A 115,343-nucleotide genomic window follows, 5' to 3' on the forward strand; every position below is an offset into this window, starting at 1 on the left:
CGCGACGGCCCGACCTAAGGGCGCTCAGAGTACGGACATGGGTCTTGCATGACGAAACGCTGGGAGTAGTCTTCGCATATGTCCGATCGCACGCCAGCCCCCGACCCCGTCCGTCCGCGAAGCCGCAGTCGACGGCCGAGCGCAGTTCGATCATCGCGGTGACCGCGCTGCCCGTCCTCGTCATCCTCGCCGGCATCGCGGGCTTCCTCTCCCCGGACACGTTCACTCCGCTGGCCCCGACGATCACGTGGAGCCTCGGCGTGGTGATGTTCTTCATGGGACTCACCCTCACCCTCCCGGACTTCGCGAGGATCGCGAAGCGCCCGTGGGTCGTCGTCCTCGGCGTCGTCACCCAATACGTGGCGATGCCGCTGCTCGGCCTCCTCGTCGTCACCGTCTACAGTCTGCCGCCTGAGATCGCCGTCGGCGTCATCCTTGTCGGCTGCGCCCCCGGCGGTACCGCGTCGAACGTCGTCACGTACCTCGCGAAGGGCGACACCGCGCTGTCGGTGTCGATCACGACGCTCTCGACGCTGCTCGCTCCTGTCCTCACTCCCCTGCTCACGCTGTGGCTGGCCGGGTCGTACATGGACGTGCCGTTCTGGTCGATGTTCGTCTCGATCTGTCAGACGGTGCTCGTGCCGGTCATCGTCGGCGTCCTCGTCCGTCTCGTCGCCTCACGTCTCGTCGATCGGATCGCGCCCGTGCTGCCGTGGCTCGCCTCGATCGCGATCGCCTACATCGTCGCGATCGTCGTCGCCGGGTCGGCCGGATCGATCGCCTCGGCGGGCATCCTCGTCCTCCTCGCCGTGATCACGCACAACCTCCTCGGGCTCGGCGTCGGCTACGGTGTGGCCACGGCCTGCCGCCTCGACACCCCGACCCGCCGAGCGCTCGCGTTCGAGGTCGGACTGCAGAACTCGGGCCTGGCCTCGACGCTGGCGACGACCTACTTCTCCCCGCTGGCGGCGCTGCCCGGCGCGGTCTTCAGCGTGTGGCACAACGTCTCCGGTGCCGTCCTCGCCTCGATCTTCGCCCGCCTGCCCTACGGCAAGCCGCCCGCCGAGGCGACCGAGCAGTCCCGCACGCCGCAGTCGGCGTGAGCCGCCGTCCACGTCGACGCGCGGACTCCAAGCCCGACGAAGCACCCCGGTCGGGATTCGGCGAAATCGCCCCGCACACGATCGATATCGCCGATCGGCGCTTCACGGTCAGGCACACGAGCGGGGACGAGAGTCCGGTGCTCGGTTGGCTCAGCTGACGACGGACAGGTCCCGGGCCGATGCGCACCGCTTCTACGAACGCCTCGGATACACCGCGAGTCACGAGGGACTCAAACTCGACCTCGGACTCACATCCACTTGACGCCGTCGACCTCGAATTCGCGTATACGGTAGGCGATCATATCTGCGAGGAGGGCGTCGGGGATCTCCTCGTCGTACGGCAGTCTGATCGACCCTTTGCCGGTGTCGAAGTCGGTGAGCCTGTCGGCGAAGGCGTCCTTCGTGCTCGGCGTGAAGACGACGTTCGCGTGCCGCTGGTACCCGGCGAACGCGAAGAGGATGGTGTCGAGGAAGTACGCCGGATTGCCCCACTTGAGGCCCTCGCCCGCGGTCGGGGCGTGTTCCCGGCTGAGGTCGCGCAGGTGACGGAGGAAGTCCTGCTGCTCGACCGAGTCGAAGGTCGCGATGTATTCGTCGACATTGCCCGGCCTGCTCAGATCCACTCGCTTGATCATCGTCGGTCGCCGTCGGTCGTCGGGTGCCCGGTCGGCGCAGCCTCTCCCCCGGGGTCGTTGGGACTCGGCTCAGGCCGCTCGGGCCCAATCGTGCCGAGGAACTCATTGTCCGGGCTGTCGAGGACATGTTCGAACGCCGCGAGATTCCGGGTCGACTCACCGCGGCTCACCCGCCATGCCCACTCCTTCTTCATGCCCGTGAGGAATCCGAGCAGGAGGAGTTCGTTGAACGACTCGTCGGCGACGGTGAGGATCTCACCGAGGAGAGCGTCGAGGTCGTCGAGGAGACGGTCGACCGGAACCGTGGCCCTCAGATAGACGTCGCCGAGGTGGTCGATCCCGAAAGACGCCGCTCCGAGCTTCATGTTCTTTCGCAGCAGCCACCGGTTGAAGGCCTCGGCGTTCTCGTCCGGGTGCCGGATGACGAAGGCCGCGAGCTCCGCCGTCCGCGCGGAGACGACGATCGACACGGTCGTCTTGAGCTTCCGCTCTCCCGGCAGGACGACGGCGATCGACGTGTCGTCGAGGCTGTCGACGGCGACGTCGTTGGCCTCGGCCCAGCCCGTGATGCCCTGCATGAGCACGGCCGGCTCGACGCTCATCAGCGCCATCCTCCGCACACGCCCGGGGCCGTGAGGTCGCTCGCGTCGCGGGTGCCGCGGTCTCCGGCCATGCCCCGGGAAGCGGCTCCGATTCCCGAGCGGATCCGGGCAGAGTCCTCGCGTTCCCCGGCGACGGCGTCGAGGACGGCGGCGACGGTCCGGTTCCAGTCGAAGCGCTGCGACCGGGCCGCCGCATGGTCGGCGAGTTCGGCCCGCAGCTCCGCGTCGCCGAGGAGCCTCTCCAGGGTGAGCGCCCAGTGCCGCGGGTTGTGGTCGGCGATGAGCAGTCCCGAATATCCGTTCTCGACGATCTCCGGCAGTCCGCCGACGGCCGCGGCGATCGACGGCAGACCGGAAGCGGCCGCCTCGGCGGCGACGAGCCCGAAGGACTCGCTGCGCGAGGGCACGAGGAGGACGTCCGCGGCACGGTAGTAGGTGACGAGTTCGGCCGCAGGCACGGGCGGCCTGACCTCGACATTCGGTTCCGCGGCGATCGCCGCCGACAGCGTGGCGTGGAAGTCGGAGGGCGTGTTCCACTCGCGATCCGGAGCGGTCCGCCCGCGTCCGTCCGCACCGGCACGACCAGCGCCGCGGGTGCCCGGTCGCGCAGAGGGTTCGACCCATCCGGAGGCCGCGCCGAGGAGGACGCCCCGTGTCCGCGCGGAGAGCTCGGGGTTGTTCTCGTGAAGGCAGGCCAGGGCATCGACGACGACGTCGGTGCCCTTGATGAACTGCATCCGTCCGACGTAGAGGACGAGGTTCTCATCGGCCGCGAGTCCCAGTTCGGCGCGGGCGGCCCGCCGCGATCCGGGTGAGAAGAGGGCATGGTCGACGCCGGGCCGGGCGACGACGACGGAGGCAGGATCAGCACCGAGCTCGCCGATGAGGTCACGGCGCTCAGCCGGGGTGTTCGCAACGAGGAGGTCGACGCCGGCGGCGATGCGCTCCTCGGTGCGGAGTCGGCGCGGGGATTCCTCGGCGGTATCGGAGTCCCGGTTCTTCACGGCACCGATCGTGTGCATGCTCGCGATGATCGTCGGCCGCGGCCCGCCCCGGGTGCGCACGGCACGCAGGGCCGCCTCGGCGGAGATCCAGTAGTGGGCCCACACGAGGTCTGCGGCGGTGAAGACGGGGTGGGCTGTGAGCAGGCGGGCGAGGTCGTCGAGCCTGCCCGCGAGCGCGTCCTTGCTGTCGGCGTCGACGTCGAGACGGTGGAGGCGGAGGTTGGGTGCGAGGGTGACCGAACGCGCCTGCTCGTCGCCGGCGACGCCGAGGCCGTGCGGGTCGGCGGTGAAGACGTCGACCTCGTGTCCTGATGCGGCAAGGGCCCTGACCGTATGGTCGACGTAGACATTCATCCCGCCCGCATCGCCCTGCCCGGGCTGAGCCGCAGGCGAGGTGTGAAGTGAGAGGACGGAGATGCGCACGGAGTCAGTCTAGCCAAAGAAGTCGCCGAGGATCCGGCGGACCTCATGGCGACCCCGCCACAGGATCGATCCGGCCGGCAGCACTTCGAGGCGCGAACCGGGGATCGCGGCGGCGATCTCCTCGGCGATGAAGGCGGGGTGGGCGGGGTCGTCCTCGTGGGTGAGGACGAGGACCTCGCCGGCGAAGTCGCGCAGCCGCTCCGCCGCGGCGTCGAGGCCGCCGCCGAGGTACTGCCCGTCGACGGCGATCTCGAGCGCGAGTCCGAGCCCGTCGGACATGTCCGTGGTGACGAGGTTCTCGGCCTTCGTCCGGGTCCACGCTCGCGCCGGGAGGAGGTCGGCCACCTCGGCAGGCTCACGGGAGAGCATGAGGTCGGTGATGCCCTCGACGTCACCGGCGGCGACGAGGCCGCGCAGGGACTCGAGGTAGGCGGTGTGGGAGCGAACCACCTCGGCGGGGAAACCGGCGAACGAGGCGGGGAGGACGAGGGCGACCTTCTCGAGGCCCTCGGTCACGGGATGACCGTCGCTGAGCAGGCGCAGGAGTCCGCCGGCGGACATCGAGACCACGAGCGCCCTGGTCGCCGAGGTGGCGGTGAGGGCCTCGGCGAGCGCTTCGGCGATGAGGGCATAGTCCCAGCCAAGGCCCGGCGAGGGGCGACCGCCGTGGCCGAAGAGGTGGAGGAAGTGCTTGGTGCCGGAGATGCCGGTGCCGAAGGGCCGGGTGTCGCGGATCGCGCCGGCGAAGCCGTGACTGAAGAGGGTGTGCGGGTCGCCGGAGCCGAACGTCGCGATATACCCGGTGTCGGCACCGGGGAAGTTGAAATCCTCGCTCATCCCCGGGTCAGCGGTTCCGATTCCTGGGGTCGATGGCCTTGATCTTCGGGCGCACGTCGGTGAGGTAGACGATCGCGCCGACGAGGGCGAGGAGGTTGAGGAAGATCATGCTCATGCCCAGCGGCGGGAGCGCGATGAGAGCGAGCGCGAGACCGACGGCGAGCAGGATGACCCAGAACTTCTTCGACTGCTTGTCCACCGCACGGTAGTTCTCATCCTTGTACCGCAGCGAGTCGATGAACGCCCAGAGTTGGACGATGAACGCCGCAACCGTGAGGGCGAGAAAGACCAGGCGCTGAAAGTCAGCAATGAGTTCCATGCCCTTAAGCCTAGCAATCGGGCCTGACACCGGCACCGGGGCAACTCACAGGATGCCCGTCCACCGGATCCCGGCGCACACCGCCATCGCGAGGATGACGCAGACGAGCATCGGCACACGCACCACCGCGGCGAGAACGCCCACTCCGACGCCGATGAGGCGCGCCGGGTCGGCGAGCGCCTGACCGTCGAAGACCGCCGTCGTCGCGAAGACCGCCCCGATGAGCACGACGGTGGCCCTGTCCATCCAGGCCGTGACCCGCGAGGTCGGTTCGTCGGGATCGCTCGCCGAGGCGGTCGGGGCTTCGGTGCTCACCTCAGATCCCGTCGTCACCTGCGCTCCCCGTCGTCCGCGGACGGCGAGCGCAGCGCCCACCTTCACTCCCGCGAAACGCATGACGTAGGTGCCGATGCTCAGCGCGGCGAGCGCGATGAGGAAGGTCGTCGGATTCACTGCGCTTCCTCGCTCTCGGTCGGGCCTGTGCTGCGGGGCTGCATGGTCGGCGGCTGCGAAAATGTCGGTGGCTGGGACATTGTCGGTGGCAGCGACTCGGCGGACATTCTCGACCGTCGCACCTCGACGGGCACGGCCATCTCGTGGTCAGGCGCCGTTCCACACCCCTCCTGGTCGGGCACCGTTCTACGCGCCTCGTGGTCGGGCACCGTTCCACGCGCCTCGTAACCGGGCACAGTTCTGCGCGCCTCGTGGCCGGGCACAGTTCTGCGCGTCCTCCTCTCCCTCACCGCTCGGCGGACGAACCAGCCGAGGGCGACGAAGGCGAAGACGGACAGCGAGGTCACGGCCCCGAGGTCGAGCGGGAGGATCGGCGTGAGGCAGACTGCGACGAGGATGCCGGCGAGTGTGAGGCAGAGCGTCGAACGGTTCCGCAGATCGCCGCGGATGAGGCAGAAGAGGATGATCGGGAACGCCGCGTCGAGACCGAGCATGTCGGCGTCGATGACGCTGCCGAGCCACTGCCCAACGACCGCACCCGAGGGCCACATGATCGCGATCGCCACTCCCATGAGGAGGAACGCCCGCCACCGCTGGCGGTCGTTCCCCCCCTGTGCGGGCCACTGCCGTCGATTCGTCATTGATCCAGTGCGCGGCGATGAGAGCTCGCCAGTCCTGCGGGAAGAACGGACCGACGGCCATACCGAACGCGAAGTTGCGAGAATTGACGAGCAGTCCGGCGAGAACCGCGAGGATCGGCGCTCCACCGGCGGCGATGACTCCGACGAAGGTGAACTCGGCGGCACCGCCGAGGGCGAAGGCCGCGAGCATGAGCGTCTGCCACCACGCAAAGCCTGACACCTGCGAGATCGCACCGTACGAGAGCGCGACGGCGACGATCGTCACCGTGATGATGGCGACTGCCCGGTAGGTCGACGACGGCAGAATGCGCTCGATCGTGCGGAATGATGAACTCATGTTCACCATAGTGCACACCGCGAGAGAGGTTCGTCAACCGGAACGGCAGTGCGGAATAATGAACGACAGCTAAGATGATCGTATGAGCGGAGCAACGGCATGAGCGCGGCGGCAGACGACTCCCCCAGTCCCGAGACGAGAGACCCATCCGTCAAGGGCAACGTCGAGGACAGCAGCGTCGACCAGGGCAGCGTCGACCAGCGCAGCGGCAACGACGCCGACAGCAACCAGGGCAGCGTCGACCAAGTCAGCGGAGATCACGAGAACCGCGTCCACGACAACAGCACCGCGACCGACTCGTCGACCCCGCGAGCCCAGGTCGCAGCAGCGGTCAAGCGCGAACGGCAGCGGGCCGGACTCTCCCTCTCCGAGGTCGCGCGCCGAGCCGGCATCGGCAAGTCGACGATGTCCGGACTCGAGGCGGGAACGGCCAACCCGAGCCTCGAGACGATGTGGGCCCTCGCCGCTGCTCTCGACATCCCGCTCTCACGGCTGCTCGATCCCCCACAGCAGGAGATCGCCCTCCACCACGTTCGCGACATGCCGAGCCTGCCGTCGACGACGGCGAACTATGTCGCCACCCTGCTCTCGGCGTCTCCGCCCACCGCACGCCGCGACATCTACTTCATCCAGGCCGAACCCGGTGAATCACGCAATTCCCATCCGCATCCGGCGGGCACGATCGAGCACGTCATCGTCGGTCGCGGGGCGGCACGGATCGAAGCGCTCGGCCAGTCGTTCGAGCTGGTCGCCGGTGACTACCTCGTCCACCCGGGCGATCAGCCGCATTCGTTCACAGCCCTCGAGCCCGGTACGAACTGCATCTTCGTCGTCGAGAGCCGCTGACCGGCCCCGCCGCTCGCCGCTTGGCAGCCTCAGCCCAGCCCCACCCTTTGCCGCTCGGCAGCCGCAGCCCTATTCGACCGGCGGACCGTCGGCCTTGTCCTCGGCGAGCGAGGGCAGGCGTTCGTGCGCGGCGTCGTTCGTCAGGCCGGCCGCCTGGAGCAGGTCGGCGGCGACGGGCCGGAGGAGGAGGACAAGGGATTCGTCGTGGATGTCCCAGCTCTTCTCCGCCCTGGGATCGAGTTCGCCGGCGGCTTCGGACAGGGCCACCTCGGCGAGCGATCTGTCGGTTCCCCGGCGCAGCGCGATCTCGAGCTTCTTTGCTCCGTCGGCGAGGGATTCGACGTAGTCGGCGATGATCGGCTTCTCGACGCCGAGCTCGGTGATGCCGACGACGCGGCGGGCGATGACGCGGATCGTGCGCATCGCCCGGTCCGAGTATGTGTGGGCACGGGAGAGCCGGGTCACCTCGGCGGCATGACGGCGACCACGCGCATTGATCTTCGCCGCCTCCTTCGACACCTGCAGCGACGAGCCCCACGAGTCGATGATGTCCTGGGTCTCGCGGGCTCGGGTGAGGGCGCGCATCGCGAGTTCGGTGTCGGCGTCGCGCAGGGCCTTCGACATCATTGTGAGCACAGCACTGACCTCGTCGAGGAGGTTCGCGGCGAGTGCCCGCGGGACCTTGCGGGCATCGCGGGGGATGATGAGCGCGAGGACGATCGCGAAGAGTGAGCCGACGAGGGCGTCGAGCGTGCGCGGGAACGGCAGGGTCGTCGCGGTGGCGGGCACGACGACGACGTAGACGGACTGGACTGCGATCTGGGTGATGAAGATGCCGCCGGAGTTGAGCACCGTGCCGATGACGAGGCCGATGATGAGGGTGAGCGCGAGCTGCCAGATGCCGCTGCCGTAGATGTTGACGAGCACCTCGCCGACGAGCACCCCGAAGGTCGCACCGATGCCGATCTCAAGCGAGCGGCGCAGGCGGCGATCGGCGACGGGTCCGATGCCGACGGCGGCGGCGACGGCGGCGAGGAACGGGTAGGGGTGGCCGAGGATGTAGACGCAGAACGCGTAGGCGGCGGTGGCCGCGATGGGGATCTGGATGAGCTGTCCGGAGTTCGCCCACACGCGCCTGAAGCCGAGGCGGAGGCGGTGGGCGACGATGTTGAACCCTCGCTTGATCAACCCGCTGACCTGGGTCTTCGCCATCCGGTCCGGCCCCCTCTCGCGCTCGTTGTACTCAGATTACCGGAATTGTGACATGCTAAAGTCTGTGCGCCGAGGAGGCTGAAGAATGACGACGAACCTGACCCGAGACGAAGCGCAGAGCCGATCGCATCTGCTCAAGGTCAAGACTTACACCGTCCATATCGATGTGAGCAACGCCGAGTCCGATGCCGACACCTTCACCTCCCGCACCGTCGTCGAGTTCAAGGCTCGCTCCGACTCCCAGACCTTCATCGACATCATCGCCGACTCTGTCTCACTTGTGCAGATCAACGGGGAGGACCTCTCCCCCGCCGAGGTGTTCGACGGTGCCCGTGTCACGTTCCCCGTTCGTGAGGGGAAGAACACCCTGACGATCGAGGCGCAGACCCGGTACTCCACCTCGGGTGAGGGACTCCACCGATTCACCGATCCCGCCGATGGCAAGGTCTACCTCTACTCGCAGTTCGAACCCACCGATGCCCGGCGGGTCTTCGCGAACTTCGACCAGCCCGACCTCAAGGCGAAGTTCGTCTTCAGCGTCACCGCCCCACAGTCGTTCCAGGTGCTGTCGAACCAGGTCGAGACGAGCCGGGAGACGGTGAGCGGGGACGGCAGCGCGGCCGTCACCCACTTCTTCGCACCGACGCTCAAGCAGTCGAGCTACATCACGTGCATCACCGCAGGCCCCTACGAGGGGGCGACGGACACGTGGACGGATCCGGTCACAGGCGAGACGGTCGACCTCGGCGTGTGGACGCGGGCGAGTCTCGTCGATCATCTCGACTCGGCCGACATCCTCGGGATCACGAAGGCGGGCCTCGACTTCTTCAGCGCCGAGTTCGACTACCCCTACCCCTGGGGCAAGTACGATCAGATCTTCGTTCCCGAGTACAACCTCGGCGCGATGGAGAATCCTGGACTCGTCACCTTCACCGATTCCCTCATCTTCCGGGACAAGGTCACCGACGCGATGTACGAGTCGCGGGCCAACGTCATCCTCCACGAGATGGCTCACATGTGGTTCGGCGATCTCGTGACGATGAAGTGGTGGGACGATCTCTGGCTCAAGGAGTCCTTCGCCGACTACATGGGCGGCCTCGCGCTCGCCGAGGCGACGCGGTTCACCGACGGATGGGTGACGTTCGCGCTGCGCCGCAAGGCGTGGGCGTACATGCAGGACCTCTACCCGACCACGCACCCGATCGTCGCCGACATCCCCGACGTCGAGGCCGCGAAGCTCAACTTTGACGGCATCACGTACGCGAAGGGCGCCTCGGTGCTCAAGCAGCTCGTCGCGTACGTCGGTCGGGAGGCGTTCTTCGCCGGATCCCGGCTCTACTTCAAGCGCTTCGCCTTCGGCAACACGGAACTCGCCGATTTCCTCGACTGCCTCGCTGAGGCGGCCCCCGACCGTGATATCGCCGGCTGGGCGGACGCGTGGCTGGGGACCTCGGGCGTCTCCGAGCTCTCGCTCGCTCTGACGACGAGCGCCGAGGACGACACCACCTCGGCGGGGGCCGGGTCCCGGAACGAGTCGACTGCGAACACTGCCGGTCGGGCCGGGTCGGGCCCGCAGCACGACCCCCGGGCGAGCATCACGGGCGCGACGATCACACAGTCGGATTCGGCTGAGGGCACGCGTCTGCTGCGCCCGCACACTCTGGAGATCGCCACGCTCGGGCGGTCGGGGCGCGACATCGTCCCCATTGACAGCGTGAAGTTCGACTTCGACGGGGAGTCCGCCGAGGTGGAGCAGCTCGTCGGGCGCACGCGTGGTGAGATCGCGCTGCTCAACTACGCCGATCACAACTATGCGCGGGTGCGTCTCGATGAGGCTTCGACGGAGGCGGCGATCACCTCGGTCTCGAGGATCGCCGACCCGCTCTCACGGGCCCTCGTATGGTCGGCGCTCGACAATGCGGTGCGCGACGGGCTGCTGCCCGTGCAACGGTACCTTACTGCTTATGCCCGCAGCCTCGGCAAGGAGAGCCATGCGGGGATCATGGCCGGCCTGAGCCAGACGGCGCTGCTCTGTCTCGATCAGTGGGTGGCGGAGCGGAACTTCGAGACCGCGATCTCGGGCCTGCTCGGTGCCGCGCTTGATGCGCTGGCGACGGCGAAGTCAGGGTCGGATGCGCAGCTGCATCTGGCCAATCTCGTGCTCTCGCTGACGTCGCGGACGGCGCGATGCATCGATGACAGTCCGTCGATCGCGATGGGTCGGGCGTTTGCGACTCAGGTCCTCGCCGTGCCGATCGGCGAGGAGATCGAGAGCATGAGCCCCGAGATCGTCGACGAGGCGACTGCGGGCACAGGTGGTCGCAGCGGTCAGGACGACGGATCAGCCGCAGGAGACCGGATCGCCTCGGGAGACGGGTCGAGCGGGTCCGGATCGGGCGGGACTGCGTCCCATCCTGATCGGGACGGTGTCGCCGAGCATGCAGCGGCTTCCCTGCCGTTCCGTGGTCTCATCAATGACCATGCCCTGCGATGGAACGCGATGACTGCGCTCGTGTGCCTCGGGTGGGCGGATCAGACGGACATCGCGCGCGAGACCCACCTCGATCAGAGCTCCTCGGGACGCCTGCGCGCCGAGACCGCCAATGCCGCCCTGCCGCTGCCGATCGTCAAGATGCGCGCATGGGAGACCGTCGTCACCGGGTCGCTGAGCAACGATGTGCTCTCGGCGATCATCTCCGGCTTCGTCGCTCCTTCGGCGCTGCCGATCACGGAGATGTACGTCGATGAGTACTTCGAGCGGCTTGCCGGGTTCTGGGCGGACAACTCGATCGAGATCGCCCGCCGTCTGGTGCTCGGCCTCTATCCGCGGTGGTCGGTCGACGAGGAGCGCGTCGTCGAGAAGACCGACGCGTGGCTCGCCGACCATCCTGATGCCCCTGCGGCGCTGCGGCGCCTGCTCATCGAGCGTCGTGACGATCTCGCTCGGGCGATCTACCTCAAGGCCCGCCAGACCTCGCGGCACTGAGCCGGCAGTCGCGGTCAGTGCGCCGTCGCGCGACGCGGGGCAGGGTTGCCGCCCGACTGCGGTGTCGGCGCGACTGCGGTCTCGGCGCGACCGCGGTAACTGCGGCCCGAGGCGGTGAGCGGATTACCGACTGCCTCGGCGGAAGCCCCACTCAACGGCAATGGGCCTGACCTTCGCACTGTGCGAAGGTCAGGCCCATAATCAAGGCTCGGGAGCGACCACCTCGGCGAAGAGGCACCACCGATCGGTCCGCTGGGAGGACCAGTGAGCGATCAAGTCGGCGACCACCTCGGCGAGAGGGCACCACCGATCATTCTCAGAGGATGCGGCGGGCTCCGGAGAACTCGTTGCCCTTGTCCCAGTCCTTCCAGTCGACGACGTAGACCGTCTTCGACGCGTTCGGCGAATGGATCATCTTCCCTCCGCCGATGTACATGCCCACGTGGTGGACCGTGCCCGAACTCGTCGAGAAGAAGAGCAGGTCGCCGGCTTTGAGGTCCTTCGACGACACCTTCTTGCCGACCTTGGCCTGGTCGCCGGAGTCGCGCGGGATGTCGATGCCGTGCGCCCGGTAGACGGAGTAGGTGAAGCCGGAGCAGTCGAAGCCGTAGGCGGAGACGCCGGCCCACAGGTAGCGGAGGCCGTCGAACTGCTTGGCGGTCTTGACGAGGTCGTCGCCGGAGGGCTTCTTCGGCTTCTCACCGATGTCGAAGACGTTGACGTCGTCGACGTCGATCCACGCGGCTCCGCCGCCGGGCAGTGCGACGCGGACGTCCTCGACGTCTTGGGCGATGAGGGGCAGTTCGACGTTGAAGCTCGGATCCGCGCCGACGTCCTTGGTGAACTCGATGCCCTCGAACTTGGCCTTCTCAGCGGTGACGACCGCGCGCGGCTGGTCCTTCTTCAGCTTGCCGAACCGGTCGTTCTCGACGAGCTGCTTGGTCGGCAGCCAGCCCGGGTAGCCTTTCTTGTTCTTCGGTGTGGACTGGTCGGTGACGGCGACCTTGGCCCAGCTGCCCTTGGTCTCGAGGACAGTGACCTCGGAACCGTAGACGGCCTGGGTCTCGGCCTTGCCGGTGAGGCCACGACGCACCTCGGTGCTCTTGAGGTTCTCGTTCCACTTGTCGAGGTCGACCGGCTTGCCCAGAGCGGGCTTGTCGACCTTGCGGGGCGCCTTCGAGTCCTTCCACAGCGTGGCGACGGTGACGTCGACGTAGGCCGTCTCGCCCTTCTCGATCTTTCCGTCTCTGATCGGCTCGAGTTCCTGACCGGGAACGACCGCCGCAGCCAGGTTGGTCGACGCGTTGGCAGGAGCAGACTGGTTGCTCGACATGGCAGGAGCGCCGGCTCCGAACACAAGTCCGAGCCCGAGCGCCGCCGAAACAGCAATTCTCGTACGCATAGATTCTCTTTCGGTCTGCGAGCGAGACCAATGGTCGCACCCGCGCGGGGGAAGCCGCCGAATGAGTTTCGCGACCCACGGAACCGACCGATGGCGATCGATCGCGTGAGCATCGAAACGATGTACGCGAACAATCCTACTGTCTGATCCGGACATTGTCTCGGGTCAGCGGGTGATCGCCTCGGACGTCAGCGGAGGAACTCCTCGGCCAGCAGGTCGATGGTCTGGATCCGCGCGGCATCGTGACGCAGCTCTTCGCCTTCCATCGCACCGGCGACCGGTTGGATCATCACCTCGTCGACTCCGAATCGGTCGGCGAGTTCCTCGAGCTGGCCCTTGGCCTGCTGAGGATCCCCGATGATCCAGTTCTTCGAGAGCTCTTCGGCGACCATGCGCTCCTGGTCGGTCATGATCGAGCGGACGTCGTCGCCGGCCAAGCGCAGCGGGCCCATCTGTCCGCCCGTGCGCAGCCGTGCCATCTGCAGCATGAAGGGTTCGGAGTGCAGTCGCGCCTCGTCCTCGGTGGGAGAGACGACGGCATTGACGGTGACGAAGGTGCGCGGCTCGTCCCCGTAGGCGCCGGGAGTGAAGTTGTCGCGGTAGATCTTCATCCCCGTCGTCGCACCGGCGGCGAAGTGATTGGCGAACACGTACGGCATGCCGAGCTCAGCTGCCAGCCGAGCCGAATACCCCGACGAACCGAGCAGCCATGGCAGCGGCTGGGTCCCTTCGGTCGGTGCCGGAGTGGCCCGCAGCGTGTGCTCGCGTCCACCCTGAAGTGGAATGCGGACGCCTTCCGGTGTCATCAGGGAGAGGGTGTCGATCACGTGCTGAGGGAACTGTTCGACCGGGTCGATGGTCTGCCCCTGCCGGTCGACCATCCGCCCCTCGCCGAGGTGGCCCCGCATGGCCGCCGATGTGATCGGATCCGTGCCCGGCGCGCGTCCGATTCCCAGATCGATCCGATCACCGTAGATCGCGGAGAGGAGGGCGAAGAGCTCGGCGACGGCGAGAGGCGCATGGTTGGGCAGCATCACTCCGCCCGAGCCGAGGCGGATGTTTTCGGTGCCCTGACCGAGGTACATGAGTTCGGCACCGGGCATCGTCGAGGCGATCGACGGCATGTTGTGATGTTCCGCGACCCAGTAGCGGGTGTAGCCGAGTTCGTCAGCCCGGCGGACAAGTTCGTGAGACGCCGCGAAGGCATCGGACGTGGTCTGGCCGACGCGCACGGGGACCAGATCGAGAAGAGAAAGCTCCATGCTCAAGGCAACAGGGTTCCGGGAGGGTTCATTCCATGAGCTGCGTCACTGCCGGGCGGATTCGACCTCGGGACGCACCTGTCCCCTCGACGTCCGGATCGGTCTCAACGGAAGAGCGTGTCGGCGATCTCGCCGGCGATGAACCTCGAATGGAGGATCGGTCTGCGTTCGGGATCGATGGTTGCAGGAGGCACCCAGGCCGGTCGCCCGTCTCTGAGCATGATCGTGTGCCAGTCGGATTTGTCGATGAGATGGTGGTGCGCACTGCAGGCCAGAGTGAGGTTGTTGATCTCGGTTCTGCCCTTCTCGGACCAGGGCACGATGTGGTGGGCGTCGCACCAGCCGGGGGTGTCTCGCATCCGGGGAAGGTGCACCCTTGGTCTCTCGCGGCGAGGATCGTCAGTTGGTTCCGATTGGCGTACCGGTTCTCTGTCTGGACGCTCACCGTCCGACCCTTCTCGCTCATGAGGTGGAAGAACACTGCGCCGTTGAGTCCGTCGCGAACCGCCGCCGAAATAGGGAAGCTCTCAGCCGCTCCGGTCGTCGCCTGCCCGCATCCGGTGGCGATGTCCTCGGCCTTGGCCGTGACGACGAGAGCGAACGGAGCGCCCGCACCGACACGGCCCATTTCGATGCGTCCGATGATCGTCGAGAACCTCTCATAGATCCGGTTGCGCACGCTGGGCTGCTCAGAGGCCATGGGTACCGGCGTACCGTCCTCGCGGACGCCGTATCCGGCAGGAATGTCGTTGCCGTCAGCGTCAGTCGGCGCGGAACCGACCGGCGCAAGTTCGGGCGTCGGGTCGATCGCATCGTAGCGGTCACCGCGGAGCACGTCTTCGAAGAGCCGGACGGCTTCGTCCACGACAGCATCGTCCTGCTGCCCCGCACCTACCGTCAGGACATCATCAGTCTGCCCCGCTGCGCCGTGCGCCAGGGCATCGTCAGCATTCTTCGCGTGATCACATGCCGATGCGTCATCGCTCTGTGACGCGTCATCGCTCGCCGGCGAGTCTCCTGCCTCTGATGCGTCGTTTCCAGTTCGCCATCCATCGCCGGTCTGCATCGCTTCATCGGTCTGCATCGCTTCATCGGTCTGCATGCGGGAGGTGAGCAGGCCGTGCATGATGCCACCGGTCACCGAATCCAGGCGTCCCCTGAGGTCCCAAGTCCCATCCTTGCGCGCGCGGAGGTTGACACAGAAGTCCTCTCTCGGCGTCGACTCGTCGGGGAGCTCACCATCGGGGTCAAGCCATTTGAGGATCTCGTTGAAGAGGATTCGGATATCCCTGACGTGGACCAACGGAGCCTTCTCCACGAGGATCCGTTCCGCTTCGAGCTGCTGGTCATCGGTGGCCTTTCGCTTGAGCTCACCGAGGAAGCGGATGATGACCTCTGCCTGCACGGACGAGAGAGTCCCCGTGCGCAGCGCGTCGGCAACGATCGGATGCACGGGTTCGAGTGACTCACCGGCGACCGTGACTCTCCTGCCGAGCTGCTCGGCGAGATCGACCCGTCGAGACGCTTCTCGGGCGGAGACGCCGAGGCGATTCTTCACGAGATCACGGGTCGACTTCGCACCGTAGTCGCGCGGGGTGCCGACGCGTTCGAAGACTGAGAGCGTGACGACGGAGAGCGCCTCGGTGAGGCGGTTGAGCGTTTCGATTCCGTCGAGCATGGTGACAGCCTCGTCCGGGCCCATCGGCCGTTCGAAGGATTCGAGATCATTGACCAGGGTTCGGAGACTCTCGATGCTTCCCGTCATCTCCGGAGCCATTGCCGTCAGGTCTGACCACGCCGTCGCTGGGAGAAGCGGAGAGGCGTCTGCGGCGTCGCAGTCGGAATCGACGGGAATGCCGCTCGCCTCGGCGGTCACGGGCTCGGGACTCCCAGCGTCTCCACCCTCCCCGAGCGAAGCTGGCCCCGATGCCCTCTCAGGCGCCGAGGTCCCCTCGACATCCGAGGTCCCCTCAAGTCCCGCAGCGGCATCGGATGCTTCGTCATCCGTCGAGCGATCATGTCCGTATACGTTGGCTTCGCCGGGCCACCCCGCCTCGACCGGGTCGACGCCGCCCCACCCCTGCGTCCCGTATCCTCTGCTCGCCTGCTCGCGCGGGGTGAACCACGGTGGCTCGCTGGCGAACCCCATGCCCACCTCACCATCCGACGGGCCGGAGCCCAGACCTCCGAGGATACCGCGCTGCCGTTCGATGAGATCGTTCTGCTTGTGAGCGATGAACTCGCTCGACTTCCGGTTCTCCTCGGCAAACCACGCGCGATCCTCGTCGGTGATCCTGTAGTCGGGTTCGGAGGCCGGATCACCATCGTCTGCGACGTCACGCGCGGAGCACTCGTCATCGTCTCGTGTGGTGCACTCGCCGATGCCTCGCGAGGAGCTGTCGTCCGGGTCCGCAGGAGCGGACGGCGTCTCAACCAGGCCCGCCCATTCCGGGTCGGCGGCTGCCGCCGCGGCCCGTTTGGCCTGCTCTGCGCGTTCTCGTTCCTCGCGCTTCTGCCGCATCCATGCTTCCTGTTCGGCGTCGATCTCGGCCGCGCGTCGCCTCAACGCCTCCTGCGCCTCCTCATCGTCGGGCGCAGCCCTCCAGTTGAGCTTGGGTGTCGGCACAGTCGCTGAGTCGAGAGAAGCCGCCGAAGCCACAGGTGTCGAGTCGTCGGAGGCTGAGCCGTCTGACATGGGGCCGCTCGACATCGCGGGATCCTTCGCCGAGGCGATCTCCCCCTGACCGTCTTCCGCGCCGACAACCGGATGCTCCGACGGGTCGAGACCCGAGTTCTCGAGCGCAGTCGGGCCGAGAGCTAATCCTGCGGGCACCTCGGACTCTCCACCCGCAGCCTGGGACACGCGCGGAGAAGCGGGCCGTGTGCGCCGGTCCTTCCGCTTGTCGCGTCTGCGATCTGGGGTGAGAGTCATGACCTCCGTGTCCGATCCCCGAGTACGTCCTTGTGTGATCGATATTACACCCACACAGCAAATCTGTACAGATATTTGTTCGACTTTTTTAGAAATCTTTCTCCCGTTTGAATTCATTACATGATCGATAAACGAGGTTGACGCGGCAGGAGATATACGGCCCCACAGACCGGAAGTGGGGTTGTCGCTCGACGGCGGCGATACTGCCGTGCGCCGGGGGCGAGCGGACCCCCGGCCGGTGCTGGCCTGGACATTCGGACATCGCCTCACGTCCCCTCTGCGCACTCATCGCAGCTGTGGCGACTCATCGTGTTGCCGGCAGGGATGACTCGCGAGCTCCACCGGGACGCAGGCACCGGCGAGCCGAGGGTCGTCGACCTCTCTGGGCGCGCAATGTACGCGGTTACGAGGACAGCGATCCGCTCGATGGGTCGCGCGAGAGCGGACGCGCACGGAGTTGCGACCAATGACGTTTTCATGAACCATGACGGCGCGCTTCGCCGGTGACAATCCTGCCGAGGCCCCCGGACCGTCCCGGACAGCCCACCACCGCGACCGCTACGCCCCCGACCGTCCCACCGAGACCTCCGCGACGTCCCGAAACGACCCACCACCGCAGCCGCGACACCCCGGACCATCCCCGCCGAGGCGACAACACCGCCCGGTCGAACCCGGACCTCGAACTCGTTCAGGCCAGTGGCACTGGCCGATCGCCCCAACCGCTCACCGTCGGCGCGGCGCGCCCGCCTCGACGACGAATTGCCGGGACCGACCGGACCTCACGCCGCCGCCAGCGCGCCGCCAGCCCCGTCGCCGGTCCGCGCCGCCGCCGACACGCACTGCCTCAGCCGGCGCCCGGTCAGCGCCGCCTCAACCGATGTCAGTGTGCGGCTTTGACGCAGAGCACCGGGCTCTCGGCGTCGAGGATGACCTTCTGGATCGTCGACCCAAGGAGGAATTTGCCCACCGGAGTCCGCTTCCGGGTGCCGAGCACGATGAGGTCGGCCCCCACCTCGGCGGCGGTATCGAGGATCTGCTCAGCGGGATCGAGCTCACTCCCGGGAGTGAGCACCTCCCCCTTGACCCCCGCACGGGACAGCTGTTCGCGCACGGAACGGACCTCAGCCTCGGCGAGGCGATGGGAATCCCTCCGCGGATGCGAGGCGTTGACGACGACGATGTCGCTGTCGCTCTTCTGCGCCTCCCTGATCCCGGTGTCGAGGGCCGCGTGGCCGGCCGGGGTGTTGACGTAGCCCACGATGATGGTCATCGGTTCACCTTCGCATTCTCGTAGCCCGGCGTGCGCGGGCAGGGTCGGATTGTATCGCCCGGATTGTGCGGGCCGACGTTTCGTGTCGCAGCGATGTACCCTACAGCAGCGGCATGCGGCGCCCTCTGTCCGCGTGCCTGCCCCCTGACGCGTCTTCCCGCGACACCAGGGCGGACACCTGTCTCGACGGCTCTGCGGTCGCTCGTCACGAGAGTTCCTCGGGGTGGCGGAAGCGGGTGCTCGACCCGCGCACCGACCGGTTCCACAGCCACGTCACGGCCCAGAGCACCACGCCGATGCCGATGAGCGCGATCGCGATCTGGTACTGGATGAGGTCGTCGAGGCGGGCCCACGGACCGACGAGGAACGCACACGTGAACACGCCGATCCACGGCAGCACGGTCGGCGTGCGGAAGTGCTTGTGGTCGACTGTCTGCCGGCGGAGGATGAGCACCGCGACGTTGACGACGGCGAAGACCGCGAGCAGCAGCAGCGAGGTGGTTCCGCCCAGGGAGGCCGTGACGGATTCAGGCAGGATCGTCGTCACCGCGATGATGAGCGCGAACGCGATGAGTGTGGTGAAGATGATCGAGACCCAGGGGGAACGCCGGTTCCTCAGCACCTTCGCGAAGACCGGCGGCAGCACGTTCTGCTTCGCCATGCCGTAGAGGAGGCGGCTGGCCATGAGCATGTTGATGAGCGCGGAGTTCGCGACGGCGAACATCGTCATGAACGGGAAGATCGCATCGATCGGGACCCCCGGCGCACCGGCGCGGACGACGTCGAGCAGGGGCGTCTCGCTCTCGGCGAGCTGGCCGATCGGCACCGCGGCGACCGCGACGATGGACACGAGCACGTAGATGACGCCGGTGATCGAGAGGCCCGTGAGCATGATCTTTGGGAAGATCTGCGGGTCCTTCGTCTCCTCGACCATGTTCACCGAATCCTCGAACCCGACCATCGAGAAGAAGGCGAGCGCCGTGGCTCCCGTGATCGCGAGGAACACGCTCTTGTCATCGGCGGTCTCGAAGATGACGACCCGCGAGAAGTCCGCGTTGCCCGAGCCCAGCGCGAAGAACCCGACGAGGATGACGAGGAGTAGACCGGTGAGCTCGACGAGGGTGAGGACGACGTTGAACCACACGCTCTCGGCGACCCCGCGCAGATTCACTGCCGCGACGAACGCGAGGAAGCCCAGCGCGATCCACATGACCCCGCTGCCGGGAAGATCCCAGCCGAAACCGGCGACCATGTTCGCGGCGAAGACGTTCGACGCCGTCGACGCCGAGGTGATGCCCGAGCTGAGCACGGCGAACGCGACGAGGAAGGTGATGAAGTGGATCCCGAACGCCTTGTGCGCGTAGAGGGCGGCACCGGCAGCACGCGGGTACTTCGTCACGAGCTCCATGTACGAGCACGCGGTGATCATCGCGACCGCGAATGCGAGGATGACCGGTGCCCACCCGGCGCCGCCGACCTGACCGGCGACCTTGCCGGTGAGCGCATAGACGCCGGTGCCGAGGATGTCGCCGACGATGAAGAGCAGGAGCAGCTTCGGCCCCATGACCCGTTTGAGGGTCTCCGGCTGTCCCTGTCCCGTGGATCCCTCCACGGTCGTGTTCTCACTCTGACTCACGATTCCTCCGTACTCGATTCGACGACGTTGTCCCGACCGCACCCGTCCGCTCGGCGAACGGCTGCGCGATCGATCGCGCGGCCAGCATCATATCCCACCGTTCGACGCTTCGTCGGGTCTTCGGTCGGCACCTCCCGCCGAGGTTGTCCTCCCCCGACGCGTGCGCCTCACGCAGGCGTATGCCCCCATTCAACCCCAGATCAGCGAGGTTGTCGGCGTTCGAGGGCGATATATTCTCCGCCGCCTCGGCGAGGTTCTCCGACGCCTTGGGTAGGGCGGGGTTCTGCTGGGGTTCCCGTCGCCTCGGCGAGGGCAGGATCCCATCAGGACTGCCATGGGCAGGCCCCAGGGGTCAGTTGTGAGTCGTCGGTGGTCTCTGTGGTCAGTCCTCGCCGAGGAAGTCCACGTACGCGTCCTCGTGCGCCTCGAGCACCCGCATGACGTTGTCGAAGCCGAGCTTGCGCAGATCGGACTCCGACCAGCCTCGGCGGGAGAGCTCGGCGAAGAGGTTCGGGTACTGGCCGGCGTCGCCGAGCCCGATCGGCAGCTCGTCGACGCCGCAGATGTCACCGCCGATGCCGACGTGGTCGATGCCGATCCGCTCGCGCACGTAGTCGCAGTGGTCGGCGACGTCAGTCACAGTCACCTCGGGGGCGGTGCCCTTCTCCCCCGCCTCCGACCAGTCCCAGCGGTCGCGGGAGAGGAACGAGGGCACGAACGTCATCATCGCCACTCCGCCGTTCGCGGGCAGCCGGTCGAGGACGTCGTCGGGGATGTTGCGCGGGTGCGGGTTGAGGGCATGGGCGCACGAATGGCTGAAGATCACGGGCAGGGTGGTCAGCTCGAGGGACTGGTGCATGACGCTCGGCGCGACGTGGGAGAGGTCGACGATCATGCCGACCCGGTTCATCTCGGCCACGACCTCACGCCCGAACGCACTCAGTCCGTCGTGCTGGGGCGCGTCGGTCGCCGAGTCCGCCCACGAATGCGTCGTCGACCAGGTCAGCGTCATATACCGGGCTCCGGCGCGGGCGTACGAGCGCAGCATGGCGAGGGACTCGTCGATCTGCTGGCCGCCCTCGACTCCCATGAGCGAGGCGACGCGTCCGGCATCCCGGGCGGCGACCACCTCGGCGGCGGTGCGGGTGAACATCAGGCGTTCCGGGTATGCGGCGACGAAGCGGCGGACCGCGTCGATCTGCTCCCAGGTCGCGACGACCGCCTCGGCGCCGGTGATGGACGAGTGGACGTACACCGACCAGAACTGAGCGGCGACATGTCCGTCGCGGAGCTGGTCCATCGTCGTGAACGGCGAGATCTGCGGGTCGTTGAGCCCCTCGACGCTGTAGCCGCGCTCCTCGCGCAGCCACCACGCGAGGTCGTTGTGGCCGTCGAAGACGTCGATGACTGGTGGGGTTGTGTCGGGGGTGGCGGGGGCCTGGGCCGCGTCGGGGGTTCGGTCCGAGTCGAGCGTGATGGAGGTCGGGGTTGTGTCGGTCATGGGAGTCCTTTCGTGGGGTAGGGGTGTGTGGAAGTGTGTCGGGGCGGTCAACGGTCGAATCGGCGCTCGATCCACGCGGAGCCGGATTTCCGCGTCGCCCCGGACGCGGAAATCCGGCTCCGCGTGGATCGGCACTGCGTGGATGCTGAACCGCGGTGTTCATTAAGAGTCGGCGTCATCCGAGACCCGACATGATCTGCGCCGAGGCGAGGCCGAGGAACGTTCCGAGGAACGTGCCCATGAGTGCGAAGAGCACGCCGACGGGCACGAGCTGCCGGTTGAACGCCCCGGCCACCACCGGTGCCGAGGCGATTCCGCCGATGTTCGCGGTGCTCGCGACGGCGATGCTGAAGAGTTCGGTCTTCGTCAGCTTCGCGTATACGAGCATAACTGCGGCGTGGACGATGACGACGATGACGCCGGCGACGAGGTAGAGCGGCGCCTGGGTGAGCGAGGTGAAGTCGGAGCCGGCGGCGATGATGCCGATGATGAGGTAGAGCATCATCGTAGCGAGTTCGCTCGAGCCTCGGATCTGGCCGAACCGCGTCGAACCGATGATGAGCCCGAGGACGCTGACGATGAGGATCGTCCATGTCGAGGCATTGATGACCGCGCCGACCTCGGGCAGGAGATCGCCCACTTGGGCGGCGAGCGCGGAGACGAGGAGAGAGAACGCGAGCAGCCCGAAGAGGGCAGGCAGGGTCAGCGATCCTTCCTCCTCAGCATCCGCCTCGGCGACGGAGAGTTTCGACATATCGGCCTTCGTCCACCGGTTGAAGCGGTCGGAGATGCTCACCGATGAGAATATGAGGAGCAGCCAGAACGAGTAGACGACGGTGTCGACGATGAGGACGTAGCCGAAGACGTCCTCGGGCGCACGGAGGATCTCCTGGACGGCAACCATGTTCGCCGATCCGCCCGTCCATGAGGCGTTGAGCGCACCGAGCGCCTTCCACGCCTCGGGGTCGAGAGCCGAGCGGAGGATGAGGTAGGCGATGACGAAGCCGGCGATGATGCTCGCCGCGGTGACGACGAAGGTGAGAAGCAGCTTCGGCCCGAGGCGGATGATCTGTCGGATGTCGCATCTGAACAGGAGGAGCAGGATCATCGCCGGCAGCAGCGCCGAACGCAGTCCGTCCCCGACCGCGGTGACCGACTCTGTGTGCTCGAATACGCCGAAGGTGTTGAGAAGGGCCGCGATGATGTAGAGGAAGACGAAGCCGGGGACGTAGGCGAAGATGCGGAAGCGGCCGCTGCGCGCGGCGATGACGAGGCCCGCCGAGATAGCGAGCAGGACGCTGATGAAGAGGAAGCCGTCAGTGATCATGTGGTGCTTTCAGGGTCGGGGACAGGGGAAGGTCGGCGAAAGTCACGGGCACGCGAGTCGGGCACTCACGGGCACACCCACAGCCGCGGGCGATCGCCGGCAGGTGCCTCGAGGCGCACGTCGACGCCGAGCGGCGTGCTCGGGGCATCGGGATCGTGCCCGAAGCACAGTTCCGAGACGATCGGGATCCCGGCACCTCGGAGGAAGCCGAGGACGAGGTCCTCCACCTCGGCGACCGGGGCACAGTCGATCCACGATCCGAGGACGACGGCATCCGCCGCGGCGAACCAGCCTGCGCGCACGAGTTGGAGGAAGAGGTTATCGAGCCGGTAGAGCTCCTCGTCGACGTCCTCGAGCATCGCGATCTGCGGCCCGCGCTCTGCGCGCCGCTCCCGCAGCTCTGAGAACTCGGGACTGCCGAGGCCCGCTGCGACGAGGCTGAGGTTGCCACCGACGAGTCGCCCGATCGCGGTGCCCGGCACGAGCGTTCGCGCCCGGCTCACCGGGGGCGCAGGGTCCCGGGGCTCCGAGCGGCGTTCCTTCGTGTGGCGTCGGCGCTTTGAGGACGCGGAGTGTCGATCTCTGGGCTCCGAATCGACACTCAGCGTCCTGGATCTCCGACGTGAGTCGCCGCCAGAGCGCTCACCGTCCGGGAACCCGAGTTCGCGACCGCCCCAGGGCTCGAAGAGCCAGGAGGCCACCTCGTCGGCGACGACGGCGGAGTCGCGGAACGGACTGTTCCCGGGCATGGGGCAGAAGAGTGACGCGACGCCGAGGTGGTGATCCCACGCCTGATGGAGGGCGGTGACGTCGGAGGACCCGGCAAGCAGCTTCGGGCGCCCGTCTGCGCGAAGCCCGTGCCTGCTCAGATGATCGAAGTCGAGCCCGTCGATGAGCCGCATCGCTCCGTACCCGCCGCGCAGGGCGATGACCGCATCCGTGTTCGGGTCGCACCACGCGTCGACGAGGTCGGCGCGGCGCTGAGCGTCGGTTCCGGCGAGGTAGCTCACCCGCGGGTGGCGGGCTCGGACATGCTCACCGGGGGCGACGTTGAGACCCCAGGCTTCGAGTCGGGAGATCGCGCGCTGCAGCGAGTCCTCATCCGCAGGACCCGACGGTGCGATGAGACGCACGGTGTCGCCCGGGACCAGCGGCGCAGTGTCGAGGTACGGACTCCTCATGCGGCCTCGGCTCCCGCATGATCGGAAGGGCGCTGCTTAGCGACCTCAGGAGCGGCGACTCTCTGTACTGCGACGTGCGGCGCGGCGACCTCCGGCGCGGCGAGGAGCTCGCACATCCAGGCGGGGACTTCACGGGCGTGGACGAGGACTCCGTCCGCGGAGGCGGGGAGCTCTCGCGCAAAGACGACGAGTTTTCGCTCGGACGCACGCTGAGGGCCGGAGCGGACCAAACCGACGGGTCCGCGTTCGACGTTCTCTCCCTGCTCCATCACCGCCACCGTATCAGCGATGCTCCTAGCCAGCCCCGCGTCGTGGGCGAGAATGCACGCTCAACCGGAGCTTCCTATCGAGCGGCAGACAGCGGAGTGGCACCCCAGCGAAGACGGGCATCCAGCGAAGACACGCTCCTAGAGGAGGATGCGCTCCTAGAGTCTGATCCCCGTCTCCGCATCGAAGAGGTGGATCCTCTCGGGGTCCGGGTGGGCACGGACGGTCTCGCCTTTACTGGGAGCACTTTCCGTGGGCACGCGGACGACGACCAACTCCGCCTCCGGCGCATCGGCGAGCCGACCGTGGACGAACGTGTCCGCACCGAGCACCTCCACGAGTTCCACCCGCAGCCGCACGCCGTGCTCGCCCAGCCGAAGGTCCTCCGGCCGGATCCCCACCGTGATCGTGTTCCCGGAAGACGCTCTGAGCGCTGTCCTGGGAACCGGGATGATCGCATCACCGAAGACGGCCCCGGACTCCATCTTCTCCGCTTCCACGAGATTCATCGCAGGTGAGCCGATGAACCCTGCGACGAAGACATTCGCCGGTCGCGAGTACATCACGGACGGCGAGTCGACCTGCTGCAGGTGACCGTCCTTGAGGACCGCGATCCTGTCGCCCATCGTCAGCGCCTCCGTCTGGTCATGGGTGACGTAGACAGTGGTGACGCCGAGGCGCGACTGCAGCGACGCGATCTGCGAGCGCATCTGCACGCGCAGTTTCGCATCGAGGTTCGACAGCGGCTCATCCATGAGGAACACCCTCGGCTCTCGCACGATAGCCCGTCCCATCGCCACCCTCTGCCGCTGTCCGCCCGAGAGCGCCTTGGGCTTCCGGTCGAGGTACTCGCCGAGGTCGAGCAGCTCCGCGGCATCGCGGACGCGGGCTCGGCGCTGGGCCGCGGGGACACCGGCGATCTTCAGCGCGAAGCCCATGTTGTCGCCGACGCTCATGTGGGGATAGAGCGCGTAGTTCTGGAACACCATGGCGATGTCCCTCTCGTTGGGCGGGACGTCGGTGATGTCCCGGTCGCCGATGAGGATCCGCCCGTCGCTGACCTCTTCGAGGCCCGCGAGCATCCTCAGACTCGTCGACTTCCCACAGCCGGAGGGACCGACCAGGACGACGAACTCGCCGTCCTCGACGTGGAGGTCGAGTCCGTCGACCGCCGGCTTCCTGCCGGGCTGATAGACCCGGCTCGCACTGTCATAGGTCACTGTCGCCATGGTGATCGCCCTTCAAGCTCTCGTGTTCTTGCCGGTGTCCGAGGTCCGCAGCTCCTCGCCGGTTTCCGGTGTCCGCAGCCACACGGTGACAGCTCCGGGGAGCGTGCCGTCGCCGGGCAGCGCTTCGCTCGAGAGCAGAACCTCGCCGTCCGGGAGCGGCACCGGCTGCGCTCCGAAGTTCGTCACGCTGACCCAGCCGCCCGGCCGACGGAATCCGACTACATGGTCACCGAGTTCGAGCCAGTCGAGCTGCTCGCTGCCCGTCAGCTCCCTGCGCAGTCGCAGCGCATGGCGGTAGAGCCACAGAGTCGAGGACGGATCGCTCTCCTCGCGTTCGACGGAATGATCGGCGAACCACCCCGGCTGGGGCAGATGCGGCGAGACGGATCCGAAGCCGAAGGCGGGGCCCTCGGACGTCCACGGCAGCGGCACTCTGCACCCGTCGCGACCGAGCTCGACTCCGCGGCTGCGGAAGAAGGTCGGGTCCTGTCGTGCGTCGTCGGCGATATCGGGCACCTCGTGCAGTCCCAGCTCCTCGCCCTGATAGAGGTAGGCCGAACCCGGAAGGGCGAGCTGCAGCAGCGTGGCCGCGCGTGCCCTGCGCAGACCCAGAACGGCGTCGAGCTCGGGGGCGGTTCCTCCGGAGAGCAACCACTCCTTCCCCATGCGCTCGCTGTCCCCGGAGACCGGCAGACCGTAGCGAGTGGCATGGCGGACGACGTCGTGGTTGGAGAACACCCAGGTGGTCGACGATCCCGAAGCGGCCGCCAGTTCGAGGTTCGACGTGATCACGCTCCGGAACACCTCCGGGTCGAAATCCGCGCGCAGCAGATCGAAGCTGAAGGCCTGACCCAGGCCGTCCTCACCGGCATAGCGAGCCCTCCTGCCGGGGTCCACCCACGCCTCGGCGACTCCGATCAGAGGCGGATCGTAGCTGCGGAAGAGCCGCCGCCATTCCGCATAGATGTCGTGGACGTCGTCCCGGTCCCAGAGCGGATGCTGTCCGTCGTGGGGCAGGGCGTCGAGTTCGGCCTGAGTCGGCAGAGGCGTCCCTTCCGGCGGGAGGTCCTTGGCCAGACCATGGGCGACGTCCACGCGGAAGCCGTCGACTCCGCGGTCCGCCCAGAATCGCAGGGTGTCGAGGAAGTCCGCGCGCACGTCCGGACTGTTCCAGTCGAGGTCGGGCTGCTCGGGGGCGAAGTTGTGAAGATACCACTGGCCGTCGCCCACAGGCTCCCACGCGGATCCCCCGAAGATCGACGTCCAGTCGGACGGGGGCAGCTCACCGTACTCTCCGCGCCCGTCCCTGAAGAGGTAGCGGTCGCGCTCCGGGGAGCCTTTGCCTGCGGCGAGCGCCGCCCTGAACCATTCGTGCCTGTCGGAGGTGTGGTTGGGCACGATGTCGACGATGATGCGGATTCCTGCCTCATGCAGGGCCGCGGTGAGGGCATCGAAGTCGGCGAGCGTGCCGAGTCGCGGGTCGACATCGCGATAATCATCGACGTCGTATCCGCCGTCTGCGAGCGCAGAGGGGTAGAACGGGCTGAGCCAGACCGCGTCGATGCCCAGGGCGCTGAGGTAGGGCACCTTCTCGATGATCCCGACGAGATCGCCGATGCCGTTCGCGTCGGAGTCGGCGAAGCTGCGCGGGTAGATCTGGTAGACGGCGGCCTGCCGCCACCAGTCGTTATCGGCGAGGAGCGCGGTCGGTCGCGCGTGCGATTCTGATGTCTGGAGCATGGTGGGATTCGTGTCCTTTTCGTACCGGAGACGGGGTCTGGGGTCAGGCTGCGATCGTGGAGGGCTCCTCGCTGGAGCATCCGGACGGGCCGCGCTCGGCAGGCGGCGGCCGGGGGCGACGAGTTCTGATCACTTCACAGCTCCCTGCGTCACCCCGGACATCACCCAGCGCTGGGTGAAGAGGTAGACGATGACCGCCGGTGCCATCGCCATGAGGTAGGAGGAGAAGGCGACGTGGTAGTTGTTGCTGAACTGGGTCTGGAAGATCGACTGCACGACCGGAAGGGTCTGCAGACTCGGGTCGGCGATGATGAGGGAGGGCATCATGAAGTCGTTCCACGATGCGAGGAACGAGAAGATGCCGACGGTCGCGCTCATCGGCGCCAGGAGCGGAAAGACGATCCGCCAGAAGACCTGAGCCGTCGACGCCCCGTCGAGGCGGGCACTTTCCTCGAGCTCCTCCGGCAGACCGCGCAGGAACGCCGTGTAGAGCATGACGGAGAACGACAGCTGGAACAGGATGTGGAGGATGGCCACTCCGAAGGGGTTCGCGAGGCCGACCATGCCGCTCAGCTTCACCTGGGACAGCGCGAGGACCGGGAAGGGCAGGAACATCGCGGCCAGCAGGTAGAAGAACGACCAGCGGAAGACTCGGCGGTGCCAGTTCCGCGAGATCGCATACGCCGCCATGGAACTCAGAAGGATGGTTCCCACGACGGTGACTGTCGTGACGAACACGGAGATGGCGAAGGCCCGCGGGAAGTTCGTCAGCGACCAGGCCTCGATGATGCCTTCGAGACTCGGCGGAGCCGGCAGCGCGAAGGCCTCTCCGTCGACCGCTTGGGATCCCGACTTCAGCGCCATGGAGACGGTGACATAGAGAGGCACCAGCACCGTCAGCGAGCACGCAGCGAGCAGCAGGGTGAGACCGAACCCCCGACGACGCCGGCGTCGCGTTCCCGCCTTGGTGCGGTTCGCGTCGAGGCTGAGCGGTCGGGTCGGAGCGCTGGACCCGGGGATCACAGTGGGGGTTGCGGACATCAGGAGCCGGCCTTTCCGCGGGTGAGCCGCAGTTGGATGAGGGCGATGCCGACGGCGATGAGGAAGAAGACCACCGAGTTCGCCATCTGGTAGGCGTAGTCGCCGTTGTCGAAGCCGCGGAAGATCATCATCGCCACAGACCGGGTGGAGGTGCCCGGCCCACCGTCGGTGAGGCCGACGATGACGTCGTAGGAGTTGAGGAAGTTCTTGAACCCGATGACCACGTTGATGGCGATGTATCCGGCCATCAGCGGCAGCGTGATCGAGCGCAGTCGCGACCACGATGTCGCGCCGTCCAGCGCCGCCGCCTCGTAGATCTCCGCGGGGATGGAGACGAGCCCGGCGATGTAGATGAGCATGGCTGAGGGCACCGCCTGCCAGGCCGTGACGATGACGATCGAGACCCATGCGAGGTTCGGGTCGGTGAGGATGCTCTCCTCGAGGAACCCGATCCCCCAGGCCGACGCTGCGGCCGGAACGGTGCGGGAGAAGAGGAAGTTGAAGACGAATGCGATGATGATCCCCGACAGCACCATCGGCAGGACGAACACCGCCCGCAGCGCATTCTTGGCACGGATCCGCGAGGTCAGACCGATCGCCAGGAGCAGGGCGATGACGTTGACGAGGATCACGGTGACCACTGCGATGCCGATCGTGAAGCCGTACGCACCGAGGATGGCGGGATCGCTGAAGAGCACGGCGTAGTTGGTGAAGCCGACGAAGTTCCACTCCCCGAAGCCGATCGAGTCGGTGAAGCTGAAGAAGATGCCCATCACCGCGGGAACGGTGAGCGCCAGGGTGAAGGCGACCACTGCGGGCAGCAGGAAGAGGAGGTGGACGGCATCGGGGCCGCGTCTGCGACGACGCGCGGGGCGTCGGTCTCCGGTCCGGGTGTCTGTGGTCATCGTGGTCCTCATCGTTGGAATCGGTTCATGACCGGCGGGCCAGTCTGGCCCAGTCGTTGTCGAGGGTCGTGAGAACCCCTTCGAGATCAGCGCCGAGCACGAGGCCCTGCATGTAGTTCTCGAACGGGATCGTGCGGGGAATGGCTGTGGACACCCCCTGGTAGAAGTCACCGCGGTCGACGAACGGCTGCATCTCCACTAGCCGCTCATCGGTGACCGGCGGTGCATCGTCGCGCACGCCGAAGCCGAGGTTCTCCGCGTTGTACGCGTCCTGAACCGCGGGGTCGAGCAGGTAGGAGGCGAGCTCCCGTGCCCCGACCGGGTTCTGTGCGGCTTCGGGGATCCAGAGCGCGAGGTCGATGTTGACGCGCACCCTGAGGTCGTCCCTGTCTTCGGTCATCGGCAGCGGGAAGGTCCCGATGTCGAGGTCGGGATCGGTCTTGGCGATCTCGCCGAGCGCCCACGGACCGTGCAGATACATGGCGCCCTCCCCTCGGGCGAAGGCGAGGTTGCCGTCGCCGTATCCCAGACTCGCCGCGTTCGGATTCGAGTAGGCGGCGAGCTCGAGCATCTTCGACAGCGGGTCGTAGAAGTCCTTGCTGAAGGACACCGGGGCGGTCGGGCCGAGGTCGTCGCCCTGTTCCCGCAGCTGTGCGAAGAATTCGGCGACGTTGAGCCCGCCGCCGAGGCTGTAGTCGGCGAGTCCCTGCGACACGGTCCACGCATCGGCGTAGGTGCTGATGAGCGGCGTTACGCCGGCGTCCTGGAACGTCCCGCACGCGTCGAGCAGCTCGCTCCACGTGCCAGGGACCTCGACGTCATGCCGGTCGAACAGTTCACGGTTGTAGAGGACTGAGGCCGCCATGAGGGAATAGGGGATGACGCTGGTTCGCCCGGGGTAGACGGGGTACTGATCGACGAGGTCCTGGACTCTCGGCGCCACGGCTGCCGCCTCGGGAAGGTCGGAGAGGTCCGAGAGCGCTCCGCGCTCCTGGAAGCGCGCCATCTCGAAGTTGTAGTTGAGACATCCGAGGTCGGGCGGCGCCCCGCGGGCGAAGCCCCCAGAGAGGTTGGACGCGGTGTCGTGGACGGCACGGGGACCGGTGCCATCGGCGTTGAAGACGCGGACGAGTTCGCGGAAATAGGGGATGGCCTCGGGCTTCGACTGGTAGAGCGTGACGTCCGACCGGCTGGTCGAACCGTCGGAGCATCCACTCAGCGACAGCAGGGTGCCTGCTGCGGCGGTGGCGAGGAAGCCGCGTCGCGTTGCGCTCACACGCTGAGGATCGGCCGGTGATCGGGACACGTCGTTGTCTCCTGATGGTCGGATGCTTAGTGCTGTTTCTATAGCGCTTAAATATACCTCCTCAATTAATTAAATCAAGGGGTCTCACTGAACAATCAGGAGAACTCTGAACACGCAAGCGGACCATGAAAGCAGGAGGTCGTCGAGGAAAACGCAGTCCGGCACTCAGTCGGCGAGTCGTGCGCGCAGGGTCTCGCGGACGGCTTCGAGCGCGACGACGATGGCTCCCTCCACCACGGCGTCGGTGCCCAGCGCTGAGGGGATGATCCGCACCGGCATCGGCGCGTAGTCCCCCACCCGCTCCTCTGCCCGCTGCAGCAGGACCTCGTCTTCGAGCGCCGTGGCCCCACTGATGACCACCACCTGCGGGTTGAGCAGGCTCGACAGTGTGGCGACGACCCGTGCCAGTCGGTCGGACAGATCATCGACGAGGCGCAGCGCCGCCGGTCGCCCTTCCGCGGCCTGCGCGATGAGTTCGTGGGGGTCCAGGGGCAGCGGTGCGTCGTCGGACAGTTCGACATTCGCCTGCTCGGCCCATGTCCGAGCGAGCCGACCCAGCCCTTCGGTCGAGCGCACGCCCTCGACGTGCTCGAGGTAGACCATCTCGCCGGCTCCGCCGCGGGCGCCGGTGAGAAGGTGCCCTCCGTCGACGATGCCTGCGCCGAACCGCTCTCCGGCCAGGAGCACGACGAAGTCGCCGGCGGGATCGACGGTGCCGGCGTCGCGTTCGGCGATCGCCGCGAGGTTGGCGTCGTTGTGGACCGCGACCGCCCAATCGAGGTCGCGCAGCACTTCCTTGAGGTCGACTTCGACTTCACGCCAGAACGGGTCCTCCATCGCCATCGACCCCTCGGCGGCGATCGGCGCGGCGAAACCGAAGCAGACAGTCCGCACCTGCTCGTGGTCCGCCTCCGCCGCGGCAAGCGCCTCATCGATGGCGGCGCGCACCTGCACCGCGCGACTCCGGGACAAGTCGTCGGCGAAGCGGATGCGGGCTCCGCCCAGGCGGCGGCCGGTCACATCGGCCACGGCCACAGTCGCCGAATTCAGACCCGCGTCGACCCCGACGCAGAGGGCGTCGCGCGACCGCGGGAAGAATCGCTTGCCGGGACGGCCGGCGCCGCTTTGCCTGTCGGGCGGTCCCTGAACGATGAGGCCGCGCCGCTGCAGGTCGTCGCACTGGGCGAGCACCGTGGCTCGCGTGAGTCCGGTCTGGGAGATGAGCTCGTTCGTCGACAGCCCTTCGAGCGGGTCGCCGGCCCAGAGCCGGTCGAGCACGAGGCGTTCGTTCCACTCGCGCACGGTGTGCCGCGGCCCTTCTTCCGCCGAGGCGAACCGATGTCCGAACGGCTGCCCTCTCTCCGTCGTCACCATCACCTCAGAGTAACCGGTCGCGAGACGATGGACGGCCGGGCGCCCGCCGATGTCGACCTCCGCCCGGCTGGGATCGCGCGGTGAAGGGGTGCCGAGCGGATCAGAGCGGCTCGATCTTCGGTTCTCCCGCCTCGGCGAGGATCTCCGCAATCGTCTGTCCGCGCCGGATGAGGAAGAAGTCGACCCTCTCGCCGAGGTTGTCCGACCCGAGGCCGCTCGCATCGGTCTCGGATGACGTCCGATACCCGTAGACGGGCACCCGCGGAAGGAGGTTGTAGGAGAACGGATTCGAGAAGTAGTACGCCCCGGTGTCGGGGACGACGATGAGGTCGCCGGCGTCGAGCCGCGGCAGGAGGCGATCCTCGGCGAGGAGGTCGCCGGCGAAGCACGCCGGTCCGGCGACGTCGGTGTGGACGAGTTCGGGCCCTTCGGCGTGACCGACGGACGTGGGCTTCGGCATGCCGTCGGGCGCGAACGGGAGGATGCGCACGGGCCAGTCGGCGGGGGCATACGCGGTGCGGGTGGCCACCTGGACGCCCGCGTGCGTGATGGCGATGCGCCGACCACCGGTCGTCTTCGCGTACTCGACGCGGGTGAGGATGCTGCCGGCCTTCGCCAGCAGCGAGCGGCCGAACTCGGTGACGATGTCGAAGTCGAAGAGCTCGGGCACTCTCGCCTCGATCGCCGCACGGTAGTCCGCGAAGGTCGGGGTCACCTCGTCGCCGAAGAAATTCACCGGCAGACCGCCGCCGATGTCGATGCGCGTGACCTGTCGGGGGTCGGTGTCTCCGTGACGATCGCCCTCCCCGACGCTCTCGCCGGCATCCGCCGTGCAGGCATCCGCCGTGCCCGCGTTGATCTCGCGGGCGAGGTCGACGACCGCGGCGATCCCCTCAGCGGCCTGGTCGAGACCGATGCCCTGCGATCCCGAGTGGACATGGATCTGCGTCAGCCATGGACGGGCACGGTAGGCGTCGACGATCGCCTGACGTGCGCCGGGATCGGCGAGACCGATGCCGAACTTCGACGTCGATGTCGCCGTGCTCATTGCGCCGATCTCACCGATCCCCGACTGCGGATTGATGCGGATGCCGATGACCGACTCGGTGCCCGCGTCGACGAGACGGTCGAGGCGCTCGAGCTCCTCCCAGCTGTCGACGTTGATGGACACGCCCAAGCTGAGTGCGCGTCGCAGCTCGCTCTCCGTCTTCGCCGGCGAATCGAAGACGATCCGGTTCGGCGCGAACCCGGCGGTGAGCGCCGATTCGAGTTCTCCGGGGCTCGCCACCTCGCAGCCGGCACCGCTCTCGGCGTAGTACCGGAGCAGGGGGAGCAGGGGCACCGCCTTGCACGCCACCGCGTGGAGAACCTCCGTGTCGGTGTCGAACGCGGCCCTGAGCTCAGCGAACGCCTCGGCGACGTGGTCGAGGTCGATGAGTCCGAGCACCGGCTCACTGTCGGTGAGTGCGGGTACGGCGGCGGACTCGTGTGCGGCTGCGATGGCGGCGACTGCTCGTTCCCGACTCGCGGTGAGCTTCGTGCCTCTGCCTCGTCTCTCGTGCATTCCGTCCTTCGCGCTCGTACTGTCGTCATTCGAGGAACCCGGTCCCGACAGGGTGCCGCTCCCCTCTCATCATGGCAGTTCCCTCACACATTGCGCAGTTGGACGGGCACGGACTTCCACCACCAGCCCGATCCGCGATGCCAGGTGCCGGTCTTCTGCAGGAAGCCCTCGACCTCGGTCCGCACGGCGTGACTCGGGTACTGGATCTCGAGGACGGCGCCCTGACAGCGTTCGACGACGAGGACCTCGGCGTCAGCGATCGCAGGGAACTCGGATCGGACCTGCTCGACCGTCCGGACAGACGGCACGTCGGCGCAGCGGACCTTCGAGGGGACATTGTCGTAGACGACGTCCTGGAACTCGAACGACGACAGCACCCGACCGCACGCGAACGTGCCGATGACGACCGTGGCAGCCGCACCGGCGACGACGATGCCGATCCGCCTCAGCACGGTCCTACGCGAGATGGTCGCCCGCCTTCATCGATCGTTCCGCAGGCATGCCACTGTCAGTGCCGGGCGAAGCAGCAGGACCTGTGACCGGCGGTTCGTCGGCGACCGGCACAGCCGTCGTCTCCCTCAGCCGGACGGTGAGCAGACGATTGACCTTGATGAGGACGATGAGTCCGACCACGAGGATCCCCAGCCCGAGCACCGTGACAGCGACATAGATCAGGGAGATGAGCAGACCCACGATTCCCATCGACACATCCAGGTTCATTCTCGCGACTCCTCGCCTCGGGCGGCCGTGCCGCCGCTCGCTTCCGGGCACGCTCGGATCGCGGCCCGAGCATTCACTCTGCCGTGCACATGGGGTCCGTGTCATCGCACGAAAGGATGAGATCGCCGAGGTTGTGCGACCGTTTCCGCTCGCCCCGTCAGTGTCCGCTCGCCCCAACAGTGTCCGCTCGCCCCGTCTCAGTCCAGGAAGCAGGGCCTCCGGCTCATTCCGGGGAGTGGAACTTGAACTGCACAGCGCGGATGACGACCTGCGCAAGGTTCTTCGCCCCGAGTTTGATCCGCAGGTTCCGGGCATGACTCTTGACCGTGTGGACGGTGACGAACTGTCGCGCCGCGATCTCCGAGTAGTCGAGTCCTTCGCAGATCTGGCGCAGGAGGGTGAGCTCCGCCTCGGTGAGTGCCGGAGCGTTGGCCGGGACATCGGGAACGCTGTCGCCGCTGACGAGGATGTCCTCGGCGAGCGTTCGGAGCAGCTCGGGCGAGTCCCCCTCGAGGGCCGCCTCGGCGACGCGGATGAGCTCCGCATCGGAGGCGGACTTGCTCACGGCCGCGAGCGCACCGGCCTCGAGCGCTCGGGCGAGGCCGGGCCCGGGCGCCACCGTGGTGAGGAGGACGATCGTCGCCGAGGGGTCGAGCCCGATGATCTCCTGCGTCGCATCCACCCCGCTCATCCCCGGAGGCATGTTGACGTCCATGAGCACGAGGTCGGGCCGGTGCGCAGCGTAGGCCGCGACCGCCACCTCACCGGAATGCTGCGGGTCGAGGACGTCGAACGACCCGGAGTCCCGGAGCGCAGCCGCAACCGCCCGCGTCGTCCATTTGTCGTCATCGACGATGAGCACCGAGGCGGCCGGTCGTTCCGTGGACGCCGCAGTCTGTGCGGCTCCAGTCTCTGCGGCTCCGTTCCCGGCGGAGGCGTTCACGCCCTGCGGCCTTCGAGGCGACGGTGGGAGTGCCCGGCGTGCACCGTGGTTCCGGAGCCTGCCGGCCCGGCGGAACCGACCGGCCCCGCGTCACCGACCGTCACGGCATCGGCGGCAGTGCCTGCATGGCCGACAGTCCCGGGAAGCGCCGCACCGGCCACAGAGGCGCTGTCGCCCTGCGCGGTCGGACTCAGCTCGCCGGGGGTCGCCTGCGACGCCGCGGCGAAGTCGTCCCTGACCGGCACCGCCTCGGTCGCGATCTCGGAGTCGATCTCCGTCGCGACGAGTTCGAGCGGGTGGGTGACGGTGACGACGACCCGGCCCTGCGGGTCCGCGCTCACGGTGCAGGATCCACCGACCGCCTCGGCGCGGGTGCTCAGGGACCGCGGCACCTCGGTGAGCGGGGCGTCGGCGGAGTTGACGCTCGTGTAGCGGACCACGACCCGTGTCGGCGTCGCCTGTTCGGCGGCGACGGCGATCGTCGAGGCTGTTCCCGGGGTCGCGTAGCGGATGACATTGGTGGCGAGTTCGAGGATGAAGCCGGTGAAGTGCGTGCCGACCGCGGGAGAGGCATGTTCGGGCAGGGCACCGACGGTCGTCGACAGCCGCACTCCCCCGGCGGCCGTGCCGTCCTCGATCGCGGAGACGAGCAGTCGAGCCTCGGCGCGGAGTCCGACGTGCGCGCTCTCGGGAGCGTCCGCGCGCAGGCGTGCGACGAGCTGCCGCAGGCGCTTCGTCGCCTCGGCGTTGACCAGAGCGAGTTCGGTGATCATCCGATCCGCGCCCGGCGCGTGGGGCGCCCGGCCGAGAGTCCTGATGATCGCTGCCTCGGTGCACAGGGAGTGGGAGATAGTGTCATGGGTGTCGCTCGTGAAGCGCATCCGCATCGTCTCGAGCGCTCGCGCGTTCTCGCGGGCCGCCTGCTCGCGGCGAGTGATCTCACGTTGGATCCGACGCTCGACGAACCCTGCGGCGACGCCGACGAGGCAGGTCGTCAGCCATCCGTAGCCGAGGTCGATGAGGCCGGGCACACCACCGTCGAGACCGTTCTGCGCCGTCGCCGCGACCTGGTACGCGAGGAGCGCGAGCGTCCCTGCACCGGCCGCCCACCAGAGCATATAGCTGAAGAGCACGGCCGTGGCGAGGATGAGCGCCTCGGTGGACATGTTCTCGAAGTCGGGGTACTGCCAGAGGAAGACCCCGCTGAGGGCCGCCGAGGCGACGACGACGCTCAAGGGAAGGAACGGCGCGACGACGATGAGCACGTAGGCGGCCGCGGTGAGAGCGACGTAGAGCGGTTCGTCGAGCTCGAAGGCGCCCGGCACGAAGGCCGTCAGCCCCATGACGAGAGCGAATGCGCGCAGCGGCAGGTCGACGAAGCGCGGACCGCGGAGGAACCGCCACACGGCGGAGCCTCGGCCCTCGGGTCTGTCCACGGTGGTCGCACGCATGACTACCATTGTCCTCCATCCGCGCCGATTTCGCGCAGGGTTCAGCGATTCCGGGCCCCTGGTCCCGCCGACGGCCGTCCGGATCCGACGTCCCTCACCTCCCGGAATGCGGTGAGGAGGACTCCCGTCGCCTTCGCGGGCAGCGTCCGTCCGATCGCCGCGTCGGACCCGCCCGATCGCCACCTCCGCGGGCAGCGTCCGCCCGCTCGCCGCGTCGGACCCGCCCGACCGCCGCCTCCGCGGCCTCCGCGGGCAACTCCCGTCGAGGCAGATGACCCCACATGCGAACGCGAACGACCCTGCCCGCCCCGACCCGGAATCCGGGTGCGGTGGCGAACAGGGTCGTCGGTGGTGCGGGGTGCGGCGGTGCCGGAGACCTCAGCCGAGGATCTCGGCGAGTCCCGCCTCGATGACGTCGAAGGCGTCGCCCAGCAGCTCATCGGAGATCGTCAGCGGCGGGAGGAAACGGAGCACATTGCCGAAGGTGCCCGTCGTGAGGACGAGGACGCCGTTCTTCGCGCAGTACGCCGCGAGCTCCTTGACGAGTTCGGGGTTGGGCTCGATCGAGTCGCGCTTGACGAACTCGGCGGCCACCATGGCACCGCGGCCGCGGATGTCGCCGATCTCCGGGTAGGTGCTCTGGAGCTTGACGAGACGATCGGTGATGAGCTCGCCGATCTCGGTCGCCCGCTCGAGCAGTCCGTCGTTCTCGTACGCTTCGATCGCGCCGAGCGCCGCCGCACACGCGGTTGGGTTGCCGCCGTAGGTGCCGCCGAGGCGACCCGGGCCGACCGAATCCATGATCTCCGCGCGACCGGTGACAGCCGAGAGCGGCAGACCGCCGGCGATGCCCTTCGCGGTGGTGATGAGATCGGGGACGATCTCCTCCCACTCCGAGGCGAACATCTTGCCGGTGCGGGCGAATCCGGCCTGGACCTCGTCAGCGACGAAGACGATGCCGTTCTCGCGGGCGAAGTCGACGAGCGTGGGCAGGAAGCCCTCGGCGGGGACGATGAAGCCGCCCTCACCCTGGATCGGCTCGATGACGATCGCGGCGACGTTCTCGGCCCCGATCTGCTTCTCGATCATCGTGATGACGCGCTTGGCAGCGTCCTCACCGCTGACCTTCGTGCCCGCCGCGTCGTTGTCGCGGAACGGGTAGGACATCGGGGCGCGGTAGACCTCGCCGGCGAAGGGGCCGAAGCCCGCCTTGTACGGGTGGGCCTTCGCCGTCATCGCCATCGTCAGGTTCGTCCGGCCGTGGTACGCGTGGTCGAAGACGACGACGGCGTCCCGGCCGGTGTGGGCACGGGCGATCTTCACGGCGTTCTCGACCGCCTCGGCGCCCGAGTTGAGCAGGACGGTCCGCTTCTCGTGGTCACCGGGGGTGAGCCGGTTGAGCGCCTCGGCGACCTCGACGTAGCTCTCGTACGGATTGACCATGAAGCACGTGTGGGTGAAGGCCTCGAGCTGCTCGGTCGCGGCCTTGACGACGCGGGGGTTCGAGTTGCCTGCGGTGGTCACGGCGATGCCGGAGCCGAGGTCGACGAGCTGGTTGCCATCGACATCCTTGACGATGCCCCCGCCTGCGGCCACGATGTAGGCCGGCAGGCTCGATCCGACACCGGTCGCGACGGCACTTGAGCGTCGCGCCTCGATCTCACGGGACTTCGGTCCCGGGATCTCGGTGACGATCTTGCGTTCCTGCGGCAGAGCTTCGCCGCCAATCTCCAAAGCTGTCATAACGGGAAGAATAGAGCGTGACGACGGTTCTTGTCATTCTCAGTCCGTCAGGTGGGCAGAACGCGCATTCAGGGCCGCCCAGAAGTACTGATTCCGTCGTCACCGCGACGTCATTCTCAGCGTCATCCGGGAGTCCCGCCAGGTCCCCTGAGCACGCAGGATTCCCTTCGCCGAGGTGGCCGACCGTCCGATCGGGACGTTCCCCGCCGCAGACGCCCGGTCCGGCGGGTCTCAGCGGTGCTGATTCCGCATGTCGACGTCCCGGTTCCGTCCGGGCAGGGTCCGGTCGTGTCCGCGCTCGGGGGCGACGATGATCTCCTGCGCTCCCGCCACGGTGCCGCTCTCGCCGAGGTCGACGCTCAGCGGGGCATCGGCGGCGACGGTGCGCTTGATGACCGCGAGCCCGATCGGGCCGAGTTCATAGTGCTGAGCGACCGAGGTGAGGACGCCGACGGGACGGTCGGATCCGCGGACTGCGGCGAGCACCTCGGCGCCGGGATCGGGATGGATGTGCCCGGATCCGTCGAGGTGGACGAAGACGAGGCGCCGAGGCGGCTGTCCGAGGTTGTGGACGCGGGCGACGGCCTCCTGACCGCGATAGCAGCCCTTCGCGAGGTGGACCGAAGTGCGCAGGAGATCGAGCTCGCCGACGAGGGACTTGTGGTCGATCTCATTGCGCCCCGGCCTCCACGCGGCGACCCGCAGGGCCTCCCAGGAGTCGAAGCCGGCCATCCGGAAGTCGTTCGCCGAGGCGGTCGCCAGGTCCTCGCGGGCGACGATGCCGATGACGAACGGGGTCTCGAGACCGGGGTGGTCGGTGCCGGCGACACCCTGACCGAGGTCGACCTCGGCGTACGAGGCCGAACCCGAGCCGATGTGCGGCCACGGGTCCGACCAGACCTGGGTGACGGGCAGGGATTCGGGCAGGGCGCGGATCGCACCGATGGTCTGGAAGTCCTCGCTGACGTCGGCGATCTCGACGCGCATCATGAAGACCATGCGGCGGAGGAACTCGAGCGTCTCGTCGGTGCGGAGGTCGCTGAGCGCCCAGAGCGCGTCACCGTCGTCGATGAGGCGCAGCCAGCCCTCGATGCGTCCGTTGGGGTCAAGGACGAGAGTCTCCGTCGAGACGCCGGGGGCCAGGGTGTCGATCTTCTGCGTCGTGATCGAGTTCAGCCACGTCAACCGGTCCGCCCCGGTGAGGCGCAGCACGCGGACGTGGGGCAGGTCGACGATCGCCCCGCGTTCGGCGAGCGCGCGCTGTTCGCGCAGCGGTTCGCCGTAGTGCATCGGGGTCTGCGCGAGGTCACCCGTGCCGAAGACCGCGGACGAACTCAGCGGTCGGGACAGGGACGACGGTCGCGGCGGGGCCGCCTCGGCGGGCGAGGATCCAGGGGTCCCCGGCGCACCCGCGGGAGAGCCCGGGGACGTCTCGGCGCCGGTCGGGGCATCGGGGTCCGGTGCGGTGGTCCCGGTCATCTCAGCTGAGCTTCTTCAGCCTCGCCGAGGAGTGGGTGGCGAGTTCGTGGCCGAGGGCGGCCATGTCCCACGCCCACATCAGCTCGCCGCCGACGAGACCGTACATGCGGGTCGACGCCGTGTACTCCTTCGCGGTCTTCGTCCTGGCCACGACGTCGGTGCTCAGGTCGATGCGCGGGCCCTTGACGTAGCCGGCGTAGAGCTCCATGACACCGTGAGGGTGGACGATCTCGGCTTCGATCTCGAAGGCGTCGTCGTTCGTCCGCAGGGTCTCGACCGCCGCCGCCGAGGTGAAGCTCGGCTCCTCGGTGGGCACGAGCATCCCTGGTCCGACGTCCCCGGCGTCGCGCGGACGCACGAGCTGCCAGATCCCGGTCTCCAGGGTCAGGGTCGAGTCGAGTTCGCCGTCCTCGGTGAGCAGCCACGCGTGCGCGTTGTACTGGAGGTACGGGGTGCCCGGGTGCGCGACGAATTCGATGCGCTGGCCGAACTGCTTCTCAGGGGTGTCGGCGTATCCGACGACGCCGACGCCTTCCCACGAGCCGATGAGCCACGAGAGGGGAACGAGTTCCGGGTTGACTGAGGCGTCGATCTCGATCATGGGTATCAGCGATTGACCACGATGAGGGACTTGACGACCTTGTAGGCGACACCTGCTGCGCCGAGCGCGGCGATGCCGACGAGACCGGAGAAGACAATTTCGAGCAGAACGAGGTTTTCTTCCATGCCGCTCAGTCTACAGTCCGAGCCCTGACGTGCGACAACCGTCCGGGAGCCGGGCGGCGGCTCAGCGGCGGCCTCCCACATGTTCGTGCCGCGCCGCCCGGCGGCAACCCTCCGGACGCTGAGCAACCCTGCGGCGAAGGGCGTGCTTGCCGGCAACCTTCCGGGCGCTGGGCAACCGTGCGCCAGGTTGCCGAGCGCCCGGGAGGTGGCTGAGAGACGAGTGGTTTGCCCAGAGGGTTGCCGAGCGCCCGGAGGGTTGCTGAGAACGGAGGGTTGCTCAGAGGGCGATGCGCTCGAGGGCGTAGACGACGACGCCGCCCAGGGCGATGGGGGCCGCGCCGAGGGCGAGCTGGACCGCGAAGCTGCGGGCCTTCTCGACGTTGCGCTTGAGTTCGATGTTCTGCGAGAGCTCGAGGTTCGCCGCCTGGTACTGGGCGTAGGCGATGAGGCCGAGCATCCGGTCGACCCCGGCGACGAGCAGACCCATGACGGCGCCGAGGATGAGCGCGATCGGCCACGTGAAGCTGCTGTCGAGGATGATCACGGACATGATGCCCGCGACCGCCGTCGACATCGCCACCGCGAGCGGGGAGGTGTAGATCGCCGGCCACGGCAGCGCCGTCATGCACTGGGCTGCGATGATCGCGACGAGGCCGACGACGATCGCCTCCTTGTCCCCGGGCACGGTGGCCGCCGCGACCCAGGTGCTCGCGGAGAGCACGATGACGACGCCGGCGACCTGCGCGGAGACGTTGGCGACCGCATCCGAGGCGCCCATGCCGCGGGTGAGGTTCTGCACGAAGGTCCACAGCAGCCCGAGGCCGGCGAGGACCGGAAGCCAATCGAGGTAGGGCGCGGTGTCGTCCTGCCACGCGGCGAAGAGTCCCGCGAGGCCGAAGAGCGCGAGCATGATCGAGGTCGCCCGCGGCTGCGGGGAGTCGGTGAGGCGCGGCCAGCCGTAGGAGACGCCCAGGACGATGAGTCCGGTCGCGATCACGAAGAGCGTGTAGCCCCAGTACACCGACCCGCTCAGGGCGACGGCGAGGGCAAGCGCGACTGCTACTCGAATCCATCTGATCACTCATCTATCGTGCCCTATCGCCCCCACCGGCGACGATTCGTGAAACGCCGCCGGGACGCATCTCGCGGCCTCGATATACTTTGGCTCAGGCCGCACACACGTCGATGAGGGGGCACGCAGAGCATGAGGATCCTGCACGTCTGCCCCGCCCCCGCGCTCTCCGCCCCGCTCGCCCCGCAGGCTCTGGAATACCTCGGCCACCAGGTCGAACGCATCAGCGCCGAGGAGATCCCCGGCTCCTCGACCACCGCCGACGTCGCCGTCGTCGACGCCTGCCTCGACCTCTCCCTGGCTCCGCGGATCGGCGCCGTCCTCGACTCCGCCGGCCTCAGCCTGCCCATCGTCGTCGTCCTCACCGAGGGCGGCCTGGCAACCGCCTCGGCGAAGTGGGAGGTCACCGACATCATCCTCACCACGGCCGGCCCCGCCGAGGTGGAGGCCCGGCTCCGCCTCGCCCGTGACCACTTCCGCTCTGCGGGCTCTCCCGCCGCCGGTCAGGGTCCCTCCCGCCTCGGCGAGCGTGCCGGGGCCGGCGGCACGGGACCGGTGGGCGGGTGGAACGAGAACGGCGAGCCGATGGTCGTCGTCACCGGTGCCCTGCGCATCGACGAGACCTCATTCACCGCCGATCTCGGGGGCCGGTCGCTCGACCTCACCTACCGCGAGTTCTCGCTGCTGAAGTTCTTCGCGATGCATCCCGAGCGCGTCTTCACCCGCGATGAGATCCTCCTCGGCGTGTGGGGCGACGACTACTACGGCGGCACCCGCACCGTCGACGTCCACGTCAGGCGGCTGCGGGCGAAGCTCGGCAAGGACCTCGAGAACGCGATCCACACCGTCCGCAACGTCGGCTACCGGTTCAGCCCCGACGCCGGAGCCGGTGACGACGACGAGGAGGGCGACCCCGGCGACACCACAGGGTCCGTCGACCCCGCCGAGCCACGCGACCCCGGCTCGGGCAGGACTCCCGCCGCTGCCTCCACCAGCCACCCCGCCGATGAGGAGATGAGTGCATGAGAATCGCCGCATCCGGTGCCGTCACGGGCACCCCGATCGACACCGTCACCGAGGCCGAGCTTCACTTCCTCGAGCGCGTGGCCGAATCCGACGGGGCACCGGAGATCTCCGGCGGGCTCCTCGCGATCGCCCGCGGTGAGGACCGCAGCCACGACGCGCAGACGGCCTCGAGCGTGTGGCGCGTCTACGCAGACGGCACGACCCCGGCCGGCGACGCGAGCCCAGCCGACGACCCTGCACCCGCCGACGACCCAGCCGAGCTCATCGGCTTCGGGATCCGGGCGCGCCAGGGCGAGCGCCACGCCGCCGAGTTCCTCATCGCCCCCGACCACCGCGGCCAGGGTCTCGGCGAGACGCTGCTGAGCACGATCCTCACCGAACAGCCCGAGGCATGGTGCTGGGCCCACGGCGACTCCCCCGCTGCCCGGCATCTCGCGGACAAACATGGTCTCAGCCGCGACCGTGTGCTCTTCCAGATGCGCACCGACGACGGCCTCACACTCTCCGACCTTCCCGAGGTCAGCGTCCCCGAGGGCGTGAGGCTGCGCTCGTTCGCCCCCGGCGACGAGGCCGGCTGGCTGCGGGTGAACAACGCGGCCTTCGACTGGCACCCGGAACAGGGTGGGCAGACGCTTGCCGACATCGCGGCCATCGTCGGTGCCGCGGACTTCGACCCCGATTCGGTCATCCTCGCCGTCCGCGACGGCGAGATCATCGGCTTCCACGAGACGAAGCTCACGGACGGACCCGAGGGCCGCCTCGGCGAGGTCTATGTCGTCGGAGTCGACCCGGCGATCCACGCGAGGGGGGTGGGCCGGGCGCTCACACTCGAGGGGATGCGGCGGATGGTCGCGGCCGGGGCGCAGGCGATCGAACTCTACGTCGAGTCCGACAATGCACCGGCGCTAGGCTTGTACGAGCGACTGGGGTTCCATGTCGCGGTCGCGCATGTCTCCTATGCGCCGGCTTCCTCGACTCAGAGCACTCAGGAGTAATCGATGTACGACGTCATCGCAGCCGGGCGCGAGCTCGACCTGCCCGATCCCGCCGACCGATTCCTCGACCGCGAACTCAGCTGGCTCGCCTTCAACGAACGCGTCCTCGACCTCGCCTCCGACCCGGAGGTCCCGCTGCTCGAGCGGGTGCGCTTCCTCTCGATCTTCGCCTCCAACCTCGACGAGTTCTTCATGGTCCGCGTCGCCGGCCTCAAACGCCGCATCAACACCGGCCTCGCCGTGCCGACGGTGACCGGACGGATGCCGCTGCAGGTCATGCACGCGATCAGCATCCGGGCGCATGAGCTCATGACCCGGCACGCGGAGCTGCTCAAGAACGTCATCGGACCCCAGCTCGACGCGGAGTCGATCTCGAAGGTCTCGATGGACGAGCTCACCGACACCGAACGGGCCCGCGTCGACGAGTTCTTCGCCGGCCACGTCTTCCCCGTTCTCACCCCGCTCGCCGTGGACCCGGCCCACCCGTTCCCCTACATCTCCGGGCTCTCCCTCAACCTCGGCGTCCTCCTGCGCTACCCCGACTCCGGCAAGGAGCTCTTCGCCCGGGTCAAGGTGCCCCCGCGCCTGCCCCGGTTCTTCAATGTCGCCGAGGCGACCGACCGTCCCGCCGGACGCGACGTCCCCGCCCGGTTCGTCGCTCTCGAGGACATCATCGCCGCGCACCTCGACGCCCTCTTCGACGGCATGGAGGTCATCCACCACTCGACGTTCCGGGTCACCCGCAACGAGGATCTCGAGGTCGAGGAGGACGACGCGGAGAACCTCCTCAAGGCTCTGGAGAAGGAGCTGCTGCGGCGGCGCTTCGGCCCGGCCGTGCGCGTCGAGATCACCGAGGACATCCACCCCCGGGTCCGGGAGATGCTCAAGGACGAACTCGGCATCGACGAATCCGAGATCTATCAGCTGCCGACCCCGCTCGACCTCTCCGGCATGTCCGACATCGCCGACGTCCCCCGCGACGACCTCCACTTCCCGAAGATGGTCCCGCAGATGAACAAGGACCTCTCGCTTAGGGAGTCGAGCGACCAGGTCGACGTGTTCGCCGCGGTCTCGAGCCGCGACATCCTCCTCCACCACCCCTACGATTCGTTCTCCACGAGCGTCCAGGCCTTCCTCGAGCAGGCCGCGGCGGACAAGAACGTGCTCGCGATCAAGCAGACGCTCTACCGCACCTCCGGCGACTCCCCGATCATCGACGCCCTCGTCGACGCCGCGCAGTCGGGCATCCAGGTCCTCGCGGTCGTCGAGATCAAGGCCCGCTTCGACGAGGAGGCCAACATCACGTGGGCCCGCAAGCTCGAACGCGCCGGCGTCCACGTCGTCTACGGCATCGTCGGGCTCAAGACCCATGCGAAGCTCTCCCTCGTCGTCCGGCAGGAGGCCGAGGGGCTCGCCCGCTACTGCCATGTCGGCACCGGCAACTACCACCCGAAGACCGCGCGCCTCTACGAGGACTTCGGCCTGCTGACGAAGGACAAGGCCGTCGCCGACGACCTGACGAAGCTGTTCAACCAGCTCTCCGGCTACGCCCCGCGCGCCGAGTACTCCCGCCTCCTGGTCGCCCCCACCCGGGTGCGGGCAGGGCTCATCGAACTCATCGACGCGGAGATCGCGATCGCCGAGGCGGGCGGTGAGGGCTGCGTGCGGATCAAGGTCAACTCGATCGTCGACGAGGGCATCATCGACGCCCTCTACCGCGCCTCCCGGGCCGGGGTGAAGGTCGAGGTCTTCGTCCGCGGCATCTGCGCCCTGCGTCCGGGCATCCCCGGGCTGAGCGAGAACATCACCGTCCGCTCCGTGCTCGGCCGGTTCCTCGAGCACTCCCGGGCCTTCGTCTTCGGCAACGACGGCGACCCGATCGTCTACATCGGCTCGGCGGACATGATGCACCGCAACCTCGACCGGCGGGTGGAGACGCTCGTCGAACTCGTCGCCGCGAACCATCGGGCGGAGATCATCGAACTCTTCGATCTCGCCTTCGCCCCGACCACCTCGGCGTTCGAACTCTCCGGGGACGGGACGTGGACGCGGATGACGCACGGACCCGACGGGGAGGAGCTCACCGACTACCAGTCCGAGCTCATCCGCAGGCATCGGAAGCGACGGCAGATCGGGGAGGACGCGTGAGTCCCTCGACGGTCGCATCCGCGCAGGCGTCCTCGCGGGTCACCGCCGACATCCTCGCCGCCGGCGCCGTGTGCTGGCGCAACGGCGCCGAGGGCATCGAAGTCGCCCTCATCCACCGCCCGCGCTACAACGACTGGTCGTGGCCCAAGGGCAAGGTCGAACCCGGGGAGACGCTGCCGGAGGCGGCGATCCGGGAGGTCAGGGAGGAGACGGGCTTCGACGTCCGCCTCGGCGTGCCCCTGCCCACCGCGGAGTACATGGTCGGGGGCAAGAACCTCAAGAAGGTCTTCTACTGGTCCGCCGAGGTCAAGGGGGAGGCGACGTTCGCCCCGCACAATCCGCGTGAGGTCGATGAGGCCGTGTGGCTGCCCATCGCCGAGGCGCGCACGAAGCTCACCGCGTACGCCGACCGGGAGCAGCTCGACGCACTCGAGAAGTTCGATGAGACGGATGCGCTGCGCGCGTGGCCGCTCATCCTCGTCCGCCACGGCAAGGCGTTCCCGCGTGCGAAGTGGTACGAGACGGAACATGTCCGGCCTCTGCTCGCGCTCGGCACCCGGCAGGCGATGGCGCTGACCGGGCTGCTCTCGGCCTGGGAGGTCAGGAAGCTCGTCTCGAGTCCGTGGAAGCGCTGCGTGGCCACCCTCGCGCCGTTCTCCGCGGCCACGGGCAAATCGATCAAGAAGGTCTCGACGCTGAGTGAGAAGGCCACCGCGGCCAACCCGGACAAGACCGCCCGCTACATCGAGAAGCTGCTCGAGAAGGGCAAGCCGACCGCGTTCTGCACGCACCGTCCGGTGCTGCCGACGATCCTGCGGGTCTTCGCCGAGCACGCTCCGAAGCGGGTTGCCCAGGTCCTGCCGACCGAGGACCCCTACCTCAAGCCCGGGGAGATCCTCGTTGCCTATGTCCGCCCGGGCACAGTCGCGCGCATCGTCGAGATCGAGCGGTTCCGGCCGATCGACGCCTAGGTGTACTGCCCAGGCAGGTTGGTTGAATTCTTGCGACGACACGATCTGAATTGATGGGATGACGAAAGCCCCCTGATGTGGAGTGGAGCTGTCTAAGAAACCGCTTCACAAACAGGAGGCCTTCGTGTCCCACGCTAATGCAGCATTGACCCCAAAAGCACGTCTGAAGATTGCCCGGCTCATCGTCGACGAGGGCTGGAGTGTCTCCACCGCGGCGAAGCAGTACATGGTCTCCTGGCCCACGGCCAAACGGTGGGCGGACCGCTACCGCGCCCACGGTGAGGACGGCATGGCCGACAAGCCCAGCCGGCCGCGCTCGAGCCCGAACCGCACCCCGCAGGCCATGGTAAAGAAGATCGTGGCCTTGCGCTGGCGCAAGCGCATGGGACCGGTCCAGATCGCCTTCCACCTGGGCCTGGCCGCCTCGACGGTGCATGCGGTGCTGGTGCGGTGCCGGATCAACCGGCTGCGCTACATCGACAGGATCACCGGCGAGCCGATCCGCCGCTATGAACACTCGTATCCCGGGGCGATGATCCACGTGGACGTCACCAAGTTCGGCAATGTCCCCGATGGCGGCGGACATCGGTTCCTGGGCCGGCAGGCCGGGGAACAGAACTCACGGGCGACGGCGAACCGCACCGGCCAGCGCACTTCCAGCGGGCATCCGAGGCTGGGTACCGCGTTCGTGCACACCGTGATCGATGACCACTCAAGGATCGCCTACGCGGAGATCCACAACGACGAGAAGGCCCTCACGGCCATCGCCGTGCTCGAGCGGGCCGTGGTCTGGTTCGCGGCCCGGGACGTCGCGGTGGAGCGCGTTTTGAGCGATAACGGCTCCGCCTATCGCTCGCACGCCTGGCGTGATGCCTGCACCGACCTGGGCATCAAGCACAAGCGGACCCGGCCCTACCGGCCCCAGACCAACGGTAAGATCGAGCGCTTCCACCGGACCTTGAACGACGGATGGGCCTACGCCAGGCTCTATGGCAGCGAGACCGCGCGCCGCGAGGCCCTACCGGCATGGATCCATGAGTACAATCATCATCGGCCCCACACCGCTATCGGGAACCAGCCACCCATCAGCCGCTTAACCAACGTCGCTGGGCAGTACACCTAGGCGCGACCGCCTCGGCGGGGAGATCCGGGGACGGAGGCCGCGAGGGCGGGGGCAGCGTTTCCGCTTCGGCGGGAGCACACCTCACGCGAGGGCGCACGCCTGATCGCGTCGAGTGTTTCACGATTCGACCGTTCCCTGTGATCGAGCACTCAGGACTCCCCCAATCCTTCAGCGTCCATTCACCTTCCGTTCACTGAGCAAATCCCCAGCCTTTACACACCCTCTTTAGCGTTGAAGGCGAACGATCGAGATCGCTCGAAAACGTGTGCTCAATCCAGAAAGGCATCTTCGTGAAGCTGAAGCATCTTGCCCCCACCGTCGCATTCCTCGCAGTCGGCGCGCTCACCCTGTCGGCCTGCGGTGGAACCTCCGCCACGGGAGAGTCCGCCAGCGGCGGCGAAAGCAACCTCCAGGGCACCATCACCGGCATCGGCGCCTCCTCGCAGAAGGCCGCCATGGATGCATGGACCGCGGACTTCACCTCGGCGAACTCCGGCGTGACCGTCAACTACTCGCCTGACGGATCGGGTGCCGGACGCGAGCAGTTCCTCGCCGGCAACGCACAGTTCGCCGGTTCGGACGCCCACCTCGACGACACCGAGGCAGAGAAGGCCAAGGAGGTCTGCGGACCCGACGGAGCCTTCGAGTTCCCGGTCTACATCTCCCCGATCGCCGTGGCGTTCAACGTCGAGGGCGTCGACTCGCTCAACCTCTCCCCCGACACGATCGCGAAGATCTTCAAGGGCGAGATCACGAACTGGAACGATGCGGCGATCAAGGCCGACAACCCCGACGCCACGCTTCCCGATCTCAAGATCACCGCCGTCCACCGCGCCGACGACTCGGGCACGACGGAGAACTTCACCGAGTACCTCAAGGCCACCGCCGACAAGGTCTGGGACCAGGAGCCGGACGGCAACTTCCCGAAGAGCTACGGCGGCGAGGCCGCGCAGGGCACCGACGGCGTCGTCCAGACCGTGACCGACACCAACGGTGCGATCGGCTACGCCGACGCCTCGGCCGTCGGTTCGCTCAAGTCCGCCAAGGTCAAGGTCGGCAACGAGTTCGTCGAGCTCTCCCCCGAGGCTGCGACCAAGGTCCTCGACGCCTCGAAGAAGGTCGAAGGCCGCGGCGAAGGCGACCTCGCCTTCGACCTCGCCCGCGACACCACCGAGTCCGGTGCCTACCCGATCGTCCTCGTCTCGTACCACATCGTGTGCTCGTCGTACGCCGACCAGAACACCGTCGACATGGTCAAGGCCTGGGAGAAGTACGTCGTGTCGGAAGAGGGACAGGCCTCGGCTGCCGAATCGGCCGGTTCCGCCCCGCTGTCGAACGACCTGCGCTCGCAGATCAACACCGTCCTCGACTCCATCAAGGTCTCAGGCTGAAACTGACGCTTTGACCTGGAACTCCGTACAGTCGAAGAGCGGCGTAGCTCGCGCTACGCCGCTCTTCGGTGCCCAGGATCGCCCTCTGATCCACACTCGTCACCTGAGGAGCAGCTGTGCCGACCAGCACACAAACCACTGAGACCGGCCCCGCCGGCACGCCTCAGCCGCGCGCTGAGGACCGTCCGAGCCCGACGGCGAAGGCCGTTGTGCGGCCCGGAGACCGGATCTTCTCCACCGCGACTCTGCTCGCGGGCATCCTGATCCTGCTCACGCTGGCCGGCGTCGCCCTCTTCCTCCTCGCCCAGTCGAGCGAAACCATCGAGGCCCAGATCTCCGATCCGAGCTCGATCACCGGCGGCAACGGTTTCTTCGCCTACGTCTGGCCGCTCGTCATCGGCACGCTCGTGTCCTCGGCGATCGCGCTCGTCGTCGCCACGCCCTTCGCGCTGGGCATCGCACTGTTCACCACGCACATGGCGCCGCGGAAGCTCGCCCCCGCGCTCGGCTACGTCATCGACCTCCTCGCCGCGATCCCGTCCGTCGTCTACGGTCTCTGGGGTCTCACGCTGGCCGGCAACCTCACCGGCTTCTACGCATGGCTGGCCCAGTGGTTCGGGTGGATCCCCCTCTTCGCCCCCGACGCCGACGGCAGCGTCTCGAACACCGGTCGCACGCTGCTCACCGCCTCGCTCGTCCTCTCGATCATGATCCTGCCGATCATCACCTCGCTCACCCGCGAGATCTTCCTGCAGACCCCGCGCCTGCAGGAGGAGGCCGCGCTCGCGCTCGGCGCGACCCGCTGGGAGATGATCCGCATGGCCGTGCTCCCGTTCGGCAAGTCCGGCATCGCCTCGGCGACCATGCTCGGCCTCGGCCGCGCACTCGGTGAGACGATGGCCGTGGCCATGATCCTCTCCCCGGGTCTGCTCACCGCCTCGCTCATCGTCAGCGGCAACCAGACCATCGCCTCTGAGATCGCGCAGAACTTCCCAGAGGCCGCAGGACTGAGGCTCTCCGAGCTCATCTCGATCGGCCTCGTCCTCTTCGTCATCACCCTGCTGGTGAACATGGCGGCGCGCGCAATTGTTGCCAAGACATCCGTGAAGGGCAGTTGATGATGTTGACCACTTCAGACAATTCGACGACCAAGACCCGCGCGCTGACCTCGAAGCAGCTGCCCAAGGCCACCCCGTGGATCATCGCCGTCGCCTCGATCCTCATCGCCGTCGGCATCACATTCGCGGCCACCGGCGGGTTCTCCGTCGCGATCGCCGCGATCCTCGCCGGCCTCATCAACCTCGTCGCGGTGCTCGTCATCTCCGGCGCCTACGAGGGCCGGCGCAAGGCCGTCGACCGGGTCGCCACGACGATCGTCACCTCGACCTTCGTCCTCGCCTGTGTGCCGCTGATCTCCCTGCTGTGGCTGACCGTGTCGAAGGGCGGGTCGGCGATCAACATCGATCTGCTCACCCGCACGATGCTCGGCATGAAGGGTGTGCTCGACCAGCAGTACGTCGCCGGTGAGGCCTCCCTGGCCGGCGGTTTCTACCACGCGATCGTCGGCACCGTGCTCATCACGCTCGCCGCCTGCGTCATCTCGATCCCGATCGGCGTGCTCACCGCGATCTACCTCGTCGAGTACGCGGGCAAGAACAAGCTCGGTCGGGCGATCACGTTCCTCGTCGACGTCATGACGGGCATCCCCTCGATCGTCGCGGGTCTCTTCGCCTTCGCGCTCTTCTCCACGATCCTCGGCATCGTCATGCCGGATGCCGCGGGGGCGGCGAAGACGGGCTTCACCGCCTCGGTGGCCCTGTCGGTGCTCATGATCCCGATCGTCGTGCGCAACACGGAGGAGATCCTCCGCCTGGTCCCGATGGACCTGCGCGAGGCCTCGTACGCGCTCGGTGTGCCGAAGTGGAAGACGATCGTCAAGATCGTCCTGCCCACCTCGATCTCCGGCATCCTCTCGGGTGTGACGATCGCGATCGCCCGTGTCATCGGCGAGACCGCCCCGATCATGGTCACCGCGGGCTTCGCGAAGTCGCTCAACTGGAACCTGTTCTCCGGCTGGATGTCGACGCTGCCGACCTACATCTACGATTCGCAGCTGCGGCCGGTCTCCCCCGGCGAGGCGGCCCTGGCGAGCTCCGAGCGTGCGTGGGCTGCGGCCCTCGTGCTCGTCCTCCTCGTCATGCTGCTCAACCTGCTCGCCCGCGTCATCGCTAAGGTGCTCGCACCGAAGGCCGGACGATGACCCGGGCGACCGCCTCGGCGGGGATCCCCTCCTCCTCCACGCTTCCGCACCTCTGACGCCTCGACAAGACAAGGACACACCATGTCAAAGCAGATCGACATCAAAGACCTCGACATCTACTACGGCGACTTCCAGGCCGTCGACGATGTCTCCATGCACATCAAGCCGCGGTCGGTGACCGCGTTCATCGGCCCCTCCGGCTGCGGCAAGTCGACGGTGCTGCGCACCCTCAACCGCATGCACGAGGTCATCCCGGGCGCGAGCGTGCGCGGCGAGGTCCTCATGGACGGCAACAACATCTACGGCGCCGGCGTCGACCCGGTCAACGTCCGCCGCGAGGTGGGCATGGTCTTCCAGCGCGCCAACCCGTTCCCGACGATGAGCATCAAGGAGAACGTGCTCGCCGGTGTGCGCCTCAACAACAGGCGCCTGTCGAAGTCCGAGGCCGACGACCTCACCGAGCGCGCGCTCAAGGGCGCGAACCTGTGGAACGAGGTCAAGGACCGTCTCAACCTGCCCGGTTCGGGACTCTCCGGCGGACAGCAGCAGCGCCTGTGCATCGCCCGCGCGATCGCGGTCGAGCCCGAGGTGCTCCTCATGGACGAGCCGTGCTCGGCGCTCGACCCGATCTCGACGCTCGCGATCGAGGACCTCATCAACGACCTCAAGGACAAGTACACGGTCGTCATCGTCACGCACAACATGCAGCAGGCCGCGCGCGTGTCCGACAAGACCGCGTTCTTCAACATCGCCGGCACCGGCAAGCCCGGCAAGCTCATCGAGTTCAACGACACCTCGACGATCTTCTCCAACCCGGACAAGGAAGAGACCGAGAACTACATCTCGGGTCGCTTCGGGTGATCCCGGGGCGCTGCGCGGGTGGGGCTGCGGCTGGCGTTGCGGCTGCGGCCGGCAGTGCGGGGGCTGTTGAGATGCTTTCCCTCCCCGCGTAAGAGACTCACCGTCCCCGCGTAAGAGACTCTCCGTCTCCGTGTGAACTTCCAGAGCGCCGGATCGGGCTTCGTGCCCGGTCCGGCGTTTCGCGTCCGCTGGTCACGCCCCGTACGCACGACCATCCCGCTTGTGTGGAGGATCCGCCGCGATATCCGCCGCAAGATCGAGACGAATCCTCCACCTACCAGCTGGTAGTGAGGCCTTAGGTGCCTATAGCGGACCCTGAGTGTGGCAACCAGGGCCCTGGGTCCTGCACTTGGCCCTGATCGGCCCACCCCATCCGCCCCGGTCACTCGGCCCAGCCCCGCCAGACCCGACCCAGCCCGGCCCGGCCCCGGTCATTTCATCAGATGTCCAACCCATCCGAACGACGGCCGGCTCCGAACACACGACATCAGAAGTTTCACCGCCGAAGCCGAAAGGGATCGCCATGACCACGTCGCACGCCTCTGCTTCTGCCGCCGCCCACTCGACCCGCAGCGCCGTTCAGATCGTCGCGGGCATCTTCGGAGCAGTCTTCCTGCTCGTCGGGATCCTCGGGTTCGTCCCCGGCATCACACAGAACACCGACACCCTCATGTTCGCCGGGCACCATTCGGAGGCCGCGCTCCTCGGCGTCTTCCAGGTCTCGGTGCTCCACAACATCGTCCACCTGCTCTTCGGGATCATCGGGCTCCTCGCCCTCCGGTCGCGCGCCTTCGCGAGGGGCTACCTCATCATCGGCGGCATCGTCTACGCGGTGCTGTGGATCTACGGCCTCATCGTCCCGATGGATTCGATGGGCAACTTCGTCCCGCTCAACTCCGCTGACAACTGGCTGCACTTCGTCCTGTCCGCCGCCATGATCGCCTCTGGAGTCCTCCTCGGCCGCAGGGCCAAGGCCGACTGACCCCTTCCCCGGCATCCCCAATCCCGCCGAGGCGGCTCCCGGTTCCCCACAGAACGCCGGGTTCCACCTCGGCGGGCGCCTGACTGGAGCGACCACCTCATCGAGACTGCTACTTTGCGCCGAGACTGCAGCCTGCAACTAGCCGTCTCGGCGGTAAGTGGCGGTCTCGATGGATTGGGGCGCGTGTGAGCGCCGAGTCGGCGCGCGATTGGACGCGCACTGCGAGTGCACTGCGGGTGCGCCGGGCGCCTGGTTACTCGCGTGGACCAGCACCTGTCAGGGGTCACCACTCACCGAGACCGCCACTTCGCGCCGAGACCGCACCCTGCAACTGGCCGTCTCGGCGCTAAGTGGCGGTCTCGGCGAAATGGGGCGGGTGCTCCGGGCGCGACGTGCCTGACCGCGCAACAGGCGCCCACTGCCCCGCGCTCACCGTCCAGCGGCGATGACTATGACGCCGATCGTCACGGCGAGCAGCGCTGCCGCCGGGATCGTCAGCAGCCAGCCGGCGAACATCGGGATGAAGTAGCGTGCCCGCGGGTGCCCCTGCCGCCCGGCGTACTGGGTGCCGAGGATCGCCGAGCCCAGCACGAAGGTCAGCGACACGGGCACGCGCATGATCAGTGCCGCGGCGTACATGAGCACCGAGGCGGTCGCATCGGCCGCCGCCGACTTCACCGGGTCGAGTCTGGCCATCCGCACCGAGAGCGTGCGCACGACCCGCCAGCCGCTCAGCCCCGTGCCGAGCGCAAGGGCCAGCGCGATGGTGATGCGCACGGGCCAGGAGATCTCGACGACGGCGAGCTCGCTGTGGGGCATGGTGTCGACGGCGAGGATCGCGACCATCACGAGGGCCGCGGTCTTCTGTGCGTCCTGGATTCCGTGGACGAGGGAGAGCGAAGCGGTGAGCACCGAGTCGACCATCCGGGCACCGCGGAAGAGCGGCTTCGACGGGGTCGAGGCGAAGATCTTCGACAGCAGCAGTGTCAGCCCCCACGCGAGGAAGAAGCCGAGCACCGGTGAGATGAGCAGAGGCAGGATCACGGAGTCGAAGAACTCGAGGCTGTCGAAGGTGAAGCCGAGGATCAGCCCCGCCCCGAGCAGACCTCCGATGAGACAGTGCGTCGAGGACACCGGCAGGGCGAGGAAATAGGTGAACAGGCTCCAGATCGTCGCCGAGACGAAGGCGATGAGGATGCAGGTGAGGATGATGTCCGTCGACATCCCGGAGAACCGGATGATCTGGTTGGCGACGACGATGGCGATGCCTTCGCCGAGCAGCGCGCCGATGAAGTTGAAGACGACGGCGAGCCCGAGCGCCCACTTGGGGCTGAGTGCGCGGCCGACCACCGCGTTGCCGATCGTCAGAGCCGCATCATGGAAGCCGTTGGACCCGACGAAGATCACCGCAGCCACGATGACTCCGGCCATGAGCAGCTCCACGGATCATGACTCCTTGATCGCGATCGAGGCCACGGCCTTGCCGAGCTCGGTGAAGCCGCGGGCGGCGCGGACGAAGGCCTGCCCGAGCTGCGAGACCGCCGCCATGTAGGTCAGCCCCCGCTTCGCATTGGGCACGGCGTCGGACATCCGCCACTGCAGGGTCTCCACCTGGTGGGTGAGTCGGTTGATCGAGTCGACGAAGTCCCACTGGTCGACCTTGCCCGGCAGCTTCGTCACCATCCGCGAGGTGTGGTCGGTCTGGTTCGACAGGACCGCGAGGGTCTCGAGGACGCCCGAGGGCAGAGTGTCGAAGGCCTCCGAGGCGAGCACGTAGCCGACGCCGTGGAGTCGGTGGCAGATCTCGCGCATGTGATGGCAGAGGAGGTAGAGGTCGTAGCGGTCGAAGGGGGTGATGTAGTTCTCCCGCAGCGCCCGCAGGACCGCGCCCATGTCCTCATCGGCCCGGTCGCCGATCTCGCGCAGTTTGTCGGCGACTTCACGGCGCTGGCCGACATCGACGCCGGAGAGTTCGGCGAGGACGAGGTTGCATTGGCGCATCTGACCGACGAGATCGGCCATCCGCTCGTAGAAGACAGTGTCCTGCGGTACACGTCGGAGCCGCATGCGTATCCTCCTGCCGGGACCCGGACACCGCCGGACGCGTGCCGATATTTCTCTGTCGACGTTGAGAACCGGACGCTGAACCGAGAGCGCCTCTCGGCGATAGGCCGCTCGAAGCGGCTGAGGTTGGAGCCCGGGGCTTCAGCGATCCAACGTCCGGTGGCCACGAGGGCCGTCTTCCACGATACCGCTTCCTCCCCGTGCGTCCACCCCGCGCCGACCTGGGAAAGCTTGAAAAATCTCACAGTCCGCGACGTATGGTCTCGTGCCCGGGCAAGAGTCCCTGCCAGGGGCGATGCCCTCGCCGAGGTGGGGGCCGGTCAATGCGGCAGCTTGCCTTCGCGTCGGTCAGGTCCGTCGCTGAGGTTGGACGCGGACGATGCCCTCGCCGAGGTGGGGAACGGTCAGTGCGGTCGGTTCGGTATCCGTCGAGTCAGTCGAGCCCGCCGTGGCGGCGGGACATCGCCGCGTCGCCGAGGTCCTTCGAGAGCTGGCGCAGCCGCGTGCGGGTCTCCGGGTCATCGGCTCCTGCCGCGCAGATGCCGACGAACGCGGCAGCGCGCAGGAGGGCGATGACGACGTCTCCGCGGAAGGCGCCGACGAGGATCTCGTCGATCGCGCGGGCCACCTCGTCGGGTCCGGCAGGGATCTCGACGCCGGCGAGGATCTCCTCGAGCCCGATGCCGTCGGTGGTCCGGCGCAGGCCGAGGTCGAAGAGGTCGGAGACCTCACGCGGGGCGGTGACGATCCACTCGCGCAGCGCGTAGAGACGCCAGAGTGCGCCGGGGGCTGAGACCGCGGGAGCGGCCGACCACATCTCGGCGATGACCTCGAGGCCGATCTCATCGGCGAGTTCGACGAAGCGCCTGGTCGCGGCCTCGTCGCGGTTGCCACGGCAGTCGCCGAGGAGGAGCGCCGCCGTCGCGTGCGAGGTCTCCGAACGCGTGACAGGGTCGCTCGGGTCGCTCACGGCGTCGAGGTCGGCGAGGGGCACAGGGCGGTGGAACGGGCGCTCATTCATCGTGCGTGCAGTCTAGTCCCCGAGCCTGGACACCGGTAGGGCACACGCATCCGCCGTCGCCGCGTCCGCACTCGCCGCGTCCGCCCTCACCGCATGAACCCTCACCGAGGCGGCTCGAGGTCGAGGCGTGCGGCGAGCGCGAGCAGCGCCTCGGCGGTGGAGTCGTCGAGGTCGAGCGTCACGGCGTTGCCGGCTTCCGTCTCATGCTCGATCTCTCCCGGCAGTCGCACGTTCTCACCGGAGCCTCGGATCGCGCCGCCGAGCGCGCTCACCTTCGCCTCGGCGGCGCTGCGGCCGTTGAACGCTGCGGAGTCGATCGCGATGAGCATGTGCCCGTTGTTCATCTCCGAGGCCGGGTTGTCCCAGATGTCCTGGGTCTCGTAGGCGAAGGTCGCCGAGGTGAGGCCCCCGGCGAACGCTTCGAGGAGCACTGCGAGTCCTGAGCCCTTGTGCCCGCCGAAGGCGAGCAGAGAGCCCGCCGCGGCCGCCTCGGCGTCGGTCGTCTCGCGTCCCTCGCGGTCGACGGCCCACCCTGCCGGGATCGGACGACCCGCGTTGCGGGCGGCGATGACCTTGCCGAATGCCCCCGCCGAGGTGGCCATGTCGACCGTGAGAGGCGTGCCGTCGGTGCTCGGCGCGGTCAGGGTCAGCGGGTTGGTGCCGATGACCTTCTCACTGCCGCCGTGGACGGCGACGGTGGGTCCGGTCGTCGAGGTGAGGAACGCGAAGAGTCCGGCGGCGGCGAGCTGGTCGGTCCAGAACGCTCCGGCGCCGTAGTGGCTCGAGTTCTCGACCGCGATCGCGCTCACCCCGTGTTCTCGGGTTCGCTCGAGCGCCCAGTCGACGGCGACCTGCATGACGACCTGCCCGAGGCCGCTGCCGCCGTCGAGCACCGCCGTGGCCCCGCCGTCACGGACCAGGGCGATCTCCGGCACCGAGGCGATGCCACCGGTTTCGAGGGCGCGGACGTAGAGCGGCAGACGGAGGAGACCGTGGGAGGCGATGCCGCGCTGGTCGGCTTGGACGAGCGAGTAGGCCGTGAGAGCGGCATCGTCCTCAGGCACTCCGCTCGCGGCGAGGGCGGCGAGGGCGAACTCACGGAGGGAGTCGACGGAGAACTCGCTCATCCTGCCTGCTCCCGCGTGTCGGTCGTCTCAGTCGTGCCCCTGCCGTCCTCGGCGCCTGCACCACCCCGAACGCCTTCGGCATCCCGCGCAGCCGCGCTGCCTTGCCCATCTGCACCACCCTGAACGACATCCTCGGCGTGCCCGTTCCTGCCCTCGGACGCGAGCGTTATGCTCCCGGCGTCGGGGATCCCGGGCATGCTGCCGAGAACCGACGCATACGTGTCGGCAAGGTCGCGCCTCACCTCCGACGAGCCGTCAGCGTCGCCGGCCGAAGCCCCCTTGCCTCCTCCCGCGCCGTTGCTCCCCTCACCCGCGGCACCGCTGCCGACACCGTCGCTCGTGCTCGCGGAGAACCGGCTGAGTGCGCGGAGGATGTGTTCGCGCATCGCCGCCTCGGCGGCATCGGGATCGCACGCGGCGATCGCCGCAGCGATCTCGGCGTGCTCGTGGGAGGTGTCGGTGCCGTGGGGGTCGCCCGGGTAGAGGCGGAAGAGATGGAGGTGCGGGTGCATCTGCCGGTACGCGTCGATGAGGAAGCTGTTGCCGGTCGCCTCGAGGATGAGCAGATGGAAGCGGGTGTCGTGTTGGAAGAGCTCGTGCTTCCAGTCGGACGACCCAGCCTGTTCCGCACGGTACCCCGCAGTCCCAGCAGTCCCAGCAGCCCCCGCAGCCCCCGCAGTCCCCGCAGTCTCTGCAGTCCCCGCCGCATCTGCGCCGCCGCCACCGGGTCGCCCCGAGAATGCGTCGATCTCGGCCAGCAGCGCCCGGCCGGGATTCGATGCCCGATCGACGGCGGCCATGCGTGCTGCCCACGGTTCGAGCAGGAGCCTGACCTCGATCATCATCTCGAGATCGCGCTTCGTCAGCAGCGGGGTCGTCGCGTATCCGCGCGGCTGCCGGGTGCGCACGAGTTTGTCCCCCTCGAGCCGCTGCATCGCCTCCCGCACCGGTGTCTGCGACACCCCGAGCTCACGGGCCATCCGGTCGATGGTGATCCGCTCCCCCGGCGGCACCGTGCCGTCGAGGATCATCGCTTTGATCCTCGCGTAGACGGTCGGGTCGGTCTCGCTCGGCATTCCGTCTCCCTTCGCGCGTTTCGCGACGGCTCGCGCCAGGCCGCCGTCGATGGTCTCCACTGTGCCCACGAGACTACCGCTGTCCTGCTCCGATATCGGCGAAGAGGGTACGGATTCCGTAGTCCCAGGCCGGCAGGTCCTCACTTCGGCCCACCGTGTTCCTCAGTGCTCCCAGATGGTCGTTGGCGATCATCACGACATCGCCGAGGTGGTGGGTGAATCCGAGTCCGGCCGCATCCCGGTCCTCGGTCGGGGCGAAGAGGGTGCCGGTGAAGAGGACGAAGCCGTCCGGGTACTGATGGTGGCGACCGTGGGCCGCGGAGACGAGGTCCTCGAAGCCTCGGCTGAGCGATCCGACCGAGTTGACGCCGGTGAGCTTGCAGCCGTCGTCACCGGTGACGGTGAGTCTGAGCTCGAGGCTCCTCGCGTCCTCGAGCCCGAATGTCTCGTCGAAGAGCCTGATGAGCGGCCCGATCGCCGTCGACCGGTTGTTGTCCTTCGCCATGCCGAGCAGCAGCGCGCTGCGTCCCTCGATGTCGCGGAGATTGACGTCGTTGCCCATCGTCACCCCGTGGATCGTCCCCGTGGAGTCGACGACGAGGACGAGTTCGGGTTCGGGATTGCTCCACTGCGAGAACGCGGGAATGCCGACGGCGTCCCCGGATCCCACGGCCGAGAGGACTGGGCCTTTCGTGAAGACCTCGGGGTCGGGCCCGATGCCGACTTCGAGGTACTGCGACCACCACCCCTTGGCGATGAGGGCCTCTTTGAGGCGAGCCGCCTCGGCGGATCCGGGCACGATCGCGGTGAGGTCGGCGGTGACCGCCTCGGCGAGTTCCGCACGAACGGACTGCGCTCTGGCCGGGTCGCCGTCGCAGCGCTCCTCGATGAGGCGTTCGACCATCGAACCGGCGAAGGTCACTCCGCACGCCTTGATGACCTGGAGGTCGATCGGGGCGAGGAGGACGGGTGCGTCCGCAGATCCAGGCGCCGCCGCGGCGGGGGTGGAGACATCGTCGACCGCCCAGTCCGCAGGCCGGGTCCTCACCTCGTCCAGGCGCCGAGGCAGGTCCGGGGTTTCGAGGATCCCTGAGACCGTGGGGTCGATGTCGGAGACGTCGTGGACGGCGTTCCCGGTGACGAGGACGGGAACAGGAGCCCGGCGTCCGGGGACGCGGAGGCGGCCGAGGAAGGTTCCGGTCGCCTCGGCGGGGAGGAGGTCGCGAATGCTCATGCGTGTCCGTCCTTGTCAGCCGAATCAACGGTGGAGGAGCCGACGGCGGCCCGGTCGCCGGTGCGGACCCAGCCGGGGCCGGTCGGGTACGTCCATTCGGCAACGGATTCCGCGACCATCTCCGCGCTCGTGCCCGGTGCGGTCGGTGCCTGGTAGCGGCCGTCGACGACGGAGACCGGAGCGACGAAGTGCTCGTGGAGGTGGTCGACGAACTCGATGACGCGGCCGTCCTCGGTGCCGGAGAGGCGGGCGAAGTCGAAGAACGAGTAGTGCTGGACGAGTTCGCACAGTCCGACTCCCCCGGCGTGCGGGCACACGGGGATGCCGAACTTCCTCGCAAGCAGGAGGATCGCGAGGTTCTCGTTGACGCCGGCGACGCGGGTCGAGTCGAGCTGGAGGATGTCGATCGCCTCGGCTTGGAGGAGCTGTTTGAACATGATCCGGTTGTGCACGGCCTCACCGGTGGCGACCTTGACGGGGGCGACGCCGCGGCGGATCTCCGCATGCCCGAGGATCTCGTCGGTGCTCGTGGGCTCCTCGATCCAGTAGGGGTCGAATTCGGCGAGCGCGTTGACCCAGTCGATCGCCTCGCCGGTCTCCCACTTCTGGTTCGCGTCGATGGCGATGCGGACATCGGGGCCCACGGCCTCGCGGGCGAGCGCAAGCCTGCGCCGATCGTCCTCGAGGCTGCCGCCGACCTTGAGCTTGATCTGCGTGAACCCCTCGGCGACGGCCTCCTTCGCCAGCCGCACGAGCTTCTCGTCGTCGTAGCCGAGCCAGCCGGGCGAGGTCGTGTACGCGGGGAAGCCGGTGGCCTCGAGGGCGGCGATGCGCTCGGCGAGACCCGCTTCTCCCGCGCGGAGGATCTCAAGCGCCTCCTCTTCGGTCAGGGCGTTGCGGATGTGGGTGAAGTCGATCGCGGCGACGAGGTCCTCGGCGGGCAGTTCGGCGAGGTATCTCCACAGCGGTTTGCCCGCACGCCGGGCCGCCATGTCCCACAGGGCACTGACGAGGGCGCCCGCGGCCATCTGCGTCACCCCCTTCTCGGGTCCGAGCCAGCGCAGCTGCGAATCGTGGACGAGCAGCGCCGAGGCGGCTCCGAGGTCGGAGAGGAGATCGTCGAGTTCGCGGCCGATGAGCAGGGCCGCGTACGACTCGACCGCGGCGACGATGAGTTCGTTGCCGCGTCCGGCGGTGAACACGAGCCCATGACCCACCTCGGCGGCATCGCCCTCACCGGCACGGATGGTGACGTAGGCGGCCGAGTAGTCGGGGTCGACATTGACGGCATCGGAGCCGTCGAGCTCGAGCGAGGTGGGGAATCGGACGTCGGTGGCGCTGATGTCGGTGATGAGAGGCACGGGATCGCGGTCTTTCTGTGCGGCGGGGAGACGGACGGGTCGAAGAGTCGGACGGCCACGGGTTGGGCATCGCTCAGGGGAACCCTCACACGGGGTAGCCCAGGAGCGAGGGCAGCCACAGGCTGAGGAACGGGACGACGGAGATGAGGACGAGGGTGGCGAGCATCGGGACGAAGAACGGCAGGGTGCCCTTGATCACCGTCGTCACCGGGTACTTCGTCACCGAGGAGAGGACGAAGAGGACGAGGCCCACGGGTGGGGTGAGCAGGCCGATGAGGAGGTTGAAGATGATCATGATGCCGAAGTGGACGGGGCTGAGTCCGAACACCTCGGCGACGGGGAGGAGGACGGGGACGAGGATGAGGAAGACGATGGGGCGGTCGGTGATGGACAGGAGCACATCGGCGGCGAGCTGCGGTGCCTGCTCACGGGCGAGGACCCAGCCGAAGAGGGCGGCGCCGGCGACCATGATGAGGACGCCGCCGGTCGTCTCGACCGCGGTGACGAGGGCGTGCCGGACCTTCGGCCACGTGAAGTTGCCGTAGACGATCGCGAGGATGCCGATGTAGGCCACACCCACGGCACTCGCCTCGGTGGGGGTGAAGACTCCGGAGAGGATGCCGCCGAGGATGACGACGGCGGCGCCGACCGGGGGCAGAGCGCGAAGCCCCGACCGGACGCGTTCGCCGAGGCCGGCCTTGGGCAGGCGCAGGTCCTCGCGTTTCCGGGTGAGGAACCAGCACATGACGCTGAGCGTGACGACGAGGAGGACGGCGGGGACGATGCCGGCGACGAAGAGGGCGCCGACGGACACGCCTGCGGTCACGGCGTAGATGATCGCCGGGATCGACGGCGGCATCATCGGGGCGATGAGCGAGGAGGCACCGGTGACGCCGAGGGAGAAGCCGACGGGGTAGCCGCGGCGGATCATCGCGGGCACCTGGATGCGTCCCATGGCCGCGGCATCGGAGATCGCCGCACCCGAGACCCAGGAGAAGCCGAAGCTCGTGAGGATGTTGACGTAGCCGAGCGATCCCCGCACGTGGCCGATGGCGGCGACCGCGGCGTCGTAGAGGCGGTCGGTGGCACCGGAGATGTTGGCGAGGTTGCCGAGCAGGATGAACATCGGCACCGCGAGGATCGCGAAGTCGAAGACCCCGGAGGTGGCCTGCTGGACGGCGAGCGCCGGGCTCGATGAGGGATCGAAGGCGATGTAGATGATCGAGGGCACGAGGAGGGCGATGCCGACGGGCACGCGCAGGGCCAGGAGGATGAGGAGCGCTAGGAGCATGAGGAGGAGGGTCATGTCACAGTCCTTCCAGCTGGGCTGCGGTGTCGACGGTGTCGGGGTTCTCCTCGGGGTATCTCGCGATCATGATCATCTCGATGATCGTGTGGATGAAGATGAGGATGAAGCCGACGGTCGCTGCGAGGTAGAGCAGGGCGGTGGGCAGCCCGGAGGCGGGCATCGCGATCGCTGCCACGATGTCGACCATCATGATCCCGGCGACGGCCATGAACGCGGAGACGGCGAGGACGACGAGGCGGGCGAAGGTCCCGATCACCCGGCCCACCCGGGGCGGGACGACGGTGGCGATGAGGTCGACGGTGATGTGCGAGCGGCGGGAGCTGACGAAGGCCGCGGCGATGAAGGTCAGCCACACGAGGGTGAGGCGGGCGACCTCCTCGGTCCACGACAGGGGCGAGTCGAAGACGTAGCGGGTGACGACCTGGAGGAGGACGAGGACGAAGACGCCGACCATGAGCAGGATGCCGATCGTGCGTTCGAGGCCGATCGCCCAGCGGTAGAGGGTGCTGCGCCTCTCGAACGAGTCCTGCTCGAAGGCCAGGGTCGCCTCGGCGTCGGCGATGCTGGCGACGGAGGTGGGGTCGGGGTTCGAGCGGTTCGGGTCGGCGGGGGCTGGGTCGGTGGGGTTCATCGGTTCTCCTCCCCCGCCTCGGCGCGGGCGTCTTCGAGGGATTTCTTCACGGCGAGGTAGGTGTCACCCCAGGTCACCCGGTTGGGCAGTTCCTTCGCGACGAGGTCGCGGAAGGCGTCGATGTCGACGTCGTCGACGACGGTGATCTCGCCGGTCTTCTTCCAGTCGGCGAGGATCTCCTTCTCCTGTTTGACGGTGCACTCCTCGACGCGGACGCGGGCGTCGTCGATGGCCTGGGTGAGGATGTCGCGCTTGGCAGGGTCCATGCTGTCGAGCAGGCGCTGATTGCCGACGAGGTAGACGCCCTGGACGATGTGCTCGGTGATGCTGATGTAGTCCTGGACCTCGTAGAACTTCGCCGAGGCGATCGTCGGGATCGGGTTCTCCTGGGCGTCGATCGTGTTCTGCTGGAGGCCGAGGTAGACCTCGCTCAGGGCCATCGGGGTGGCGGTGGCGCCCATGATGTCGAGCGTCGTGAGGTAGAGGGGTGCGTCGGGTGTGCGGATCTTCAGTCCGTTGAGGTCGGCGGGGGTGCGCACGGGTTTGTTGGCGGTGACCTGGCGGGCACCGTAGTAGAAGTTGCTGACGACGCGGAGGTCGGTCTCGGCGGCCATGCGGTCGAAGACCCCGGTCATGATGTCACCGGTCGTCGCGGCTTGGAGTTCGGCGGCATCGGCGGCGAGGTAGGCGCCGTCGAGGACGGCGGCTTCGGGATACCAGGCGCCGAGGAAGGAGGGGCCGCTGTTGACGAAGTCGAGGGCACCGGTGGCGACCTGTTCGACCATCTCGGCTTCGCTGCCGATCTGCGCGGCGGGGTAGATGAGGACGTTGAAGCCCTTGGCTGCGAGCTCTTCCTTCATCGGTTCGAGGCCGCACGAGTTCACGGGGTGGCTGGCTTCGTAGACGTTGCCGAAGCGCAGAGTGATGGCGTTGGGGTCGACCGCCTCGGTGGCGGCGCGGTCGACGTCGACGGGTTGGAACATCGCACAGCCGGTGAGCGTGAGCGCGGACAGGCCGGCTCCGATCATGGCGGTCAGACGCTTCTTCATGGATTCCCCTCAGACCGCCCCACCGCGGTGTGGGGCGTCACGACGTTGTGACAAGCTGATGGGCGGGACACCCAGGAGCCGGAATGTATAGCTTTTGCCAGAATCATATAGTTTAGATGTAACGGACACAACCCTCGGGGTGCGGGCGAGACCAGACCTGATCCCGCTCTGGCCTCGACCCGGTCTCGATGTTCGGTCAGCAAATGCTCGGCTGCTTGTACGAAAATCACAGCGTGCCCTACTAAAATGATCTCGGATCCGGGCTGAAGAATCGGCCCGTGAAGACAGTGAACGAGGAGGAGCTCCCGTGGCGAAACAGACAATGGTGCAGAAGGGTCTCGGCAAGGCGACGAAGCTTGCGATCAACGACGATGGGTCCTTGAACCCGCGTGCGCAGTCGGCGCTGTCCAAGCTGCTGTCGGTGCAGCGGCCCGTCGTGCTGACCTATGTGCGTTCGCTGCGCAGGCGGAATCCGGATGCCACCCCTGAGGAGCTCGTCGCGATCATCCGCAAGCGCTATCTAGCACTTGCGACGACCGGTGGTGCCGCTGTGGGTGCGACGGCTGCGGTGCCCGGCATCGGGACGATGGCTGCGCTCGGTGTGGCGACGGCTGAGACGGCCGGGTTCCTCGAGCTCACGGCGCTGTTCGCGCAGGCGATCTCGGAGATCCACGGTCTGCCGGTCAACGATCCGGCGCGGGCGAATGCGCTGGTGCTCGGGCTCATGCTCGGACAGGACGGGAAGAACCTCGTCCAGCGGTTCGGGAAGAAGTCCGTGGGGCCGGAGGCGCTCCTCGGCGATTGGGGTGCGACCCTGACGAAGCAGCTGCCGGCGCCGGTCGTCGACCTGCTGCTGCGGAAGCTGCGGAAGACGTTCATCCGGAAGTTCGCTGCGAAGGCCGGCGGATCGCTGTTCGGTCGTCTGCTACCGTTCGGCATCGGCGCGGTCATCGGCGGTGTCGTCAATGCGCAGATGTCGCGCAAGGTCGCCAACGAGTCTAAGACCGCGTTCGGTGCAGCGCCGACGGTCTTCCCGCTCGAGACCGACCCGCAGTATGTGGCACCGAAGAGCGACAACAAGCTGCTGGGAACACTGCAGCACGTTGCCGCGCTGGTGCGGAAGAAGGACAAGGACTCCGTCGACGGCGAGGTCGTCGACGAGGGCGTCGAGCACGATGCGACGAAGTACGATTCGGACTCGTCGGTCTCGGATTCGACGAAGCCGTCGAAGGAGATCGGTCGCTGAGGTTTCGCAGGCGGCGGTCAGTGCGCGGTGGTGACCGCGGTCGCCGCTGACGCCGTTGCCGGATCGAGAGGGTGTCCCGCGAACTGCGTGGGGCACCCTCTCGGACTGCGAGGGGCACCCTTTCGGGTTTGAGCGAACGCCTGGTCTGGCCCTAGTATTGGGGAGTCTCCAACAGCAGCTTCCGGGCGCACGCCCATGCCGATCTGTTGGGACCGGGCCTCTAGCTCAGTTGGTAGAGCAGCGGACTTTTAATCCGCGGGTCGTGGGTTCGATCCCCACGGGGCCCACCATAGGAATAAGCGCCTCACCAGGAAAAACTCTGGTGGGGCGCTCTCGTTCATAGACTGCGTTCGCTGTGGAGACTTACTGGAATGTCACACAGGCCTGCCTGCATTCACCGAAGAGGCGTGGTCGCCCCAAGGCTGGATTGTCGCTCTACTTCAGGTACTCCGAAGCCATCTTCCGATAGACCTGCTCGAGCACTGCAAGAGAGCGTCGGGCGAGCCGCCCCTGCAATTCCGATCGGTACTCGTCAATGCCCCGATTCTGGTCATCTTTCTTACTGAGTGGGATCACATCGGCAGACACCCAAGACCACTCATGGGTCACCATGGGGAACACAATTGGGAACTGAAACCCGCCTGTGTTGAGCTGGAGAGCGTCGGCCCACTGGTGGTGAACCCGGTTCCTCGCGAAGCGGATTCCTCTGATTGTCGCGCGCTCTTCTACTTCCAGGAGATCTCTCCATCGGTATTTCAGCAACTCACCCCCAGGCTTCCAGTGATGAACGATATGATCATCCATCACAACGGCCCAGTTAAGTGCTTCGAAAAGCGGGAGGAATGTTGCTTCAGCACTCTGGGTACGCCTTGCTGTTTCGAAACGGAGGTGTGCGTCGATGTAACCGTTCAGCAGTGTTTCAAACGTCACTGTCATCTTTTCGCGCATGTCGCAATCAGACCACATTCGCATCGTCCCGAATGTGACAAATCCAATGAAACTCTTATTGCGCGGCGAACCGACCACTCTCGACGACGCCCACCACACGGTGGCCGCCGACCCCGGCTGAGCCGTCTCAGAGCAGGTCGAGCAGTTCGGGTGCCGCGCCTGCGCGAACGGCTTCGCGGGCTTCCTCCGGCGACTCGGCGGCGAGCGCCGCCTCGGCGAGGGCACGACAGTCGTCGAACGCATGGCTCCGCAATGCCAGCCTCACGGCACCGACCTTGCCCGGAGCCATCGACAGGCTCGTGATTCCCAAACCGACGAGGACGAGCGCGAGCAGCGGATCACCCGCGGACTCCCCGCAGACACCGAGCGGCTTGCCAGCGGCCTTCGCACCGTCGGCGGCTGCGGCGATCATCGACAGCACGGCAGGCTGCCATGGGTCGAGCAGCTCCGAGAGCTCGCCTTCCATCCGGTCGGCCGCCATCGTGTACTGCGCGAGGTCGTTCGTCCCGAGACTGCCGAAGTCGACGGCCTGAAGCACCTGTCGGGCACGCAGCGCCGCCGCAGGCACCTCGATCATCACGCCCGCCGAGGCGAGACCGTTGGCCCGCACCTGGTCTGCGAACCATCGGGCCTCCGCCGCGGTCGAGACCATCGGGGCCATGACCCTGACATCGGCACCCGTCGCCTCCGCCGCAGCCGCGAGCGCTTCGAGCTGAGCCGTGAGCACATCCGGCCTCGCCTGGGACAGACGCAGACCCCGTCGCCCGAGCGCCGGATTCTCCTCCGGCCCCAGGTCAGCGAACGCGAGCGGCTTGTCGGCACCCGCATCGAGGGTGCGCACGACGACGCGACGACCCGCGAACGGGGCGAACACCTTCCGATAGATCTCCGTCTGCTCCTCAACACTCGGGGCGCTGACAGCGGAGAGGAAGACGAATTCGGTGCGGAAGAGACCGACCCCTTCGACATCCTCGGCGCCGGCGAGCTCCGCGTCATCGACTCCCCCGATGTTGGCCAGCACCGCCACCCGGTGACCGTCGGATGTCGCACCCGGACCGCTCACCTCGGCGAGCGCTGCCGCACGTCGTTCACGACGCTGCCGCTGCGCCTCCACGGACTCCGGATCCGGACGGACGACGACCTCACCGCTGCCACCGTCGATGAGCAGCGGAGTGCCCATCGGGATCGCCGTCGCCTCCGGCAGCTGCACGACGGCGGGGATCCCCATCTGCGCGGCGAGGATCGCGGTGTGGCTCGTCAGCCCGCCGGCCCGGGTGACGATGCCGAGCACGAGGGAACGGTCGAGCGTCGCGGTCTCCGCGGGCGCGAGGTCCTCGGCTGCGACGATGCTCGGTTCGGTCAGCGTCGGCAGTCCCGGCGCAGGCTTCCCGAGCACCTCGGCGATGGCCCGGGCCCCGACGTCACGGAGGTCGGTGACGCGTTCGGCGAAGTACCCGCCGAGGGCTTCGAACTGTGCCGCGAACACCTCGATCGCCTCGGCGACGGCACCTGCCGGGCCCTTCCCCGCGTTGAGACGCTTCGTCACCTCACGGTGCAGCGACCGGTCGCGGGCGATCATCGCCGTAGCCTTGAGGATGTCGCGGGCCGTCGGATCGGCGCTCAGCGCCTTCTGATCGAGCGTGTCGGCGACGTGCATGAAGCTCGCGATGGCCTGCTCCGAGGCCGCCGCCGGATCCTCCGCCGCCGGCTCATCCTCGGGAGGCGCGACCGGCGCTGCCGCCTGGACGACGGGCCCGTACGCGGATCCCGGGCTCACTCCGATTCCGTGGAGCGTCGCCGACTCCGCCCCCGCAGCGGGCGCGCCGAGGGCCTCGCCGTGGCCGCTCATTGTGCGTCCATGTCCGTGGCGAGCAGGTCGACGAGACGATCGAGGACCGCCTCGGCGCCCTCACCCTCAGCGGAGAGGACGACCTCTTCGCCGTGCTTGGCACCGAGGGCCATGACGCCGAGGATGCTGCCGGCGTCGACGGCGTCCTCACCGGGGCGGCTGATCTCGACGTCGACCCCGGATTCGGAGACGGCTTCGACGAAGAGCGAGGCCGGGCGAGCGTGGAGTCCGACGGTCGAGGCGATGGTGACGGTGCGAGTTGCCATGATCTCTCCTTGTGGTGCGTGAGTTGTGGTGCGTGAACTGTGCGGTGCGATGGTGCGGGTGGTGCGGGTGGTGCGAGGTCTGATCATGCGGCGACCGGGGCCGCCTCGGGAAGGCTGTCGGCAGCCTTCTCAGCCCGGCGCCGGGCCGCGAGCGCCTTGAGCAGGACGACGAGGGCGGCGGTGATGGCGACGCCGACGGCGAGGGCGAGCACGAAGAGCAGCGGCTGGCCGATGAGCGGGAGCACCCAGATGCCGCCGTGGGGTGCGAGCAGCGTCGACCCGAAGAACATGACGAGGGCGCCGGTCGCCGACGACCCGATGGTCGAGGCGATGATGATCCGGATCGGGTCGGCGGCGGCGAATGGAATGGCGCCTTCGGAGATGAACGAGGCTCCGAGCAGCCAGGCCGCTTTGCCGTTCTCCCTCTCCGGCACCGAGAAGAGCTTCGGAGCGACCGTCGTCGCCAGGGCGAGCGCGAGCGGTGCGACCATGCCGGCCGCCATGACCGCGGCCATGATCTTCAGCTGCGGGGCATCCATGGCGGTGCCTGCCGCCGAGAGTCCGGCGGTGGCGAAGCCGTAGGCGACCTTGTTGACGGGGCCGCCGAGGTCGAAGCCCATCATGGCGCCGAGGATGAGCCCGAGGATGAGCACACCGCCGCCGGTGAGGCTGCCGAGTCCCGCGTTGAGGCCGTCCATGAGCGCGACGATCGGGCGGCCGAGCACGGTGATGAAGAGGCCTGCGGTGACGAGCGTGGAGAGGAGCGGGATGACGACGACGGGCATGACGCCGCGGACCCCCTTGTGGACCTTCCAGCTCGAGATCCATTTGGCGACGAACCCGGCGAGCAGACCGGTGACGATGCCGCCGAGGAACCCGGCATTCATCGTCACGGCGACGGAGCCGGCGACGATGCCCGGGACGAGGCCCGGCCGGTCGGCGATCGCGAAGGCGATGTAGCCGGAGAGGATCGGCACGAGGAAGCCGAACGACGCAGCACCGATGACGTAGGCGAGAGCCGCCCACGAGGTGAGGCTGGTGAGGTCGAAGTTCTGGGCGATGTTGTACTGGTCGTCGCCGACGAGGCCGTACTTGACGATCTCGATCGCTCCGCTCTCACCGAGGGCGATCTGCGCGAGCATGAAGGACACGGCGATGAGGATGCCGCCGGCGGCGACGAACGGGATCATGTAGGACACACCGGTCATCAGCCACTGCCGCAGCTTGGTGCCGAATCCGAGCCGTTCGGTCGCCTCGTCTTCGGTCCGTTCGTCGATGATCGCCGAGGCGGTGGCCTCGGTCGGTCCGGCTGCGGCCAGTTCGGCGGCCCTGCTGATGAGCTGGGGTCCCTCCGAGATCGCCTTCTTCACGCCGACGTCGAGAGTCGGTTTGCCGGCGAAGCGTGCCCGTTCCTTCACCTCGACGTCGTGGGCGAAGATGACGGCGTCCGCCGCGGCGATCTGCGCCGCGGTGAGCGGGGTCGATCCGGCTGAGCCCTGCGTCTCGACGATGATCTCGTGGCCGGCCGCGCGGGCGGCGTTCTCGAGGGATTCGGCGGCCATGTACGTGTGGGCGATGCCGGTCGGGCACGAGGTCACACCGACGAACCGGAAGGTGCGGTCGGCCGACTCGGCGGACCTCGCTTCCGCGGACGGCGGCTCCGTGGACGGCGGATCCGTGGGCGACGGCTCCGTGGACGGCGATGAGGCGGGAACCGGGGCGGCCGCCTCGGCGGGGGTGTCGGCACCGTCCGTCGTCGGGGATCCGGCAGCCGTCGAGGGTCCGGCCGACGCCGGGGCTGTCGGCGACGTGGCAGCCGTCGCGGACGCGTCATCGTCGAGGTGGACCTGCTCCTCGACGATGGCGACGACCTCCGCCGGGGTCGCGGCGTTGAGCAGCGCCTGTCGGAAGTCCTCCTTCATCAGAGCGCGGGCGAGCTGTGGGAGGACCTTCATGTGGGCGTCCCCGCCGTCGGCGGGGGCCGCGATGAGGAAGACGAGGCGGGCGGGACCGTCCTTGGCACCCCACGGGATGCCGTCGGTGGTCCGGCCGAAGACGAGCGAGGGCTCGGTGATCGCGGCGCTGCGGGCGTGCGGGATCGCGATGCCTCCCGGCAGGCCGGTCGCGGTCTTCGCCTCGCGTTCCTCGACGTCGGCGACGAAGAGGTCGAGGTCGGTGCAGCGACCGGTGGCCACGAGGCACTCGGCGAGCCTCCGCGTCGCCGCGGACCGGTCGGCGTCGCCGAGGTCGAGCAGCACCTGTTCGTCATTGATCAGTGGCATGGCGGTTCCTTTCGTGACCCGGTGGGCGAGTCAGTCGTCCAGTGGCAGGGCGAGCTCGGGCTCGCGGGTGATCGACAGCGGGATGTCGACGAGGTGGGCAGGGGTGGGCACGGCGGTGCCTTCGAGCCGCACGGCGGCCGCACCCCACACCACTCCCTGGCTGAGAGCGCTCGCGGCACCGGCACCCTGGTCGAGTCCGAGCAGCAGGCCGGCGAGCATACAGTCGCCGGCTCCGACGGTGGAGACAGGGTCGGTGATGACCGCTGTCGCGTGGAGGGCCTCCTCGGCGGTGACGAGGACCGCACCGTCGCGGCCGAGGCTGACGGCGACGTTCTCGACGCCCGCTGCCACGAGCTCCCGCGCCGTGTCGATGACAGCTCCGAGGGTGTCAAGGGAGCGGCCGCAGAGTTCGGCGAGCTCGATGCGGTTGGGCTTGATGAGCGTCGGTGCGGCGGCGACGGCCGCCGCGAAGGGCGCCCCGGAGGTATCGACGGCCACCCTGGCCCCGCGAGCCTGGGCCTCGCGCACGAGCGCGGCGTAGAGGTCGGCGGGTGCTCCGGGCGGGAGGCTGCCGCAGCCGGCGATCCAGACACCGGGGGCGGCGTGCTCGAGCGTGGTCTCGAGCAGACTGTCGACGTCGGCGGCGGTGAGTGCGGGGCCGGCTTCGTTGAGCTTCGTCGTCGTCCCGCCGGGCTCGAGGACGCTGATGTTCATCCGCATGCTCTCGGCGATGGGGACGACCCTCGTGGGGGTGCCGTCCTCGGCGAGCAGCGTCTCGAACAGTGCGCCTTCGGGACCGCCCGAGGGCACGATGACGAGAGGGTCAGCACCCATCGCGGACAGCGCCCGACCGACGTTGACGCCTTTGCCGCCCGGGTCGACACGAGAGGCGTGCGCCCGCAGGACATGGCCGCGGCGCAGCGCGTCGACGGTGACGGCACGGTCGACACTGGGGTTCGGCGTGAGGGTGACGATCATACGGTCACGACCTCCGGTCCCGCGGCGCGCAGCTCTTCAGCGCTCTGGTCGCCGAGGTCGGTGTCCGTGATGATGAGGTCGACGGCGTCGATGCCTGCGAAGCGATGGAGGTGGACCTGCGCGGCTTTGCTCGAGTCCGCGACAAGGATCGACGAACGGCAAGCGTCGACCATGGCCCGCTTCGTTGCGGCCTCGGACTCGTCAGGCGTGGTGAGACCGCGGTCGACGTCGAACCCGTTGGTGCCGATGAACCCGACATCGATGGTGAGCTCGGACAGCGCCTCGGTGGTCCACCGTCCGACTGCGGCACCGGTGAGCTCGCGCACCCGACCGCCGAGCTGGAGGAGTGTGATCCCCGGTTTCGCCGCGAGGGCCGCGCAGATCATCGGGCTGTTGGCGACGACGGTGAGGGCCAGTTCGTCGGGAAGGGCCTGGGCGATCGCAAGAGTGCTCGTGCCCGCGTCGAGGAGGACGCTGCCGCCGTCGGGGATCTCCTCGAGGGCGCGCAGTGCGAGGCGCCGCTTCTCCGCGGCGCGGTGGCCGATGCGCTCCTCGAGCGCCGGTTCGAGAGAGAGGGCCTCGGCCGGGATCGCTCCCCCGTGCATGCGCTTGAGCAGTCCGCGCCGCTCGAGGACCGTGAGGTCCCGCCGGATCGTCTCGGCTGTCACATTGAGCTGATCAGCGAGGGCGGTGACCTCGACTCGGCCGGCCGACCGGGCGGCGGCGAGGATGGTCTGTTGGCGTTCGGCGGCGTACACGGATTCATAATCTCACACATTCGGGCATAAACACAGCAAAACCAACATCTGTTTTTGGGAATGTGTCACGCAGATGTGCTGAGCAGGGACAATGCCGACGAAGTGTGCCGCTCGGGCGCGGACATCAGGAGGCCCCGCGTTCCCTCCCTGACAAGGGAACGCGGGGCCTCATCGCGTGACCGGAACTGCCGGTCGCAGTCACGCGAGTCGTGGGCTTCTCAGAGGCGGGCCTACCGTTCGAGCTGACTGCCGCCGAGGGCACGCTGGAGCGGGATGCTCCCGTCCTGCCACGGGGTGATCGCCCAGACGACGGCGTAGGCGCCGAGGCCGACGACGGGAAGGAGGAAGGAGAGGAGGACGAGGATCCTCACGAGCCAGACGTTGAGCCGCGTGACCTTCGCCAGTCCCCCGGCGATGCCGCCGACGATCCGGTCGGGTCCGCGGCGGAAGCCGATCTTGCGGATGGAGTCGAATATCGCGTTCATGTCTTCGACACTACGCCGCGCTCACGCCGCCCCACAGGGGTGAAGACCTGAGACTCGACTGAGGAAACCCATAATCTGCGAAGCACCGGGAGGGTGACGGCGGGGGCCGGCACCGGGATGCCGCCACCGGGATGCCGGCTTCGGGATATCGGCATCGGGACCCGGCCCCCGCCTCGGCGAGGAGTCCCCCACACCCGGACTACGCGGTCCGGCGCAGCTCAGCTCCGGAGACCTTCTCGGTGACGTCGAAGCGCTCCCGGTACCGGCCGGTGAGCAGGCACCACTGTGAATAGAGCGCGGTGCCGGAGTTGAAGACGAGAAGGGTGAGCGGGTAGAGCAGCCACTGCAGCCACATCGTCACGCTCCGCAGCGGCGGCACGTGGACCGGGCGCGGGGGCAGCAGGGCACGGAAGACGACGACGGAGACGATGAGCCCGATCATTCCCAGCTGTTGGACGAGACCGACGGTCATCGGCATCCGCTCGATGAACTCGGTCGCCTGACCGGTCTGGGTGGCGACGACGAAGGGGATCCACCCTCCGACGGCGATGATCACCGAGATCGTCGCGAGGCTGACGTGGCCTTCGAGCAGAGAGAGGAAGCGGAGGAATCCGGGCCAGAACGGGGATCTGGCGTCCCCGGCGAACACCCTCACCCCGACGTAGGGGACGTCGCTCGCACCGTACGACCAGCGGCTGAGCTGCTTGAACTGTGCGACCATCGTCTGCGCGAAGCTGCCGGCGAGCACGGCGTCCTGGTAGATCGGGACGTGGACGGGCACGACCCGATAGTCGCCGTCGAAGTGGAACCAGCTGCGCCAGTACTGGTGGCCGTCCTCGACGATCGTCCGCGTCGACCAGAACCCCATGTCGATGAGCGCCGACAGCGGCTGGGAGTGCGAGGCGAAGTTGCGCAGCGCGAAGAGCCGCACCGTCGTCGTGAGATTCCAGAAGCAGTTCGCGCTCGCGACCACCCGCGACGGCGCGGGCGCATCCCAGATGTTCGTGATGTAGAGGCTGATCGGCTGGAACGAGACCCTGGCCCGGTCCGGCGCGATCGCATACTCGTAGGCGACGCAGTCGAAGTACGACTCGTGCGGGATGTTGTCGCAGTCGAGAGTGGTGACGATGACCCGCTCCGGGTCGATGGCCTCCTCCCGCACCCAGGCGGCGAGCGCCCGCCCCGCGTGCGTGATGTTCGCGCCCTTGCCTGCGATCTCCCCGGGCACGCCCGCGGGATGGGGGACGAGTTCGAACGCCCGGAACCGGTCACCGTAGACCGCGGCGAGGCGGCGGGCGGTCTCCGCCATCGCCGGGCCCCCGCGCTCCTCGTAGGCGAAGAAGACGACGATCTGTCCTGGCGAGGTCGACGTGTGCAGGAGGGCCCGGATCGTTCCGGCGATGACCTCGAAGGGTTCGTTGTAGGCGGCCACGACGACGGCATGGATGAGCGTGGAGGGGCGCATTACCGAAGCGGGATCCGCACGCACCCGAGTGACCTCGGCGAGGTGGTCGGCGGCACGGAACCCGCCGAGTGGGACCGGGAGGGGCGCACGCCCGTCCATCGCCCGCTCGAGGTCGACGAGCCTGGCCCTCCAATCGACGCGGGCGGCCCGCCGGTAGCGGGCGAACCCGCGGGCGACGTCGACGGCCCCGCGCATCGCCCGGACGAAGGTGAGGCCGACGATGGTGAGGACGTAGACCGCGCCGAGCATCGCGTCGAGGAACGGGAGGACGAAGACGAGCGCGATCGCCGTATAGCTGATGAGCGCCGGCAGCGCCTCGAAGAAGCGGTACGCCCGGGTGCGCTCACCGGTCGGCAGTTCGATGTCCGCCGAGGCGGAGGTCCGGGTCCGAGGGGTCCGGACGAGAGCGGAGGGAAGACTGGGCCTGACGGGGAGATCGGTGCCGCGCATGAGGCGGTCGATCCCGGAGGTCGGTTCACCACTGATTCTCACAGTGTTGATCCTGCGGGGGGATTCTGACCTGGGGTTGATCCGCAGGTGCAGGCCAGGTGAACACTTGGAGACGGCAAGCCCGGTTGTCAGGGCATGCGACCTCGGCTCCTCCCCGCTGATTCCGGAACCACCTCGGGGGTCCTCACACCCAGAGCACTTCGGCCTGGGCTCGCACCCGGCCGGCGGCGACATGGTCGGCGAGGACGAGCGCACCGTCGAGGGGACTGCCCGCCGCTTCGACGACGGCGGCGTCGGGGCGCCGATGCTGCGCTTCGGCGCGGAAGGCCTCGAGCAGCGCCTCCCCTGCCTGGGTGAGCCCACCGGTCACCGCGACCCGCTGCGCCCCGGCCGCGGTCGCCGCGGCGACGGCGCTGCGGGCGGCCTCCCGTCCCGCCTCGGCGAGGAGGTCGACCGCGACGGGATCGTCGAGGCGGGCCAGAGTCGCGACGTCGGCGGCGAACTCGGCGAGGAGGCCCGCCCGGTCGCTGCGCGTGTAGAACGTCGCCGGCCACGAGCTCGGCTGCCCGAACCGACCGGTGGCCGCCGCGAGCAGTGCGGCACCGCGGACGTCAACCTTGTCGTGGGCACGCAGGGCCGCCTCGAGGGCGAGCCGTCCCAGCCACGCCCCGCCCCCGCGGTCGCCGAAGAGGTGCCCCCAGCCGTCGACCCGCGACCACTGGGCAGTGAGCACGCCGTGGTCGTCGGCGCCGGGGTGGGCGATGGCGATCGCGCCCGTACCGAGCACCGCGATCGCCCCGCCCTGTCCCCGCAGCGCGCCGAGGTGGGCGGTGACGGCATCGATCGTCACCGCGGTCGGGGCGTCCGCTTCGGCGGCGATGACCTGCGCGAGCACCGCGGGATCATCGGTGAGGGAGGCGATCCCGGTCGCCCCGATCCCGATGCCGACGACGCGTGGGAACTGCTCCGGCCACGCCTGCCGTGCCGCGGAGACGAGCCGCCGGATGACGATGGGAGCGCTGCTGCCCTCGGGTCCGATCTCGACGCGGGGCCCGGTGAGGGTGCCCAGGACGGTGTGTTCGCCGAGGCGGTCGGAGCGTGTCGTGTCCGCGTCCGCCGGGTGCGCCGCCGGATCGTCGGCGCTCTCCGGGGATGCGGCGGGGTCCGCGTCCCGGTCTGCGGCCGCCGCCAGCGCGACGCGGGAGCCGGTGCCGCCGACGTCGATGCCGAGGACGAGTTCGGCGGCCTGACAGTCGCGCATCAGGCGGTGCCGCCGGCCGCGGCGATCGCCGCCCGCACCGAACCGTCATGGGTGCTCAGCAGCTCGGCGGCCACGGCGGGAGTCACCTCGGCGAAGGAGACGACCAACGCCGTCTTGAGGTCATCGCCGCATCGGGCGAGGAGGTCGCGGGCCGCTGCCTCGTCGAGGTCGGCGGCGTCGGTGAGGATGCGCACGGTGCGGTCGCGCAGCTTCGCGTTCGTCGCGACGACGGAGACCATGAGGTTCTCCCACGTGCGGCCGAGGGCGACCATGAGGGCGGTGGAGAACCCGTTGAGAGCGAGCTTCTGCGCGGTGCCGGCCTTGAGCCGGGTCGACCCGGTGACGACCTCGGGGCCGGTGTCGAGGACGATGTGGGCGGCGGCCGCCTCGGCGACAGGGGCGTGCGGGTTGTTCGAGATGAGCACGGTGTGCGCGCCGTTCGCCCGGGCGGCCTCGAGGGCGCCGCGGACATAGGGAGTCGACCCGCTTGCCGCGATCCCGATCGCGACGTCCCGCTCCCCCAGCGCGGCACCCGCGGTGCCTCCGTCGGTCAGGGAGTCCTCAGCGTTCTCGACGGCGTTGACGAGGGCGGGCTCTCCTCCGGCGATGTGTCCGACGACGCGGCCGGGTTCGAGGTTGAACGTCGGCATGAGCTCGCTCGCGTCGAGCACCCCGAGCCGACCCGAGGTCCCCGCCCCGAAGTAGTGGACGGTTCCGCCCGCGCGCATCCGCTCGGCGGCCGTGTCGACGAGGGCCGCGAGCTGCGGCAGGGCGGCTGCGACGGCGTCGATGACGACCCGGTCCTCGGTGTTGAGGAGGCGGAGGACGCCGAGGGCATCGAGGTCGTCGAGGCCCGCACTGCGGGAGTTGCGCTGTTCTGTCGGGGACAGCCGCGGCCGGGCGTCGGCTGACGGTGCGGGCTGGGACTGATCGGTCATGGACGGAGGCTTCCTTCCACCTCGGCGGGGGTGCGGGCAGGGGGAGACGGGTGGCGCAGGGAGAGCAGCCCGCCGACGACGACCATGACGATGACGCCGAGGAGCGGGTACCACTGCCAGGCCACCCAGATCTCACCGGTGACGTACTTCTCCATGATGAAGAAGTACGCGTTGACGGCGATGGCGAGGACGAAGGCGATGTTCGCATCGACGGCGGTCGCGCGCTTGTTGACCATCCCGAAGACGAACGCGCCGAGGAGGCCGCCGTAGGTGATGCCGGCGATGCCGAGGGCGAGGATGACGATGTTGCCGGAGTCGGATTCGAAGACCGTGGCCGGGAGGATGAACGCGATCCCCCATGCGATCGTCGCCCAGCGGCCGACCCTGAGGCCCTCTGCGTCGGTGAGCGGGGTCCGCCTGAACCGGGCCCAGACGTCGGTGACGGTCGAGGACGACAGGGCCGAGAGCGAGGACGACAGGGTCGACATCGCGGCGGCGAGGATGCCCGCGAGAAGGAGGCCGGAGATCCCCGGCGGGAGGCCCTCGATGATGAAGAGGGGGAAGATCTCGTCGTCGCGGGTGAGCCCGAGGTCGGCAGGCAGGGCCTGGTCGTAGTAGGCCCACAGGGCGAGTCCGACGGCGAGGAAGATCGCGAACTGGACGAAGACGACGAAGCCGGAGACGATGAGCGCCTTCTGCGCGTCGGCCTTCGTCCGGCACGACAGGAGCCGCTGGACGATGATCTGGTCGGAACCGTGGGAGGCCATCGCGAACACGGCGCCGCCGACGAACGAGGGGATGAACGATCCGGCCGCGTTGATCGGGTTGCCCTCGAAGACGAACATCTGCAGCTTTCCGGCGGCGGCCGCCTCGGCGAGCCATCCTCCGCCGACGCTCGCGGTGATGACGACGATCGCGAGGACCCCGCCGAGGACGTAGAGGACCATCTGGGCGACGTCGACCCAGACGACGGCCTTGATCCCGCCGATGAACGTGTAGACGATCGTCACGAGCGCGAGGACGACGATGATGACGAAGTAGGACGTGTGGACGCCGAGGCCGTCGAGGATGACCTTGAGCGGGATCGCTGCGGCGAGGACGCGGATGCCGTCGGCGAGCAGGCGGGTGAAGAGGAAGGTGATGCCCGCCGTGGTCTGCGTCGACTGGCCGAAGCGCTTGCCGAGGTAGGCATAGGCGGTGATCATCTCGCCGTCGTAGTAGCGGGGAAGCATGAGGAAGGCGACGATGATGCGCCCGACGATGTAGCCGAGCGCGAGCTGAAGGTAGGAGATGTCGCCGAGGTAGCTCATCACGGGGATACCGATGACGGTGAGTGCGCTCGTCTCGGTCGCGACGACGGACAGGCACACCGCCCACCAGGGCAGATCCCGTCCGCCGAGGAAGTAGTCCCTCAGTCCGCTCTGCTTCCCGCTCAGCTTGAGGCCGAGCCAGGCGGTGGCGACGAGGTAGGCGACGATCACCAGGAGGTCGATGATCTGCATGGTCGGTGCTCCTTCGGTGGGATTCGCGTCGGTGGGGGTCGGCTCAGGTGGGGTTCGCGTCGGGCGAGGGCGGGTCGTGCGGCGGCCCGCCGAGGATTCGCAGCCGGCGGGGCCGGCGCTCCAGGGGCGCGGGCAGCCGCAGGGGCCTCCACCCCGGGCTCAGCCGTCCGGCGATGGTCGGGCGGGCGGCGCCCGTGAGGCTCGGCTCGGTCGAGGGCAGGCCGTGCCAGCTCAGCCAGCCGATGAGCGCCATGAGCACGGCCTCCTTCGACCCCTCGGGCAGGCCGAGGGCCGCGTCCGTCGTCTCGAGGGTGACCGTCTCTCCGAGCTCGGCGCGCAGGGCACGCATGAGCGTCGGGTTCCGGGTCCCACCCCCGGAGGCGATGACCGCGGTGACGCCGTGGGGACGGACCGCCTCGGCGATCGTGCGGGCGGTGAGCGCGGTGACCGTGGCGATCGCGTCGACTTCGCTCAGCCGAGGATGGTCGGCGAGGTATCGGTCGAGGTAAGCGGCATGGAAGTGCTCCTTGCCCGTCGACTTCGGGGCGGGCAGCCGGTAATAGGGTTCGCCGAGGAGGTCGCTCAGCAGTGCCGCGTCGACCCTTCCGCGGGCGGCGAGCTCCCCGTCGACGTCGCAGGACTGCGCACCGTAGGTGATCCGGCGGGCGAGGACGTCGATGAGGGCGTTCGCGGGACCCGTGTCGAAGGCGAACGGGTCTTGGTCCGGGGCGATGACGGTGACGTTGGCGATCCCGCCGAGGTTGAGCAGCGCGGTCGGGGTATCCGCATCGGTGAGCAGCATGGCGTCGAGGATCCCGACGAGCGGGGCTCCCTGCCCGCCGGCGGCGATGTCGCGGGAGCGGACGTCGGAGAGGACGGGGACGCCGAGGGTCTCGGCGATCCACGCGGGCTGGCCGAGTTGGAGGGTCGAGGTCACCCGCGCCTCGGCGATGTCGTGGCGCACGGTCTGGCCGTGGGAGACGACGAGGTCGGGGACGGCCCCGACGTTCGCACACACCTGGGCGAGCGCCTCGGCGCTGAAGCGGCCGAGGCGACCGTCGACGTCGCTGACGAGGGAGAGCGGCAGCTCGACGGGTTCGAGGAGGCGGAGGATGTCGGTGCGCAGGGCAGGGTCGAAGGGCATCTCCTCGCCGGCGAGGAGGCGCACCCCGAGCTCGTCCGCGGACGGGTCGTGGACGAACTCGGCGAGGGCGACGTCGAGGGCGTCGGCCGAGGTTCCCGTCATCAACCCGGCGATGATCATGCCCGGTCACCGCTTGCAGGGGTGGGGGTTGCGGGGCGGGCTGCGGCGCGGGCCTCGGCGGGCGTTGCGGGGCGGGCTGCGGGGCGACCTTCGGGGCTGGCCGGTCGGACGGGGACGGTGAGTTCGGTGCGGACCTTGTAGCGGTCACCGCGGTAGACCGAACGGACGACCTCGAAGGGAACGTCGTCGGCGCTGCGCGAGATCCGCTCGAAGAGGAGCGCCGGAGCCTGCGGTGGAGCCGCGAGGTGGGCGGACTCGTCGGCGTCGAGGAGGGTCGGTTCGATCGTCTGCACGCTGTGGGCGAGCTCGATGCCGAAGCGGGTGCCCAGCAGCTCGTAGAACGAGCTGTCCTCGAGGTCGTCGGCGGTGAGGCCGGGGACGCGGGCGGCGGGGATGTGGAGCTCCTCGAGGGCGATCGGCTCCGCGTCGGCGAGGCGGAGGCGGAGGATCGTCACGACCTCGTCGTCCTCGCCGAGGTGGAGCTTCCGGGCGATGTGCGCCCCGGCCGGGCCGCGGACGAAGCCGAGGACGTGCGAGCCGGGAGTGAGCCCGCGGGCGAGCATGTCCTCGGTGAACGAACTCGCGGCCAGCGGCTGGTCGAACTTCGGGCCGAGGGCGAAGACCCCCGCGCCGTGGCGCCGGCGCACGACGCCCTGGGCGACGAGTTCGTCGATCGCCCGACGCAGGGTCATCCGGGAGATCCCGAGCTGCTCGGCGAGCTGGCGCTCGGGCGGGAACTGCTCCCCGGCGGCCATGCCCTCGAGGCGATCGAGGAGCTGGTCGCGGATCGAATGGAATTTCGTCACCTCCCCATTGAGGCACAGCTCACATCCGATTTCAAGACCACTGGTCTAATTCTTGCAGGTGGGGTTGCGGTCGGGTCGGCAACCGCTCGTTTCCGATCCGCATGGCATGGATCGATCCGCAGCGTGTGGATCGAAACCGCGCGGATGGCCGGGATGCGGATGAGAACCGCGCGGTCACCCGACCGGGCGCGAGAGGGCGGTCGGGACGCGGGCATCCTCGCCGAGGTGGTCGACCCGCCGGCGACCGCAGCGTGCACACCGGACGTAGGCGACCGTCCCCGTCGAGACCCGATGGCATGACTCCGTCAGCCAGCCGTGTTCGCAAGCGTCGGCGTCTCCGTTCGGGGACGGGTTCCGTGTGGTCGTCTGCTCTGTCCTGGCTTCCATGACTCCAGCCTGGTGTAATGGTCCTATGCAACTCAACCCTTACGGTGAGTACGCCGTTCTCCTCGCAGCCTCGCTGGCCAACGACTGGCCAGGCGACCGCGCCGGAATCGAAGCACGGACTCGGGAATTCGGGATGACGATGGGATTCACGCCGACACCGACCGACCTCGGCGACACTCGCGCCGTCATCGACGAATGGCTGAGGGTCGTCGATGCCGAGAGCCCGGAAGCCCGCGCGGAGCTGCTCAACGCGATCATGGCGAGCGCGGCGGCATTCCCGCGGCTCGTCGACCATGACGACGAGGGCTGGCACCTGCACTACCGTGATGCCGATCAGTCGCTGGCCCACGTGCTGCGGGCCGTCATCTGCGTCGGCACCGCCCTCCACCTCACGACGCGCGGCATGCACCGTCTCGGCAGGTGTGCGGCGGGGCTGTCTCCGGGCGACCCGTGTGCGAACGTCGTCGTCGACGTCACGCGCGGCGGCCGTCAACGGTACTGCTCGGTCCGGTGCGCCAATCGCGATGCCGTGCGCCGCCATCGCGCGAAAAGCACCCGTCCGTCAGGCTGAGGGCGGGGTTGCGGCGGGTCGGCAACCGCTCGGTTCCGATCCGCGTGGCATGGATCGATCCGCAGCATATGGATCGCAACCGCGCGGATGGCCGGGATGCGGATGCGAACCGCGCGGCTGAGCGCACGCATTCGTCGCGAGGGGTTCCCGTGGGAGACGCCAGTTCCTAGCATGGTGACATGACTGAATACACCGGAGAGACACTCACCGACGCCCTCGAGGCCGCGGGGCTGAGCGACTGGCACAGCGCCGACGACACGATCGTCGCCACCTACGCCACGGGAGACTTCGCCACCGGACTCGAGTTCGTCAACCGGGTCGGTGCCGCCGCCGAAGCGGCCAACCACCACCCGGACATCACGCTCACCTACCCGAGCGTCGAGATCACCCTGACGAGCCACGACACCGGTGCCGCGACCGACCGCGACCTCAAGCTCGCCGCACGGATCAGCAACTTCGCCGCGGAGGCAGGCATCACGGCTGATCAGCCGCAGTGACCTAAGCTGAACGAAGCCACCGTTCGCCTGCTGAGGGGAGACTCCGTGTACGCCGCTACCGAGAACCGCTACGACTCGATGACCTACCGCAGGGTGGGCCGATCCGGTCTCGTCCTGCCGGCACTGTCGCTGGGCATGTGGCACAACTTCGGCGACGATGTCGCCTTCCAGACCCAGCGCGACTTGGTCCGCCGCGCCTTCGACCTTGGCATCACCCACTTCGACCTCGCGAACAACTACGGCCCGCCAGCCGGATCGGCCGAGATCAACTTCGGCCGGCAGCTGCGCGAGGACCTCGGCCCCTACCGCGATGAGCTCATCATCTCGACGAAGGCCGGCTGGGCCATGCACCCCGGCCCCTACGGCGGACCCGGCGGCAGCCGGAAGTACCTGCTCTCGAGCCTCGACGCGTCGCTCGCCCGCCTCGGCCTCGACTACGTCGACATCTTCTACTCCCACCGCCCGGACGCCTCGACTCCGCTCGAGGAGACCATCGGCGCGCTCGACACCGCCGTGCGCTCGGGGCGCGCCCTCTACGCCGGCATCTCCTCGTATTCGGCGGCCGACACCGCCCGCGCCGCTCAGATCGCCGACGACCTCGGCACCCCGCTGCTCATCCACCAGCCCTCGTACTCGATGCTCAACCGCTGGATCGAGGACGACGGTCTCCTCGACACCACCACCGAGCATGGGCTCGGCGTCATCGCGTTCTCCCCGCTCGCCCAGGGCCTGCTCACGGACAGATACCTCGGCGGAGTGCCCGAGGACTCGCGGGCCGGCAAGGACACTCCGTCGTTCAAGGACGGGTTCCTCTCCGAGGACAACCTCGCCCGGATCCGCGGACTCGGTGAGATCGCCGCCGCCCGTGGTCAGTCACTCGCCCAGATGGCGCTCGCCTGGGCGCTGCGCGATCCCAGGGTCTCCTCTCTCGTCATCGGCGCGAGCCGCGTCGACCAGCTCGTGAACAACGTCGCCGCCCTCGACTCCGCGCCGTTCACCGATGACGAGCTCTCCGCGATCGACGACTTCGCCGTCGATTCGGGTGTCGACATCTGGGGAGACGCCCGTCGGAGCACGCAGAGCTGAGCCTGGGCCGTCCCCGTCCGATCAGTCCGCCGCGTCGAGGAGCGCTCCCGTCCGGCCCGACCACTGCGGTCGGAACGCGTAGACGCAGACGAGTCGGAGCAGGGCCGAGCGCTCGTAGAGCCGCACCCGCGCCAGGTCGCACCCGCCCGCCGAGGCGGCGTCCGCGATCGCCGTGAGCACGACGTCGGTCTGGTGCTGAGTCCAGATCCCCTGCTCGCGCCGCCAGCGGGCGTGCGCACGGAGATTGCCGAGGTCGAGTTCCCGCTCCCCCGCGCACGCCGTGTCGACGTCGAGCAGTCCCGGTCCCGCCTCGGCGTCCCACATCAGCTGCTTGTCGTGGAGGTCGCGGTGGAGAGGACCCCAAGTCCCGGGCCCGCGACCGCCGAACACAGAGGAGACGTGGTCACCCGCTGAGGCGGAAACGGTCCCGGCGTTCGCGCGCAGCTCGCCGGTGACCGCGGCGAGGAGCGGATCGAGTCCGGCCGTGCGAGCGCCGAGGTGGTCGTCGGCCCGATCGCGCCAGTCCTCGAGCACGCGGGCTTCGTCCGCCGCGGTGTGCTCTGGAGCATCCGGGGCGAAGGAGCCGCCGTCGGGCGCACTGCCGGCCCGAACCCACGCGTCGAGGCAGGCCGTCCAGGCGCGCGCCCAGTCCTCCCCGAGCCCGGCGGGATCATGGAGGTCGACTCCTGGGACTCGAGACAGGCGCACGGTCGAGTCGTCGGCGTCGAGGACCGTGGGGAGGGTGAACCCTGCGGCGAAGGCGGCGGCGCGGTCCTGACCGGCGAGGATGGCCGCAGCCCTGCCGGCGCGCACGCACTTGGCGAAGGTGCCGTCGCCGAGGGCGACGACGGCGCGGCGGCCGGGCCGGTGTGAGACGAGCCGAGCCGCACCCTCTTCGAGGACGCGTTCGAGTCCCGGCAGCTCGGGGTCCGCCCCTGCAGGGAGCACGGTCGCCTGGTGCACCCCTGGGGGTGAGACCCCGTCGAGGTATCCCGCGCGCAGCCCACCATCGACGATCGCTTCGAAGGCGATCCTCCCCTTCTTCGCCGGCCACGCCCGCCGCACCCGCGCCTCGGCACCGTCGATGCGCACTGTCGACGGGATCGGGCCGCCCGCACTGGGGCCGGAGTCGGCGTCGGCGGCATCGTCGGCGTCGGTGCCCGCGCTGGTGCCGGAGTCGGCGTCCGCGCCGCAGCCGGAGTCCGCGCCGCAGCCGGAGTCGGAGCCGGAGTCGGTGCCGGCGTCGGCGGCACCGTCGGCCTCGGCGTCAGCGTCAGCGAAAGTGGACCGGCGACCGCTGCGACCGGATCCTGAGCCGAGTGCCTTCTCTGCTAGCACGAGGTGCCGGTCGGTGTGCTCCCGCCAGTCGGCGCGGCACGATCGCCACGGTTCGATCGCGGTGACGAGCAGTGCCCAGGCCGTCCATGCCTCGAGTGCCCCGGCAGCGGTCGTACCCGCGACCCCGGCTGACTCGGCGCCCACCGCACTGCCGTCGGCGCGGTCGTACCCGCGGAGGAAGCCCTCTTCGAGGCCCGGGCCGTGTTCGTCCTCGCGAAGCCGACACGCGGCGGTCCACCGGCCGAGGTCCATCCCGGTCGATCCGACCCCGGCCCGGTCGAGGTCGATGATCCGCAGGTCGCCGTCGCCGACGAGCACCTGGTCAGGGCTGAGATCGCCGTGGATCGCCCGATTGCCTCGGAGGACTCCCGCGGACTCGAGCCGCGCGCCGATCCGACGCGTCAGCTCGGCGACTCGTCCGTCCTCGCCGAGGAGACGCGACAATGCACGCTCGGCGTCGGCGAGCATCGCGAGCGGCTCGGCACCGCGCTCGGCCAGGGAGACCTCCCCGGCACCGTGCGCATGGAGGCGGGCGATCGACTCTCCGACCGCCTCGGCGAGGGTGGGATCCGGATTCCCGTTGAGGTCCCCACTGCCCCACCAGGGCGTGCGCACGGCGCTCTCCTGCTCGCCGAGGCGGTGGACGGGAAGGGTCGGCAGGCCCCATCTCAGCCACTGCTCGGATGCGGCGACTATGGCAGAGAGGGAGCCGGTGCCGATCCGAACGAACTCGGCACCGCGGTCGGGAGCGCGCAGCAGCACCCGGCGGCCGGGGTTGCAGCCGACGACCGTGCACGCGTCGAGGTCGAGGGTCGTCGCAGCCTCGACGAGGGGCCGGGCGAGCTTCGGATCGGCGCGCACTCCCCCGCTGAGCAGGACGAACCCGGTGTCGCTCACCGCGTGGTCGAGCACGGTCTCCCCCACCCGCGCCGCACGCCGACGGAGGTTGGCGAGTTTGTCGGGATCGGTCATCACCGCGGTCCACCCCCACCCTCCGAGGTGGTCGACCCCTGGCCGCCGCCAGGCGACGATCGCGCTGCGGCCGGGTTTGATCCGGATCCGCACGGGTTCGACGGGGAAGCCGAGGTGCGCGCTCAGGACGTCGGGCGATCGGAGGTCGGCGAGGAAGGGCACGCCGAAGTCGGGGGTCGTTCCGGCGGCAGAACCGTTCGCCGTCGGAGCTGTCGCAATGGTCACGGTCGACTCGACTGCCGTCATCGGGCGGCTCCCATTCCCACGGCGGTGCGGGACGCGCCGTCTGCAGCCGCGCCGTCGGCAGCTGCGCCGTCGGCAGCTGCGTCGTCGGCAGCTGCGTCGACGGGGGCCGCCTCAGCGACGGGGGCCGCCTCGGCGACGGGCTCCTGCGACACCCCGCCGCTCTCGGCGTCCTCGGCCTGATCGCGCATCCACTGGGCGACGCGGCTCGTCGGGTCGGCTGCGAGATCCTGGGGAGAGCCGTCTTCGACGATTCGCCCGTCCTCGAGCCACACGACCCGGTCAAGGCCTCTGACCATGGCGACGTCGTGGGTGATGACGATCCCGGTGCGGCCTTCGGTGAGCGCCCACAGGGACTCGGTGACCTGCGCTCGGGTGCGCGGGTCGAGCCCGGTGCTCGCCTCGTCGAAGACGACGACCGGGGCGGAGCGGACGAGGGCCCTGGCGATCGCCAGACGCTGCCTCTGCCCGCCGGAGAGCGTATCCCCGCGGTTGCCGAGCACGGTGTCGTAGCCCTCGGGAAGGGCACGGATGAACTCGTCGGCACGGGCGGCGCGGGCGGCGGCCTCCACCTCGGCGTCGGTGGCGTCGAGGCGGCCGTACCGGATGTTCTCCCGCACGGTCGCCGCAAAGAGGACGGACTCCTGGAGGAGGACGGAGACGCTGCCGCGCAGGGAGGCGCGGGTGACGTTGCCGGTGTCGTAGCCGTCGAGGTAGATGCGTCCCTCCTCGGGTTGGGCGAGGCGGAGCAGGTAGCTCGTCAGGGTCGATTTGCCTGCCCCCGAGGCACCGAGGATCCCGATCCTCTGACCGGCGGGGATGAGGAGGTCGAGACCGTCGAAGAGCGGCCGGCCGTGCCCGTCGCGGGAGCGGATGCCGTCGAAGACGACGTCGCCGCTCACCGGTCCCATCGCCACCGCTCCGGGCTCGTCGGCGATCTCGATCGGTTCGTCGAGGAGGTCGGCGATCCGCTCCCCCGAGGCGGTGGCGCGGGCGATGCGTCCGGTGTACTTCGCCATGTCCCGCAGCGGCTTCATCGCGATCTTGAGGTAGAGGAGGAAGAGGACGAGGTCGCCGGGGGTCATCGCCCCGCGGAGCACCTGGTAGCTGCCGAAGGCGAGGACGAGGGCCTGGGAGATGCCGACGAGGACATCGGTCGAGCGTTCGAGGCCGGCGGCGAGGCGGCGGGCACGCACCCCGGCCCGCAGGGCCCGTTCGTTGCCGTCGGCGAAGTCGGCGGCGACGGTGCGTTCGAGTCCGTAGGCCTGGACGACGCGGATCGCCCCGAGCGCCTCGGCGGCGGACCCGACGAGGCGGCCCTCCCCCTTGCGGGTCGAGCGGGAGGCGGTCGTGATCTTCGGGGTCGAGACCCGGGAGAGCACACCGTAGACGACGGCTGTGGCGAGGACGATCGCGCTGAGCACGGGGTCGAGGACGACCATGACGACGAGGAGCACGGCGAGCGTGATGATGTTGCCGAGCAGGGGCAGGCCCGCGGTGACGGCGACCTCCTGGAGGCGGCCGATGTCACCGACGAGCCGCTGCGAGGTGTCGCCGATCGAGGCGCGCGAATGGTACTTCAGCGACAGCGCCTGGATGTGGTCGAAGACCCGGGTGCGCAGCTGGGTGGCGACCCGCGCGCCGACGAGGGCGAAGCAGATCGTCGAGGCGTAGTTGGTCACTGCCCGTCCGGCGACGATGACGGCGAGGCCTATCGCCGCGGCTGCGAGCGTCGTCGCGACCCCCGTCCCGAGGTCGAAGCTCGCGTCGATGTTCGCCCCGAGGGCCGCGGTGACGGCGTCGACGGCGATCTTGATCGGCCACGGTTCGAGGATGCGGAAGACGACGTCGGCGAGCAGGGCGAGGAGGCCTGCGATGATCAGCCACGTGTGGCCGCCGAGGTGCGGGGTGATGATCCGCAGCGTCCGTCGCAGGGCGCTCGGGGTGGGGCGGGTGGGGCTCGTCGTCATGCGGTCTCCAGGAGGACGGGGTCGAGGATGTCGCGGCATCGGCTCGTCCACGAATGCCGGGCCAGCGCCTCGGCGCGGGCGGCCTCACCCATGCGGGTGCGCAGGGCAGGGTCGTCGATGAGCGACTGGAGCGCCTCGGTGAGGGCGGCGAGGTCGTCGGGCGGGACGAGGATCCCGGTCCCGGTGCCGGCGATGAGGTCGGGCAGGGCCCCGACCGCCGAGGCGACGGTGGGCAGGCCCGCGGCCATGTACTCGTAGACCTTGAGCGGGGAGAAGTAGTTCGGCCCGCCCGGGTACGGGGCGGTCGCGATGTCGAATCCGCGCAGATGGGCCGGGACGTCGGCCGGGGCGACGGCCCCGTGGAAGGTCACCCGCTCCCCCAGGTCGAGGTCGTCGGCGAGGCGGACCAGCGCCTCGGCTTCGGGGCCGTGGCCGACGATGTCGAGGTGGAAGGACCCGCGCAGCCCGGCGCACGCGCGCAGCAGGCGGTCGGTGCCGTGCCACGGTTTGAGGGTGCCGACGAACCCGATGTGCACGGGGGCACCGGGTGCCGCCGCATCGGCGGGGTCCGCGCCGGGGACGATCCGGTCGGTGTTGACTCCGTTGGGCACGACGGCGACATCGTCGAGGCCCGGGTAGTCGCGGTGGACCCACTCGGCGACGGCGTCGCTGACACAGACGAGCCGGGTCGCCTGTCCGAAGCTCACGGCCGTGGCTCTCGCGGCGTGGTCGTCGTGGACGAGTCCGCGGTGCGTGCGCTGTTCGTCGATGAGCGGGGCGTTGACCTCGAGGAGGAGGGGCACGCCGAGGCGCTCGCTGATCCTCGCTCCGGCCGTCGAGAAGAGGGAGTACCGCTCGTAGACGACGTCGATGCCTGTGTACTCGCCGGCCACGAGGTCGGCGAGGAGGTCGGAGACCCGCAGGAGGGCGATCTCCCGGCTGCCGCGCTCGAGCCCTGCGGGCAGCTCGAGGCGGACGACGTCGAGGTCGGCGAGGTCGGCGGGCACCGCGTCATCGGTGCGGGTGGAGAACACAGTGACCTCGTGGCCGAGCGCGCGGAAGCTGCGGATGACCTCTTGGGCGTGGACGCTGGCACCCTTGGTGCCGAAGATCCCGATGCCGGGGTCGAGGAGGACGTAGGCGATTCTCATGAGGCGACCTCGAGTTCCTCGAGCGGCTGGTCGACATCGTCAGCGGGCCGGTCGATGAGATCCGCGAGCGCCCGGGCCTGCCGCCGGGAGTCGTGAAGGTCGGCGACGCGGTCGCGCGCGGCATCGGTGATCCGGCGCAGGGACTGCGGATCATGGGCGGTCAGGCCGATCACCTCGGCGACGGCGGAGGCGATGGCATCCGGGTCGGTGCCGTCGACGAGCCAGCCGGTCCGCCCGTCGATGACGATCTCGGGCACGGCGGTGACGCTGCCGGCCACGCAGGGGATGCCCGCGGCCATGCCCTCGAGGAGGACGGTGGGCAGACCGTCGACGTTGCCGTCGGAGCCGGGGACGAACGGCGCGACGAGGGCGGTGTGGTCATCGATCATCGCTGTGACCTCCCGCTGGGTCAGTGCCCCGTGCATCGTCACGATGTCGGCGAGGCCGAGCTCGGTGATCTGCTCGTGCAGCTCCGCCTCGAGCGGGCCGGTGCCGACGAGGTCGAGTCGAACGTCCCGCCCGGACTTCCGGAGGAGTGCGAGGGCGGGGAGGAGGTGGGTGAAACCCTTCTTCTCGACGAGGCGGCCGACGGCGAGCAGTCGCGCGACCCCGCCTGCGGGGCGCCCCGGACGGTAGGGGAAGCGGTCGAGTTCGAGTCCGTTGCGCACGACGTGGATCCGCTCGGCGAGGACCGGTCCGAGGCGCCGGCGCAGATAGTCCCGGTTGAAGTCGCTGATCGCGACGACGTGGTCGGCGTCAGCGGTCTTCCGGGCGAGGTCGGCGGTGACGACGCTGTCGTGGAAGATGTCCTTCGCGTGCGTGGTGAACGAGTACGGGATCCCCGTGAGCAGGGATGCGGCGCGGGCCACGGTCGTCGCCACCGAGGCGAAGTGCGCGTGGAGGTGGGTGATGCCGTGCTCGCGGGCGAGCCGGGCGACGGCCAGCGACTGCGCGGCGTCGTCGTGGTCGAGTCCGACGAGGTCGCCGAGGTTCTCGGCCGTCCCGTCAGCGAGCACCGGGTCCGCTGCCGCCTCCTGCCACAGCTGCCAGAATCCGTGGGCGCTCGAGGGGCGGGGGACGTGGATGACCGGGGCCTGGACCCGGGCGAGCTCCGGGTGGAACCGAGCGTCGGTGCACGGGCGCAGGGAGAAGATGACGATGTCCTCCCCCGCCGCCTCGCGGGCGAGGATCTCGGAGACGATGAAGGTCTCGGAGAACCGGGGATACATCTTGAGGACATAGGCCCGCCGAGGCGGGACCTGGCTGGGGACGATCTCAGACGGCACAGCGGGCCTCCTCGGTGAGGGTGGTCGGGTGGGCGGGAGCGAACGGGAGGGTGCCTGCGGTCGAGAGGAGCTCGGCGGCGAGGGCAGGGACCCGGCGCAGGCCGTCGCGGTCGATGTGATCGCGGGAGACCTCGGACCCGGCCCGGGAGCCGAACCAGTCGCGGAGGAACTCCGGGGTCGTCTCGGTCAGGGGTGCGGAGTCAAGGGCACCGGCGGCGGTCAGGGCCGCGGCGCGCCGCGGCTGCTCCTGGCGGTGTCCGACGCGCGGGATGACGAGGACAGGGGTCCGGGTCGTCATGACCTCGGCCATCGTGTTGTATCCGCCCATGCACACAAGAGCCTCGGCGCGGGCGATGAGGCCGGGCATGTCCGGGCTGTGCCGGACCACGGAGGTGCCGGCGGGGGCGAGGGCGGTGAGGCGGTCGACCTCGGCGGTCGCCATCTGCGGGCCGACGACGACGAGGTGGCGGTGGCCTACGGGTGGGGCGGCGAGGATCGCACGCTCGGCGAGGGCGGCACCGTCGGAGCCCCCGCCGAGGCAGGTGAGGACGAAGGGTGCGGCATCCGTGAGTGCGGGATCGGCCGCGGGGACGGGCGTCGAGGGTTCGCGGCGGGCCAGTGAGAGGTATCCGGTCATTCGGGTGAGGCGAGCCAGTTCGGCCGGCACTTCGCCGGTGGCGCGGGGGTCGTAGACCTCGGGATCGCCGTAGACCCACACCTCGTCGAACGCTCGGGCCACGGCGTCGGGGCCGCCCACACGGTCCCACTCGCCGGCGATGACCGACGGGTCGTCGAGGACCTCCCGGAGCCCGAGGACCGTGCGGGTCCCGTGGACGCGGCAGCGGTCGAGCGCCTCGGCGAGTTCGCCGTCGATGCCGAAGGGATGCCGGTCGACGATGAAGAGGTCGGGCTGCTGCTGGTCGAGGACGGCGGTGATCGCTGCGGATCGCAGGCTGCGCAGTCCCTCCATCGTCGAGGCGAGCGCGCGGGGAGCATATCCGCCGTTCGCGGGGGTGACTCCTGGCAGGATCATCCAATCCCATCCGGTCGGCAGGTCGAAGCGGGCGGCTTCGGGGCTGCCGGCGATGAGGAGGCCGCTCACCGGTCGACCGGTGAGTTCGGGCAACTGCGCGGCGAGAGCGAAGGCGAGCGCCCGGTTGCGGCGGATGTGGCCCAGCCCCAGGGAGTCGTGGGAGAAGAGCGCGATACTCAGATTCTCTGTCATACCACTCAGCTTGGCCGCGAAGATTAAGCCCCAGGTAAGACGGGGATGAGAGAACTCTCATGTGCGCCCGACCCGACAGGATCGCTTGTTCGTGTTCGACCCCGGCTGCGCGCGGGTTGCCGTCGGCGGCGGGCGGTCGGCTGTCGGGGCCCGCACAGTCGGCGCGCCAGGTCGTGCTCAGTCGACGCGGTAACCGAATCCGCGGACGGTCGTGACGAAGTCGCTGCCGAGTTTGCGGCGGAGGTAGCCGACGTAGACGTCGACGACGTTGGATCCGGGGTCGAAGTCGAAACCCCAGACATGGGAGAGCAGCTGTTCGCGGGAGAGCACACTGCCGCGGTTCCTCAGCAGGATCTCGGCGAGGGAGAGCTCGCGCGCCGAGAGGTCGACGATACGCTCATTGACCCAGACCTGACGTCCGAGCAGGTCGATGCGCACGTCGCCGCGGGTGAGCTCCGTCGTCGGAGACTCCTGGACGGTCTCCTTGAGCCGCAGCCGGATCCGCGCGAGCAGCTCACCGAAGCGGAAGGGCTTGATCATGTAGTCCACGGCGCCGGACTCGAGGGCGTAGATCGTGTCCTCGGCGTTGTCGCGGGCGGTGAGGACGAGCACGGGCAGGGAGGGCCGCTGTTCGCGCAGCTGTTCGAGGACGCTGAAGCCGTCGAGGCCGGGCAGGCCGATGTCGAGGACGAGGAGGTCGAAGTCACCGGTGATCGCGAGATCGCGGCCGGTGATGCCGTCAGCGGCGATCTCCGTGGTAAACCCGGCGGCCCCGAGGCCCTTGGCGATGAAGGACGAGATCCGGTCCTCGTCCTCGACTACGAGAATGCTCTTCACTGGTGTCCTTTCGGCAGGATCATGCGGAACTGGGCACCGACCTCGGTCGGGTCGAGGACGATGGTGCCGCCGTGGGCTTCGGCGATGGCACCGACGATCGAGAGTCCGAGTCCGAAGCCGCTGCCCTCGGTGGATCCGCGGGTGAAGCGGTCGAAGATGTCGGTCGCGATCTCCGGCGGGACTCCTGGGCCGTCGTCGCGCACCCACAGGTGGACGTGGGTCGCATCCTCGGTGGCACCGAAGGTGATCGTCCCGCCCTCCTCGGTGTGGTTGACGGCGTTCGCGGCGAGCTGGAGCAGCGCCTGGGTGAGGCGTTGGCGGTCGGCGCGCAGGACGAACGACTCGGGGACGTCGACCTGCCAGTCCCGCGACGCCAGCCCCGTCGCCTTCGCGAGGACATGGTGGAGCAGGGCCGGGATGTCGACGCTGCCGGGGCACACGAAGTCGGGGCGACGGGAGCGGGCGAGGACGAGGAGCTCTTCGACGAGGCGGGTCATCCGGTCTGTCTCGTCGAGGAGGAGCGCCCGGGTCTCGTCGACGTCGTCGATGTCGGCGGCGTTCATCGTCTCGAGGTGGCCGCTGAGGATGGTCAGCGGCGTGCGCAGCTCATGGCCGACGTCGTCGAGGAACTGCCGCTGCGTCGCGAACGAGGATTCGAGCCGGTCGAGCATCGCGTTGAAGGTGCGGCCGAGTTCGGCGATGTCGTCGCTGCCGCGGGTCTCGATCCGGCTGCTGAGATCACCGGCGGAGATCGACTGGGCGGTCTGTCGCAGTTCGGTGACCGGGGAGAGCAGACGACGGGCGAGCACGGAGGAGATGCCGGAGATGATGAGGGTCGCGAGCAGGGCGACGACGACGTAGAGCTGCATGACCTGAGTGAGGTCGGCCCGGCTGTCCGATGCGTTGGTGACGACGACGAAGGCACCGCGCGCGTCCTCCTCTCCCGGCTCCCCGCCTCGGTCACTGCCCCGGTCCGCCTGCTGCTCCAGCGGGGTCGGCGACGCTGAGGTGGCATCCCCAGGCGCCGAGGTGATGGCGGAGACGGGAAGCACGTAGCCGATGTACTCGTTGCCGTCGATCCGCAGCGAGAACTCACCTCCCTGGTCGGATTCGGCTTCGACGGCGTCTTCGAGCGAGCGCGAGCCGCGGATGAGGGTGTTCGGTTCTCCCTGGTAGAGGACGCGCCCGTCGCTGAGGAACGCGAAGAGCGCTTCGTGGGCGTCAGGCTGGTTCTGGGCGAGGAACTGCCCGAGCATCTGGTCGACCGAGGTGAAGGGCTGGCCGGTCTCGGGGTCGACGCCGGTCTGCGCGAAGGCGCGCATCTCGGCGATCTCCTGTGACATCGACGCGGACAGGCGGTTGGAGACGTTGTTCGACTCCACCGAGTAGAGGACGAGGCCGACGATCGTCAGAGCGAGCACGGAGAGGAGGGTGACCGCGATCGTCAGACGGTTCTCGACGGTGAGCCGGATGCGACGATCAGTCGTCGTCATCGTCACCGCCGTCATCGTCGTCGTCATCATCGTCGCCGTCGTCGCCGGCGCCGTCATCGTCGCCGTCGGAGGGCACCTCCCGGGGCGGGTTCGGTGCCGGTTCGTAGGAGTGCTGGAGTTCGCCCCGTCCCTTCGCCGAGGCGTCGCCCCCCGATCCGCTGCCGCCAGGCGTCTGCCCCCCGTCCCGAGAACCGCTCGAATCACCACCGCTGCCGTCGGGGTCGCCGGAACCCTGCGCGGACCCCGTTCCGTCCTGATCGCCGGTTCCGTCCGTGACCGTGGCAGTGGGGGTGACCTTGACCGGGCTGAGGTCCGGGCGTTCGGGGTGGGACGTTCCGCGGACGAGGACGAAGGCCAGTGCCGCGAGAATGACGACCAGCCCGGTCACCACCGCGCTGATCACTTTCGACTGTCGTCCCACATCTTCCACCCTGCCCAAGGCCGCGGTCGATGTCGAGCGATCGGCGATGAGAGTCTTCTTAAGCGGCGTCCACGCAGGCATGCGATACTGTGAACGCCCACCGCCGACGCAGCCGCAGGAGATCCCATCAGCGTGGAACGCCGCCCCGACGACGAACACGTCCGCCGCGACGACTCCCTCCCCGACGACGATGCCCCCGCCGCGAACGGCGAGTCGACCGCCGCGGCAGCGAAGGAGAACCCGTGGGCAGCCCTCAAGCCCTGGCAGGGGAAGGCGGCACCGCTCGACAAGCTGCTCCTCTTCGTCATCATCGGCGTCCCGATCATCTACCTCGCGCTTCTGCCTCTGCGCCCGTGGATGCTCGTCAACGCCCCGGTGCTCCAGGAATTCATCAACGGGGCGAAGACCGCCATCGTCGCCGCCGGCGCCTACGCCCGGGTCGGGGAGATCCCACTGTGGCTCGTCATCGTCGCCGGCTTCGTCGGCATGGTCAAACTCGACTGGGCGTTCTGGCTCGCCGGCCGACGCTGGGCCGACGGTGTGCTCCGGCTCTTCGCCCAGGACGAACGGCAGCTCAAACGCATCGAGCGGCTCAAGGGCATTCCCAGCTGGGCGCTCTTCCTCATGACCGTCATCGCCCGCTGCCCCGGAATCCCGCAGACGCTCGTCTTCATCGTCGCCGGGTGGACGGGCATGCGCCTGCGCACCTTCCTCATCGCCGACTTCATCGGCAGCCTCATCTTCACGCTCATCTGGACGATGCTCGGCTATCAGCTCGGCCAGGCGGCCGTCGACGTCCTTGCAGTCATCGACAAATACGCCCTGTGGATCACCTTCGCCTTCATCATCGGCATCTTCGTCTACGCCTTCGTCAAGGAGAACCGCAAGGCGAGGGCCCAGGGGTAGCAGCGGTGGCCATCAGCCGGCTCGTGCGCTGAGCACCGGCTCCTCGTCGTCCTGACGGCCGATCCCGGCCGGCATGATCCTGCGATGGGCGGCCTGCCAGACGAGCCTGGCGAGATCCGCGGCATCGACGCGGAGGACGGGTGCCGCCATGTCGATGAGCCGCCGGGCGGCGTCCGGGGTCAGCGTCTCCGTCTCGCCTCTGCCCTCCCTCTCACCTCCAGCCTCGCCGCCGCCATGGTCACCGATCGGCTCGGCCACCTCCTCGGCGTCGGCAACGGCTTCCACCGTGCGCGACCCATCGGCACCGTCGGCGCCGGCGCGGACGGTCTCACCGAGATACCGGAGGACGACCCGATCGGGCTCGAAATGATCGGAGCCGGCGAGGGAGAGGAGGTGGAAGTAGGTCACCGCCGAGTGCTGACTCGGCAGCGCCGTCCATCCCTCGGCGACCGGGTTCTCGCGGACGTCGGGCCCGATCGCCGAGAGCAGATCGGGCACGGTGTCGATGTCGAGATCGGCCATGAGCCGGGTCGCCCGGTCGACGACCTCGGCCTTGAGTGGGGCGCCGGGATGGGTGTTGGCGGGTTTGCGATTGCATGCGACGGTCTCCGCCCACGCCTTCGCGCCGCCGGCAGCCGCGATCGAGTACCGCAGCGCTTTCGCCCCGTCCCGGTACCCGTGTCTCGACACGTATCGGTCGAGGACATTGGCGACGGCTGTGGGGTGGGAGCCGGTCGCGTAGATCGCATCGATGATGCACAGCGCGAGACTCTGCGGGTGGCTGATCGGGTGCGGGCGCTCGTCGTCTGCGACGAGTTCTCGACAGCGTTGCACCAGCCGGTCGACTCCGTCGGTCGTGATCTCCATCGGTCTGACCTTTCGTCGGGCATCGCCTTCGCGATGCGGGTTCCCCGGCCCTGGTGGCCGGGAGGGTGACGACGAGCGTAATCCTCGGCACTGACATGAGATGATCGGAGTGGATTCGAACGGCGATCGGCGAAAAACGCCGATGGCGTTCCGCAATCGTCGCCGAGAGGGAACTGACAGCGCGTCTTGGCACGTGCATCATCGGTCTGGCAGTGTTGAGCCATGAACAGCGAAGAGATGATCATCGACGGGCCCCTGGCCCGCGCGGCACGGATCCTCTGCCAGGTCTCGGCGGCCGATGTCGCCGCGCAGGCGGAGATCGACAAGGCCGACCTCAAGGACTACGAGAAGTGCCGCGACGACCTCACCTCGGAACAGGAGCGTCGACTCGTCCACGCTCTCGAGCACTACGGCGCCCACTTCATCCCCGACGGCGATGACGGCGGATACGGCGTGCGCCTGCGATTCAATCGGCTCAAGGTCCGCGCCGTCGAGCGCTGGGAGAACGAAGGCGGCACGACCGGCGCCGACGACGTCTGATCCCACGCAGGCGGCGTGTTCGGCACACCCCGAACACGCAGCCTGCGACCGGTGAATGCACTGCGGGGCGCCCCTCTCGATGAGGGACGCCCCGCAGTGCGATTCGAGCTCAGGCGCCGCTGAACTCAACCGCCGGTCTCAGCTGCGGCCGATGAGTTCGAGGTTGTCGACGACGCGGTTGGAGAAGCCCCATTCGTTGTCGTACCAGGCGACGACCTTGACGTTGCGGCCGTCGACGCGGGTGAGTTCGGCGTCGAAGATCGACGAGGCGGGCTGCCCGACGATGTCGGAGGAGACCACGGGCTCCTCTTCGTAGTCGAGGATGCCGTTGAGCGGTCCGTCGGCGGCCGCGCGGTAGGCGGCGAGCACCTCGTCGCGGGTGACGTCGCGGGAGACCGTCGTGTTGAGTTCGACGATCGAGCCGACCGGAACCGGCACGCGCATCGCGTCGCCGCTGAGCTTGCCGTCGAGGCCCGGAAGCACGAGTCCGATGGCCTTCGCCGCGCCGGTCGAGGTCGGGATGATGTTCGCCGCCGCAGCGCGCGCCCGACGCGGATCCTTGTGCGGGCCGTCCTGGAGGTTCTGGTCGCCGGTGTAGGCGTGGACGGTGGTCATGAAGCCGTGCTCGATTCCGGCGAGGTCGTCGAGGACCTTCGCAAGCGGGGCGAGTGCGTTCGTCGTGCACGAGGCATTGGAGATGATCGTCGCCTCGGGGGTGTAGGCATCGGTGTTGACACCGTAGGCCAGGGTGACGTCCGCACCCTTCGAGGGGGCGCTGACGAGGACCTTCTTCGCTCCGGCGTCGATGTGTGCGCGGGCCTTGTCCGCCTTGGTGAAGCGGCCGGTGGACTCGAGGACGACGTCGATGTCGAGGTCGCCCCACGGCAGCTGGGCCGGGTCCTTCTCGGCGAAGACGCGGATCGAGTGGCCGTTGACGACGATGCTGTCGCCGGTGGCCTCGACGGTTCCGGGGAAGCGTCCGAGGGTGGTGTCGAACTTGAGGAGACGAGCGAGCTCCTCGACGTCACCGAGGTCGTTGATCGCGACGACGTCGATCTCGCTGTTGCGCTCGCTGAGCGCGCGCAGGGTGGCGCGACCGATGCGACCGAATCCGTTGATGGCGATGCGGGTCAATGTCTCTCCTTGGGAGGTCTGATAACCGGTACATCACCATGATCCCCAGCGCGACGACCCGACAACAGTGGCCAGCACGACAACCTGCGAAAGGTTCTCGCCAGTCTTATTGCCACAAAGCGAAAGTTTCCGGCCACACCTGCTCTCACCAGGAGAAGCTGTGTCTCAGCCCGAGAACGTGTGCCGGTACTCGTTCGGGGAGATCGAGAGGATGCGCTGGAAGTGCATCCGCAGGTTCGCCCCGGTGCCGAGCCCCACCTGGTCGGCGATCTGCTCGATCCCCAGGTCGGTGTTCTCCAGCAGCTCCCGGGCGAGGTCGACGCGGGCGCGGAGCACCCACTGCATCGGGGTGTACCCGGTGTCCTCGACGAAGCGCCGGGAGAATGTGCGCACCGAGACTCCGGCGTTCGCGGCGAGCTGGCCGAGGGTGAGCTCCTCCCCGATGTGCTGCAGCGCCCACTGCCGGGTGTCGGCGAAGACGTCGCCGAGGGGCTCGGGAACGCTGCGGGGCACATACTGCGCCTGCCCGGCACTCCGATAGGCTGCGGCGACGAGACGGCGGGCGACCTGGTTGGACAGGCCCACACCGTGGTCGCGCCGAATGAGATGGAGACAGAGGTCGATCGCCGAGGCGGCCCCCGCCGAGGTGAGCAGCTGACCTTCGTCGATGAAGAGGACGTTCTCGTCGACGTCGATCGTCGGATAGCGGCGGGCGAGCGCCTGCGCCGTCGACCAGTGGGTCGTCGCCCGACGGCCGTCGAGGAGACCCGTGCGCGCAAGGACGAAGGTGCCCGTCGACAATGCTGCGATCCGCGCGCCCCGCTCGAAGGCGGTGAGGAGTCCGCCGATGACAGCGGCCGGGGCCTCCCCTGCGACCGCCGAGGAGGCCCCGGGGATGAGAATCGTGTCGGCCTCGGCGAGCGCCTCGAGCCCGTGGTCGACGGCGAAGGAGAGTCCGTCGGCTCCGGTGACCGTTCCGGGTTCGACCCCGCACACGGTCACCGAGTAGGGCCAGCCACCGGCGGTCGTCGCCGTCCCGGGCACCTGGCCGACGCTGTTCGACTCGGCGCCGAAGACCTGCACCGGGACGCCGAGGTCGATCGCCGAGACCCCCGCGAGCACGAGCACGGCCATGCGGTGAGGTTTCGGGCGCGGGGTGCGCCGTGCTGAGGGCAGCAGTGCGTCGGCAGTCATCGTGCCCTCCAGTCTAGGCACTCACCTGGGCCTGTCGGCGTAACCCCGGCAGGCGTCGGACCGGGAACCCCGGCGGGGGTCGGGCCGGGGGCCACGGCTCGCGCCGGGGCGAACTCGGTCTCCGTCGTCGCCGTGTGTTCGGCTGCGGTCGCCTTCGCCCGTGCGCGCAGTCAGTACGCGTAGCTGCCGGGGACGATTCCCGGCAGGGTTGCCACGCCGATTCCCCCGCCTGCGACGAGACCGCTGCCTACGGTCCCGGCGTGGAGTCCGACGGGTGCGGCGGCTCCCGACCCGGCCCCTGCCGGAGGGGCCGCGCCCGCACCCACCGCGGGATTCGACCCCGCGGTTCCGGCAGGATTCTCCGTCCCTGCACCGGCCGGTGCGCCGGCGACACCGGCAGCGCCGGGGGCCTCGACGGTCCCGGTCCGCGCCTCGGCAGCACCGGTGAGCGGCCCGGGGGTCACCGCCTTCTCGGGCAGCGCCGATGGGGTCGGGGGGACCACCTCGGCGGGGACAGCCTCGGTGATGGCTTCGAACATCGCCAGGGTGCCGTGCTGGGCGGCCAGGGACACGGGTTCCGGATCGGAGGAGAGCTTGACGCCCACGGTCTGCGTGGCACGGTCGATGTAGAGCATCTGCCCGTGGATGCCGATGCCGATGACGACGTCTCGACTGGCCGAGGGCACCCAGAACTGGCTCCGGTACATCCCGCCGGGATACGACTGGCCGGAGGCGGATTCGGCGAAGACCTGCGCCGAGTCAGGACCGCCTGCGAAGATGTCGTCGACCCAGGCCTCGGAGACGACGCGGGTGCCGTCGGCGTTGACCCCGCCGCGGGCGATCATCTCGCCGAAGCGACCGAGGTCGCGCAGGGTCGTGCTGATGGCGCCGTCGGCGATCGAGCCGCCCCATCGGTCCTGACAGACCTGCGCCGCGTGGGCGGCACCGATGCGCGACCACACGAATTCGCTGGCGACGACAGCGAACGGGCGTCCGACGACGTTCTCGCACACCCAGGCGAGCACGTCGGTCTCACAGCTGCGGTAGACGAAGGAGGACCCGTGTTCGCGTTCGCTCGTCAGCCCGGTGAGGAAGTCCTTGATCCCGTGCGCCGAGGTGGGGGTCCGCGGCGCGAAGTCGACGGCCTCGAAGAGCCTGCGGATCTCCGAGCCGTCCTCGAGGTACTCCTCGGAGAACTTCACGCCCGAGCGCATATCGAGGAGGTCGCGGATCGTGGCCCCGGCATAGCCGCTCTTGCCGAGCGCGGGAACATGGGTGGTGACGAGGTCGTCGACGCGGAGCAGTCCCGCATCGGCGAGCGCGCCGACGACGATCGAGACGATCGACTTGCTCACGGAGAAGAGCATGTGGCGCCGGGCCGGCTTCATCGGCCACGCGTACTCCTCGGCGATCGCGACCCCGCCGCGGGTGACGAGCCAGGCGTCGGTGAAGGTGTTGGCGAGGACGTCGCCGACGGTCGTCCAGCCTTCGTCGTCTGCCGCGGTCCACTTCTTCGCATCGATCGTCAGCGACCGGAAGTCGTTGTCCTGCGAGATGTACTCGCACACGGAGCCGATGCCGCGCGGGATCCCGGCGCTGGGGAAGATCTCCTCCATCCGGGTGAGCGCGAAGGCGAAGTACTCCGGCCACTTCCAGGAGTCGAGGTCGATGCTCTCGAGGATCGCCTCGGACGGGTCGACGATCGCCTCTTCGCTCGCCGAGGTGAGTTCGCCGACGTGGGGCAGCGGCCGCTTCCCGGGTCCGCCGGGTCCCGCCGCACCGGAACCGGAGCCGGCCGCGTCATCGCCGGTGGGATCCTCGCCGAGGCGGTCCGTGCCGTGCGAACGGTCCGTGCCGTCCGAGCCCTGGCCGCCGCGATCGCCGCTGCCTCCGCGGTCCGTGCCTTCGCCCGCCGAGGCGTCGGTGGCCTGCGTGCGCTCGGCATCGGACTTCTCGTCGCCGTCGATGCCCTTGGTGTTGCCCGACAGCGCCCCGATGCGTCGGGTGGCGGGGTTATGAGTCAGGCTGTGGAGCACCTTCTTCATATCCGCCATCTCTGCCTCCGTCTGTGGTCTCATGCACCGCCGAGCCTACCTCCCGGACATGGACGGCAACAGCCTCCGGAGCCTCAGATCGTGAATCCCACGGCCTCACCGGCTGAGACGGAACGCTGTCACCAGGAAGGACACGCGCGGCAGTTACCTATCAGTTATTTAACTTACAACCATCCGACACGAGAAGTTCAGACCCGCGTCGCGGACGGTTCGCCGCAGCGCTCACGCGCCCTCGCCCGTGTCTCCCCGTTCACCGCGTCTCGTCGAGGCTCGTCTCCGACGGCGCCCTGGTGGACCGGAGGACCGCAGCGAGAGCCGGGAAGACGAGGACGGTGCACGCGCCGGCGAGGACGAGGAGGGACCCGATGTCGGCGGTGAGCAGACCGGAGCTCTCAGCCAGGGAGGTCACGGCGACGATGATCGGCAGTCCCGTGGCCCCGTAGAGGCCCACCTGCGCCTGCTCCCTGAGACCGCTGACGCCGGGGGTGATGCAGAGGAAGCGCTCACCGAGCATGAGCGGCAGACCTCTGAGCAGCAGGATCGCTGTGAAGAACCAGAGGAGGGTGAGGGGCTGTTCGGCGACGGCGGCCAGGGCGATGCCCATCCCCGAGTAGACGAAGAAGACGGGGATGAAGAAGGAGAACCCCAGGGTCTGGAGGCCGACCTCGAGACGTTCGACCGCCTCGGCGGGGGCGATCCGCTTGACGAGCATGCCGGCCATGAACGCACCGAGGACGACGTCGAGGTCGAGGAGGGCGGAGAGGAACATCAGGGCGATGAGGACGAGCATGATCGTGCGCAGCACGAGTTGGGAGGTGCCGCTGGCGCCGTCGATCATCGCCCGCTGCAGGGAGGGGATGCGGCTGCCGAGGTGGAGGGGGATGACGACGGTGAGAGCCATGATGACGACGAAGGCGACGAGGATGAGGGCGCTGAGGGAGAAGCTGCGTCCCGAGAGGAGGAGGGCCATGGCGAGCACGGGGCCGAGCTCGCCGACGGCGCCGTGGACCATCGTGCCCGCTCCCACGGGGGTGCGCAGGACCCCTGCGCTGGTGAGGATCGGCAGGAGCGTGCCCAGGGCAGTCGAGGTGAGGGCCAGGCCGATGGCCGCCCAGCCGAAGAATCCGAGATCACCGGCGAAGAGTGCGGAGAAGCCGACGGCGAGGGCGAAGCTCACAGCCCAGACCAGCCACGAGAGCCTGCCCTGCCGCGACTTCATCGCCTGCGGGTCGATCTCGAAGCCCGCGAGGAGGAAGAGGAGGCCGAGTCCGATCTCTGAGAGGAGGCCGAGGCTCTCTGACGGGTGGGCGAGTCCGAGCACGGAGGGACCGATGAGGAGACCGCCGAGGAGGAGCCACACCGTGTCGGGCACCCATCCGCGGGTGAGCCTGGCCAGCAGCGGCGAGACGCAGACGACGGCGACCATGAGGACCAGCGGTGCGAACTCTTCTGCGGTGTCCATAGCGCTCAGGGTACAAGCCGGATCGGGCTGCGGACCGTTCGCCGCGGAACGGTGACGCGAATGTGATCGGGTCGCCGTCCACCCCGTCAGGCTCTGCCGGCCGCCCCGGAAGGTCGGCTAGTCTCGTGGGCACAGGGTCCCGTGGCACGGGGACCCCTCCACCCGATGCGAGGAGTGACACACGATGCCCGTGATCCAGATCGACCCCGACCGCTCGGCCGACTGCCTCACGATCGGCTGGCGACTGCCGGCCGGCGCCGACGCTGTGTGGGCGCATCTGCAGGACGTCGACGCTCTCAGCGAGTGGCTCGGGCGACCGCTGACCTTCGACAGCCGCCTCGGCGGTGAGATCATCGTCGACCATGCCGACAGCTACCTGTGCCGGTCGGAGGTCCTTGCGATCGACGGCCACTCCGCAGAGATGACGTGGTCGTTCCCGGACGAGCCGACGAGCCGGATCTCCGTGGCGGTCGCCGCCGGCGATCTCAGCGGAGAGGGCGTGGAGGGCCCGTCGGCCGACGGCACGTCCGCCTCCGGACCGTCAGCCGACGGCACGTCCACCTCCGGGCGGTCAGCCGACGGCGGCGACGAAGAGCCTGCGAGCGTGCTCACTCTGCGTCACCTGGGCCTCGGCGACCTCATCGACTCCTACGCGACGGGCTGGCTCACCCACCTGAGCTTCTTCGAAGCGTCGCTGGCGGGCACGCCGCTGCCGTGGGAGCAGTTCTGGCCGCTGTGCGAGACCTTCGATCGGCTCCTCGACCGCACGGGTCGCTGAGCGGCTCAGGCGCTGACGGTCAGGCCAGCTGATCGACGAACCCACACGAGCGAACGGCGCCTGGTCACCGGTCGATGACGACCCACATCGTCGTCGAGTCCTCGTCGGAGACGAGCACGAACCGCCGGCTCGAGGACAGAGATGCGAACTCGGAAGTCTGCTTCTCAGAGACCTCTCTGCCCGTCGCCGCTTCATAGAAGCGCGTCGTCCCGGCGTCGGTGACGACGACGAGACCGAGGTCGGGCAGCACTCCCTGACCGCCCCACGGCATGCCGAACTGGGCGTCGTCCTCCGCGGTGGGAGCAGAGACGGTCCTCACGTCGCCTGCCGACCAGACGGTCCTTCCCGTCCGTGCATCGAGCGCGTCGACCGACTTCTGCAGCCCGGGCACGATGACGAGGGGGCCGTCGGGCCCGTCGACGGGGGCGGTCTGCGGGGCGCCGGGGAACCCGAGGGAGTCGAGGCCCGCCTCAGGGGCATCCGCCGTCCATGCCTTCAGTCCACCGGTGGAGCCCTGGTACTTGATCGCCGAGGCGTAGAGCTGGGGCTGGAGGCACGTCGGCTCTCCCTGCGGGGTGAACGCGGGTTCGACTGCGCACACGGGCTCGACGATGTCCTCCATCGTCGCCTCGGTCTGCGCGCCGGCGCCCTGCGTGCCCGAGCCCTGAGTGTCGGCGACCGCCATGACCGGATCCGTCGACTGCGGAGGGGCGGCGGGCAGGTCGAGGACGGCGGTGCGCGTCACCGCGGCCGAGAGCGGATCGTCGGGGTCCTCGGCTCCGTAGACGTAGAGGGCGGACGCCGGGTCCGTGGTGGGTCTGACGTCGTAGTAGTCGACACCCGTGTCGTCGACGGTGCGCGCGGTCTCGAGCGAGATCGTCGAATGCTCCCCCGTCTTCAGGTCGATCCGGCTGAGCGCGGATGTCCCATCATCGTCCCAGGACAGGTATCCCGTCGACCGGTCGGGTGAGATGTTGACCGCTGTGCCGCCGAACGTCCGGGCTTCCTCGCCCAACGACAGCGCAGGCCAGGCTTCCTTCCCCGTGCGGGGATCGAGGGCGACGACCATGAGGTTGCCCTCCGGCGACGTCGGCTCACACCCCGAGTCCTCCATCCCGAGGTAGGCGAGGAGGATGAGGTCGCCCTCGCCGAGGTTGGGGCTCACTCCCGTGGTCTGCGACCCGAATCCCGTGGCCGGGTGGCAGGTGCCCTCATCGCCGGGCACCGTGAACGACCACTGCTCACTGCCGTCCGACCACGCGTAGGCCGTCGTCGTGCCCGAGTAATCATGGATGATGACGTTCTCACCGGCCAAGTATGCCTCCGCCCCGCCGCGCTCGTCGTCGATGAGGGTGTCCCTGCTCCACAGTTCGCTGCCGGTCGCGTCGATGACGCGCACCTTCTGGGCATTCCAGTCGGTGATGAGCGCACGGCCGACACCGTCGTCGACGACGACGGAGGACAGGGAGTCGAGCTCGATCGGGTCGCTGAGGGTGGGGACGGTGGTGGGAGTCGGTGTCTGCTCAGTGGACGGAGCAGTGGCACTGCAGCCGGTCGCCGCCAGCAACGTCGCAGCCGTGACGGCGAAAACGGCGCGCAGGTTCATCGGGGAATCCTCACATTCATGAGCTGATCGTAGTCCACGTGTAGTCACGTTGTCGGGCAATGGTCGAGCGCCAGCTGTCGGCGGTGTGGATCCCGCCCGGTCCCGCACCGATGATCTCGTGTCACCACCGGGCTCTACGATGAGCCCATGAGTCCGTCACCGCGCACCGTGGGCATCGTCCTCTTCGAGGGCTTCGAACTCCTCGACGTCTTCGGTCCCGTCGAACTGCTCAGCGTCGTCCCCGACGGCTTCGCCATCACCTACCTCGCGGCGAGCCCGGGACCGGTCCGGAGCAGTCAGGGCGCCGAGGTGGTCGCCACCGACTCCCTGTCCGACTCCCTGGCATCGGGGTCGGTTCCCGACATCGTTCTCGTGCCCGGCGGAGGCGGAACGCGAGGACTCGTCGACGACCACGACTTGCTCGACCTCATCGCCGCGTGGGCGTCGCGGGCCTCCGTTGTCACCTCGGTGTGCACCGGTTCGGCGGTGCTCGCAGCGGCCGGGCTGCTCGAGGGGTACCGGGCGACGTCGAACAAGCGGGCCTTCGCTTGGGCGTCGGCGCAGGGGACGGACGTCGAATGGGTGCCGCACGCCCGCTGGGTCGAGGACCGGGACCGGTGGACGTCGTCGGGCGTGGCGGCGGGCATGGACATGACTGCCGCGCTCATCGCCCGCCTGGTCGGTGAAGAGGCGGCGACCACTGCTGCCCGCACCGTCGAACTCGAGGTCCACAGCGATCCGGACTGGGATCCCTTCGCCGAGCACTACGGGCTCGGGATGTAGGCCATGGGGCGCGGCGGCATGACAGACCGTAGTTGGGACGAGGTGCGTGCCACCTGCGGGCGCAGCTTCGGCCGGGATGCCGCCACGGGCCGAACGCCCGATCAACCTGCCCCCACGGACTGCCTCACACGAGACCGAGGTCCTCCGCGACCCGGATCGCCCGCGCTCGCGAATCGACGCCGAGCTTGGCGAAGACGTTGACAAGGTGACTCTTGACGGTCGCTTCGGTGACGAAGAGCTCCTGCGCGATCTGCGCATTCGAGGCCCCGGTGGCGAGCAGGGCGACGACCTCACGTTCCCGGCGGGTGAGCTGCGGACCGGGATTGCGCATCTGCGCGATCGCCTTCGCGCTGATCTCCGGCGGAAGGTAGGTCTCGCCCCGGGCCGCGCGCTCGATCGCCACGGAGATTTCGGTCGGTTCGATGTCCTTGAGGAGGTAGCCCGCCGCGCCGGCGCTCAAGGCTGCGACGATCTCCGCATCATGGTCGAAGGTCGTGAGGATGAGCACCGCGGGTGGTGTCGGCATGTTCCGCAGAGCCGTAGTCGTCGCGATCCCGTCCATGCCCTCACCCAGACGCAGGTCGCACACGACGACGTCAGGGCTCAACCGCTCGGAGAGGGTGAGCGCCTCTTCCCCACTGCCGGCTTCTCCGACGACCTCGATGTGCTCGGGAACGTCGATGACCGCGCGAAGCCCGGCCCTGACCACAGGGTGGTCGTCGACGAGGATGACCCTGATCGTCATCTGCGCCCTCCTCGCGGAAGCGTCGCCGAGATCGCGAAGCCCGCTCCCGGGGCGGTCTCGATGTCGAGCTCGCCCCCGAGTTCACGCATCCGCGAGGCGATGAAGTCGAGTCCGAACCCCGAGTCGGTCTTCCGCGTCCGAGTCTGTGGGTCGGCCAAGCCGACGCCGTCGTCGACGATGTCCATTCTGATCGAATCGCCGAGGTCGCTCAGGCTCACGCGCACGCGTGTGGCCTGCGCATGCTGACGGACGTTGGCGAGCGCCGACTGCGCGGTCCGCAGGAGGGCGACCTCCGCCTCGGCGGGCAGGGCCGGCCAAGTCTCATCGACGGTGAGGTCCGCCAGGATCGTCGTATCGGACTCGAGCCTGCTGAGCAGGCGGCCGATGGCCGCGGGCAGGGCGGCATCCTCGAGTTCGGCCGGGGCGAGTGCGGCGATGATCCGACGGACATCGCGCGACCCCTGGGCGGCGAGATCCTCGACCTGTCGCAGCACCTGCGCGGCATGGGCGTCTGTCGTGCGATCCGCCTCGGCGTGGGAGATGAGGCGGATCGAGGAGATCTCCTGGGCCACGGTGTCGTGGATGTCCCGAGACACCCGGGTCCGCTCCTCGATCTCTCCCGCATGACGCTGGGTGAGGGCGAGTTCGTCCTGGACGTCGAGGAGGCTGCGGTGGGCGGCCTCCAGCGACTGGAGCAGCTCCTCGCGTCGGCGTCCCTCCCGGAGGAGTTCGATGTATCCGCGGGAGAGCCCGAGGGCGAAGACCGCGCCGATGAGGGAGCCGATGACCGCGGGAGTGCTCACGCTTCCGTGGTGGATGAGCGGTGCCGCGACGGTCGCGAGGTAGGTCACGGCGGTGAAGACGACGGCGATGGGCAGGGAGAAGAGGTGACCGGCGAGCAGCCAGAGGAGGAACGCGACCCAGATGAATTCGGCGGAGACGACGAGCATGAGCAGCCAGATCGCGGCGAGGACGAGCAGCCACCATCGGGCGAGGTCGACCGAGCCGCTGCGGGCGGCCCGCACCGCGCCGAACCCGTACCAGGCGAGGAGGACGAGACTGACCGCAACCACTGCGAGAACCGGGGCTCCCGCAGTGATCGCCCGGAGGCTCGAGATCACGGTGAGGACGACAGCGATCGCGTGCTGACCGATCTCCATCGTCCGCGCCGTCCACCTGTGTGGGCCCACTGCTCCTCCTTCTCCCCCACCGTCAGGATAGTCGTCGGGGCGGCCCGCCGCGGCGGCCGAACCTGCATCCGCAGGCGTCCGCGCGTCTTCTGCTGCGGCCGCGGACCGCCCCGGTTGGGTCCCGACTGTCACCGGGCGTACCCAATCGGACCGCCGGTGCGGGCGGAACCTTCCTCGACTGCGACGTCGGCCCCGACCGCGAGGCCGACGTTCGCGCGCGATACCAGCTGGGCGGTGGTGCTGTCCTCGCCGCGGGTTCCCGTCCCCGCATCCGGCGCGAACTCGGTGATCGCCCGGTCCGGCCACCAGATCCGGGGACCGGCGAGCGCGATGATCGCGGGCACGATGACGGTGCGGACGAGGACCGTGTCGACGAGGACGCCGACGCCGACGATGAGCCCGAGTTGGCCGAGCACCATGAGCGGGAGCATACCGAGGGCGGCGAAGACCCCGGCGAGGACGATGCCCGCGCTCGTGATCACCCCGCCGGTGTGGGCGAGGGCTTCGATGATGCCCTGCCTCGACCCGTGGAGCGCCGACTCCTTCTTCGCCCGGTGGGAGAGGAAGATCGAATAGTCGATGCCGAGGGCGACGAGGAAGAGGAACGCGAGGATCGGCACCTGCGCGTCGATCGCCGCCTGCCCGAAGAAGACCCTGCTCAGCGCCGACCCGAGGCCGATCGCCGCCGCCGTCGAGGCGACGTTGACGACGAGGAGGGTGAGGGCGACCAGCGGTGCCCGGAGGATAGCGAGGAGGACGAGGAAGCTGATGGCGAGGATGAGCGGAGCGATCGTCGCGAGGTCCCGGGCGTTGCCGTCACGGGCGTCGAGCTCGGTCGCCGCGGCCCCTCCGACCTCGGCGTGCGCGCCGTCGACCGCGTGGACCTGAGAGCGGATCGTCTCGACGAGGGCGAGTCCCTCCGGGCTGTCGGGTTCGTACTCGCCGGTGACCATGATCTTCGCGATCCGGTATCCCTCGACCGTCGCCTCGTCGACGGTCCCGGCACGGACGACCCCGTCGATGCCCGAGACCGCGTCGACGACCTCGTCGGCCTCGCCCGCGTCGGCGACGATCCAGATCGGCTGGGATTCCCCGGGCGGGAAGTGCTCGCCGAGGACGTCGAGTCCCTGGGCGGACTCCGACTGCACCCTGAACTTCTCCGACTGGTCGAGACCGACGGTCGTGCCGATGAAGCCGGCTGCCATGACCGCGAGGAGGGCGATGCCGACACCGAGGTGGATCCCCGGGCGGGCGACCACCCGGGTGGCGATGGCCCGCCAGAACGTCGGCGTGGTCGCACCCTGGGCCGAGCCTCGGGAAGCGGCGGCACCGCGGTCGGCAGCGGCACCGCGGTCGGCAGCGGCACCGTCGGCCGCCTCGGCGGGGTCGGCATCGTCGGCGGGACGCGGGACGAAGGGCCAGAACACGCGCCTGCCGCAGATCGCGAGGACGGGCGGGAGGGCGAGGAGGACCGCGCAGGCGGCGATGACGAGGCCGGCGGCAGCGGTGATGCCGAGTCCGCGGGTGCCGGGGATGACAGCGAGGACGAGGCTGAGCAGTGCGAGGACGACGGTGAGGTTCGAGGCGAGGATCGTCGTCGCCGTGTGCCGCCATGCCGTGGCGAGTGCGAACCGATGATCCGGGTGCCGGGTGAGCTCCTCGCGGTAGCGAGAGATGAGGAGGAGGGCGTAGTTCGCGCCGGCCCCGAAGACGAGCACGCTGATGATGCCGGCGTCGAACTGCAGATCGAGACCGTCGCCGATCGCCCCGGTCACGCGCCCGGCGAGTCCGTCGGCGGTGCCGATGACGATGAGCGGCAGCAGCCAGAGGATGGGCGAGCGGTAGGTGACGATGAGGAGGAGCGCGACGATGGCGATCGTGACGATGAGCAGGGTGAAGTCCGCGCCGTCGAAGGCTGAGGCGATGTCCGCGCCGATCGCCGGCCCACCGGTGACGAGCAGCTCCAGTCCCGTGTCCTCGAGCGCCTGCGCACCGGGATCCGCGGCGATCGTCCTCCGCAGCTCGCCGACCGTCTCGGCCGTCTCCGTGTTCGTCTGCCCGACGGTGATCGGCACCATGAGCAGGGCCGCCTCACCGTCGTCGCTGACGATCGGACCGCCGACCGCTTCACCGTCCTCGCCGAGGCGGGACCCCAGCTCGCCGAGCGCGTCCCGGTCCGCGGCGCTGAGCGTCGCGCCGCCGGGGCGGGAGGCGACGACCATGACCGACTGCTCGTTCGCGCCGGGGAACTGATCGAGGACCGCCTCGGCGCGCGCGGATTCCGAGTCCGGCGGGGCGGACTGCGTGGGACGGTCCTCACCGGCTCCGGAGAGGAGGCCGAAGAGGACGGTGACGAGGAGGACGAGGGCGGCGAGGACGAGCCAGGCGCCGCGTTTCGACACGAGGACCGTGCCGGTGCGAGTGAGCAGATTCTTCATGCCTCCAGCTCATCAGGGCAGGGGCACCGGGCACATCGCGTGTCGGTTGAGACTTCGTCTGCAACTTTCGATGGGGATATTCGCCGGGGAGACGAGGTGCTTCAGCCTGCTGAGAAGCGTCCGAGGCGATGCCGGCCGCGGGGCGCCGACCGAGCCGAGGTCAGTCGATGACGGCGCCGGCGGACTTCATCTCGGTGAGCGCCTGAGCACTCGAATCGGCGCCGACGCCGGCGATGAGGTCGGTGAGGACGCGCACGCGAAGGCCCTCGCTGAGACCGTCGAGGACGGTTGCGCGCACGCAGTGGTCGGTGGCGATGCCGACGACGTCCACCTCGGCGACGTCGAGCCTCTGCAGGAGATCGCCGAGGCGGTCCCCCGTCTCCGTCGCCCCTTCGAACGCGGAGTAGGCGGGCACCCCCTGACCCTTGCGCACCATGTGGGTGATCGGGCTCGTCGTCAGCAGCGGGTCGAAGGCCGCACCGTCGGTGTCGGCGACGCAGTGGACCGGCCACGAGTCGACGAAGTCGGGGTCCGCCGCGAAGTGCCCGCCATTGTCGTTCTCCCCGTCATGCCAGTCGGCGGACGCGATGATCGCGTCGTAGTCCCCGGCATACTCGCCGAGGTAGTCGGAGATCCTGGTCGCGACGGCATCGCCGCCGGTCACCGCGAGCGCTCCGCCCTCGGTGAAGTCGTTCTGGACGTCCACGATGAGAAGTGCCTTCGCCATCCAACGAGCATAGTCGCTCCGGACCGACGATGGCAGGGGTCGTGGTCGGCAGCGTCGAAGGGGCGGGTCAGTGCCGGCAACCCCGGCGGGGCGGGTCAGGGTCGGGGAACTCCTCGGCGCTCCGAGCTGCGGCGCGGCCACCCCGATCGGGACAGGGCAGCCTCAGATCCACCCGGCGGCGGCGAAGGCTCGCCGATAGATCTCGTGGATGACGGCCTGTTTGCGCGCGTTGTAGCCCATCGTCGTCTCCCCCGCGGCGTTCGCTTCGTCCGCGGCGCGCAGCTTCGCCTCGACGTAGCGTTCCCGATCCTCCGGGTTCGCCGTCAGCCACTCACGGAAGACGCGGTGCCGGGCGACTTCCGGGCAGTGGGGGCCGAAGACGTGGAGATTGCTCAGGGGCAGTTGCTGGATGCCATCGGGGTCCTGGTGCCGGAAGGCCCGGTGCTCATACCAGCCGGGTTCGCGGATGACGAGGTCGTAGCCCGCCTCGGCGAGCGCCGGCCGGTAGGCGTCCTCGTCACGGGGGTCGGCGACGACGAGGTCGATGTCGATGACGGGTTTCGCGACCAGACCCGGCACCGAGGTCGACCCGATGTGCTGGAGCGCGAGGACGCCCTTCCCGAGCGCACCTCTGATCGCGACGGCCAGCGCCTCGTACTGGGCGGCCCATGCCGGGTCGTGGTCGACGACGGCGATCTCGGCCCGGGGGCTGGGCTTGACCCACAGGTCGGGGTCGTCGATGTCGTTGAAGACGACGATGTCAGCGGGGTCGACGTTGGTCGGATCGGCGGCTGTCATTCCGTCGACTCACCGGCCGGGACGTGAGCTGACCGTCTGTCTGACCAGTAGGCCTGGGAGAAGTGCCGCCGCCGGTCGAGCGGCAGCTCGCGGCGCAGGCCGTGGCGGACCGCAGAGACGAGCCCCCGCTCCCCCGCGACCCAGACGTAGAGACCTGCGGGGCCGAGTCCGAGGTCGCGCACATGGTCGATGAGCGCCTGACCGCGGGATCCGGTGCTGCGCACCCACGTCCAGGTCGCGTTCGCCCGCTGCCGCTGCGGGATGCCGTCCGTGTCACCGTCGTCCTCGATGATCGCCGTGGCCTCGACCTCATCGGGAATCCATGACAGCCACGAGTTCACCGCCGGCACGGTGCTGAGATCGCCGAGGAGGATGAGGCGCTTCGTATCCCGCGGCAGATCGAGGCGGTCCGGGGTGACGCAGGCGTTGATCACCGTTCCCGGCTGCGCTGCCTGCGCCCACCGCGTCGCCGGGCCGAAGGCGGCCTCGCCCGCAGTGCGGTGGTGCGGGAGTACGAGGTCGAGGGCGAACGACCCGGATCGGATGTCGACGTCGACGAACGTGTAGTCGCGGCGGCTGACACGGCCGGATCCGCGTGCGGGCCCCGGGTGGTCGGTGGTCGCAGCGTCGCCGTTACCTGCCTTCGCGGACCCATCGCCGGCCTTGGCGTCGGCACCGGCCGGAGACTCGGGAACCCACAGTCGCACCCACGCCGTGGGATAGACGTCGGTGAGATCGTGCAGGAGGTCGTCACCGGTGAAGTGGATGCGCCGGTAGCGATCGCTGAAGTCCTCGACTCGGGTGACGACGACCTCACGGTCGGTGCGGTGCCTCAGGCGCCTGATGCCGCTCGGCCAGGTGACCATGGTCAGCTCCTGTCGGCTCGGTTCGATCCGGTACAGACAAGGCTACTCCGCCCACCCTGTGCCGCGGGAGGCTTCGGGGGCTGATCACGGACGTTCGTCCGCCTCGGCGAGGAGACGCCTCGGCGAGGGGGAACGGGTCGGCGAGAGGGCAGGACCCGCGAGCGCGACGGTACGGCGGTACCGGGACGCCCCCGGCCCGATCAGCTGCGCTGGGCTTCGCGGACAGCGTCCTTGCCTTCGCGGAACCCGCGCTTCTCCGCCTTCCGGGCCGCCTTGTCCGCGGCCTTCGCAATGGCGTGGCGCGTGTCCTCGGTGCCGACGATGACGAGGAGTCCGCCGAGGGCGGCGAGGTTCTTCGCGAACTGCATCTTCTGCGCCGAGGCCTCCGGCTCCTCGTCCTCCCAGAACGCGTGGCCGGCAAGGGTCGTCGGGATGAGCGAACCGGCGAGGGCGAGCGCAGAGAGTCGCGGCTTGATGCCGAGCAGCAAGGTGGTTCCCGCGGCGAGCTGGATGCCGCCGTTGATCCGGACGAGGAGTTCGTCATCGTCGGGGAGCACCGGCACGTACTCCCGGATCTTCTCCAGCGTCGGCGCGGCCATCTGCACGCGCCCGCCGGGCTTGGTCAGCGCGCCGTAGCCGCCGATGATGAAGATCGGTGCGGTCGCCATGCGTCCCACGGTGCGCAGCAGCGATGATCCCAGTGCCATGAGCGTCTCCTTCGTCGGGTGGTTCGAGGTGTCCGCCGAGGTGGTGCCGACCGCCTCGGCGACGAGGTCGTTCGGGGCTTGAGCCTATAGGAAGGAATGACTGAGCTCAATGCTCTGGTGGGGAAATCTCGTAGGCGCGCCGACCTGCGGATTCATTCCTCGGCGGGTGCCGAGTTCCGACGAGGCGGCTTGACGTCGACCTCCGGCTGCCGCCGGAACTGCCCGGTGAGGACGAGGACGGGGACGACGACGGCGGAGACGAGCCACCCGGAGACGCCGAGGACGGTGACGAGAGCCATGTCCGGAGTCGGGGAGTCGGCGCTGAGGACGAGAGCGAGCAGCATCCCCGACGAGGCGTTGAGAGCGGCGTGGGCGAAGACGGCCGGCCACAGGGACCCGGTGCGCAGGCGCAGCCACCCGAAGAGGACGCTCAGGGCTATGCAGCCGCCGACCATGAAGGCGAGGCCCGTGAGGTCGGGACGGCCGAAGTTGTAGCCGAGGAGGATGAGCGGCGCGTGCCACAGCCCCCACACGAGACCGATGAGGAGCAGCGCCGGCCATGTGCCGAGCGGCCGCAGCGAGGTGAGCAGCCATCCGCGCCAGCCGACCTCCTCTCCGAAGGCGAAGAGCGCGGTCGCCCCGGTGTTGACGACGACGATGACGAGGAAGACGGCCACCGCTGCGCCCAGGGGAAGCTCCTCGAGTCCGGGCAGTGCCTGCTGCTGGGCGGAGAATCCGGAGAGTCCGACGAGGTCGAGTCGCATCCAGCCGAACGCGCCGGCGAGGAGATAGGTCGCAAGGACGAGGAGGTAGGTGGCGAGTACCGCCAGGCCGGTCCCTCCGAGCACCCGTCCGACCGGATAGAGGGGCCAGAGGCCGAGGCGGCGGGGAATGCTCGCGAGCGGTTCGCGGGCCCGCCTGCGTTGGACGATGAGCGCTGCGATGGTGCCGAGAAGCGGAGTGAACATGAGCGCCTGGCCGGTGAGCTGGACGAACGTGAGGTCGCTCAGTCCCTTGCCCGAGAGCCACAGCGGCAGGCAGACGAGCCAGCCGAGACCGACGGTGACGACGAGGAACACGCCGACCTCGACCCACGGGACGCGGGTGGGCACGATCGGGGGCGCAGACTCCGCGGACGGGCGCGAGCCGGGCACCGCCTCGGCGGGGGTGGATTCCCCCGTGGGGACGGGACGCTCAGCGGCAGGGTCGGGGGCGCTCATCGGATCCTCCTCGCATCGTGACGTCTCGCTGACCTCTGCCTCCAATGTACGGCGGAGCGTCGGCGACGTCCTCCCCCGCGCGGATGACCGAGGCCTCCGACGCGCAGGCGAAGCCGCGCCCCTGGTCAGCTCCCCGGTCGGCTACGATGAGCGGGTCCCACAGTGATTCGCGCAAAGGTGCCGAAATGACAGAACAGTCCCCGCAGACCCCTCGCCCGCCACAGTCCCCACGGTCGGGAGCCCACCTCTCCGACGGAGATCATCTCTCCGTCCTCGGCTACAGCGACTCCTTCGAGCGGTCGATGAGCGTGTGGGCGAACTTCGCGCTCGGGTTCACCTACCTCTCGCCGCTCGTCGGCGTCTACTCGCTGCTCGCGGTCGCCCTCGCGGCCGGCGGCCCACCGTCGATCTGGTGGATCGTCATCGTCGCCGCAGGTCAGATGCTCGTCGCCCTCGTCTTCGGCGAGGTCGTCTCCCAGTTCCCCATCGCCGGCGGGATCTACCCGTGGGCGCGGCGGCTCTGGGGCAAGCGGTACGCGTGGATGGCAGCATGGGTCTACATCTGCGCGATGATCGTCACCATCACCTCGGTGGCGGAGTTCGGGGCGGGCTTCGTCGCGAGCCTCTTCGACTTCGAACTCACCCGCAACGTCACCCTCGTCCTCGCGCTCGCACTCCTCGTCCTCGCGCTGGCGATCAACTTCAGCGGCACGAAGTGGCTGGCCAGGATCGCGCGCATCGGCCTCTTCGCCGAGCTCATCGGCGTCATCGGGCTCGGCCTCTTCCTCCTCATCTTCGAGCGCAAGCATCCGTTCTCCGTGTTCTTCGATGCGATGGGCGTGGCCGGAGACGGCAGCTACCTCGCCGCGTTCATGGGCGCTGCCGTGGCCGGGCTCTTCCTCTTCTACGGGTTCGAGGCCTGCGGCGACGTCGCCGAGGAGGTCTCCAACCCCGCCCGCGGCATTCCCAAAGCGATGATCATGACGATCGTCGTCGGTGCGGTATCCGCCCTCTTCTCCTTCGGCGGGTACGTCCTCGCCGCCCCCAACCTCGATGAGATCGTTGCAGGTGAGGTCGTCGACCCGATCCCCTCGATCCTCGAAGGCAGCCTCGGACCGGTCGGTGCGAAGCTCTTCCTCCTCATCGCGATCCTCGCGTTCATCTCGTGCGTGCTCAGCCTCCAGGCCGCCGCCTCGCGCCTGATCTTCAGCTTCGCCCGCGACGGGATGATGCCCGGCCACCGGTGGCTGTCCCG

General features: G+C 68.8%; 98 protein-coding genes, 1 tRNA gene and 1 pseudogene (1 of these 100 cut by a window edge). 23 read left to right on the forward strand and 77 right to left on the reverse strand.

Annotation, left to right across the window (positions count from 1 at the left end; all coding sequences use genetic code 11):
* Window positions 1-158 precede the first annotated feature (158 nt).
* Window positions 159-1,103 carry a bile acid:sodium symporter family protein gene (locus ACQ1RG_RS01580; protein WP_009380488.1) on the forward strand — a complete coding sequence of 315 codons (945 nt, stop codon included), beginning with the start codon at window positions 159-161 and terminating at the stop codon, window positions 1,101-1,103.
* A 248-nt stretch (window positions 1,104-1,351) separates the two neighbouring features.
* Here the strand turns inward: ACQ1RG_RS01580 and ACQ1RG_RS01585 are convergent, their stop codons facing one another.
* The 8 genes and pseudogenes from ACQ1RG_RS01585 to ACQ1RG_RS01620 all read right to left on the reverse strand — a co-directional run.
* Window positions 1,352-1,738, reverse strand: a complete 387-nt coding sequence (locus tag ACQ1RG_RS01585) for an iron chaperone (RefSeq protein WP_040342358.1) — start codon at window positions 1,736-1,738, stop codon at window positions 1,352-1,354.
* Window positions 1,735-2,340, reverse strand: coding sequence for a YbjN domain-containing protein (locus ACQ1RG_RS01590; RefSeq protein WP_009380485.1), 606 nt, complete (start codon window positions 2,338-2,340; stop codon window positions 1,735-1,737). Before ACQ1RG_RS01590 ends, ACQ1RG_RS01585 begins: the two co-directional genes overlap by 4 nt.
* Complete coding sequence (locus ACQ1RG_RS01595; protein ID WP_100227529.1) at window positions 2,340-3,767, reverse strand: glycosyltransferase; 1,428 nt, start codon at window positions 3,765-3,767, stop codon at window positions 2,340-2,342. Before ACQ1RG_RS01595 ends, ACQ1RG_RS01590 begins: the two co-directional genes overlap by 1 nt.
* A gap of 9 nt (window positions 3,768-3,776) precedes the next feature.
* Complete coding sequence (locus ACQ1RG_RS01600) at window positions 3,777-4,604, reverse strand: alpha/beta hydrolase (protein WP_430600436.1); 828 nt, start codon at window positions 4,602-4,604, stop codon at window positions 3,777-3,779.
* Window positions 4,605-4,611: 7 nt separating this feature from the next.
* Complete coding sequence (locus ACQ1RG_RS01605) at window positions 4,612-4,923, reverse strand: DUF2516 family protein (protein WP_009380482.1); 312 nt, start codon at window positions 4,921-4,923, stop codon at window positions 4,612-4,614.
* A gap of 45 nt (window positions 4,924-4,968) precedes the next feature.
* The gene (locus ACQ1RG_RS01610) at window positions 4,969-5,376 is read right to left on the reverse strand and encodes an AzlD domain-containing protein (RefSeq protein ID WP_009380481.1); all 408 of its coding nucleotides are present in this window, start codon (window positions 5,374-5,376) and stop codon (window positions 4,969-4,971) included.
* Window positions 5,373-6,017: a hypothetical protein gene (locus ACQ1RG_RS01615; RefSeq protein ID WP_009380480.1), complete on the reverse strand. Its 645-nt coding sequence runs from the start codon at window positions 6,015-6,017 to the stop codon at window positions 5,373-5,375. Before ACQ1RG_RS01615 ends, ACQ1RG_RS01610 begins: the two co-directional genes overlap by 4 nt.
* Window positions 6,018-6,048: 31 nt before the next feature.
* Window positions 6,049-6,363, reverse strand: a pseudogene (locus tag ACQ1RG_RS01620) (AzlC family ABC transporter permease); the annotation flags it as partial.
* A 90-nt stretch (window positions 6,364-6,453) separates the two neighbouring features.
* Between ACQ1RG_RS01620 and ACQ1RG_RS01625 the strand changes: the two are divergent.
* Window positions 6,454-7,200 (forward strand): helix-turn-helix domain-containing protein, encoded by a 747-nt coding sequence (locus tag ACQ1RG_RS01625; protein ID WP_009380478.1) that lies wholly within the window; start codon window positions 6,454-6,456, stop codon window positions 7,198-7,200.
* A 69-nt stretch (window positions 7,201-7,269) separates the two neighbouring features.
* Here ACQ1RG_RS01625 and ACQ1RG_RS01630 read toward each other — a convergent pair whose 3' ends face one another.
* Window positions 7,270-8,412: an FUSC family protein gene (locus tag ACQ1RG_RS01630; protein ID WP_009380477.1), complete on the reverse strand. Its 1,143-nt coding sequence runs from the start codon at window positions 8,410-8,412 to the stop codon at window positions 7,270-7,272.
* A gap of 85 nt (window positions 8,413-8,497) precedes the next feature.
* Between ACQ1RG_RS01630 and pepN the strand changes: the two genes are divergently transcribed.
* Window positions 8,498-11,398, forward strand: coding sequence for an aminopeptidase N (gene pepN, locus ACQ1RG_RS01635; protein WP_009380476.1), 2,901 nt, complete (start codon window positions 8,498-8,500; stop codon window positions 11,396-11,398).
* Between the two features lie 316 nt (window positions 11,399-11,714).
* On the opposite strand, the gene ACQ1RG_RS01640 is transcribed toward pepN, so the two are convergent.
* The 23 genes from ACQ1RG_RS01640 to ACQ1RG_RS01750 all read right to left on the reverse strand — a co-directional run bounded on the left by ACQ1RG_RS01640 (window position 11,715) and on the right by ACQ1RG_RS01750 (window position 41,478).
* Window positions 11,715-12,731 carry a C40 family peptidase gene (locus ACQ1RG_RS01640; protein WP_009380475.1) on the reverse strand — a complete coding sequence of 339 codons (1,017 nt, stop codon included), beginning with the start codon at window positions 12,729-12,731 and terminating at the stop codon, window positions 11,715-11,717.
* A 257-nt stretch (window positions 12,732-12,988) separates the two neighbouring features.
* Complete coding sequence (locus tag ACQ1RG_RS01645; RefSeq protein WP_430600437.1) at window positions 12,989-14,062, reverse strand: LLM class flavin-dependent oxidoreductase; 1,074 nt, start codon at window positions 14,060-14,062, stop codon at window positions 12,989-12,991.
* Between the two features lie 28 nt (window positions 14,063-14,090).
* The gene (locus tag ACQ1RG_RS01650) at window positions 14,091-16,772 is read right to left on the reverse strand and encodes a DUF222 domain-containing protein (RefSeq protein WP_430600438.1); all 2,682 of its coding nucleotides are present in this window, start codon (window positions 16,770-16,772) and stop codon (window positions 14,091-14,093) included.
* 1,102 nt (window positions 16,773-17,874) lie between these two features.
* Window positions 17,875-18,264, reverse strand: a complete 390-nt coding sequence (locus ACQ1RG_RS01655) for a universal stress protein (protein WP_063250040.1) — start codon at window positions 18,262-18,264, stop codon at window positions 17,875-17,877.
* A gap of 205 nt (window positions 18,265-18,469) precedes the next feature.
* Complete coding sequence (locus ACQ1RG_RS01660) at window positions 18,470-19,900, reverse strand: APC family permease (protein WP_009380471.1); 1,431 nt, start codon at window positions 19,898-19,900, stop codon at window positions 18,470-18,472.
* A 382-nt stretch (window positions 19,901-20,282) separates the two neighbouring features.
* Window positions 20,283-21,401, reverse strand: coding sequence for a dipeptidase (locus ACQ1RG_RS01665; protein ID WP_009380470.1), 1,119 nt, complete (start codon window positions 21,399-21,401; stop codon window positions 20,283-20,285).
* A gap of 175 nt (window positions 21,402-21,576) precedes the next feature.
* The gene (locus ACQ1RG_RS01670; RefSeq protein WP_009380469.1) at window positions 21,577-22,728 is read right to left on the reverse strand and encodes a DUF819 domain-containing protein; all 1,152 of its coding nucleotides are present in this window, start codon (window positions 22,726-22,728) and stop codon (window positions 21,577-21,579) included.
* Window positions 22,729-22,793: 65 nt separating this feature from the next.
* Window positions 22,794-23,909, reverse strand: coding sequence for a S66 peptidase family protein (locus ACQ1RG_RS01675; RefSeq protein ID WP_009380468.1), 1,116 nt, complete (start codon window positions 23,907-23,909; stop codon window positions 22,794-22,796).
* Between the two features lie 425 nt (window positions 23,910-24,334).
* Window positions 24,335-25,405 carry an ABC transporter ATP-binding protein gene (locus ACQ1RG_RS01680; RefSeq protein WP_009380466.1) on the reverse strand — a complete coding sequence of 357 codons (1,071 nt, stop codon included), beginning with the start codon at window positions 25,403-25,405 and terminating at the stop codon, window positions 24,335-24,337.
* 12 nt (window positions 25,406-25,417) lie between these two features.
* Complete coding sequence (locus ACQ1RG_RS01685) at window positions 25,418-27,145, reverse strand: glycoside hydrolase family 13 protein (protein WP_009380465.1); 1,728 nt, start codon at window positions 27,143-27,145, stop codon at window positions 25,418-25,420.
* A 129-nt stretch (window positions 27,146-27,274) separates the two neighbouring features.
* Entirely contained in the window at window positions 27,275-28,186 is a 912-nt protein-coding gene (locus ACQ1RG_RS01690) for a carbohydrate ABC transporter permease (protein WP_009380464.1), read from the reverse strand.
* Window positions 28,186-29,091: a carbohydrate ABC transporter permease gene (locus ACQ1RG_RS01695; protein ID WP_009380463.1), complete on the reverse strand. Its 906-nt coding sequence runs from the start codon at window positions 29,089-29,091 to the stop codon at window positions 28,186-28,188. Before ACQ1RG_RS01695 ends, ACQ1RG_RS01690 begins: the two co-directional genes overlap by 1 nt.
* A gap of 25 nt (window positions 29,092-29,116) precedes the next feature.
* Window positions 29,117-30,367 (reverse strand): ABC transporter substrate-binding protein, encoded by a 1,251-nt coding sequence (locus ACQ1RG_RS01700; protein WP_100227528.1) that lies wholly within the window; start codon window positions 30,365-30,367, stop codon window positions 29,117-29,119.
* A gap of 195 nt (window positions 30,368-30,562) precedes the next feature.
* Window positions 30,563-31,768 carry an ROK family transcriptional regulator gene (locus ACQ1RG_RS01705; protein WP_164672065.1) on the reverse strand — a complete coding sequence of 402 codons (1,206 nt, stop codon included), beginning with the start codon at window positions 31,766-31,768 and terminating at the stop codon, window positions 30,563-30,565.
* Window positions 31,769-31,871: 103 nt separating this feature from the next.
* Window positions 31,872-33,335, reverse strand: coding sequence for an Orn/DAP/Arg decarboxylase 2 (locus ACQ1RG_RS01710; RefSeq protein WP_009380458.1), 1,464 nt, complete (start codon window positions 33,333-33,335; stop codon window positions 31,872-31,874).
* Window positions 33,336-33,418: 83 nt separating this feature from the next.
* A complete protein-coding gene (locus tag ACQ1RG_RS01715) occupies window positions 33,419-33,787 on the reverse strand; it encodes a hypothetical protein (protein ID WP_009380457.1) in 369 nt (122 codons plus the stop codon).
* A 4-nt stretch (window positions 33,788-33,791) separates the two neighbouring features.
* The gene (locus ACQ1RG_RS01720; protein ID WP_009380456.1) at window positions 33,792-34,055 is read right to left on the reverse strand and encodes a hypothetical protein; all 264 of its coding nucleotides are present in this window, start codon (window positions 34,053-34,055) and stop codon (window positions 33,792-33,794) included.
* Window positions 34,056-34,278: 223 nt separating this feature from the next.
* A complete protein-coding gene (locus tag ACQ1RG_RS01725) occupies window positions 34,279-34,998 on the reverse strand; it encodes a response regulator transcription factor (RefSeq protein ID WP_009380455.1) in 720 nt (239 codons plus the stop codon).
* Window positions 34,995-36,449: a sensor histidine kinase gene (locus ACQ1RG_RS01730; RefSeq protein ID WP_009380452.1), complete on the reverse strand. Its 1,455-nt coding sequence runs from the start codon at window positions 36,447-36,449 to the stop codon at window positions 34,995-34,997. The genes ACQ1RG_RS01725 and ACQ1RG_RS01730 overlap by 4 nt, the downstream gene beginning before the upstream one ends.
* Window positions 36,450-36,827: 378 nt before the next feature.
* Window positions 36,828-38,192 carry a 4-aminobutyrate--2-oxoglutarate transaminase gene (gabT, locus tag ACQ1RG_RS01735; RefSeq protein WP_040342350.1) on the reverse strand — a complete coding sequence of 455 codons (1,365 nt, stop codon included), beginning with the start codon at window positions 38,190-38,192 and terminating at the stop codon, window positions 36,828-36,830.
* A gap of 231 nt (window positions 38,193-38,423) precedes the next feature.
* Complete coding sequence (locus ACQ1RG_RS01740; protein WP_009380446.1) at window positions 38,424-39,671, reverse strand: YgfZ/GcvT domain-containing protein; 1,248 nt, start codon at window positions 39,669-39,671, stop codon at window positions 38,424-38,426.
* Window position 39,672: 1 nt separating this feature from the next.
* Window positions 39,673-40,272 carry an FABP family protein gene (locus ACQ1RG_RS01745; RefSeq protein WP_009380443.1) on the reverse strand — a complete coding sequence of 200 codons (600 nt, stop codon included), beginning with the start codon at window positions 40,270-40,272 and terminating at the stop codon, window positions 39,673-39,675.
* A 402-nt stretch (window positions 40,273-40,674) separates the two neighbouring features.
* Entirely contained in the window at window positions 40,675-41,478 is an 804-nt protein-coding gene (locus ACQ1RG_RS01750) for an ammonia permease (RefSeq protein ID WP_100227527.1), read from the reverse strand.
* Between the two features lie 123 nt (window positions 41,479-41,601).
* Between ACQ1RG_RS01750 and ACQ1RG_RS01755 the strand changes: the two genes are divergently transcribed.
* The 10 genes from ACQ1RG_RS01755 to ACQ1RG_RS01800 all read left to right on the forward strand — a co-directional run bounded on the left by ACQ1RG_RS01755 (window position 41,602) and on the right by ACQ1RG_RS01800 (window position 53,226).
* Entirely contained in the window at window positions 41,602-42,495 is an 894-nt protein-coding gene (locus ACQ1RG_RS01755; RefSeq protein ID WP_009380440.1) for a winged helix-turn-helix domain-containing protein, read from the forward strand.
* Entirely contained in the window at window positions 42,492-43,490 is a 999-nt protein-coding gene (gene mshD / locus ACQ1RG_RS01760; RefSeq protein ID WP_009380433.1) for a mycothiol synthase, read from the forward strand. Before ACQ1RG_RS01755 ends, mshD begins: the two co-directional genes overlap by 4 nt.
* Before the next feature lie 3 nt (window positions 43,491-43,493).
* The gene (locus tag ACQ1RG_RS01765; RefSeq protein WP_009380432.1) at window positions 43,494-45,638 is read left to right on the forward strand and encodes an RNA degradosome polyphosphate kinase; all 2,145 of its coding nucleotides are present in this window, start codon (window positions 43,494-43,496) and stop codon (window positions 45,636-45,638) included.
* Window positions 45,635-46,609 (forward strand): NUDIX hydrolase, encoded by a 975-nt coding sequence (locus ACQ1RG_RS01770; protein ID WP_009380429.1) that lies wholly within the window; start codon window positions 45,635-45,637, stop codon window positions 46,607-46,609. Before ACQ1RG_RS01765 ends, ACQ1RG_RS01770 begins: the two co-directional genes overlap by 4 nt.
* A 124-nt stretch (window positions 46,610-46,733) precedes the next feature.
* The gene (locus ACQ1RG_RS01775; protein ID WP_430600857.1) at window positions 46,734-47,732 is read left to right on the forward strand and encodes an IS481 family transposase; all 999 of its coding nucleotides are present in this window, start codon (window positions 46,734-46,736) and stop codon (window positions 47,730-47,732) included.
* Window positions 47,733-48,022: 290 nt separating this feature from the next.
* Complete coding sequence (gene pstS / locus ACQ1RG_RS01780; protein ID WP_040342373.1) at window positions 48,023-49,123, forward strand: phosphate ABC transporter substrate-binding protein PstS; 1,101 nt, start codon at window positions 48,023-48,025, stop codon at window positions 49,121-49,123.
* Between the two features lie 209 nt (window positions 49,124-49,332).
* Window positions 49,333-50,241, forward strand: coding sequence for a phosphate ABC transporter permease subunit PstC (gene pstC, locus ACQ1RG_RS01785; RefSeq protein WP_051995621.1), 909 nt, complete (start codon window positions 49,333-49,335; stop codon window positions 50,239-50,241).
* A 2-nt stretch (window positions 50,242-50,243) separates the two neighbouring features.
* Entirely contained in the window at window positions 50,244-51,383 is a 1,140-nt protein-coding gene (gene pstA, locus ACQ1RG_RS01790) for a phosphate ABC transporter permease PstA (protein ID WP_040342349.1), read from the forward strand.
* Between the two features lie 81 nt (window positions 51,384-51,464).
* Window positions 51,465-52,244 carry a phosphate ABC transporter ATP-binding protein PstB gene (pstB, locus tag ACQ1RG_RS01795; RefSeq protein ID WP_009380421.1) on the forward strand — a complete coding sequence of 260 codons (780 nt, stop codon included), beginning with the start codon at window positions 51,465-51,467 and terminating at the stop codon, window positions 52,242-52,244.
* Window positions 52,245-52,767: 523 nt separating this feature from the next.
* Complete coding sequence (locus ACQ1RG_RS01800; RefSeq protein ID WP_009380420.1) at window positions 52,768-53,226, forward strand: DUF4383 domain-containing protein; 459 nt, start codon at window positions 52,768-52,770, stop codon at window positions 53,224-53,226.
* 429 nt (window positions 53,227-53,655) lie between these two features.
* Here the strand turns inward: ACQ1RG_RS01800 and ACQ1RG_RS01805 are convergent, their stop codons facing one another.
* The 10 genes from ACQ1RG_RS01805 to ACQ1RG_RS01850 all read right to left on the reverse strand — a co-directional run bounded on the left by ACQ1RG_RS01805 (window position 53,656) and on the right by ACQ1RG_RS01850 (window position 64,098).
* Window positions 53,656-54,669 carry an inorganic phosphate transporter gene (locus ACQ1RG_RS01805; protein WP_430600440.1) on the reverse strand — a complete coding sequence of 338 codons (1,014 nt, stop codon included), beginning with the start codon at window positions 54,667-54,669 and terminating at the stop codon, window positions 53,656-53,658.
* A 3-nt stretch (window positions 54,670-54,672) separates the two neighbouring features.
* The gene (locus ACQ1RG_RS01810) at window positions 54,673-55,293 is read right to left on the reverse strand and encodes a DUF47 family protein (RefSeq protein ID WP_009380415.1); all 621 of its coding nucleotides are present in this window, start codon (window positions 55,291-55,293) and stop codon (window positions 54,673-54,675) included.
* A gap of 430 nt (window positions 55,294-55,723) precedes the next feature.
* Window positions 55,724-56,311: a hypothetical protein gene (locus ACQ1RG_RS01815; protein WP_040342348.1), complete on the reverse strand. Its 588-nt coding sequence runs from the start codon at window positions 56,309-56,311 to the stop codon at window positions 55,724-55,726.
* A 101-nt stretch (window positions 56,312-56,412) separates the two neighbouring features.
* Window positions 56,413-57,438, reverse strand: a complete 1,026-nt coding sequence (locus ACQ1RG_RS01820) for an Ldh family oxidoreductase (protein ID WP_430600442.1) — start codon at window positions 57,436-57,438, stop codon at window positions 56,413-56,415.
* Window positions 57,435-58,574, reverse strand: a complete 1,140-nt coding sequence (locus tag ACQ1RG_RS01825; protein ID WP_430600443.1) for a GntR family transcriptional regulator — start codon at window positions 58,572-58,574, stop codon at window positions 57,435-57,437. The genes ACQ1RG_RS01820 and ACQ1RG_RS01825 overlap by 4 nt, the downstream gene beginning before the upstream one ends.
* 13 nt (window positions 58,575-58,587) lie before the next feature.
* Window positions 58,588-59,748, reverse strand: coding sequence for a fumarylacetoacetate hydrolase family protein (locus ACQ1RG_RS01830; protein ID WP_009380407.1), 1,161 nt, complete (start codon window positions 59,746-59,748; stop codon window positions 58,588-58,590).
* Window positions 59,745-61,109: an enolase C-terminal domain-like protein gene (locus ACQ1RG_RS01835; protein ID WP_131247924.1), complete on the reverse strand. Its 1,365-nt coding sequence runs from the start codon at window positions 61,107-61,109 to the stop codon at window positions 59,745-59,747. The genes ACQ1RG_RS01830 and ACQ1RG_RS01835 overlap by 4 nt, the downstream gene beginning before the upstream one ends.
* Before the next feature lie 85 nt (window positions 61,110-61,194).
* Entirely contained in the window at window positions 61,195-62,415 is a 1,221-nt protein-coding gene (locus tag ACQ1RG_RS01840) for a TRAP transporter large permease (RefSeq protein WP_193338406.1), read from the reverse strand.
* Window position 62,416: 1 nt separating this feature from the next.
* Window positions 62,417-63,049: a TRAP transporter small permease gene (locus ACQ1RG_RS01845; RefSeq protein ID WP_009380401.1), complete on the reverse strand. Its 633-nt coding sequence runs from the start codon at window positions 63,047-63,049 to the stop codon at window positions 62,417-62,419.
* Window positions 63,046-64,098 (reverse strand): DctP family TRAP transporter solute-binding subunit, encoded by a 1,053-nt coding sequence (locus ACQ1RG_RS01850; RefSeq protein ID WP_009380400.1) that lies wholly within the window; start codon window positions 64,096-64,098, stop codon window positions 63,046-63,048. The genes ACQ1RG_RS01845 and ACQ1RG_RS01850 overlap by 4 nt, the downstream gene beginning before the upstream one ends.
* Before the next feature lie 307 nt (window positions 64,099-64,405).
* Here ACQ1RG_RS01850 and ACQ1RG_RS01855 point away from each other — a divergent pair, with 307 nt between their 5' ends.
* Both ACQ1RG_RS01855 and ACQ1RG_RS01860 read left to right on the forward strand, forming a co-directional pair.
* Entirely contained in the window at window positions 64,406-65,344 is a 939-nt protein-coding gene (locus ACQ1RG_RS01855; RefSeq protein ID WP_308443555.1) for a hypothetical protein, read from the forward strand.
* A gap of 214 nt (window positions 65,345-65,558) precedes the next feature.
* Window positions 65,559-65,634, forward strand: a tRNA-Lys gene (locus tag ACQ1RG_RS01860).
* Window positions 65,635-65,779: 145 nt separating this feature from the next.
* On the opposite strand, the gene ACQ1RG_RS01865 is transcribed toward ACQ1RG_RS01860, so the two are convergent.
* The 13 genes from ACQ1RG_RS01865 to ACQ1RG_RS01925 form a co-directional block, all read right to left on the reverse strand.
* Complete coding sequence (locus ACQ1RG_RS01865; protein WP_131247918.1) at window positions 65,780-66,292, reverse strand: hypothetical protein; 513 nt, start codon at window positions 66,290-66,292, stop codon at window positions 65,780-65,782.
* 127 nt (window positions 66,293-66,419) lie between these two features.
* Window positions 66,420-68,141 (reverse strand): phosphoenolpyruvate--protein phosphotransferase, encoded by a 1,722-nt coding sequence (gene ptsP / locus ACQ1RG_RS01870; protein ID WP_009380973.1) that lies wholly within the window; start codon window positions 68,139-68,141, stop codon window positions 66,420-66,422.
* Window positions 68,138-68,407, reverse strand: coding sequence for an HPr family phosphocarrier protein (locus tag ACQ1RG_RS01875; RefSeq protein ID WP_009380974.1), 270 nt, complete (start codon window positions 68,405-68,407; stop codon window positions 68,138-68,140). Before ACQ1RG_RS01875 ends, ptsP begins: the two co-directional genes overlap by 4 nt.
* An 83-nt stretch (window positions 68,408-68,490) precedes the next feature.
* Window positions 68,491-70,689 carry a fructose-specific PTS transporter subunit EIIC gene (locus tag ACQ1RG_RS01880; RefSeq protein ID WP_009380975.1) on the reverse strand — a complete coding sequence of 733 codons (2,199 nt, stop codon included), beginning with the start codon at window positions 70,687-70,689 and terminating at the stop codon, window positions 68,491-68,493.
* A gap of 30 nt (window positions 70,690-70,719) precedes the next feature.
* On the reverse strand, window positions 70,720-71,667 hold the full coding sequence (gene pfkB, locus ACQ1RG_RS01885) for a 1-phosphofructokinase (RefSeq protein WP_009380977.1): 948 nt from the start codon (window positions 71,665-71,667) through the stop codon (window positions 70,720-70,722).
* Complete coding sequence (locus ACQ1RG_RS01890) at window positions 71,664-72,425, reverse strand: DeoR/GlpR family DNA-binding transcription regulator (RefSeq protein ID WP_009380978.1); 762 nt, start codon at window positions 72,423-72,425, stop codon at window positions 71,664-71,666. The genes pfkB and ACQ1RG_RS01890 overlap by 4 nt, the downstream gene beginning before the upstream one ends.
* A 230-nt stretch (window positions 72,426-72,655) precedes the next feature.
* Window positions 72,656-72,910 carry a PspC domain-containing protein gene (locus tag ACQ1RG_RS01895; protein WP_009380979.1) on the reverse strand — a complete coding sequence of 85 codons (255 nt, stop codon included), beginning with the start codon at window positions 72,908-72,910 and terminating at the stop codon, window positions 72,656-72,658.
* 199 nt (window positions 72,911-73,109) lie between these two features.
* The gene (locus ACQ1RG_RS01900) at window positions 73,110-74,867 is read right to left on the reverse strand and encodes a hypothetical protein (protein ID WP_009380980.1); all 1,758 of its coding nucleotides are present in this window, start codon (window positions 74,865-74,867) and stop codon (window positions 73,110-73,112) included.
* A gap of 142 nt (window positions 74,868-75,009) precedes the next feature.
* On the reverse strand, window positions 75,010-76,086 hold the full coding sequence (locus ACQ1RG_RS01905; protein WP_430600449.1) for an N-acetylglucosamine kinase: 1,077 nt from the start codon (window positions 76,084-76,086) through the stop codon (window positions 75,010-75,012).
* Window positions 76,086-77,024 carry an N-acetylmuramic acid 6-phosphate etherase gene (gene murQ / locus ACQ1RG_RS01910; RefSeq protein WP_430600450.1) on the reverse strand — a complete coding sequence of 313 codons (939 nt, stop codon included), beginning with the start codon at window positions 77,022-77,024 and terminating at the stop codon, window positions 76,086-76,088. Before murQ ends, ACQ1RG_RS01905 begins: the two co-directional genes overlap by 1 nt.
* Window positions 77,021-78,526: a sodium:solute symporter gene (locus ACQ1RG_RS01915; protein WP_095376334.1), complete on the reverse strand. Its 1,506-nt coding sequence runs from the start codon at window positions 78,524-78,526 to the stop codon at window positions 77,021-77,023. The genes murQ and ACQ1RG_RS01915 overlap by 4 nt, the downstream gene beginning before the upstream one ends.
* A 43-nt stretch (window positions 78,527-78,569) precedes the next feature.
* Window positions 78,570-79,772, reverse strand: a complete 1,203-nt coding sequence (locus ACQ1RG_RS01920; RefSeq protein WP_232254120.1) for an anhydro-N-acetylmuramic acid kinase — start codon at window positions 79,770-79,772, stop codon at window positions 78,570-78,572.
* A gap of 14 nt (window positions 79,773-79,786) precedes the next feature.
* Window positions 79,787-80,596, reverse strand: coding sequence for a GntR family transcriptional regulator (locus ACQ1RG_RS01925; RefSeq protein WP_095376336.1), 810 nt, complete (start codon window positions 80,594-80,596; stop codon window positions 79,787-79,789).
* 412 nt (window positions 80,597-81,008) lie between these two features.
* On the opposite strand from ACQ1RG_RS01925, the gene ACQ1RG_RS01930 reads away from it, so the two are divergent.
* The 3 genes from ACQ1RG_RS01930 to mgrA all read left to right on the forward strand — a co-directional run bounded on the left by ACQ1RG_RS01930 (window position 81,009) and on the right by mgrA (window position 83,137).
* Window positions 81,009-81,554: a CGNR zinc finger domain-containing protein gene (locus ACQ1RG_RS01930; protein ID WP_009380992.1), complete on the forward strand. Its 546-nt coding sequence runs from the start codon at window positions 81,009-81,011 to the stop codon at window positions 81,552-81,554.
* Window positions 81,555-81,733: 179 nt separating this feature from the next.
* On the forward strand, window positions 81,734-82,051 hold the full coding sequence (locus ACQ1RG_RS01935; protein WP_009380994.1) for a 4a-hydroxytetrahydrobiopterin dehydratase: 318 nt from the start codon (window positions 81,734-81,736) through the stop codon (window positions 82,049-82,051).
* 78 nt (window positions 82,052-82,129) lie between these two features.
* Window positions 82,130-83,137 (forward strand): L-glyceraldehyde 3-phosphate reductase, encoded by a 1,008-nt coding sequence (mgrA, locus tag ACQ1RG_RS01940; protein WP_051995654.1) that lies wholly within the window; start codon window positions 82,130-82,132, stop codon window positions 83,135-83,137.
* Between the two features lie 21 nt (window positions 83,138-83,158).
* On the opposite strand, the gene ACQ1RG_RS01945 is transcribed toward mgrA, so the two are convergent.
* From ACQ1RG_RS01945 to ACQ1RG_RS01980, 8 genes are all read right to left on the reverse strand, one after another.
* On the reverse strand, window positions 83,159-85,693 hold the full coding sequence (locus ACQ1RG_RS01945; protein WP_009380998.1) for a phosphotransferase: 2,535 nt from the start codon (window positions 85,691-85,693) through the stop codon (window positions 83,159-83,161).
* The gene (locus ACQ1RG_RS01950) at window positions 85,690-87,660 is read right to left on the reverse strand and encodes an ABC transporter ATP-binding protein (RefSeq protein ID WP_009381000.1); all 1,971 of its coding nucleotides are present in this window, start codon (window positions 87,658-87,660) and stop codon (window positions 85,690-85,692) included. Before ACQ1RG_RS01950 ends, ACQ1RG_RS01945 begins: the two co-directional genes overlap by 4 nt.
* On the reverse strand, window positions 87,657-88,811 hold the full coding sequence (locus ACQ1RG_RS01955) for a glycosyltransferase family 4 protein (RefSeq protein ID WP_430600452.1): 1,155 nt from the start codon (window positions 88,809-88,811) through the stop codon (window positions 87,657-87,659). Before ACQ1RG_RS01955 ends, ACQ1RG_RS01950 begins: the two co-directional genes overlap by 4 nt.
* A complete protein-coding gene (locus ACQ1RG_RS01960; protein WP_144588958.1) occupies window positions 88,808-90,097 on the reverse strand; it encodes a glycosyltransferase family 4 protein in 1,290 nt (429 codons plus the stop codon). The genes ACQ1RG_RS01955 and ACQ1RG_RS01960 overlap by 4 nt, the downstream gene beginning before the upstream one ends.
* Entirely contained in the window at window positions 90,087-91,322 is a 1,236-nt protein-coding gene (locus ACQ1RG_RS01965) for a glycosyltransferase family protein (RefSeq protein ID WP_144588956.1), read from the reverse strand. Before ACQ1RG_RS01965 ends, ACQ1RG_RS01960 begins: the two co-directional genes overlap by 11 nt.
* Before the next feature lie 177 nt (window positions 91,323-91,499).
* Complete coding sequence (locus ACQ1RG_RS01970) at window positions 91,500-92,159, reverse strand: response regulator transcription factor (protein ID WP_009381006.1); 660 nt, start codon at window positions 92,157-92,159, stop codon at window positions 91,500-91,502.
* Window positions 92,156-93,709, reverse strand: a complete 1,554-nt coding sequence (locus tag ACQ1RG_RS01975) for a sensor histidine kinase (protein ID WP_236586962.1) — start codon at window positions 93,707-93,709, stop codon at window positions 92,156-92,158. Before ACQ1RG_RS01975 ends, ACQ1RG_RS01970 begins: the two co-directional genes overlap by 4 nt.
* Window positions 93,639-94,073, reverse strand: a complete 435-nt coding sequence (locus ACQ1RG_RS01980) for a hypothetical protein (RefSeq protein ID WP_144588954.1) — start codon at window positions 94,071-94,073, stop codon at window positions 93,639-93,641. Before ACQ1RG_RS01980 ends, ACQ1RG_RS01975 begins: the two co-directional genes overlap by 71 nt.
* 132 nt (window positions 94,074-94,205) lie before the next feature.
* Between ACQ1RG_RS01980 and ACQ1RG_RS01985 the strand changes: the two genes are divergently transcribed.
* Window positions 94,206-94,979, forward strand: coding sequence for a DedA family protein (locus ACQ1RG_RS01985; protein WP_144588952.1), 774 nt, complete (start codon window positions 94,206-94,208; stop codon window positions 94,977-94,979).
* Window positions 94,980-94,991: 12 nt separating this feature from the next.
* Here ACQ1RG_RS01985 and ACQ1RG_RS01990 read toward each other — a convergent pair whose 3' ends face one another.
* Entirely contained in the window at window positions 94,992-95,846 is an 855-nt protein-coding gene (locus ACQ1RG_RS01990) for a hypothetical protein (RefSeq protein WP_063251022.1), read from the reverse strand.
* 222 nt (window positions 95,847-96,068) lie between these two features.
* Between ACQ1RG_RS01990 and ACQ1RG_RS01995 the strand changes: the two genes are divergently transcribed.
* The gene (locus tag ACQ1RG_RS01995; RefSeq protein WP_063251021.1) at window positions 96,069-96,386 is read left to right on the forward strand and encodes a hypothetical protein; all 318 of its coding nucleotides are present in this window, start codon (window positions 96,069-96,071) and stop codon (window positions 96,384-96,386) included.
* Window positions 96,387-96,524: 138 nt separating this feature from the next.
* On the opposite strand, the gene gap is transcribed toward ACQ1RG_RS01995, so the two are convergent.
* The 4 genes from gap to ACQ1RG_RS02015 all read right to left on the reverse strand — a co-directional run bounded on the left by gap (window position 96,525) and on the right by ACQ1RG_RS02015 (window position 102,230).
* Window positions 96,525-97,520: a type I glyceraldehyde-3-phosphate dehydrogenase gene (gene gap / locus ACQ1RG_RS02000; RefSeq protein ID WP_009381013.1), complete on the reverse strand. Its 996-nt coding sequence runs from the start codon at window positions 97,518-97,520 to the stop codon at window positions 96,525-96,527.
* Window positions 97,521-97,685: 165 nt separating this feature from the next.
* Complete coding sequence (locus tag ACQ1RG_RS02005; protein WP_009381015.1) at window positions 97,686-98,714, reverse strand: GlxA family transcriptional regulator; 1,029 nt, start codon at window positions 98,712-98,714, stop codon at window positions 97,686-97,688.
* 170 nt (window positions 98,715-98,884) lie between these two features.
* On the reverse strand, window positions 98,885-100,792 hold the full coding sequence (locus ACQ1RG_RS02010; RefSeq protein ID WP_223289905.1) for a serine hydrolase domain-containing protein: 1,908 nt from the start codon (window positions 100,790-100,792) through the stop codon (window positions 98,885-98,887).
* A gap of 226 nt (window positions 100,793-101,018) precedes the next feature.
* Window positions 101,019-102,230 carry a cation:proton antiporter gene (locus ACQ1RG_RS02015; protein WP_009381018.1) on the reverse strand — a complete coding sequence of 404 codons (1,212 nt, stop codon included), beginning with the start codon at window positions 102,228-102,230 and terminating at the stop codon, window positions 101,019-101,021.
* A gap of 184 nt (window positions 102,231-102,414) precedes the next feature.
* Between ACQ1RG_RS02015 and ACQ1RG_RS02020 the strand changes: the two genes are divergently transcribed.
* Complete coding sequence (locus ACQ1RG_RS02020) at window positions 102,415-103,008, forward strand: hypothetical protein (protein WP_009381019.1); 594 nt, start codon at window positions 102,415-102,417, stop codon at window positions 103,006-103,008.
* A 64-nt stretch (window positions 103,009-103,072) separates the two neighbouring features.
* On the opposite strand, the gene ACQ1RG_RS02025 is transcribed toward ACQ1RG_RS02020, so the two are convergent.
* Window positions 103,073-104,614: a PQQ-binding-like beta-propeller repeat protein gene (locus ACQ1RG_RS02025; RefSeq protein WP_009381024.1), complete on the reverse strand. Its 1,542-nt coding sequence runs from the start codon at window positions 104,612-104,614 to the stop codon at window positions 103,073-103,075.
* Window positions 104,615-104,761: 147 nt separating this feature from the next.
* Here ACQ1RG_RS02025 and ACQ1RG_RS02030 point away from each other — a divergent pair, with 147 nt between their 5' ends.
* Window positions 104,762-105,397, forward strand: coding sequence for a DJ-1/PfpI family protein (locus ACQ1RG_RS02030; protein WP_009381026.1), 636 nt, complete (start codon window positions 104,762-104,764; stop codon window positions 105,395-105,397).
* Window positions 105,398-105,521: 124 nt separating this feature from the next.
* Here ACQ1RG_RS02030 and ACQ1RG_RS02035 read toward each other — a convergent pair whose 3' ends face one another.
* The 8 genes from ACQ1RG_RS02035 to ACQ1RG_RS02070 form a co-directional block, all read right to left on the reverse strand.
* A complete protein-coding gene (locus ACQ1RG_RS02035; protein WP_009381027.1) occupies window positions 105,522-106,142 on the reverse strand; it encodes a response regulator in 621 nt (206 codons plus the stop codon).
* The gene (locus tag ACQ1RG_RS02040; protein WP_231882288.1) at window positions 106,139-107,332 is read right to left on the reverse strand and encodes a sensor histidine kinase; all 1,194 of its coding nucleotides are present in this window, start codon (window positions 107,330-107,332) and stop codon (window positions 106,139-106,141) included. The genes ACQ1RG_RS02035 and ACQ1RG_RS02040 overlap by 4 nt, the downstream gene beginning before the upstream one ends.
* Before the next feature lie 128 nt (window positions 107,333-107,460).
* Complete coding sequence (locus ACQ1RG_RS02045) at window positions 107,461-109,770, reverse strand: MMPL family transporter (protein ID WP_063251020.1); 2,310 nt, start codon at window positions 109,768-109,770, stop codon at window positions 107,461-107,463.
* 160 nt (window positions 109,771-109,930) lie between these two features.
* Window positions 109,931-110,497 (reverse strand): isochorismatase family protein, encoded by a 567-nt coding sequence (locus tag ACQ1RG_RS02050; RefSeq protein ID WP_009381031.1) that lies wholly within the window; start codon window positions 110,495-110,497, stop codon window positions 109,931-109,933.
* Between the two features lie 162 nt (window positions 110,498-110,659).
* Window positions 110,660-111,295, reverse strand: a complete 636-nt coding sequence (locus ACQ1RG_RS02055) for a GrpB family protein (RefSeq protein WP_009381032.1) — start codon at window positions 111,293-111,295, stop codon at window positions 110,660-110,662.
* Window positions 111,292-112,161: a siderophore-interacting protein gene (locus ACQ1RG_RS02060; RefSeq protein ID WP_430600455.1), complete on the reverse strand. Its 870-nt coding sequence runs from the start codon at window positions 112,159-112,161 to the stop codon at window positions 111,292-111,294. The genes ACQ1RG_RS02055 and ACQ1RG_RS02060 overlap by 4 nt, the downstream gene beginning before the upstream one ends.
* A gap of 200 nt (window positions 112,162-112,361) precedes the next feature.
* Window positions 112,362-112,868 carry a DoxX family protein gene (locus tag ACQ1RG_RS02065; RefSeq protein WP_009381036.1) on the reverse strand — a complete coding sequence of 169 codons (507 nt, stop codon included), beginning with the start codon at window positions 112,866-112,868 and terminating at the stop codon, window positions 112,362-112,364.
* A gap of 152 nt (window positions 112,869-113,020) precedes the next feature.
* Entirely contained in the window at window positions 113,021-114,088 is a 1,068-nt protein-coding gene (locus ACQ1RG_RS02070) for a CPBP family intramembrane glutamic endopeptidase (RefSeq protein WP_131247879.1), read from the reverse strand.
* 185 nt (window positions 114,089-114,273) lie between these two features.
* Between ACQ1RG_RS02070 and ACQ1RG_RS02075 the strand changes: the two genes are divergently transcribed.
* A protein-coding gene (locus ACQ1RG_RS02075; protein ID WP_131247877.1) for an APC family permease crosses the window boundary here: on the forward strand, window positions 114,274-115,343 show its 5' portion. 460 nt of this gene lie beyond the right edge of the window; 1,070 of the gene's 1,530 nt are visible here — the first part of the coding sequence; its start codon is at window positions 114,274-114,276; its stop codon lies off the right edge, out of view.

The organism is Brevibacterium sp. K72 (assembly GCF_050562175.1).
In the GTDB taxonomy this organism is placed as follows: Bacteria; Actinomycetota; Actinomycetes; order Actinomycetales; family Brevibacteriaceae; genus Brevibacterium; species Brevibacterium casei.

Bases quoted from the DNA above. Each gene is read 5' to 3' on its own strand.
- ACQ1RG_RS01585 (WP_040342358.1), bottom strand. From the start codon at position 1,738: ATGATCAAGCGAGTGGATCTGAGCAGGCCGGGCAATGTCGACGAATAC.
- ptsP (WP_009380973.1), bottom strand. From the start codon at position 68,141: ATGAGCGGCCACGGCGAGGCCCTCGGCGCGCCCGCTGCGGGGGCGGAG.
- ACQ1RG_RS01740 (WP_009380446.1), bottom strand. From the start codon at position 39,671: ATGACCGGGACCACCGCACCGGACCCCGATGCCCCGACCGGCGCCGAG.
- ACQ1RG_RS02020 (WP_009381019.1), top strand. From the start codon at position 102,415: ATGCCCGTGATCCAGATCGACCCCGACCGCTCGGCCGACTGCCTCACG.
- ACQ1RG_RS01895 (WP_009380979.1), bottom strand. From the start codon at position 72,910: ATGAACGCGATATTCGACTCCATCCGCAAGATCGGCTTCCGCCGCGGA.
- ACQ1RG_RS01710 (WP_009380458.1), bottom strand. From the start codon at position 33,335: ATGCACGAGAGACGAGGCAGAGGCACGAAGCTCACCGCGAGTCGGGAA.
- mshD (WP_009380433.1), top strand. From the start codon at position 42,492: ATGAGAATCGCCGCATCCGGTGCCGTCACGGGCACCCCGATCGACACC.
- ACQ1RG_RS02035 (WP_009381027.1), bottom strand. From the start codon at position 106,142: ATGACGATCAGGGTCATCCTCGTCGACGACCACCCTGTGGTCAGGGCC.
- ACQ1RG_RS01605 (WP_009380482.1), bottom strand. From the start codon at position 4,923: ATGGAACTCATTGCTGACTTTCAGCGCCTGGTCTTTCTCGCCCTCACG.
- ACQ1RG_RS01680 (WP_009380466.1), bottom strand. From the start codon at position 25,405: ATGGCGACAGTGACCTATGACAGTGCGAGCCGGGTCTATCAGCCCGGC.
- ACQ1RG_RS01975 (WP_236586962.1), bottom strand. From the start codon at position 93,709: ATGACGGCGCCGGCGACGACGGCGACGATGATGACGACGACGATGACG.
- ACQ1RG_RS01915 (WP_095376334.1), bottom strand. From the start codon at position 78,526: ATGCAGATCATCGACCTCCTGGTGATCGTCGCCTACCTCGTCGCCACC.
- ACQ1RG_RS01765 (WP_009380432.1), top strand. From the start codon at position 43,494: ATGTACGACGTCATCGCAGCCGGGCGCGAGCTCGACCTGCCCGATCCC.
- ACQ1RG_RS01840 (WP_193338406.1), bottom strand. From the start codon at position 62,415: ATGACCCTCCTCCTCATGCTCCTAGCGCTCCTCATCCTCCTGGCCCTG.
- ACQ1RG_RS02055 (WP_009381032.1), bottom strand. From the start codon at position 111,295: ATGACAGCCGCCGATCCGACCAACGTCGACCCCGCTGACATCGTCGTC.
- ACQ1RG_RS01690 (WP_009380464.1), bottom strand. From the start codon at position 28,186: ATGTCCGCAACCCCCACTGTGATCCCCGGGTCCAGCGCTCCGACCCGA.
- ACQ1RG_RS01675 (WP_009380468.1), bottom strand. From the start codon at position 23,909: ATGAGGAGTCCGTACCTCGACACTGCGCCGCTGGTCCCGGGCGACACC.
- ACQ1RG_RS01930 (WP_009380992.1), top strand. From the start codon at position 81,009: ATGCAACTCAACCCTTACGGTGAGTACGCCGTTCTCCTCGCAGCCTCG.
- ACQ1RG_RS01905 (WP_430600449.1), bottom strand. From the start codon at position 76,086: ATGCGCGACTGTCAGGCCGCCGAACTCGTCCTCGGCATCGACGTCGGC.
- ACQ1RG_RS02045 (WP_063251020.1), bottom strand. From the start codon at position 109,770: ATGAAGAATCTGCTCACTCGCACCGGCACGGTCCTCGTGTCGAAACGC.
- ACQ1RG_RS02070 (WP_131247879.1), bottom strand. From the start codon at position 114,088: ATGAGCGCCCCCGACCCTGCCGCTGAGCGTCCCGTCCCCACGGGGGAA.
- ACQ1RG_RS01865 (WP_131247918.1), bottom strand. From the start codon at position 66,292: ATGCGCGAAAAGATGACAGTGACGTTTGAAACACTGCTGAACGGTTAC.
- ACQ1RG_RS01720 (WP_009380456.1), bottom strand. From the start codon at position 34,055: ATGAACCTGGATGTGTCGATGGGAATCGTGGGTCTGCTCATCTCCCTG.
- gabT (WP_040342350.1), bottom strand. From the start codon at position 38,192: ATGACAGCTTTGGAGATTGGCGGCGAAGCTCTGCCGCAGGAACGCAAG.
- ACQ1RG_RS02010 (WP_223289905.1), bottom strand. From the start codon at position 100,792: ATGAGACCACAGACGGAGGCAGAGATGGCGGATATGAAGAAGGTGCTC.
- ACQ1RG_RS02065 (WP_009381036.1), bottom strand. From the start codon at position 112,868: ATGGCACTGGGATCATCGCTGCTGCGCACCGTGGGACGCATGGCGACC.
- murQ (WP_430600450.1), bottom strand. From the start codon at position 77,024: ATGACCGATCAGTCCCAGCCCGCACCGTCAGCCGACGCCCGGCCGCGG.
- ACQ1RG_RS01845 (WP_009380401.1), bottom strand. From the start codon at position 63,049: ATGAACCCCACCGACCCAGCCCCCGCCGACCCGAACCGCTCGAACCCC.
- ACQ1RG_RS01990 (WP_063251022.1), bottom strand. From the start codon at position 95,846: ATGGAGATCACGACCGACGGAGTCGACCGGCTGGTGCAACGCTGTCGA.
- ACQ1RG_RS01730 (WP_009380452.1), bottom strand. From the start codon at position 36,449: ATGCGTGCGACCACCGTGGACAGACCCGAGGGCCGAGGCTCCGCCGTG.
- ACQ1RG_RS01685 (WP_009380465.1), bottom strand. From the start codon at position 27,145: ATGCTCCAGACATCAGAATCGCACGCGCGACCGACCGCGCTCCTCGCC.
- ACQ1RG_RS01880 (WP_009380975.1), bottom strand. From the start codon at position 70,689: ATGCCACTGATCAATGACGAACAGGTGCTGCTCGACCTCGGCGACGCC.
- ACQ1RG_RS01670 (WP_009380469.1), bottom strand. From the start codon at position 22,728: ATGATCACTGACGGCTTCCTCTTCATCAGCGTCCTGCTCGCTATCTCG.
- ACQ1RG_RS01625 (WP_009380478.1), top strand. From the start codon at position 6,454: ATGAGCGCGGCGGCAGACGACTCCCCCAGTCCCGAGACGAGAGACCCA.
- ACQ1RG_RS02015 (WP_009381018.1), bottom strand. From the start codon at position 102,230: ATGGACACCGCAGAAGAGTTCGCACCGCTGGTCCTCATGGTCGCCGTC.
- ACQ1RG_RS01875 (WP_009380974.1), bottom strand. From the start codon at position 68,407: ATGGCAACTCGCACCGTCACCATCGCCTCGACCGTCGGACTCCACGCT.
- ACQ1RG_RS01965 (WP_144588956.1), bottom strand. From the start codon at position 91,322: ATGACAGAGAATCTGAGTATCGCGCTCTTCTCCCACGACTCCCTGGGG.
- ACQ1RG_RS01815 (WP_040342348.1), bottom strand. From the start codon at position 56,311: ATGAATGAGCGCCCGTTCCACCGCCCTGTGCCCCTCGCCGACCTCGAC.
- ACQ1RG_RS01630 (WP_009380477.1), bottom strand. From the start codon at position 8,412: ATGGCGAAGACCCAGGTCAGCGGGTTGATCAAGCGAGGGTTCAACATC.
- mgrA (WP_051995654.1), top strand. From the start codon at position 82,130: ATGACCTACCGCAGGGTGGGCCGATCCGGTCTCGTCCTGCCGGCACTG.
- ACQ1RG_RS02060 (WP_430600455.1), bottom strand. From the start codon at position 112,161: ATGGTCACCTGGCCGAGCGGCATCAGGCGCCTGAGGCACCGCACCGAC.
- ACQ1RG_RS01645 (WP_430600437.1), bottom strand. From the start codon at position 14,062: ATGGAGCTTTCTCTTCTCGATCTGGTCCCCGTGCGCGTCGGCCAGACC.
- ACQ1RG_RS02005 (WP_009381015.1), bottom strand. From the start codon at position 98,714: ATGACTGCCGACGCACTGCTGCCCTCAGCACGGCGCACCCCGCGCCCG.
- ACQ1RG_RS01590 (WP_009380485.1), bottom strand. From the start codon at position 2,340: ATGAGCGTCGAGCCGGCCGTGCTCATGCAGGGCATCACGGGCTGGGCC.
- pstB (WP_009380421.1), top strand. From the start codon at position 51,465: ATGTCAAAGCAGATCGACATCAAAGACCTCGACATCTACTACGGCGAC.
- ACQ1RG_RS01800 (WP_009380420.1), top strand. From the start codon at position 52,768: ATGACCACGTCGCACGCCTCTGCTTCTGCCGCCGCCCACTCGACCCGC.
- ACQ1RG_RS01820 (WP_430600442.1), bottom strand. From the start codon at position 57,438: ATGAGCGAGTTCTCCGTCGACTCCCTCCGTGAGTTCGCCCTCGCCGCC.
- ACQ1RG_RS01600 (WP_430600436.1), bottom strand. From the start codon at position 4,604: ATGAGCGAGGATTTCAACTTCCCCGGTGCCGACACCGGGTATATCGCG.
- ACQ1RG_RS01830 (WP_009380407.1), bottom strand. From the start codon at position 59,748: ATGAGCATTCGCGACCTCCTCCCCGCCGAGGCGACCGGAACCTTCCTC.
- ACQ1RG_RS01695 (WP_009380463.1), bottom strand. From the start codon at position 29,091: ATGACCACAGACACCCGGACCGGAGACCGACGCCCCGCGCGTCGTCGC.
- ACQ1RG_RS01655 (WP_063250040.1), bottom strand. From the start codon at position 18,264: ATGACCATCATCGTGGGCTACGTCAACACCCCGGCCGGCCACGCGGCC.
- ACQ1RG_RS01935 (WP_009380994.1), top strand. From the start codon at position 81,734: ATGACTGAATACACCGGAGAGACACTCACCGACGCCCTCGAGGCCGCG.
- ACQ1RG_RS01850 (WP_009380400.1), bottom strand. From the start codon at position 64,098: ATGAAGAAGCGTCTGACCGCCATGATCGGAGCCGGCCTGTCCGCGCTC.
- pepN (WP_009380476.1), top strand. From the start codon at position 8,498: ATGACGACGAACCTGACCCGAGACGAAGCGCAGAGCCGATCGCATCTG.
- pfkB (WP_009380977.1), bottom strand. From the start codon at position 71,667: ATGATCGTCACCCTCACGCCGAACCCCAGTGTCGACCGTGCCGTCACC.
- ACQ1RG_RS01745 (WP_009380443.1), bottom strand. From the start codon at position 40,272: ATGATCGAGATCGACGCCTCAGTCAACCCGGAACTCGTTCCCCTCTCG.
- ACQ1RG_RS01920 (WP_232254120.1), bottom strand. From the start codon at position 79,772: ATGACGGGAACCTCGGCCGACGCCCTCGACGTCGCCCTCGCCGAGTTC.
- ACQ1RG_RS01640 (WP_009380475.1), bottom strand. From the start codon at position 12,731: ATGTCGAGCAACCAGTCTGCTCCTGCCAACGCGTCGACCAACCTGGCT.
- ACQ1RG_RS01995 (WP_063251021.1), top strand. From the start codon at position 96,069: ATGAACAGCGAAGAGATGATCATCGACGGGCCCCTGGCCCGCGCGGCA.
- ACQ1RG_RS01950 (WP_009381000.1), bottom strand. From the start codon at position 87,660: ATGACGACGAGCCCCACCCGCCCCACCCCGAGCGCCCTGCGACGGACG.
- ACQ1RG_RS01810 (WP_009380415.1), bottom strand. From the start codon at position 55,293: ATGCGGCTCCGACGTGTACCGCAGGACACTGTCTTCTACGAGCGGATG.
- ACQ1RG_RS01665 (WP_009380470.1), bottom strand. From the start codon at position 21,401: ATGACCGACACAACCCCGACCTCCATCACGCTCGACTCGGACCGAACC.
- ACQ1RG_RS01945 (WP_009380998.1), bottom strand. From the start codon at position 85,693: ATGACGGCAGTCGAGTCGACCGTGACCATTGCGACAGCTCCGACGGCG.
- ACQ1RG_RS02030 (WP_009381026.1), top strand. From the start codon at position 104,762: ATGAGTCCGTCACCGCGCACCGTGGGCATCGTCCTCTTCGAGGGCTTC.
- ACQ1RG_RS02050 (WP_009381031.1), bottom strand. From the start codon at position 110,497: ATGGCGAAGGCACTTCTCATCGTGGACGTCCAGAACGACTTCACCGAG.
- ACQ1RG_RS01755 (WP_009380440.1), top strand. From the start codon at position 41,602: ATGAGGATCCTGCACGTCTGCCCCGCCCCCGCGCTCTCCGCCCCGCTC.
- ACQ1RG_RS02025 (WP_009381024.1), bottom strand. From the start codon at position 104,614: ATGAACCTGCGCGCCGTTTTCGCCGTCACGGCTGCGACGTTGCTGGCG.
- ACQ1RG_RS01650 (WP_430600438.1), bottom strand. From the start codon at position 16,772: ATGTCGAGCGGCCCCATGTCAGACGGCTCAGCCTCCGACGACTCGACA.
- ACQ1RG_RS01615 (WP_009380480.1), bottom strand. From the start codon at position 6,017: ATGACGAATCGACGGCAGTGGCCCGCACAGGGGGGGAACGACCGCCAG.
- ACQ1RG_RS01955 (WP_430600452.1), bottom strand. From the start codon at position 88,811: ATGAGAATCGCCTACGTCCTCCTCGACCCCGGCATCGGGATCTTCGGC.
- pstA (WP_040342349.1), top strand. From the start codon at position 50,244: ATGTTGACCACTTCAGACAATTCGACGACCAAGACCCGCGCGCTGACC.